This window comes from Streptomyces antnestii, from assembly GCF_004005495.1.
Taxonomy (GTDB): Bacteria; Actinomycetota; Actinomycetes; order Streptomycetales; family Streptomycetaceae; genus Streptomyces; species Streptomyces antnestii.
On the sequence record NZ_RZYA01000001.1, the window covers coordinates 976,514 to 1,083,542 of the forward strand.

The window sequence follows — 107,029 nt, forward strand, 5'->3', positions numbered from 1 at the left end:
GAATCATGAGACCCGGATCACAGCGGATCATGATCCGATTCATACCGAAGGCCCTGGCCTGGAGCACGCCAGCGGTCCACGCAATGGCGACGACAAGTACGCAGCGGAATGAGGTAAGCAAATGAGCGAGACCCTCAGGAAGATCCCGGCGAAGGCGCCGATCGCAGACATCATGGCGATCTATCGGGAGGACGGCGGGGTCATCCTCCAGGGTGTGCTGAGCCCGGAAGAGGTCGCCACCTTCAATGCCGAGCTCGACCCCGTCGTGGGTGACTGGAAGCCGTGCGGCGAGACCACCGAGGACCCCTACATGCTGGCCTTCCTCGGCTCCAACACCAAGCGTCTCGACGCCGTTGTCTACAGCGACATCTTCGTCAAGGAGATCCTCAACAAGGAGATCATCAACGACCTCAGCTTTGCGGTGTTCAACGAGGAGTCCGGAGACTACTGGGTCTGCTCCTCGCAGGTCATCGAGATCGGTCCGAACAGCACCGCGCAGCCGTTGCACCGCGACCTCGAGGTCTGGCCGTCGCTATTCCTGCCTCTGGGCCCGGCCGGCCCAGAAGCCTGTATCAACTTCATCATCGCGCTGACCGAGTTCACCGAGGAAAACGGTGCCACTCGCGCGATCCCGGGCAGTCACCGCTGGCGGGACTACGAGGACCGCGGAACGCCCGAGGCGACCATCCCTGTGCTGCTGGAACCCGGCGACGCACTCTTCATGAGCGGCAAGGTCGCCCACGGCGGTGGCGCGAACGTCAGCTCCGACCAGTACCGCCGCGGCGTCAGCTTCGGCATCTGCCCGAGCATGCTCGTCGGCGAGGAGGCCTACCCGCTCATCGTCGGCACCGAGCGGGCCAAGACCCTGCCCAAGCGGGTGCAGAAGATCCTCGGCTTCACATCGCAGTACCCGAAGAACTCGCCCGGCATCTGGCAGGGCAACTACGGCGAGCTGTCGGAATTCCTCGGCGTGTGAATTCGCTGCCAAGCGGCCAGGGCGGCTGCCGTCCGAATAAACGCGTCGGCCCAGCCCGGCTATTTCGCCCCTGCGTCTGCTAGCGCCTGCTCGCCGCCCGTATAAATTGCGGGCGGCGATCTGCGTTTTATTCGCAGCGTATGAGTGGGCGATGCAGTCTGCACCGTCGTGGGGTCGATTGTGAGACTTTTTGTTGTGGTCGGCGACGGGCTGACTGAGGACAGTTTCGTGAGGAGCGTCACAAGAAAGCTTCCAGCGTAAACCGACCACACGAGCGCTGCTGTATCGGCAGCCCGTTACTGAGAGACCGAGGACATGAGTGCATTCGATCAAACGGTGACACCCGCGGCGGACACCAGCTCAGAACGGGACCACGTGCTTCGTGGCAACCTGAACACCTTCAAGCTTCTGTTCGCGGTCCTGGCCTTCAACGGCCCGATCGCGGGCGTCATCTCGTTCCTTCCGCTCGTCATCGCGTACGGCAACGGCGTCGGCGCCCCAGCCGTGTTCGTCGCGGCGGGCATCCTGGTGGCGTTGTTCTCGGTGGGCTTCCTCAAGATGTCGCGACACATCGACAACCCGGGCGGCTTCTACTCGTACGTGACCAAGGGACTCGGCCGTGAGGTCGGCCTCGGCTCTGCCTTTCTCGCGATCGTCACCTATGGGCTGATCTTCATCGCGATCTTCCCGCTGGAGGGCATCTATCTGCAGAAGCTGGTCCATGACACCTTCAACGGGCCGGACGTCTCGTGGAAGTGGTACGCGCTGTTGACGGTCGTGGTCGTCGCCGTCTTCGGATACTTCAATGTGGAGTTCTCGGCCCGCGCGCTCACCATCGCCATGGCCCTCGAGGGAGCGATGATCATCGTCTACGACGTGTCCGTGCTCCTGCGTGGCGGAGCGCACGGCCTGTCGATGCATTCCTTCACGCCCCACAACATGTTCTCCGGCAATGTCGGCATCGGCCTGCTGTTCGCGATGCTCTGCTTCTCCGGCTTCGAGGTCACGGCCATCTTCCGCGACGAGGTCAAGAACCCGAACAAGACCATCCCCAGAGCCGCGTACCTGTTCATCGCCATCATCGGTATCGGCTATGCCGTCTCGGTGTGGGTGCTGATACAGGCCGTCGGTGAGAAGAGCGTCATCGCCCAGACCCAGGCAGACCCGACCGGCACCGCGCTGGCCTCGGTGCGGACGTTCTCGGGAACCCTCGCGGTCGACCTCGTCACCGTCCTGATCTGTACCGGCGCCTTCGCCTCGGTACTCGCCGGCCACAACGTGCTCGCTCGCTACATCTTCAACCTCGGTGTCGACGGGATCTTCCCGAAGGCGCTGGGCAAGGTGCACCCCAGGCATGGCTCGCCGAGCCTGGGCTCGGTCGTCATGACCACGGTCGCGCTGGCCTCGGTGCTGATCATGATCGCCATGAATGCGAACCCGCTCACCGTCTACGCACCCCTGACGGGCGGTAACGGCTACGGCCTGATCCTCGTGCTGTTCGTGACGACGATCGCGATCCTGGCGTTCATGTTCCGCACGAAGCCCGAAGACACCAACGCGTGGCACCGCCTCGTCGCGCCAAGCCTGGCGCTGGTCGGCCTCGGTGTCGGCCTGTGGCTGGCCAGCAAGAACATCGAAGTCCTCGTTCCCAACGGCGGAGGCGCGGTGGCCGCGATGCTCACCCTCGTCTACGGCGTCTTCGTGGCCGGAATCGTCTGGGCCCTGGTGCTCAAGAAGATCCGGCCCGCGTCGTACGCCAAGATCGGCCGCCAGTAGCCCTGTTGCCGCCTGTTCGTCGCCGGGGATGCGGTGTCGGCCCGGTCGAGTTCTACGAGGGTCGGCCTCAGCCGGCCTTCGTGGAACGCGGACCGTCCTTCGTCAGTTCGACAAACAGCAGCGCGATGTCGACTTCGCTGGCGTTCTCGGTCAGCGGCCTCGGCAGGAGGGCAGCGGCGCGGGCAAGCCGGCGGTCGATCGTGTTGCGATGGGCGAACAGCAGCTCGGCGGTACGCGAGGCGTTGAACTGCTCGCGGATGAAGGTGCGCACGACGACCCGCAGATCCTGGGAAGCGTGCGCCAGGTCACCCAGGGTGTCCTCGACGAATCGCCGGGTCTCCTCCTCCTCCGACAGCATGGTGAGCAGCCGGACGTCCTGGAAGCGGACGATGTCGGCGGATGACCCCAGTCGAAGGAGCAGGCGCTTCACAGCCATCGCATCCATGTGGCTGCGGCGGAACCCGAGGAGGTCCTTGGCCGGGTTGCCCAGGGCGAGGTGCGTACCCGGTGCCGGCGACACCGCCTCGCGCAACGACTCGACGGTGGGCAGGTGGCTGGTCGGGAGCCAGATCCACGCCGTGGTCAGTCCGGCCAGGAGGGTCAGCCTGTGATGTGCGCCTACGACCCGCATCAGCTGCTCCCCGACAAGCTCGAAACTCGGGGCGGATTCGACGGATTCGGCCCAGACGACACCGGCGATGTGGTCCCCGGTCAGCGCATAGGACAGCTCGGCTTCGGCCCGCTTCCGCTCCAGCGGAGCGCCGTCGAGGAGCAGTTGAACGGTTGCCTGACGCTGCAGAGGGGTCCGCGCGGCGAGATCGGACTGGGATGCCTGGACCGAGGCGCTCAAGGCCGCCATCGCGTCGTCGGTGAACGTCGTGATCGAGGCCGCCGACACCTCGATGACCTCCTGGAGCACGTCCTGGTGGGTGGCGCGTTTCAAGCAGGCCCTGAGCCACCACGACCACACGACGCTCTGGGCCGAACGCCAGGGGCCGATGTCGTCCGCGGTGAAGCCGCGGAGCACGAGGTCGCTGGCGTACTTGGAGAGCGCCTCGGTCCGGGGAGGGGTGATGCGGCGTCCCGGGGTCTCGATGTTGCCCGTGAGCCACCGCTCGATGTTGGTACGTGTGATCTCGAGATCGAGGTCCGCGAGGGCTGTGCCCTCGGCCCAGGCGGGATCCTGCGTGGTCTGCCGGCCCGACGTGACGACTTCCTCGATCAGCTTGTCCGCCTGAGGACGGAGCTCGATCGCGACTTGCCGGACGATCTCGAGCGCTTCCGCCGAGGGAATGGGCCACAACTCGTTCATAGAAAACCAACCAATTCCTTCTACTGATCTGTTTGGCGACCTGACATCCCATTGCTGTAGCCGAGCGTACCGCCCGGGCTGTCCGGAAACGCGCCTAAGTGAATTCCGCGAGTGCCGACTCTTGACGGTTTCCGAGTGTGGAATCTATCGTCGCACCCATTCGTGCTTAATGTCATTAAGGAGGGAGCAAAAATGCGTGTCTCAGTAGTTGGTGGAGCCGGTGGCATCGGCCGCGCGGCGGTGCACGCCGTGGCAGGATTCGACGAAGTCGCCGAGGTGGTCGTCCTCGATCGCGACGCCGAGCGCGGTGACCGACTCGTCGCCCGCATCGGAGCCAAGGGGACGTTCCAGGCGTACGACGCCGACAACGACGATCTGGCGGCGATGCTCCGCGGCAGTGACGTCGTGATCAGCACTCTCGGCCCGTACACGCGATTCGGTCGCCGGACGATCGAGGCCGCCATCGAGGCCGGTGTGGACTATGTCGACGTCAACGACGACTGGGCGCCGACTCTCGAGGCGCTCACCTTGGGGGACCGGGCGAAGCAGGCCGACGTCACGGCCGTCGTGGGCATGGGGGCGAGCCCAGGCGTCGTCAGCGTCCTCGCGATGCGCGCGGTGCGCGAGCTCGACACCGTCGACGAGCTCGTCACCGGGTGGGCGCTCGCGGGCGTCGGTCCGGAGGAAGGCAACGCCAAGCCGAGCGCGGCCTTGATCCACACCGTCGAGGAGACGACCGGCCTGATCAAGGTCACCGAGGACGGCGTCGAGCGAATGGTTCCGCCGCTGCAGACCTTCGACCTGGACTACCCGGGGATCGGCAAGCTCGACATCCGGACCATCGGCCACCCTGAGCCGGTGACGCTTCCCCGAGTGGTGAAGGGCCTCCGCCGAAGCGTCAACGTGATGTCCGGGCCGAACTGGTGGTTCGAGCACCTGGAGTCGGTGGCCAAGCGGGTCGACGCCGGCGAGCTCACCGTTCGGGACGCCGCGCTGATCCTCGAAGAGCCGGTCGAGCGGCCGGCCGACGCACCGCCGACCCTTCGTACGCCCACGCTGTGGGCCTGGGCGAAGGGCCGGAAGGACGGCTGCGACGCCCGCGTCGGCGTCGGGCTCGTCAAGTGGCCCGTAGGCAGGATGGCACCGGCGACGGCCATCCCGGCCGCCGTCGTCGCCCAGATGCTGCTGCGCAAGGAGATCAAGGCGCCCGGCGTGGTGACGCCCGAGGAGGTCGTCCCGTTCGAGCTGCTCATGGAGCGCCTGGATCCGTTCTACGTGCTGCCGCAGAGCGTGCCTGACCTCTACACCGTCGCCGTCGAGTTCGACTGACAGCGCGGCTCGTTGAGACGGAGGCAAGAAGATGAGCGACTTCACTCCCACCTGGGAGCACACGCTCGTGCTCCGGGAGCGCGACTTCGACGGGCTCGGCCACCTCACGGCGGCGGCTTACCTCGAGGTTCTTGAGGAGGCCCGCACGGTGTGGCTGCGCTCGACGGTGGTCGACGGTCCGCCGATGTATGTGGTGGCCGAGCAGAACATCCGGTACCGCAGGGAGATCCGCCAGGGGGACTCACCGCTGCGGATCCTGATCGCGCCCAGTCTCGACTCGCCGCAGCGGTACACGGTGAACGAGACCATCGTCAGCAGCGCGGGCAACGTCCACGCCGTTTCCCGAGCGGTGCTCGTCGCCTGGGATCCGGTGCACCGACGACCCCGTGATCTCAATGAGCTCGAGCTTGCGCTCGTCGCGCCGCCCTTGTAGGCGGCAGGCCGCGGCACGGATCCGGCGGCGTCGTGCTGTTCCGCACGGCGATCGGCGCGGTGGGGATCCTCCCGATCGCGCTACGGCACGGACTGGTGCGGCAACTACGAGAGTGCCGAGGTGCACTCTGCACAGGAAATGCAGCGGAATTGCCAAGAACCGTTGCAGCCGAGATCACGCGCCACATGACAGGGTCGTGGAAATCGATGTTCCGTCTACGACTTCCTTCCCAAGTCCCACTGCGAGCGCATTTTCCTCGTGGGCGGTTGCGCCGCAACGACGGCGAGTAGCGAGGCATCGGCTCGATATTCGGTTACTTCGCGGAAAACAGGTGCTCTGGTGCGCGAAGGCTCGGACTTGGAAGGACTTGTACCCATGGGTGAACCGCCGGCGACCGCCGAGATCCACGCGGGACTGCTGATCGGAGGCGAATGGGTCTCGGAGGGCCGCGACCGCCGCGACTCGGTGAGTCCCGTGACGGGCGAGGTCATCGGGTCATTCGTGCTGGGGACCGCTGAGGACGTGGACCGTGCGATCTCGGCCGCGCGTGCCGCGGCACCGGCCTGGGCGACGAAGACCGTCTACGAGCGCATCGAGCTCCTCGAGGCCGTCGTCCGCGTCCTGGAGGCGCGCCGGAAGGACCTCGCGACGCTGATGACGCTCGAGCAGGGCAAGCCCTATGCGGCCGAGGCCTGGTTCGAGGTCGACGAGGCGATAGGGCACTTCAACGAGGCAGCCTTGGGCGCGCGAACGCTCCTCGAGGGCCGCGTCGTGCCGTCGGCTGTCGCCTCCTGCCGCAACTACGTCTATCGAGTGCCCCTTGGCGTGGTCGGTGCCATACAGCCGTGGAACTTCCCGCTGGGCATGGCGGCCCAGCACGTCGCGCCGGCGATTGCGGCAGGCAACACGGTCGTCTCCATCCCCGCCCCCACCACGAGCCTCGTCGCGCACCTGTTCATGCAGTGCCTGGTCGAGGCCGGTCTGCCGGCCGGTGTCGTCAACTTCGTCACCGGCGAAGGCGCCGTGGTCGGCGATGCCCTCACCGCCGACGAGCGGGTGAACGCGGTGATCTTCACCGGATCGACCGCGACCGGGAAGCTTGTCGCCGCCAACGCAAAGGAGCGCGCCCGGCTGCTGGAGCTGGGCGGCAACGGCCCGATGGTCGTCCTCGAGGACGCGGACCTCGACCGCGCCGTCGCCGGCGTCATGGAGGGAGCCCTCCTCAACGCCGGTCAGGCATGCTCCGCCGCGGAGCTCATCCTGGTCCACGACGACGTCTACGACGAGTTCGCCGAGAGGCTCGCTGAGGCCGTGCGGTCGTCGGTCGTCCTGGGCAACCCGTTCGAGGAGACGACGACCATGGGTCCGCTCCAGAACGAGCCGACCGCGGCCAAGGTGGACAGCCACGTCGCCGACGCTGTGGCCAAGGGAGCCACGATCCTGACCGGCGGTGCCCGAGCGGAGCGCTTCCCGACCGAGCTCTACTGGCCCGCGACGGTGTTGGCCGGTGTGACCGGAGAGATGGCGATCAGTCAGGCCGAGACCTTCGGCCCGGTGATGCCGCTCCAGCGGATCTCCTCGGAGGAGGAGGCTCTGCGGCTGATCGACGAGTCCAGCTACGGACTGTCCGCGGCCGTCTTCACCGAGAACGTCGGTCGTGGCCTGAAGTTCGCCGAGCGGGCCTCGGCAGGTTCGGTCAATGTCAACACCTCCAGCGTCTGGACCGAGCTTGCCCTGCCCTTCGGCGGCCGCTCCGGCAAGGGCAGCGGAGTGGGTCGAGTACAGGGCCACTATGCGCTTGAGGCCTTCATCGAGTACAAGACGATCATTGTCGACCTCGGGGGTGCCCAGTGAGCAGGAACGGGGCCGCCCACTACACCGACGCCGACCGCGACGTCCTGATCATCGGCGCCGGTCCGTCCGGCGTCACCTCGGCCCGCGTGCTGGCCGAGAGCGGGTTCAAGGTGACCGTCCTGGAGCAGGGTGACTGGACGAACCTCGCCGACTACCCGAGCACCCGGCCGGACCGTGAGCTGCTGGTGGCCGGCCCGTGGAACCCGAACCCCAACATCCGGCGTGCGCCCAGCGATTACCCGGTCAACGACGACGAGTCCGACGTCCACACCTTCATGTACAACGGCGTGGGCGGCAGCAGCATCCTGTTCGCCGCCGAGTGGCCGCGGATGATCCCATCCGACTTCCGGGTCAAGACGCTCGACGGGATCGCCGACGACTGGCCGCTGACCTATGAAGACCTGCAGCCGTACTACGAGATGATCGACGAGATGATCGGTGTCTCGGGGCGCGGTGGCAACACGGCCTACCCGCCGGGTGAGGCGCCACCGCAGCCCCCGCTGCCGATCGGCAGGATCGGCGAGGTCGCCGCGCGTGGGATGAACCGGCTCGGCTACCAGTGGTGGCCCGGAACGCACGCCATCCTGTCGCGAGCCATGGGCAATCGTGGCGGATGCGCGCGCTGGGCAACCTGCAGCAGTGGTTGCCCCGAGGGCGCCAAGGCGTCCTTCGACGTGGCGATGTGGCCGGCCGCGATCGCCGCGGGTGTCGAGCTGATCACCGGCGCGCGCGCCCGCCAGGTGACTGTCTCCGACAAGGGCCTTGCCACCGGCGCGACCTGGATCGACCGCAAGGGCGTCGAGCGCCACTCTGCAGCTCCCATAGTGATCGTGTGCGCCAACGGCATCGGCACGCCGCGCCTGCTCCAATTGTCCTCCTCGTCGCGGTTCCCGGACGGCCTCGGCAACTCCTCCGGTTACGTCGGGCGCAACCTGATGATGCACCCGGTGGCCACGGTCTTCGGCGCGTACGAGGACGAACTCGAGAGCTGGCTGGGACCGTTCGGCCAGCCGATCTGGTCGATGCAGTTCGCCGAGACCAACATCGACCGCGGTTTCCGCCGCGGCGCGAAGTGGACCATCGCGCCGGTCCCGGGACCGGTCGAGATCCTGCAGCGCCTGGCTTCGCTGCCGCTGGCCGAGCGCAGCGGCGCTGCGGGCCACCGGCTCGTCGAGCGCTTCCAGGGCAAGTGCTTCGAGTGGTCGGCCTCGGTCGAGGACCTGCCGGTCTTCGACAACACCGTCACACTCGACCCCGAGCGCACGGACAGCGACGGGATCCCGATCCCGAAACTGCGCTACACGATGTCCGAGGAGAGCAGACGTGCCCTCGACTGGAACATCGACCGGCTCGTCGAGGTCCACGAGGCATCGGGCGCCACCTTCACCCACCGGGTCGACTACATGCCGGAGATGGGCTGGCACCTGCTGGGCACGGCCCGTTGTGGAGACGACCCCGAGACGTCGGTGGTGGACGGCTACGGCCGGTCGCACGACGTACCCAACCTGTACGTCTTCGACGGGAGCGTGTTCGTCACCTCCTCGTCCGTCAATCCGACCTCTACCATCACCGCCTTCGCGCTGCGGGCTGCCGAGCACCTCGCCGAGAATGCCGCCAACCAAAGGACTCCGCTGTGACTGTGACCGTGAACGTGTCGCTGACAGGCCGGGCCCGCCTTGGGGCGATCAGGCTTGCCGACCTGTGGTTCCCCGGCAGCGCGGTCTCGCCTGCGATGACCGCCCTGCCGGAGTACGCCGCGCTGCTCGACGTCGCGTTGGCGGCGAACGCCGAGTTGACTGCTGCCTTCCTGGAGATCGCCGAGCGCGCCGCCGACGTGGCCGAGCTGACAGCGCAGACGCTCGAGAACTGGCCCGCTGACGTTGTCGAGGGTGCGTACACCGTCGCGATGTGCGCCTACTACATGTCGAAGGCAGTGCGCACCGCCATCGGCTACCCCGGCCAGCAGCGTGTGCCCGCCGCCCGCGACATCGGAAACCCAGCGCTCATCGAGGAGTTGCTCGCTCCGGTCCTGGCCCGTGGGGCGCTTTATGTCGCCACGCCTGCCCTGCAGTAGCCGGATCCACAGGGCCCGGACCGGTGGGCATGCCGGTCGCCGGCGAACGGTGTTTCTGCAGGAAATTCCCGGACGCCGGTACGCAGCACATTGCACCAGCGCGGACGAAAAATGCCACGCTCCTGCACCAGTATTCACATCGTCATTTCGCTAGCCTCGACGAAGTCAGGCAAAGGAATTTGACCGATTCTCAGACATGACTTCCAGTAGAAGGGTTCGGGAAATGATCCGTGTTGATGCGGTCGTGATTGGCGCCGGATTCGCCGGTGTCTATGCAGTCCACAAGCTCCGGGACGAAGTCGGGCTGCAGGTGCGGGGCATCGAGGCGGCGGAGACCGTCGGCGGTGTCTGGCACTGGAACCGCTACCCCGGGGCTCGGTGCGACGTTCACTCGACGTCCTACTCCTACAGCTTCTCCGACGAGTTGACGCAGAGCTGGGAATGGACCGAGGCATACGCGCCCCAGCCGGAGATCAAGGCATACCTGAACCACGCCGCGGACTGCCTCGACGTCCGCAAGGAGTTCGCCTTCAATACGCGGGTCACCTCGGTGGTCTGGGAGGACGACGAGCAGCGCTGGACCGTCAGCACCGACCGAGGTGATACCTACAGCGCTCAGTTCGTGGTCGGCGCCCAGGGCAACCTCTCCGTGGCGAAAGACCCAACCGAATTCGTCGGGCTCGACAACTTCCAGGGCGAGAAGTACTTCACGAGCAGCTGGCCAGCCGAGGAGGTCGACTTCTCGGGCAAGCGGGTCTGTCTCGTCGGCACCGGTTCCACCGGAACGCAGATCGCCGAGGTCATCGCGAAGACCGCGGGTCATCTGACGATCATGCAGCGGACAGCCAACTTCGCCGTGCCGGGTCTGAACCACACCGTGGAACCTGAGCAGCGGACCTGGAACGCCCAGAACGCGGCGGCGCTCCGGGCCCGGGACCGGCTGAACTTCTACGGAGTCACCATCGGCGAAGACCTTGCCCCGCTGCCGTCGGCCGCCGGCATGCCCGACGACGAACGGCAGGCGCTGTTCGACACGAACTGGCCGGCCGGCGGTGACGCGTTCCTGCAGATCATCGCGGACCTGGTGGTCAACGAGGAGTCCAACAAGCACGTTTCTGACTATGTCCGTGACCGCATCAGGGACCGGGTGAACGACCCGGAGGTGGCAGAACTTCTGTGCCCCACCGACCATCCGATCCTGTCCAAGCGGATTGTGCTCGAGAACGGGTACTACGACATCTTCAACCAGGACAACGTCAGCCTGGTCAGCGTCAAGAACAACCCGATCGAGCGGTACACCGAGCGTGGCCTGCGGCTCGCCGATGGTACTGCGCACGAGTTCGACATGATCGTCATGGCGACCGGATTCGACTCGATCACCGGACCGGTCAAGGCGCTGGGGCTGCGAGGTCGCAACGGAGTGGCCCTGGACGACGTGTGGGCGGACGGTCCGGTCACCTATGTGGGATCGGCGATCCCCGGCTTCCCGAACTTCTTCCTCATCGTCGGACCGACCGGACCAGCGGCGTTCTACAACAACCCGGTGTCGATCGAAGACTTCGTCGACCACACGGCCTCGGCCATCAAGTCGACGCTCGATTCCGGTTGCGGCGTCATCGAGGCCACCGAGGACGCGGCCCGGCGTTGGTACGCGATCGCGAGCGGACTCTTCGACAACTCGCTGCTCCCGTACGCCAACTCCTGGTACCGCGGCGTGAACGTGCCAGGGAAGAAGCCCGCGACCTACATCCTGCTCGCCTCCGGGGTGCTGTGGCGGGCATACGCCGCGGCGATCAAAGCGAGCGGCATGGGCGGCTTCGCACTCGACGGCGTCGAGCGCTCTGTGCCGCCGGTCCTGAAGCTCGGCTGGGCGGCCACCCGTCTGTTCGACGAGATGCTCCTCCAGCTGGCCGGCGAGACGCCGCCGCCGCTCAGGGAGCTGGACATCGCGACGTACCGCGAGATGGCCGACGGGTTCACGGCGGCCGGCGGTATCGCGCCGCGCGACCTCGCGGTCGCCGACACCACGTACAGCGGTCCAGGGGGCGACCTGCCCATGCGGGTGTTCACGCCCCGTGGCGAAGCCCCGAAGCCGGTAGTGATGTACCTCTTCGGCGGAGGCTTCGTAAGCGGCAGTGTGGAGGCCCACGACAACCTGCTGCGCCTGATGGCGGACGAGCTCGACGTCGTCGTCGCCGCTCCGCAGTACCGGCTGGCTCCAGAGAACCCGTTCCCGGCCGCGCCGGACGACGCGTACGCCGCGTTGCAGTGGGTGGCCGCGAACATAGACTCCTACGGCGGCGACCCCGAACGGATCGTGATCGCAGGGGAGAGCTCTGGGGGCAACCTGGCTGCCGTGACGGCGCTGCGGGCCCGCGACGAGCACGGTCCGGCCCTGATCGGCCAGGCACTGTTCGAGCCGGCCATCGACGCCGAGGCGGACACCGCGTCCCGCCGTGAGTACGCCGAGGACTGGCTCATGTCCGCAGCGGACGCCGCCACGTGCTGGAGCTACTACCTCGGTGAGGACCTGAAGCACGCAGCGTCGCCGCTGGCCTCCCCTCTGCGTGCGAGCAGCCTCGTCGGCCTCCCGCCGGCAGCGGTTGTCACCGCCGAATGCGACATCCTGCGCGACGAGGGCGAGCAGTACGCAGCGGCCCTGCAACAGGCGGGCGTTCCGACCACACTGGTTCGGATGCCTGGCACCGTGCACGGAGGCCTGCCGTTCATCGAGTGGCTTCCGGAGTACCGGGCCGCGTTCACGGCCATCAGCGATCTCGTGGCCCGGACCGGCGCGCCGGCGACCGAGGTCCTGACCGAGGCCTGATGAGGCTCTCTCGTATGTGGGCTGATGCGACGTCCCGCCCGTCCGCGGCAGCGCTGCCGCGGACGGGCGGGGTTCCCATACCTGCAGGGGGGACGGAACAACTCGGGGATGAGCATGGGCCCGAGCGGGTCGATCTCTTCGACCGCCGCTTCGTTGCCGACCCGTTTCCCACGCTGATGGCGCTGCGTGGGGCTGCCCCGGTGTATCGCGATCCCGGGACCGGTCTGTGGCTCGTCAGCAGGTATGCAGATGTGCGGGAGATTCTCCTGGATCCCTCGACCTACCGGCCGGACAATGCCCAGAACGTTGTCGCCCGGCTCTCGGTGCCGGCCCTTCGTGTCCTTGCCGCAGCTGGCTTCACGCTCCCACCTGCTCTCGCCAACAACGGCGGACCCAGCCACTTTCCGATTCGTCGACTGGTCTCCCGCTTCTTCAACTCGGATCAGGTCAGCGCCGCAGCTCCGCTGATAGAGAAGACAGCGGAAGAACTGCTGACCGCTGTTCGGCACGTGCTTGAGCGCGGCGAGGTATGCGATCTGGTCACCGCATTCGCGCGGCCGCTGCCGTGCCATGTGATGATGCGCATGCTCGGAATCGAGAACATGCCGGCTACGACATTGCAGGGATGGAGCGATGCGGCCCTGGAGCTGTTCTACGGTCGCCCGTCAGCCGATCGGCAGCTGGAACTGGCCACACAGGTAGCCGACTTCTATCGATGGTTGTCAGGGCTCGTCGCTGATGCCCCGGAAGGCGGCCTGATGGGGGCGTTGCGCAGGCACCGGCTGCCGGATGCTGAAAAGCTCGGTGATTCGACGGTCGTGGCGGTGTGTTTCTTCGTCTTCGTCGCGGGCCACTCCACCACCGCACTGCTGATCTCCACCTTGTTGCACCGGGCGCTGACCGAGCCTGGCCTGTGGTCACGCGTGTCGGACGAGGCGGACGTGGCTGAAGGATGGGTAGAGGAGGTTCTACGGCGTGAGCCACCGGTAACGAGTTGGCGGCGGGTCACGACGGGACCGGTAACCCTGAGCGGGGTCGATGTACCGCCGGACGCGCCATTGCTGTTGATGCTCATGGGCAGTGGATCGGATCCGGAGGTCTTCGCCGATCCGGAGCGGATGTGCCCAGGCAGGGCGAATGTCCGCCATCACCTGGCCTTCGGCGTAGGCCGCCACCGCTGCCCGGGCGCTTCCTTGGCACGAACGGAGGCGGCTTTGGCGCTGCGGGCTGCGGCTCGACGCCTGCCGCAAGCGCGTCTCGCGATGGCTGACGCAGAACCACCGATGCTCGGCCTGCTGTCCTTTAGGGGGCCTTTGCAGGTCGTGGTGGCCCCGCACTAAGGCAATACATCTACGTCTCTAGTTGCCTGAAACGCTGGGGGTCAAGGGGTCGCAGGTTCAAATCCTGTCGTCCCGACAGTTCGAACGTATCGAACGTCGCAGGTGAAGGGCCGTTTTCAAAACGGCCCTTTTTCTGTTCCCGGGCCCGCTCCCTGGGAGCGCCGGGAGGGAGCGCGCTCCCTCCCAGTCCCCTTAACTGATTGCTCCCACTCGGGCCGCTGTCCACATATTCGATTTCTTGCTCGCGCGTTCACATTCTTGTCCGTTTTGTGGCCGCAGGCTCCCCGTCGTTCGGGGTGTCTTATAGGTATGGGACTTCCGCTCTTCGCGCAGGTCACACTCGCTCCCAGTGGGAGCGGGGCTGGGAGCAGCGTCCCCATATCAGGATCCGAGGGTATGGGGTCATGCGAAATTTTGGCCCCATGTCCGATTTCGGGGACCCCATATGTCGGATTCTTGTCCGGGCCTGCGCGGCATCGAGACGTTGAACGCGGTTGCGGGATGCTGCATAGCTGGGCAGGGGGCTCGCGGCAGTGATAAGCCGGTTCTCGTCGGCCATCGGGGGGCGGTTCTCCAGCGGGAGGCTTCACGGCCAGCTCTCGCGGACGGCGGCCGCACCCTCGCGCCGCAGCACGGTCACCTGCTTCCCGAAGGCACGCGGGCTCAGCTGGTGAATGGGTCTATCCGGGAGAGCTCCGACGCTGTGATCACACCAGCCACCGCTGGATCATCGCAGCTGCAGATGTCGCTGGTTCCGACTGAAGCTTTGCGTATTCGACGACCAAGAGGGAGAGCGACGTGGGGCTGACGCTGTTCCCGGGAGACGGAGACACCAGCAGTCCCGATGTCGCCTGGTCCTACAGCGACTTCGCTGCTTTCCGGCGTCAGCTGGCGCAGGCTGAGGGGTTCGCTCTCTCCGAGATGCGGGGCTTCGGTGGCGAGCGACCCTGGAGTGATGTCTCCACCTCGCTCAAGTCACTCCTCGATCGCCCCGACGACGGCGGAGGCGAGCTCTCGCCCATCGAGTGCGCCGCACTCCTGCCCCGCTTGGAGGTGATCGTCGACCAGTGGCGGAACGAGGTTGACGTTCCTCAGACGCACATCGATGCGGCCCAACAACTGACGGTCGTTCTGCGGCTCTGCGTCGCGATGAACGTCGAACTCCTTTTCCTCTGATGTCCACGAAGCCGGGGCCGTTCCTCACGCTCCCGCAGATACGGGACAGCCCTTGAAGCGTGTTGCAGAACGCTGCGTTCGGGCAGGTCAGTGCCGGGTATCGGCTGCTCTGCTCATGGGCGCCGCACGCGCGGGGGTGAGCTACTTCCACGGCTGCTACTCGGTCGGCGACGACACTGCGGCGGGCAACCTCCAAAGGTTACCGACCATGTGTTCGAATAGTGGTTTGCTGAGAGCTAACGAGCTGGCACGTACTGTGGTCAACCCATAGATGTCGTGAGCGTTGCCCCGTTACAGTGCCCGGGTGATCAGAGAGCAGTGGAGTGGGGGCGAATGGGAGGCGTACTGTCGGCGCCTTCTGTCGATGCGCTACGAGGAGAACATCCAGTTCATCCCTGCTCGCGACCGCGGGGACGGCGGCTTGGAGGCTTTCCGTTTCGATGGGGTCGGCTACCAGTGTTATGCACCGGAAGACGCCTACACCATGGAATCGCAGACAACTTCACAGAAGCGCAAGATCACGAAAGATCTGAAGCGCCTCTGTGACGACGTCGAAGGTACCTGTCGCCTTCTGGGTGATGTGCGCTTGCATACCTGGATTTTGATGACACCTGAGTTTGACAGTCGTTCTTTGATCGAGCATGCGCAGAAAAAGAAGAAGGACGTCTCATGCATCTTGCCGCGACCAAAGTGGCTGGCTGACGAGTTCAAGGTGTTGGTAATCTCCGACGAGGAATTTACCCCTGAGCGAACCCGACTACTCGGCCAAGTTGAGACTGAACTCCACCTTGATGTTCCAGATCCGGATGAATCGCTGTGGAGTTCCGACCACGGTACTGAGATAGCTGACCGCGTTACCACTAAGCTCTCAGTGGTGCCTTCACTCGCGTCTGATCCAGAGTGGCTTGCCGATTACCGCGACGGAATGCTGAAAATGTATTTTCGCGGTCAAGCCCAGATGGAACGCCTCAAGGTGGAGTACCCGCCTCTCCATGCAGCGGTGGAGCGCAGGCTCAAGTCCGTTCTCAACACCTTGACGATGACTGTTTCTGGGATGGAAAAGCCCGGCACCGAAGTGGTCGAGACTTTGGTGCGTAGACTGGCAGACGGACTCAAGAATGACGCGCCAGGCCTTTCACGCGTGCTGTGCGAGGAGATCGCTTGGCATGCGGTCTCCAGTTGGCTAATCCGTTGTCCGCTGCGTTTCAGGAGGGCCGCCTAATGTGGTCGACTCTTCCCGACAGCATTCCACTTGAGTCGATTAATAGAGAAGCTCAGCCGGCGGACTTAGTGGCACTAAAAGAGTTTCCTCATCGAAATCCACTCGCGCCCGTCGAGTTGCATCGTGTCCCCATCCCTGTTCCCACGACAAGCAGAGCAGGGTGGCGAGTAACCGCTCTGGTACTGATTCTGGGGAGCTGTAGGGGAAGTTCAGCAACCGTTGAACAGTTGAACTGCCTTCTGTGGGCCATAAGCGATCGAGCAAGCTCTGAACTTTTCCTGTCTACCTGGCAAAGCGGCGATCCGCACAAGGCTCCGCTGAGAAAATTCTTTCCGCCACTCGACGATGCCCTCAAGATTGCCCACGCAGAAGGGGTGGTCGAGCAGAAGAGCAAGGTGCGACACGGTCTCACGCCACTCGGGAAGAGGTACCTGAGCCTGCTCAACTCGGACATCGAACTCCTGGAAGAGGAGAAGCGCTTCCTGGCTTCCGTTAGGCCGATCTCTACCTCGCGAATGTGGGAGAGGCTAGGAGTTGTGAAAGTAACTGGACGAGCGGGCACGGGGGCCTGAATATGCGTATCCAACTCGTAGCCGCGGAGATTTCATCTAGGACAGACAGAGGCCTACTCCGGTATGAGGCGGAATTTTCGTCCGGCCTGAACGTGATTGCTGCTCCAAACAGTTTCGGCAAGTCGACTCTGCTACAGGGAGTCATTTACGCTCTTGGGCTAGAAGGAATGTTTTCCTCGAGCAGGAAACCTCCATTCGGCCCCGCCCTGCTGACCGTCGCCGATTTCCCGGACGGGAACCGCTCTCCTGTCCGTGAATCCTGGGTCTCACTGATCATCGCTAACGAGCAAGGCGCTTATATGAGGTGTAAGCGCTTCGTGCGGGGTGACGGCATTGATACAGCGCTAATCATGACGTGGAAAGCGGGTAGTCGCGCCGAGCTCGAGCAAGTAAGCCGAGTTGATATGTTCGTTCGGCAGCCTGGAGCCGCCTTCCGTGAGCTCGGTTTCCATAGAGAGCTCGCCGAGTTTTTGGGGTGGGATCTTCCCCAGGTTCCGGGCTTCAATACAGCTGAGGTCTCACTTTATCTAGAAGCACTCTTTCCGCTCTTTTATGTTGAGCAGAAGTCCGGGTGGTCGGGAGTTGCTCCTCGAATGCCAACATATCTGGGAATTCGTGATGTGCTGAAGCGCTCTGTTGAGTATGTCCTCGGACTGTCGGCCTTGGAGCGCCTCACTGCTCTGGCTGCCGTAAAAGGCGAAGAGGATGACGTCAAGAAGCGATGGCAATCTGCTAGCGATCGCCTCGGCGAGGCAGCAAAGAGTTTGAACTGTCGCGTCTTTCTCCATCAGGAAACGCCAGTCACTCCTGCTCGGCGGCAGCATTGTGTGATCGAGGTGATGGAGGAAGATTCGTGGGTTCCACTGGAGCAGCAGATTGGCGTTTGGCGTCAGCAGCTCGGCGAGTTGGAGCAGAACGGCGTCGAGCCAGCAGGTGAACATACCCAGCAGGCCCGCGCAGAGCTGTCAACAGCAGAGACAGCCGTGCGTGAAGCGGGGGCACGCATTCGACTCATAGATGAACAGCTGAATCTGTCACGCACAGATTCCGATGCACTGGCCTCCCGGTCTGCCAGCCTCGATGCGGAGAGAAATCGCCTCGCTGACCTCCGTAAACTCCGGAGCCTTGGTAGCACCCTGGGAATTGGCTCGGTATCGAGGGATATCTGTCCCACCTGCGGACAATCTCTTGACGGCCGAGAGACGGCAACAGGAATTGCCGCCGATCTTGATCAGACCATTGCGGAAATCGAGGCGGAGAGGGATACGGTCCGGGCGGCTACTCAGAGTTCTGAGCAACGCCGGACCACCCTAGAAAGAAATCGCAGCTCTCTTCAGGCAGCTCTACATGGGGCCATGCGGCAGGCTAGGGCGCTTCGGGACGAGCTAGCCGGTCCTTCTGCGGTTCCGAGTCGCGCCCAGGTACAGCAACAAATTCTTCTTGCTTCCTCCGTTGAAAGAGCCCAACGCTTGCTCGACTTGGCTGAAGAGGCCGATGAGTACTTCGACGAACTGTCGATTCGTTGGCAAGAAGTGCGTGACAGATTGGCTGATCTGCGCGATGGAACGCTGAGCCAGGGAGACCAGCAAATCATTTCCCGAATGCAGTCAAGTTTTCAAGCGCAGGTCAGAGACTATGGTTTGCGCAGCGTGCCGCCGTCCGACCTGTCGATTGACGAATCTGCTCTCATTCCAGTGAATGATGGGGTGGAACTCACCTTCGATCTGACAATGGGAATCAGCGCCTCGGATATGATCCGAACAAAGTGGGCATATTATCTCTCCCTTTACGAGGCGGCGATCGCTTCTCCTCGTAATCAGCACGCCAGGCTACTGATGCTCGATGAGCCTCGCCAGCAGGAGACCGACCGTGGCAGCCTTGCCGCTTTCGTTAGGCGGTTGGAAAGAGCAGCGGCCAGCGGGTGTCAGATCATCTACGCTACGAGCGAGGATCGTCGAGATTTGGAAGAAGTTCTCCGCGATGTGCAGGTTGCGATGCTGCCGGCTGCTGGTCCTCATCTGCTGGCCCCGGCGGTGGGCTAAGGCATTTTCCTCTCAGCTCACTCGTATCCTTAAACTGTGCACTGTGGGCGCTTAAGGATAGACTCAACAGGTCCGGCCGGATGGGGAATTAGGGGGGGCGCATCCTGGACCGTGGCGTCAGGATCCGACCGTGCCCGAGTTTCCTCCAGCGGACTTGCTGGGGACTTTGCGTGGCCGCCAGATCCTCAGTCTTGTGCCGTTGACTCAGAGGAACAGTCGAGGGGGCGTGGTCGGGGTTGGCTGGGCAGCGAGCGTACCTTGGGATCCGGAGCGGCGAGTCGCTGACGCAGTTGCCGGTTCTCTATTTGTGCCTGGTGCAGGGCGCCCTGAAGGGTGTCAAAATCGCCGCACGTGCTGTGAGCTGGGTTTTCCCTCCTGTGGAGTGATGGTTCATCAGGAGGCTCGGTGGTACTCGTTGACGAGTCCGCCGAGGATCTTTCGGCGTCGGACGCGCCCTGCGGGGAAGGGGATTACGGTGGGGTCGTCGCCGGGAGCGCGAAGGTACAGGCTTCGGTGGGCCCTTGCGGTGTTGTAGTGCGTCGCGTATTGGTCCAACACGGTGCGCAGGTGGCGTTCACCGAAGATCAGCATCCGGTCGGTGCACTCGGCTCGGGCGGTGCGTATCCAGCGTTCCGCGAAGGCGTTCATCTTCGGCGCTTGTGGGGCGGACTTGAGGACCTGGATGCCGTTGCCGGCGAACACCGCGTCGAAGGCCTGGGTGAACTTGGCGTCGCGGTCCCTGATCAGGAAGCGGAACGGGTGGGCGCGGTCCCCGAGTTGGAGGAGAAGATTGCGGGCCTGCTGGGTGACCCAGTCACCGGTGGGATGCGCGGTAACGCCGAGGACGTGGACTGTTCTGGTGCCGACCTCCATCACGAAGAAGACGTACAGGCGCTTCAGGGTGATCGCGCAGTCAACGTGGAAGAAGTCAGTCGCCAGCAGGGTGTCGGCCTGCGTGTGCAGGAACGCACGCCAGGTGTGCTCGGTCGCGCGGGTCGGCGCGGGTGGGATCTTGTTGCGGCGTAGCACTCGGCGGACGGTCGCGGCGGCGACGCGGTGGCCCAGGCGGCGCAGTTCTCCCTGTACCCGGACGTATCCCCAGGTCGGGTTGTCGCGGGCCAGACGGAGAATGAGTGCGGTGAGTTCCTCGGCCAGCGGCGGTCGGCCTGACTTGGCCGGTTGCTGTCGCCACTTGCGGCGTACCAGACGGCAGTGCCAGGCCAGGATCGTGCCTGTGGGGCTCAAATATAGGATCAGGCCGCTGATCCGCGGGTTCATCGTGGTGTCAACTGGCGATCCGGTACTCGTTGATGAGTCCGCCGAGGACCGCTACGCGGTGGACGCGGTGCTCGGCGAGATCGATGGCGTGCGGCGGTCCGGCTTCATCTTGTGATGGACAGAGTTGGCTCAGGGCGCGGTGGGGCCGGTGTCCGTTGTAGTGCTCCAGATACCTGGAGAGGATTCGGTGCAGGTGGCGTTCGTTGAGGATGAGCGTCCGGTCGAGGAGCTCGCGGTGCAGGGTGCCGATGAACCTTTCGCAGTGTGCGTTCGCTTTCGGGGCCTGGGGCGGGCTTTTGAGGACGCGCAGGCCGGCGTCGGTGAAGACGGCGTCGAAGGCGTCGGTGTACTGGCCGCCGCGGTCACGGATCAGGAACTTGATGCCTGCGATGTTCGTGCCGGTGTCCATGAGGAAGTTGCGGGCGGCCTGGGTGGTCCATGGGCCGGTGGGGTTGGCGGTGACGCCGAGTAGGTGCGCACGGCGGCTGCCGTGTTCGAGCATGACCAGGGCGTAGATGCGTTTGAGGTTGATGGTGTCGACGTGCAGAAAGTCGACGGCGATAATGTGCTCGGCCTGGGCAGCGAGGAACTGCCTCCAGGTCGGTCCGGTACGACGTGGGGCGGGGTCGATGCCGGCCTGGTTGAGGATGTTCCACACGGTGGAGGCGGCCATCTTGTGGCCGAGGCGGGTGAGTTCGCCATGGATGCGCCGGTGGCCCCATCCCGGGTTCTCGGCTGCCACGCGCAGGACCAGGGCTTTGACGGCGGCGGCCGTTGGCGGGCGTCCGGATCGGCGCCGCTGGCTGTAGTCCCACTTCTTCGCGACCAGTTTGCGGTGCCAAACCAGCAGCGTGGATGGGGTCATCGGGAAGACCTGGGGCCAGCGGCGGCGCGGTATGAGGTGCGAGAGCGCAGCGAACCACAAGCGGTCGGCTGGTTCGTAGCGTACGCGCGGGACCTGACGGCGCAGGACCGCGTTCTCGTGGCGCAGCACCAGCAACTCCGCGTCCCTGGTGACGTCACGCCGCAGCAACACCGCGGGCAGCGACAGCAGGCGACGGGTGACGGCGTACACCGTGGACAGGATCACGAAGCATGATCGCAGACGCGGCAGGGCCGCTGCGAGGGGACCGGGGCTCCCGTTCCTCAGGGTGACGGGCTTCAAAGCCGTACGAAATTCGTGTTTTTGAGCCCAACAAGGCCAGGCGTAGGAACACGATCGAACATCATGCCGGAGCTGAGCTGGCGGGTGCGGTCGTGTGCCGCTCGAAAATACGATTCGGTGCTGTCAGCTGCGGCGATGCCTTTCGGTCAGGCAGCATGGCGGTACTCGTTGATCAGGCCAGCGAGGATGGGCCGTCGTTGGATTCGGTGGGCCTGGAGGTCGGTGATGGTGGCCGGGGCGGGCGGTTCGGTGCTGTCCGGGGGTAGTTGCTGCCGGGATTGGTGGGGGCGGTGCTGGTTGTAGTGCTGGATGTACTCGGTCAGCACTTTTACAGCGTGGGCCTCGTTGTAGATGAGTGTCCGGTCGAGGACTTCGCGGCGTAGGGTGCCCACGGCTCGCTCGCAGATTGCGTTCGTCTTCGGTGCCCGAGGCGGGCTGAGCAGGATCTCCGCGTCGTCGGCCTGGAAGACGGCGTCGAAGGCGCGGGTGTACTTGCTGTCCCGGTCGCGGATGAGGAAGCGCAGGGAGTCCATCCGGCGCCCCAGCGTCATGGTGAGATTCCTGGCTCGTTGCGTTGTCCACTGGGCGGTGGGGTGGGCGGTGACGCCGGCGAGGTGGATTCGTCTCGTGTCGTGATCGATGAAGACCAGGGCGTACAGGCGCTTGAGCGCAATGGTGTCGAGGTGGAGGAAGTCGTGGGCCTGGGCGGTGAGGAATTCACGCCAGGTCGGGCCGGAGCGCTGCGGGGAGGGGTCAACTCCCGCGGCGTGCAGGATCTGCCAGACCGTGGATGGGGCGATCGGGTAGCCCAGGCGTGCGAGTTCGCCCTGAATGCGACGGTGGCCCCACGTGCTGTTCTCCTTGGCCAGGCGCAGGATGAGCTGCTTGACGGTGGCTGCGGTGGGCGGCCTGCCGGGGCGGCGGTGCTGGGGGAACGTCCACTTCCGCGCTATGAGTTGCCGGTGCCAGGCCAGCAGCGTGGTAGGGGTGACTGCGAAGACTTGGCGCCAGCGTTCCCGCGGGATCAGCCGGGAAAGGACGGCGAGCCAGGTCCGGTCGGCGGGCTCGTAGCGGACCCGGGCGATTTGACGGCGCAGCACCGCGTTTTCGTGCCGTAACGCCAAGACTTCCGCATCCTTGGCCACGCGGCTTCGTAGCACGGCGGCGGGCACTGTGATCAGGTTCCGGACCAGCGCGGTGACGATCGACAGTGGCATCGACAGATCATCCCAGGCGCCGTGCAGGCTGCCGCCCTGCGCGGAGGAGCTGCAGGCCAGACCCAGAATCGTACTTCCGAGCGGGACAGGGCGGGTTGGTGGTGCAGGGCAAGGATCTCCACGTCCTTAGCGCGCTCGCTCATCGGTAGCAGTCGCCGTGCGGCGAACATGCTGGTGACGGTCAGGTAGGCGAGACGAAGTAACACGAGTGTTCATCCTGCCGCACCGCCGAACGAGGTCCTGATCTGCAGGGACGACATTTTCGGCAGGCGCACCGCCCCACCCGAAACCCAATCCTGCACGCACTCCACATCATGGTCCGAGACCCCGCGGCGCTCCGGAGCGGTGAGCGGCGCGAAACGCGAGGGACGAGCTGCCCTCGCCGCAGGTTCGAATCCTGGGCAGGAGTCGTAAAACATGGGTAGCGGGATCAGCCCCGGCCCGGGACGGGGTGCTGATGCTCACGGCGGCTGTGTCGTTTCTGAACCCGGCGGACGGGCTGATCTGGGGTTTCCCCAGAGGTGTTGAGTGTGCGTTGGCGGGGCGGGTGGCCGTGGCCGGGCGGGGCCTGAATCCTTCGGGGGCCGGGGAGGGTACCGCAGGTTCGAGTCCTCGACGGCGCGTGATGCGGACAGGAACAGGTGTGACCTGGGGCTTTCCTCAAAAAACACAGACGCTCACCCCCAATGTTCCTCCTGGTAGCGCAGGAGGTCGTCGCCGTGGAGTTGCTTGGTGGCGTTGCCGACCCGGACCCAGAAGTCGGTTGCGTCGTTGCCGCCCTTCGTGGGCTTGGCGAACACCGGCCGACCCGCCGCGGCAACACTGATCTGACAGACGACCTGGCCGGACACTTCGGGGAAGCGGACGCGGACGGTGCTTGCTGTCGGGGCGGACAGGCCACTGTCGAGGAGTTGGCGCACGAAGAGCTCGTACCCGTCGACGCTGGCCTGCGACTCCAGGGTGGTGAGATCGTTCTCAATGCCGAGGACAGTCGAGTCGTCGGCCACACCGATGAACAGATTGCCGCCTTCGCCATTCAGGAAACCGCATACGGCCTTGACGATGTTGTGCCGTAGGGATTTGTCGGCTTGCTGGGTGTACACGTTCCAGCGGGCGCTGACCTTGAACTCGGTGCTTTGGGACTCGCCTGCGGCGATGATGTCGGTCGGGGCGGTTGGGACATACGCAGGCCTCTTCTCGGTAAGGCTCTCGAATGCTTCCTGCACCACCCGGGCGATCAGTTGGCGCCGTCGTTCCAGGAAGGTCGGGTAGTCCAGCTGTTCCCAGCCGACCGGGAGCGCGTGCCACCGTACCTGCCGCTCGAGTACCGCCGGGTCCATCGTGTCGGTGATCCTCGGCCAGTAGTTGTGTGGTGCGTCGGTGTTGGTCATCTCGCTTGCCGGCCACGTCACATAGGCCATGTTGGCGATGGCGTGGACTTGGCGCCGGTCGGTGATGCCCAGCCCGGCGAGCGTCTTGCGGTGGAACAGGTTGTCCCGATCGACGCCCTTGGCGGGTTTGACTGAGGGGTCCAGAAGCTCACGGATTCGTTGGTCGCTGCAGAGCATTTCGGCGTCGAGGATGTTCAGCGCTGCCTGGTAGGCAAACAGCACCGGTGAACGCGACGAGGAGGTGTCCAGCCGGTTCGGCAGCGAAATGTCCCAGTAGTCGCCAGTGAAGTTCGCTGCGATGATGCGGTCGAGTTCCGCGGCGAAGGCTCGGCCGTCGGCGTGCGGCAGACTGCCGATCCGCCCCAGATCGAACTCCATTTGTGACTCAGGAGAGTTGGAGTACCGGCCGGTGGTGTGCGCCATGAAGAACCACCGTGCGATCACCGGACGGAGTTCGTCGGCCGTCAAGCCGAAGTCGTGGCGCCCGATCAGCCAGATCGTATAGCTGTACAGCAAGGCATTGTCGGAGGTGATCATCTTTCGGCTTCGGAAGCCGGCCGCTGTGACGCACTGGAAGAACTCGTGCCAGCTGGTCAGGTCCAGGACCTTCGTGTGCGCTTGGGCCAGCCGGTCGAACTGCTCCTGTCGCCGAGCGACGGTGACCTTGCCGGTTTCGAGGTCCTTGCCCCGCAGAACGCTGTAGACGTGCTGCAGTCGGGCACGCCTGAAGGCGACAGCGACCGCGACGCGCAGGAGTTGGTCTGGCCGGGGATCCAGAAAGGCGTTGCGAGGGCTTGGGCCGGGGCGTCCCGCGATCACTGCGGCCCGGCTGAAGTCTTCGAGCTGGCGCCGACCCTTCTCCCAGTGCACCGACATCAGGGTGAGAATGAAGTCGGACTGGTTGAGCTTCACGCCTTCGGAGTTGATTCGAACGAAGATGTCGGCCACCTGCTCTTCGTCGGCCGAAGCGCCCAGCTCCACCACCTGAAAGCGGAACTCGTGCAGGTCCCGGACTCGGTCTATTCGTTCTTCGAGTTCATCCTTCGCGGCGTCCGACAGGGGCTGCCCGATCGCCTGTTCGAGGCGTTGGAAGAACTTCCGGACGGTGGGCTTGTAGCCGCCCTGGGACCAGAGTGCGGTGATATCCGGAATGAAGTGGGCGTCACGCTCGATCGCCGCGTCCGTGACCTCGAACGACTGGTCCTCCGGATGAAATGCGATGCGCACGTTGATCTCTTCAAAGGACTTGGTGACGATCTTGCGCCCGGTCAGGACGGCGAAGAGGGCAGTGAGCCGCTGCTGCCCATCGACGACCAACAGCTGAGGTGCCCGATCGCCGGCTTCCGTCCCGATCTGCCGCGTCCCCACCTCGGCTCCGGTCTCCCAGAACATCAGGGTGCCGATCGGGTAGCCGCGATACATCGAGTCGAAGAGATCTCGGGTCTTCGCCGCGGACCATACGAACGGCCGCTGAATATCGGGGAGCCCGATCCGTAGGCCTTCGATGTTCTCGATCAGGTGCCGGAGCGTGTAACCCGTGTCGCGGTACAAAGTGGGTGGCACAGCCGAGAGTTCCTAACGTCCGAGGGCGGCTGGTCGGCGGAAGCAGGCAGAGTCTGGAGGCAGCATCAGACTTCTACCACGCGAACTCGCCCCGCCGCAGCGCCAATGGCGCGTGTCACAAGGGGTTTGTGGGCCTGTCCCGCTCGGAAATGCGATTCGATGCCGTGAGCTGTGGTGATGTCGTTTGGTCAGGCGGCCCGCTGGTACTCCTTGATCAATCCTCCGAGGGTGGATCGTCGTCGGATCCGGTGGGCCTGGAGGTCGGCGACGGCGGCCGAGGCAGGCGATTCGGTGCTGTCCGGGGGCAGTTGCTGCCGGGATTGATGGGGTCGGTTTGTGTTGTAGTGCTGGATGTACTCGGTCAGCATCTTCACAGCATGGGCCTCGTTGTAGATCAGGGTCCGATCGAGGAGCTCCGGCGCAGGGTGCCCACGGCTCTCTCGCAGATCGCGTTCGCCTTGGGTGCCCGGGGTGGGCTGCGCAGGATCTTTACGTCGTCGGCCTCGAAGACGGCGTCGAAGGAGGCGGTGTACTTACTCTCCTGGTCCCGTAGGAGGAAACGCAGCGATTCCATGCGGCGGTCCAGTGTCATGGCGAGGTTCCTGGCCCGCTGAACGGTCCATTGACCGGTGGGATGGGTGATGACGCAGGCGAGGTGGACGCGGCGGGTGCCATGTTCGATGAAGATCAGGGCGTGCAGGCGCTTGAGGGTGAAGGCGCCGTCCAGGTGCAGGAAGTCGGCGGCGAGGATGCCGTGGGCCTGGGCGGTGAGGAACTGGCGCCAGGTCTGGCCGGAGCCTTGCGGTGCGGGGTCGATGCCGGCGGCGTGCAGGATCTCCCAGACCGTGGATGGCGCGATCGGGTAGCCGAGGCGGGCGAGTTCGCCCTGGATCCGGCGGTGGCCCCAGGTGCTGTTGTCCCGGGCCAGGCGCAGGATGAGCTGCTTGATGGTGTGTGCGGTGGACGGCCTGCCGGGGCGATGGTGCGGAGGGAACGTCCACTTCCGCGCAATGAGTTGGCGGTGCTAGGCCAGCAGCGTGGTCGGCGTGACTGCGAATACTTGGTGCCAGCGTTCCCGTGGGACCAGTCGGGAAAGGACGGAGAGCCAGATCCGATCGGCAGGCATGTAGCGGACTCGGGCGATCTGGCGGCGCAGCACCGCGTTCTCGTGCCGTAACGCCAAGACTTCTGCGTCCTTGGCCACGCGGCTGCGCAGTACGGCAGTGGGCACCTTGATCAGGTTTCGGGTCAACGCGGTGACGATCGACAGTGGCATCGTCAGATCGTCCCAGGCGCTGTGCAGGTCGGCGCCCTGCGCGGAGAAGCTGCAGACCAGAACCAGAATCGTATTTCCGAGCGGGACACCCGTTGGCGGTCTCCGGATACAGCGAGAGAAGGCGCCGTTCTGAGACCGCGTTTGAGATCTGCCGTAGAGCCGACCGAGGCCGAAGGGTCGGCAGGACGATCCCGTCTTGGTGATCGGTACGATCGCCAGGTGGGAGGGGATGTGATGTTGAAGGTTCTGTACAGCGGGGAAACCAGAGAGCTCGAGCTCTCTGGGACGCGTCAAGGGCTGCTGGCGTTCGGGCAGCTGCTGCGGGGGAAGGCCGGAAGCTGTGATCTCTCGGAGGACCGGCGCTCCTTTCCCTACGAGAGGTCGCTGTCCGAGATCGCGTTCCAGGAGGATCCGGAGCGGGCCACCGTTTCGATTGTCACGGAAGCCCAGATCCTGAGGATCCAGGGAGCGCGGAAAGCTCTCGACCTCCTCGCCGACAATATCGAGGGCTTCGCCTCCGAGGCGGATGCAAGCGATCATTGCCACGTCGACTCCCCGACATACGACTACATCGCGCCAGAGTCGGACCCGCTGGTGATTGCGTTCGTGAAGTGAGCGGAGAGCCTTCGGCCGCACCGCGGTTGAGCGCGTAGGCCTCAGTGCGAGAGCGATCGTGGGCCTGGTCGGGTTCGGCGTCGATCAGATCCTGATCTTCAAAGCTCACCATGCCGAGCATTGTGTACCGGCGGGCCGACACCAGGCGGGCGTCCAGCAGGAGATGGGCCATGCACGGGGCGTCCGAAACATCGTTCGAGGCCAGAGGTTAAGGAACAAGCTCAGAAGCTGTGTCGATACGCACATGACAAGACCGCTCGGCATCTAGTAGGACTCCGTTAAGTTGCTGTGGTTCTTGGGTTCTGGCTGGTGGTGGATGTTCTGGGCAGGGGGCGGTGGCAGGTGGTGCAGGTGCCGGTCCAGCAGTTCAGCAGGTCTTGGATGGTGTCGAGGATCTGGTAGAGGGTGAGTCCGCTGTATCGGCTTTTGGGGCCAGTCGCTGTTCGGTGAGGAACGCGTGGGCGGCGGTGACCAGGGTGACGTGGTGATGCCACCCGGTCCAGGAACGTCCCTCGAAGTGGTCCAGGCCGAGGCCGTGTTTGAGTTCTCGGTAGTCGTGCTCGATGCGCCAGCGAATCTTGGCCAGGCGGACCAGTTCGGCGATCGGGGTGTTGGCGGGCAGGTTGGACAGCCAGTAGTCGGTGGGTGCTTCGGCGCCTTCGGGCCACTCGGCCAGCAGCGTCACTTCGGGCAGGACGCCGGCCCAGTGGCCGTGTTCGGCGGTGGCGGCTGCCTGGGCCAGACGGCGTGCCTTGACCCCGGCCGGCCGCACCCGCAGTGCCAGAAAGCGCGAGCGCATCGGCCCGCGGGAGCCTTCACGCCAGGTCACCTCGGTGAACTCCTGCCGGCCATGGCCAGCGGTCAAAGCGGCCACGGAGGACGGTTTATCGCGGTAGCGGGACTGCGGCTTGCGGCCGTTTCCGGACCACGCTGGGGCGGTGGGCTGCGCGTCGTGCGGGTGGACAGTCACGTCCGAACGGACCGCCACGACATATGTGATGCCCCGCTTGCTCAGGCCGTCGCGGAAGTCGGCGTTCTGCCCGTATCCGGCGTCGGCCACCACCACCGGCGGCACCAGACCCCACCCGGCCAGCTCATCAAGGGTGTCCAGGGCCAGGCGCCACTTCTCCTGGTGCCCGACCTCTGGCGGTATCCCGGTCTTCTGCCGCCGTCCGGCGTCGTGCGCCCACTCCTGGGGCACGAATAATCGCCACTGCAGCGGACAGGACGCGGTGTCGGAGACCGCGTGCACGCTCACCGCGACCTGGCAGTTGGCCTGCTTGCCCAAAGCCCCGCAGTACTGAGGGGCGACCGCCACCGACATCTTCCCGTCCTTGGGGAACGACACATCATCGACCGCCCAGGCATCCGGGCCGATCTGCGGCACCATCCGCTCCGCGATCCGCCGCCGCACCGGCACCGGATCCCAGGTCGACTGGTTCACGAACTGCTGCAGGTTCTGCTCGTTGCCGTCCGGCAGCCGCTCCGCCATCGGCTGGATCGACTTACGCCGCCCGTCCAGCATCAGCCCTCGCAGATAACAGTCGCTCTTGGCCCGCTGATCCTTGCGCGGCACGGAGGCGAACACATCAGCCACAAACAACGCTAACTTCGCCCGAGCACGGTTCACTTCATGCGTGTCCATACCCTCCAACATGCCCCCGAATAGGACGGCGAGACAGACCTAACGGAGCCCTACTAGTGCTGTGACCGGGAAGGTTCACCGGGTTGTTGGGCGTTAGCGCGTGTACTGGAGGAAGGCGATGAGAGCGGCTGTGAGCTCGGCGGGCGCGTCTTCTTGGACGAGGTGGCCCGCACCGGCGATTGGTTCAAGTCGCGCGCCCGGGATGCGGGCGGCCAGCTCCCGTCCTTTCGCCATGGGAATCCAGGTGTCGTCCTGACCCCAGCACACCAGCGTTGGGATGCCGATCTCGCCGTACTGGTCCTGCACCTCGTCGGTGTAGAGCTGGTCGGCCTGGGCGATCTGCCGATAGAAGGCCGCCTGGCCGGGGTCGCCGAGCCAGGGCCGGACGAGCCGGTCGAGGACTGCCGGGTGCAGGCCGGGACTGCTGGCCGAAGTTACGTACTCACGCACCAGGGCGTGGTGCAGCGCGGGCGGCAGTTGCTCGAAGACCTCGGAGTGCTCACCGACAAGCCGGAAGAACGGCGACCCCCACGGCGCCAGCGCGACAGGGTCGACCAGAGCGAGCGCGCGATAGCGGGCGCCGTGCAGCAGATGCGCCCGCAAGGAGACGGCACCGCCGAAATCGTGGGCGACCACCAGGGGTTCCTCCAGGCCCCAGTGCGCCAGAAGCTCGGTGAAGACCCTGCCCTGGGCAGCCAGGGAGACATCCTGACCGACGGACATCTCCGATGCCCCGTAACCGGGCATGGTCCCACACGAACACCTGGTGACGGCGGGCGAGTGAGCGGGCGACAGCGCGCCAGACATACGAGGAGAAGGGTGTGCCGTGCAGGAGCACGACCGGATCCTGGCCGGGTTGTCCGAGGCTGCCCCAGCGGACACCCCCCGACGTGCTGCGGAATGTCTCGGCCAGCTGCCATTCACTCACGGGTGCTGTTCCTCTCGGCTGTGTCCGTCCGTCGGCCCGGCCTTTTCGGCCGGCACGTGCGGGCATGGCGCCGCTTGATCAGGTCACGGTGTCAGCGCAGGACGGTGTCTGGCCGGACCAGTAACCGGAGCCGGCGCAGGACCTGACGGGGGTAGGGGTACCAGTAGAGCGGCAAGGAATGCCCGGTCTTCCGCAGTGAACTTCACCCGGTCCGCGCCGAGCTGCCGCTCCAAGTCGGCGAGTTGGTGGCGCAAGGCGAGGATCTCCGCGTCCTTGTCGCGGTCGCTCATCGGCAGTAGCCGCAGTGCGGCTACCAGGTTGGTGACGGTCAGGTAGGCGAGGCGCAGCGGCACGAGTGCTTATCCTGCCGCACTGCCGAAGACGCTCCTGAGCTGTATGGATGACATTTCGGCAGGCGCAGGGCTGCCATTCCAGCGACATCAGCTTCCCGGCGGCCTGCTCGGGGACGAATGCCATCAGTTGCAGGGCGGCTGGTCCTTGAGCAAGCTGGCTTCTTCGGATACAGGGCGAACTCGCCAGCCACAGCTACCCGATCGCCCCCTCCACGGTCTGGGAGATCCTGCAGGCCGCCGGCATCGCCCCCGCCCCGCAGCGCTCAGGGCCGACCTGGCGCCAGTTCCTCACCGCTCAGGCCCATGGCATCATCGCCGCCGACTTCCTCCACATCGATACCATCTCGCTCAAGCGCCTGTACGCCCTGGTCTTCATCGAGCACGGCACCCGGCGCCTCCACCTCGCCGGCGTCACCGCCCACCCCGCGTCCCAATGGACCGTTCGGCAAGCCAGGAACCTTGCCATGACCCTGGGGTGCCGGATGGACTCGCTGCGCTTCTTCATCCGGGACCGGGACGGCCAGTACACCCGCTCCTTCGACGCCGTCTTCGAGGCCGATGATGTGGAGATCCTGCTCAGCCCGTCTCGGGCACCGCGAGCGAACGCGATCTGCGAGAGAGTCGTGGGCACCCTGCGCCGCGAACTCCTCGACGGGATCCTGGTCTGCAACGAGGCTCACGCGGATGCAGCGCTCACCGAGTACATCCGCCACTACAACGGGCACCGGCCCCACCAATCCCGGCAGCAGCTAGCCCCGGACAGCGACCAAGCGCCCACCCTGGCCACCGTCACCGACCTCCACACTCACAGGATTTGACGACAACCCGTCCTCGGAGGCGTGATCAACGAGTACCAGCGCGCCGCCTGACCCAACGACATCAGCACAGGTCTCAGCACGAATCGTCTTTTCGAGCGGCACAGGCTGGCTGAGGTACGCAACGCGGGCCTGGCCGTGTTCGAGCGGCTGCGACCCGCGCCGTGGGCTCCGTCGCGGTACCGATCCGCGGCCGCGGAGAGCAGGTCGTCGCCGCGGTGACGGTGGCTGGGGCCGCGCGGCCCCAGCCCATTCAGGGGGCTTATGGATCTGGTCAAGCTGGGACAGCTGGTCGCGACCCGGGGAAGGTGCCGTCTCTGACCATAGTGAAGAGGACGCCGACGCGTCGCCTCGGGGCGGGCGGCGGCCCGGCTTCTTGTCCGATGCAACGGAGGCCGGACGAACGGGCCTTGACCCTTGAGCCTGGGCACAACAGATCCTAGTAGCTGTCGTCGACCGCGCGTCAGCCGCTGTCGCCGACCGCCGTGTCCGCGATGTGGTGTCCGGCCGCCGCCAGGCCCTCCGAGACCGCCTCCGCGAACGCGGCGATCGCCTCGTTGTGCCGGCTCGGCACCCACACCACCGACGTCAGCCACGCCAGCGGCGCGTCCTGCAGCGGCCGCCACGCCAGGCCGTCGGCCAGGGGCGTCGTGGGGGCCGCGTTGAGGTGGATGCCGCGGCCCGCGAGGACGAGGCCGTGGACGAAGTTCGGATTACGCGCGTGCCTGATGGAGCCCGGCAGGAACCCCTCGTCGCGGCAGATCGTCAGCATGTGGTCGTACAGACGAGGCGCCATCGCACGCGGGAAGATCACCAGCGGCGCTCCGTCGAGGTGACGCAGCCGGACCGGGCCGCCGAGAGCTGCCGCGGCGTGGTCCGACCGGAGGATCACGCCTAGTTCGCGCCGCGCCACGGGCCCCGACTCAAGACCCACCGTGTCCGACGGGTGGCGCACCACGCCCGCGTCCAGCTCACCCTCCCGTAGCCGGGTCAACTGCTCGTCCGTGGTGAGTTCGTGGAGGTCGATCAGCACGTCAGGCACGCGGGCGGTGAAACCCGCGGTCAGGTTCGCGAGTACCTGAGGGCTGGTGTCCGGCGGTACGCCGACGCGTAGCATGCCCGCCTCGCCCGGCCGGATCCTACGCATCGCCTCGCGCGCAGTGTCCAGCGCGGCCAGCACGGGCCGCACATGCTCCAGGAGCAGGGCACCGCCTTCGGTGAGTTGGACCTGATGACGACTGCGGTCGAAGAGCCGGACACCGAGCTCGCGCTCCAGGTCGCGGATGCGCTGGGACAGCGGCGGCTGGGCCATGTGCAGCCGTGTCGCCGCCCTGCCGAAGTGCAGTTCCTCGGCGAGGACGGCGAAATAGCGCAGGTGACGGAGCTCCATGGGGCGGACCCTATCCCTGCTTCGTGCGGCGGCCTATATCACTTCGATATCACCGCCAGTCCCGATTGGTGTTGGCCGGATCACATTCCCGGCTGTTTGCATGACTGCTGACGGGAAGCCACGCTCGCGGACATCCACCCGTCACCCCCATCTCCCGCACGGCGCCATCGCCGCCGACTTCGCCTGCCCGTTCGCAGAGAGGCATGCCGTCATGACCGAGAACACCACCGTCGTCGTCACCTGCCACCCGGTGACCGACTCGACCACCCGCGCCTACGTCGCCGAGGTCGCTCTCAACCGGCCCGACAAGCTCAACGCGTGGACCGGCGCCATGCGCGGCCGCCTTGTCGAGGCGCTCGATGAGCTGGGCGAGGACGTGAGCTGCCGCGCGGTCGTCCTCACCGGCACCGGCCGCGCCTTCTGCGCGGGCCAGGACCTCGCCGAGACCGCCGCCATCGACCCGGACGACCACGCGGCCGCCGAGGAGTGGATCGACGACTTCGGCCGGCTGTTCCGCACCGTGCGCGGACTCGACAAGCCGGTCATCGCAGCTGTCAACGGTGTTGCCGCGGGCTCGGGCTTCCAGTTCGCGCTCCTCGCGGACCTGCGCATCGGACACGCCGCCGTCCGGATGGGGCAGCCCGAAGTCCTGTCCGGCATCCCCAGCATCACCGGCATCTGGGCCATGAGCGGCATTCTCGGCCGGGCCAAGACCGCCGAGTTCGCGCTCACCGGCCGCCTCGTCGACGGCACCGAAGCCCTGCGCCTCGGCCTGCTCTCCCGTCTGGTCGCCGAGGACGAGGTCAAGGTCGCCGCCCTGGCCGAGGCCGTCCGCCTCGCCGAACTCCCGCCCGGCGCCGTGGCCCTCACGAAGGGCCGGCTCCGCGAGCTCGACGACGCAGGCCTTGACGACGCCATCGAAGCGGCCAAGAAGGTGCACGTCGCCGCCTACGCCACCGGGGAGCCGCAGCGCGAGATGGCCAAGTTCCTCGCCGGCCGCCGCGGCTGACACCGCCGCTCACCGGCTTCGTACGAGAGGACCCCCATGACCACCAGTGTCACGCCGGACACCCGCACGGCCGACGACGGCGAGCGCGCCTACCGCCGCCTTGTCGAGGAACACCGATGGACCGTGCCCGCGCGCTACAACATGGCGGCGGACGTCGCCGACCGGCACCCCGGCGACCGGCTCGCGCTCGTTTTCGAGGACCACACCGGTCACCGGGAGCAGGTCGTCTGGCAACAGATCCAGGACCGCTCTCGCCAGGTCGCCGCCCACCTCCACGAACTCGGCGTGCGCAAGGGCGACCGGGTGGCGGTGCTGCTGCCTCAGCGCCCCGACACCCCGGCCACCTATCTTGGCGTCCTGCGCACCGGCGCCGTCCTGGTGACCATGTCCCTGCTGTGGGCCGACGAGCCCATCCGCTACCGGCTCGCCGACTCGGGCACGACCGTCCTGGTCACCGAGACCTCGGCCCTGGAGCGCGCCGCGGGATTCGGCGGCACGGTGGTGAACGTCGACGACCCGGCCATCGGCGACCTGGCGCCCGTGTACGACACCGCGGACACCGCCGCCGACGACCCTGCCCTCATCTTCTACACCTCCGGCACCACCGGCGCCGCCAAGGGCATCGTGCATGCCCACCGGACCCTGCTCGGGCACAACGAGTTCCGCCACTGCCACGACCTGCGGCCCGGCGACGTGTTCTACGGAGCGGGGGACTGGGCCTGGTCGATGGCCAAGCTCATGGGCCCCCTGCGCGCCGGTGCCGTCCACTACGTGTACCGGCCGGCAGGCGGTTTCGACCCCGCCGGACTGCTGGCCGGCATGTCCCGTAACAAGGTCACAACGGCCCTGGTCAACCCGACCTTCATCCGTAAGCTGATGCAGGACGTCCCGGATGCGGGCAGCCGTCATCCGCAGTCGCTGCGGGTGGTGTGCTGTTCGAACGAGCCGCTCACCGCCGATCTCATCGAGTGGTTCTCCGCCCAGTTCGGCGTCACCCCGCTCGACTACTACGGATCCACCGAGTCGTACCCCCTGCTCGGCAACTTCCCCGGTGTGCCGGTCAAGCCCGGTTCCATGGGACGGCCGCTGCCCGGCTGGGAGGTGGCCCTGTTGGACGCCGACGGTCGTGAGGCGGCCGTCGGACAGCCGGGCGAGATCTGTCTGCGGGCCGGGTCCAACCCTCAGTTCCCCCTGGGCTATTGGAACCGACCGGAGGCATCGGCCGAGTCCTTCGGCGGCGCCTGGTACCGCACCAAGGACCAGGCGGTCATGGACCAGGACGGCTACTTCTGGTTCCTCGGCCGCACCGACGACGTCATCAAGACGTCCGGCTACCGAGTCGGACCGTACGAAGTGGAGGCCGTCCTGCGCGGTCACCCCGCCGTCGCCGAAGCCGGAGTCGTCGGCGTCCCCGACCCGGTCCGCGGCCAGGCCGTCAAGGCCTGGATCGAGCTCAACCCCGGCTACGAACCGGGGGAGGACCTGGCACGGGACATCTCGCGCTTCGCCCGCGCCGCGCACTCCCGGTTCGCCTATCCCCGCCTGATCGAGTTCGTCGGCGAACTGCCCCGCTCGGCCACCGGAAAGATCCAGCGTGCGGCCCTGCGGGCCCGTGACGCGGGATCCACCACCCCCGACGGCGCGACACCACCCCGGAAGGACGGACGGACATGACGACGGACAGACCCACCTCACTGCCCACGCCCACCGCCGAGAAGATCACCGGACCGAACGGTCCCGACGCCCCGGGAGTGCGCCGCAAGGTCGCCGCCGCCACGGCCGTCGGCAACTTCGTGGAGTGGTTCGACTCCGGCGCCTACGCCATCATGTCGGCCACCATCGCCGGACTGTTCTTCCCGCAATACGACAAGACGGCGGCACTCCTCGCCACGTGGGGGATCTTCGCCGGCGGATTCATCGCACGTCCACTGGGAGCTGCGTTCTTCGGCCGCTACGGCGACCGCATCGGCCGCAACCGCATGCTCGCGCTGAGCGTGCTGTGCATGAGCGGCTCGACGTTGCTCATCGGACTGCTGCCCACCTACGCCGCGCTCGGCATCCTCGCACCGGTGCTGCTGTTCCTGCTGAGGGCGCTCCAGGGGTTCTCCACCGGCGGCGAGTACACCGGGGCCTCGGCGTTCATCATGGAGTACGCGCCCGAGGGCCGCCGTGCGCGCTACGCGAGCGTCGTGCCGATCACGGTCGGCCTCGCCTCCGTCGCCGGAGCCGCGACGGGCCTGCTGATCACCTCCACGCTGAACGAGGGCGCCCTGAACAGCTGGGGCTGGCGCATACCGTTCCTGCTGGCCGGGCCGCTCGGACTCATCGGCCTCTACCTGCGCAGCCGCATCCAGGACACCCCGGTCTTCCGCGCGATGGAGAAGCGCGAGGCGGTTCAGGAAGCGCCGCTGCGCGCGGCGTGGCGTACGTGCCGCCGACAGGTTCTGACACTGTTCGGCTACAGCATCACCAACGCCGTCGGGTACTACCTGATGAGCAGTTACATGATCGCCTACATGTCCGAGGAGGTCGGGTACACCAAGTCGGAAGCCATGCTCACCAGCGTCGTGGCGATGCTCGCGTACAGCGCGGCTTGTCCGCTGATGGCCGCAGCCAGCGACCGGTTCGGCCGCAAACCGATGCTGCTCGTGGCGTGCGGAGGCTTCGCGGTGGCCACACTGCCTGCCTTCTGGCTGATCGGTACCGGTCTCGCGGGTGCGATCGCCGGCACGGTGGTCCTCGCCGTACTGGTCTCGGTGATCGGCACGTCCAACGTGCCGGCGATGGTCGAGATGTTCCCCGGCCAGCTGCGGGCGAGCGGCTCCGCCATCGGCTACACCGCCGCGTACGTGCTGTTCGGAGGCACGGCACCGTTCGCCGCGACCGGCCTCGTGTCCCTCGCCGGCACCCCGCTCGCGCCGGGCTTCTACCTGATGGGCCTGGCGGTCGTGTCCGGGCTCGTGGTGTGGTCATCCTTCCGGGAGACCCTGCGCCTGCCCCTGACACGCACGACGGTGCTCGGCGAGTAGAGCCGCCGCGCACGAAGGCCGGCCCCGGGCGTCCCGGGGCCGGCCGCGTCGTGTCCGTCGGCGACGACGAGTTGGAGCCGTCAGCGGGCCAGAACCTTCTCGTCGACGAGTTCCAGACGGGGTGTGCCACACAATGCCATTGCCGTCGCGAGTTCGTCGCGGAGCAGGTCGACGACGGCGCGTACTCCGTCGGCGCCGTCCGTGGCGAGCCCCCACACGTACGGCCGCCCGATGAGGACCGCGGCGGCGCCGAGGGCGATGGCTTTCAGGACGTCGGTGCCGCGTCGGATGCCGCCGTCCACCAGGACGGGGATCCGGCCGGCGAGCGCCTCGGCCACCGCCGGCAGTTGGTCGACTGTGGCCGCGGCGGTGTCCAGGTTGCGTCCGCCGTGGTTGGACACCACCACTGCGGCAAGGCCCGCCGCGCAGGCACGCAGCGCGTCGTCCGGGTGCAGGACGCCTTTGCCCACGACGGGAAGCCGGGTGGCCGACGCCAGTTGCTCGATGTCCGTCCAGGTCACCGACGGGTCGAGACAGCCTCCGGCCAGGCGGGGGTCGGCGTCGTCGGGCAGATTCGCCCGCCGGACGCCGTCCGGTAGCTGTGTCATGGCTGCCTGTTGCCGGTAGCGGTGGCCGGCCACCGGGGTGTCCAGGGTGGTGACCAGCGCTTCGGCACCGGCGTCCTCGGCCCGGGCGACGAGCTCACGGGTCAGGCCACGGTCGCGCTGGACGTAGAGATGGAACCAGAACGGCGGCGAGCCGGCCCCGGAGAGGTCGCGCAGGGACACGCTCGACTCCATGCTGATCACCGGCAGGGTTCCCGCCGCCGCGGCGCCGGCCAGGGTGGCGTGCTCGCCGTCGGGGTGGAACAGCCGCTGAAGCGCGACCGGGGCGAGCAGGATCGGATGGTCGAGCCGGGTGCCGAGCAGGGTGCACGAGGTGTCGACATCGGACACGTCGACGCAGACCCTGGGCAGCAGCGGCAGTTCGGCGTACCGGGCGGTGTTCCACCGTGCTGTGTGTTCGTCGACGGCGGCTCCCATCAGGTAGACCCAGGCCGAGGGCGGCATCCGGTGGTGTGCGGCGTCGTGCCTCCGGTCCAGCGGGTGAGTGGGGTCAGGCATCGGTCAGTCCACGACCGGCAGGCCGAACTGGGTGAGTGCGCGAGCGATTTCCTGGAGCGCGTCCGGATCGGAGATGGGCAGTTTGGGGCGGCGCGGGTAACCGCCGGGCTGGCCCTGGAGGTTCATGACTGCTTTGAGGGAGGCCTGCATACCGCCGTAGCGCCAGTTGTACCCGTCGTGGTCCTGCCCCTTGAGCCGGTCCATGAACGCGGCGAAGTCGTCGGCGATCCGCCCGGCCTCCTCGAGGTCGCCCTTCCACGCGAGGTCGAAGAAGCGCGGCATGCGGCTGCCGAGGGGCATGCCGGAGCCGAAGTGACCGTCCCCGCCGTGACCGCCGGCGATCGCGGCGAGACCGTGCCGGGAGAGCATGTTGCCGAAGACGAGGGTGGTGTCGCCGACCGCTTCGATCGTCGCCTGCAGCTCGCTGTCGTCCGCGACGCTCTGCTTGATGGCCACCACGTTGGGGAGCTGGACCAGCTCGCTGATCTGGGCGACGGTGAGGCGAGTGCCGTTCTCCTGCGGGAAGTTGTACAGCCAACAGGGCAGGCCGGTACTGGCCGCGACCTCGGTGATGTAGGCGTGCAGCTCGGTGGGGGTGGGTCGCACCGCCGGCGGTGGCGGCACCATGATCGCGTCGGCGCCCGACGCCTCCGCGTGCCGTGCGAGCTCCACGGCGTCGGCCGGTTGCGCGTGGGTGACCGCGATGATCACGGGGACCTGCCCGGCCGCGGCGGAGACCGCGGTCTCGGCGAGCCGCTTGCGTTCCTCGGTGGACTGCGCGGCCCATTCTCCGGTGCTGCCGTTGACGAGCAGCCCGTGTGCCCCCTGCGTGACGAAGAGCCGCACGGTCGCGCTGAACGCGTCCAGGTCGAGGTCGCCCTGCGCGGTGAACGGGGTGGGCAGTGCGGCGAAGTAGCCTCGCCAGTCAATATCATGACGGTTCATCAGCAGTCCTCCGGCAGACACGGTGTGCAACGGAGGTTTCACGCTAATCGAGCGTCGATGCCTGCTCGATGCCGTTGATCTGCCGATCATTGCCCTGATGGGTATCGTCGGTCCGGGGTACAGTGCGCACCAGGTGCTGCAGGTCGTCGCGGGTCCGGCTGATCTCGCCGCGCCGCCAGCCGAGCAGCACGTCCGACCGGGCTGGCCGACCGCGCAGCTGGAGGAAGCCGACGCCGGGACGGGGCACCCTGGCGATCTCGCCAGACACCAGCGCCACGCCCTCTCCCGCGGCGACCAGGGTCAGCAACATCGGTGTGCTCTGCGCCTGGTGGGCGACCATCGGCGTGAATCCGGCCGCCGCGCAGCCGCTCAGCGTCGCGTTGATGAGTCCCTGGCCGAGCGCCCGCTCGTAGAGTACGAACGGCTCCTCGGACAGCTCGATGAGGTCGATCTCCGCCCGCCCCGCGCGGACCAGCCGGTGGTTCGCGGGCAGCGCGGCCATGAGCACGTCGGTCCACACCTGCTCGAAGGACAGGGCGGGGTCGGCGTTCGCCGGGGCCCGCAGCAGGCCGCAGTCGATGGTGCCGGCGTGCAGTGCGTCGATCTGCTCCTGCGTGTGCAACTCGTGCAGCCGCAGGTCGATGTCCGCGTGCAACTGGCGGAACGCGCGCAGCACTCGGGGCAGCAGGTCGATGGCCAAGGGCTCGACGTAGCCGAGTACGAGACGGCCGACCTGTCCGGTCGCGCGCTGCCGGGCCAGCTCGACCGCCCGGTCCAGGCGGGCAAGCACCACCACGATCTCCGCGTACAGCGCGGCGCCCGCCGGGGTCAGGTCGACCCGACGGGAGCTGCGTTCGAGGAGGGTGACCCCGATCGCGCGCTCCAGCGCCTGCACGTGCCGGGTCAACGGCGGCTGAGTGGTGTGGAGTCGGCGGGCCGCGCGCCCGAAGTGCAGTTCCTCGGCGACCGCTTGAAAGACTCGGAGCTGCTGAACGGTCGGATCATTGCTCATGAGGGCATCAATCGGCTGGTGATCGGCAATGCTGGACTATCGGTTCTGGGCCCGACGTGTCGCTAGCGTACGGCTCCCGACGTCCGGAGAGGACCGTTCCCCATGACCGCACCCACAGCCCCCGCCGGCAGACCCTTGCGTCGTGCCGTCCTCGCGACGGCCATCGGCAACTTCGTCGAATGGTTCGACTTCTCGATCTACGGCTTTCTCGCGCCAGTCATCGCGACCCGGTTCTTCCCACACGAGGACGGCACCGCCGCGCTGCTGTCCACGTTCGCCGTCTTCGGCCTCGCGTTCTTCGCGCGGCCAGTGGGCGCCGTGGTGTTCGGCCGGATGGGCGACCGCCTGGGCCGCAAGCGCACCCTCGCACTGATCGTGCTGCTGATGTCCGGCTCGACCGCCCTGATCGGCGTACTTCCCACCTACGACAGCGTGGGCCTGCTCGCGCCCCTCCTGCTCCTCGCACTGCGCCTCCTCCAGGGATTCTCCGCGGGCGGCGAGTTTGCCGGCGCGTCCATCATGATCGTGGAGAGCGCGCCACAGGCACGGCGCGGGCTCTACACCAGCGCCCTGTCCACGGCGACGTTCCTCGCGTCGGCCACCGGTGTGGCGCTCACCGCGCTGCTCACCCAGGGCATCGGTGTCGACGCGATGCAGGCGTGGGGCTGGCGCGTGGTGTTCCTGATCGCTCTGCCCGCCGGACTGGTCGGCCTCTACTTGCGATTCAGGGTGGAGGAGACACCCGACTTCAAGCGTCTCGAACAGCGGGCCGAAGTGCGCCAGGCACCCATCCGTGAGGCGCTGGACACCCAGCGCAGGCCGATCACCACCCTGTTCCTCCTCATCATGATCAACGCGGTGGCCTTCTACGTCCTCGGCACCTACTGGCCGACATTCCTGACCACCCACGCGGGGGTCGACCGCGTGACCGCGCTGTGGTCGTCCGCTGCGGCCTACGGCGTCCTCATCGCCTGCGCGCCCCTGCACGGCCACCTCGCCGACCGGTTCGGACGCAAACCGATGCTGGTGTACGCGACGGTCGGCTTCGGCGTGCTCGCGATACCCGCGTTCCTGATCTCCGCCCAGGGCGGCTTCTGGTTCGCCTTCCTCGGCCAGTCGCTGTTCGCACTCATGGCCGGCGCCTTCAGCCCGGCCTCCAGCCTCATCGTCTCCGAGCTGTTCCCCCCACACGTGCGCTACAGCGCATCGGCCATCGGCTACAACCTGTCGTACCTGCTCTTCGGCGGCACCGCGCCGTACATGTCGGAGTTCCTCATCAGCAGCACGCACTCCACCTACGCACCGGCCATCTACATCACGGCGATCGCCGTCGTGTCCGCTCTGGCGGCGGTGTTCCTGCTGCCGGAGACCTCGCCCCTGAAACGGCGTCGCGAGCCGTCCACCGAGCCGGCGACGGTGCTGCCCACAACCGCCCGCTGACCACATGGAGGCCCTCGTGCCCACTGCGGCACTGGAAGAACTCGGCGAATTGGTCGGCCCGGCCGGTCTGCTCACCACCGCGTCGGATCTCGCCCGGTACGAACACGCGCCCAACCGGCTGTCCGGCCGGGCCGCATTCGTGGTGCGGCCCGCCGACACGGCCGAGGTCGCGGCCGTACTGGACTGGGCCCACCGTCACCGCATCCGGCTGGTGCCGCAGGGGGCCAACTCCGGACTCGTCGCCGCCGCACTGCCGGACGGCACGGGCGTCCTGTCCACCGAACGCCTGCGTGGCCGGTTCGACGTCGACGTCACCGGCCGCACCCTGGTCGTCAGCGCAGGCTGGAATCTGGACGAGATCAACGAACGGCTCGCCGCCGACGGCCTGCACCTGCCGGTCGAGGTCGGATCCAGCCCCTCGGCCGGCGGCATGGTCAGCACCAACACCGCCGGCTCGCATCTGATCAAATACGGCGACGTACGAAGCCGGGTGCTCGGCCTGCGCGCAGCCGTCCCGGACAGCGCCGGAACCGTACTGGACCTGCTGCGCCCCCTGCGTAAACGCAACGAAGGACTCGACCTCAAGCAGGTCTTCATCGGCACCGCCGGGGCGTACGGCGTGGTCACCGAGGCCGCGTTCGAACTGGCGCCGCTGCCCGCATCCCGGGCCGCGGCCTGGCTCGCGGTGCCCGAACAGCACCTGCTGGATGTGTTGACCGATCTCGAAAGCCGCTGCGGGCCCGCACTGTCAGCCTACGAGGTCGTGTCTCCCACTGCCGTCAGGTTGCTCGCGGACCACTTCCCGCAGCTGACGCACCGGGTGCCCGACAGTGGCGGATTCCTGGTCCTGGTGGAGGTCGCGGCCGCCGACGACCAAGCCGACGACCTGCTCACCTCCGGCCTGGAGGCAGCCACCGACCGGGGCCTGCTCACCGACGCACGCGTCGGCCCGGCACACCACATGTGGGAAGTCCGGCACGCCATCCCGGAGATCACCGAACGGATGGACCCGGTGCTCAGTCTCGACCTGGCCGTGCCCCGCTCCTGCATCGCCGCCTGCCGCGCCGACGTCGTCGCCCAACTCGCCCTGGCCTACCCGCACATCGAACCCATCGAACTGGGCCACTACGGCGACGGCGGCATCCACCTGATCCTGCCGCTGCCCGAGGACATCGCAGCGGATCGCGACGCAGTGAACGCGCTGCGGATGTTCGTCTACGACATCGTGGTCCATCGACACGGCGGCACATTCAGCGCCGAACACGGCATCGGCCCGAAGAACTACGACGCCTATCTCCGCTACGTGCCGGAGCAGGTGCGCATGGTCGCCGGGGCGCTCAAGAGCCACTTCGACCCACGCGACGTACTCGGAAGCGTTTCCCTTCGCTGAGGTGAGGTGTGTCAGGTCTGACGGCCGGCGAATGTGTCGGCACCAGGTAGGGCTACCGCCCAGGCGGCGCCACCGTGCTCCGCCCTTCCACGAGTCGTGTGGGGACGAGCGTCGTGCCGCGTTCGGTCTCGCTCTGGCGTACATGCCGCAGCACTGCGAGTGGCGATACATCATCCGTGCAGGCCACTGGGCTGATCAATGATCACTCGCGCCACCCTGCGGCTCGCAGGTGCGATGGTTGCCCGGGCATGATGAGCTGTTGTGCTGCTGCGCTTGGCCTACCTCGCCATGACGAACACGTTCTCGCTCGTACACCTGCTGCCGATGAGCGACCGCGGCAAGGGGATCGAGATCCTGATGCTCAGACACCCGCTTGTGGTTCTACAACGCCAAGTCGACAAGCCTGCGTTCACACCGAGCGACCGGTTACTGCTGCCGGACTCCTGATGCGAACTCGCGCAGCGCGTGGAGCACTCTCCATGATGGAGTTCATCCGCGGCATCCGGATCCCGCTGGTGACGACCTTCAGCCCGGCGTCGGCCAGCACCACCCCGTCGAAGGCCTGTGTGAACTTCGACCTGGATGCGGCGGGTGGAGTGCTCGATCACTGCAAGGAGGCGCCGGCCTTGATATCCAGCGCGGCGAGTTCACCATGGATCCGGCGGTACCCCCCTTGCGGTGCCACCGCAAAAATTTCTCCGGGCGCACCAGCAGCCCCTTCACCTGGGCGGATGATGTGTCGGCACCCCCAGACCAGGGCCACGATCTGCGTGGATGAGTCTTCGGCAGGGGCACTGTTTGCGGGGCGGGCGCCGGGTGGTTTTCAGGGTGAAGCGGGTGGTGGTGCGACCGATGAGCGCACGATGAGGCGTGCCCGGAGCGTGTGTCTCTCGTGGCGCGGAACGGCTCCTTCGAGGATGTCGAGGAGTACTTCGGCCGTTTTGGAGCCCAGTTGGTGCACCGGCTGTTCGATCATCGTCAGGGGTGGGTCCATGACTGCGGCCCAGGCGCTGTCGTCGAAGCCGATGAGGGATACGTCGCGCGGATAGGACAACTTCCGTGCCTTTACCGCGCGCAGGGCACCTGTCACGGCGTCGTTCTCGGTGCAGAACAGGGCGGTGGCGCGTTGGGGGAGGGCGAGCATCCGGGCGACTTCCTGTGTCGCGCGTTCCTCTACCTTCGGCCCGACCATCACCAGTTCCGGGTCGAAGGGGATGCCCGCGTCGTCGAGTGCGTCGAGGTATCCGCGTAGTCGTTCCCCGTCGGTCCACAGGTTCCGGGAGGCGGCGGCGATCAGTTCCCGTCGTGTCGCAGGTGCTTTCTCCACCGGCGGTCCCCAGATGAATCCGATGCGCCGATGCCCGGCCGTGATGAGCGTCTCGACGGCCTCACGGGCCGCCTCCCGGTTGTCGATGACTACGGCGTCAAGTTCCAGTGAGGACACGGCGCGGTCGACGAGGACGACAGGGATGCCCCGGTCCAGCGCTGTGCGGATGTGGCTGACTGTGCTGCGGTCGACCGCGGCTGACGCGATGATCATGCCGTCGACGCGTTTGTCGATGAGGACGTTGGTGGCCGCGATCTCCTCATCGAGTTTCTCGTAGGTGCTCAGGACGAGGGTGTCGAAGCTCCGGGCGCGCGAGGTGTCGCAGATTCCGCGTACGACGCCGGCGAAGAAAGGGTTGCCGATGTCCGCGACGATCACCCCGAGGGTGTGGCTCACGCCCGTCGACATGCTGCGGGCGAGCGCGTTCGCGCGGTAGCCGAGCTTTTCGGCCGCGGCGAGCACCCGCTCTTTCAACTCGGGGCTGACGTGCCCGTACCCACCGAGCGTGCGGGCCGCGGTCGCCCGGCCGACGCCGGCCTCGGCGGCCACCTCGGAGATCGTCGGTGGCCCCGACGGGCGGGGCCGCTCTCCTGACATTGCTCGGTACCTCACTTCTTTTCGTCGACGGCTGTCCACATGCTAGACAGGGTCGGTTGCCCGGTGGGGCCGGCCATGGCCGAATGCGGCCTCGGTGAAGCACTGGTCATGGGCGGTGTCGGCCCCGTCGTACAGTGCGCGTTCCAGCGTCCGGCGGTCGGGTCGGGCTGACTTCGACCAGCCGGCGTGTAGCAGGGAGACGACGAAACCGGTGAGGAAGGCGTCGCCGCAGCCCATCGTGTCGACGAGGGGCTTCTCGCCGTCGAGGCGCGCGGGCGCCGCGACGGTGACGCGACCGTCGTGGGCGATGGCTCCCTCGGCGCCGCGGGTGGCGAGCGCGAGTCCGGCTCCCCGCCGTACGGCCTCGGCCAGGAGTTCCCGGGTGGCGGTCTCGTCCAGGTGGGAGCAGGACAGCAGGACCAGGTCGGTGTGCGGGCAGACGCGGTCCAGGTAGGCGGGCGTACGGAACTCCTCCTCGCTGGAGAGGTCGAAGGTCACGAGCGTGTAGAGCCCCGCGAGCTTGGGCAGTTCGCTTTCGCTGCGGGAGTACACGCTGGAGTGCACGACGTCGAAGGAGGACACATAGCCGAGCAGTGCGCTGTCGAGCACAAGGGGGTCCTGCACTGTGACTCCGCCTCCGTTCCAGCCGAGGAAGATCCGGTCGCCGGTATCGACCCGCAGGGTGGACAAGCCGCTCTCGCCGTCACGCACGACGCAGTGGTCGACGGCGACACCCGTGTCGGCGATGGCATCACGCAGGAAGCGGCCGAGGGCGTCGCTGCCGAACACCCCGAGATACGCCGCCTCGAGACCGAGGCGCTTCGCGTACACGGCCACGTTCACGCTGTTGCCGCCCGGATAGTCGATGCCGCGGTCGACGAACCGGTCGACGATGTTGTCACCGAAGCCGAGGACACTCAAGGGGGTTCTCCTGTGCGCTGGCCCGGCACACCACGAGGCGGGACACGGGTGGGTGTCCTGCGCCGGACGCTGCACCGGGCATGAGGGGGCGGGGGACCGACGGGGTGGCCGCACGCCGTGGCCCCACGCAGTAGGAGGGCGCAGAGCCGCAGCGCGCCTGCTCCTGCCGCCGGCGGTTCCGGGGGCGGCAGCGGCAGGCTCGGCCGTTCAGTAGTCCATGACCCGGTAGTAGCGGCGCAGGTCCAGCGAGTGTCCGCGTACGCGCTCGAGGTGCTTGCTGACACGACCCATCACGGTGTCGAGAACAATCGGGGAGAGCAGACCGCGGAACTCCGGGCTGATGCCTTCCAACGCGTGCTCGCGGGTGTCGAAGACGGTGACGTCGCGGGAGATGCGCTTGGCGAAGGCCTCGGCGCGGTCGGTGAGGGGGCGGGTCTCGTCCTCGCCCTGGAAGATGATCACGCTGGTGTCCTGCTCGAGCAGTTCGAGCGAGCCGTGGAAGAACTCGGCGCTGTGCACACGGGTGGTGCGCAGCCACTGCATCTCCTCGAGGATGCACATGGAGTAGAGGTAGGTGAACCCCCACAGGTTTCCGCCGCCGACGAGGAAGTGGTATTCGGTGTCCTTGTGGGCCTCGGCGAACGCGGCGGCTGCCGGCTCCGCGTGCCGCGCCACCTCCAGGAGGGCACCGGGAAGGCCGGCGAGTTCGCCGGCGAACCTGTCGTACCCCTCGAACTCGCCCCGCCGCGCCAGCAGTCGGCCCATGAACAGCAGCATCTGGGGATCGAACGGCCAGGCCTTCGGCTCCGACACGAGCGCCACGTCGACGCTCTGCGCGACGGGGGAGTCGGGGTATCCCGTGAAGCCGATGGTGAGTACGCCCTTGGATCGGCAGTACTCGATGGCCCGCAGGCTGTCCTCCGTGGTGCCCGACACCGAGGTGAAGACGGCCGCCGAGCGTTCGCCGAGCGCCGCGTCGCCGGTGGTGACCAGCTCCGCTGCGATCACGGCGCGTACCGGCAGTGTCGAGGTGCGGCGGGCGAACTGCTCGTAGGGCCACATCTGGGCGTAGGTGCCACCGGCGCCGACGAGGAAGAGGCTGTCGAAGCCGTCGTCCACGAGTCGGTCGGCGACCTCTTCGATCCGGGGGCGCAATGCCACCGTGCTCGCCAGCTGGGAGAGGAATTCCGGCTCGTCGAATCCGAGCATCTTCGCGTCCTTTCGGGAACGGGTGCGGCCGGCGGCGCTGAGCGACCTGATACCGGTATCACGCGGGCCACACGCTGACACAAGGGATGGGTAGCGTCAACAGAGCGTCCGTATCGGCGGGTCGGTGATCGACTGCAAAACCTTATATGACCTGCCAGTTAATGAAATCTGAGTGCCTCGGCCCGTCGGTGGCGTGTTAGCCCTCGCCGTTCCGCAGAGAAGATCTTCGTCTTGGCCCTGGTACCGGTATCAGAATCTCTGTACAGTCGCCGCACGCCGCAGGACGTGTCACGGACACCCGCAGCGGTTCCGACGCGCCCGCCCCTCCCGCGGGCCCGCCCACTCGACGAAAGGAAGCCCATGCGCGCTCGTGCACTGACGCGGTCCGCGGCACTCCTCGGGGCCTCGGTACTCGTCCTCACCGGCTGCCTGGCCGGACCGGCGAAGGGTCCCGCGGCCGACGTGACCGCGAAACCGGAGTACTCCGGCACCTTGAGCATCCTCACCAAGTTCGCAGGCGACCCCCTCGAGCGTTACTTCGAGGACCTCGCCACCGCGTACGAGCGCAAGCATCCGAAAGTGCATGTCGAGCTCATTCAGGAGACCGACCAGAGCATCAAGGACAAGACGAAGACGCTCACCGCCTCCGACGCACTCCCTGACATCTACTTCACCTGGGCGGGCAACTGGGCCGACAACTTCGTCCGCGGCGGCCGCGCGGCGGACCTCACCAAGGTGATCGGCCCCGGCACCCGGTGGGGACGGACATTCAGCAAGCCGTCCCTGTCCGCCTTCGCCCACGACGATCACTACTACGGGATACCGCTCTACAACAACGGCAAGTTCATGGGCTACAACAAGTCCGCCTTCGACAAGGCGGGCGTGGAGGTGCCGAAGACTTTCGACGATCTCGTCGCCGCCTGTCCCGCACTGCGCAAGGCCGGCTACGAACCCATCGCCTTCGGAAACAAGGACGGCTGGCCCGCGCTGCACTACCTGCAGCAGCTCTTCGCCCACAACGTCCCGAGCGCCGTCCGCGAGGCCGACTACCGGGCGAAGACAGCCAAGTGGGACGACCCCGGCTACCTCGCCGCGCTCAGGCAGTTCAAGACCATCGTTTCCACCTGCACCGACACCGGCCGCGGAACGAACGGTGTCCTCTATACCTCCGCACAGGAAGCCTTTGCCCGCGGCAAGGCCGCCATGTACTACCAGGAGGTCCTCGAGTTCGACAGCACCACATCCGGCGGGATCCTCAAGCCCAAAGACCTGGGCATCTTTCCCCTGCCCGCCGCAGCCGGCGCGAAGGGTGACCCGAAGGTCGTCGAAGGAGCACCCGAGGGGTACTTCGTCAACGCCCGGTCACCGCGCGCCGCACTCGCCGTCGACTTCATGAAGTTCGTGACGAAGCAGAGCAACGCGAAAACCCTGTCCGCACCGCCCTACGGACAGCCGAGCACAGTGGTCGGAGCGGTGACACCCCAAACCTCCAGCAAGGCCGTCCACGAAGGCATCACCATGGTCAACAAGGCTCCCCGACTGGCGGGTTGGCTCGACATGGTGACCGAACCCAAGGTCTCCGACGCATGGCTGGCCGGCGGCGAAGCGCTCATCAGCGGAAGCAAGACGCCCGAACAGGTCCTGGACAGCGTGCGCCAGGCGTCGAAATCCGCCAAGTAGTCCGCGAGGCCGAAGGGAAACAAACAGGTGCACACCCTGTACCGAAGAGCAGCCGGACTCGCGTGGATACTGCCCGCCCTCGTGCTGCTCGGCGTCTTCGTCTACCTGCCGCTCGTCCAGAACTTCGGGTACTCCACGCTGTCGTGGGACATCTACAGCGGCAGCCAGCACTTCGTAGGCCTGGACAACTACCGTCACCTGTTCGACGACCCGGTCTTCTGGACCTCGTTCACCAACAATCTTTCCTACGCGCTCCTGTCGGTCATCTTCCAGGTCTTCGGCGCCCTGCTTCTCGCCGCGCTCGTCGAGAGCATCCGCAGCACGCGATGGCAGCGCGCGCTCCGGACGGTCTACTTCATACCCTCCGCTATCTCCCTGACCGTCGCGGGACTGCTCTTCTACTTCATCTACGAGCCCAACCTGGGGCTGCTCAACCATGCGCTCGACGCGGCCGGGCTTGGCAGGTTCGAGCACTCGTGGCTGGGTGAGGAGAACACCGCGATGACCGCGGTCATCGCGATGAGCCAATGGCAGGGCTTCGGATACTCCACCCTCCTGTTCGCCGTCGCGATCCAGCGCATCCCCTCGGAGCTCTACGAAGCGGCAGCCATCGACGGTGTCGGCCCCGTCCGCCGCTTCTTCCGGATGACGCTCCCGCTGGTGCGGGAGATGACCGCCCTGATGACGATGGTGACCGTCTCGGGTGCCTTCCAGGTGTTCAACGAGGTCATGGTGATGACCAGCGGCGGCCCCGACAACTCCACCCAGGTCCTCGGAACCTGGCTGTACCGCAACGGCTTTGTACGCAACGACTTCGGCTACGCCGCGGCGATCGGCACCGTGATCTTCGTGATCACCCTCGCGATCGCGATGGCGCAGCTGTGGATCACCCGTAGACGAAGGGTGGAATGGTGACCCGCCTCGGCTTCCTCGGCGTGATCGCGCGCCTGTTCATGTGGGCCTTCCTTCTGGGCCTTGCGGTGGTGGTGCTCTATCCGCTGCTGTGGATGGTGCTGAACGGGTTCAAGACCAATGCCGAACTCTTCGGCAACCCCTTCGCCCTCCCCACCCACCTGAGCTTCGACAACTACCGCGACGCGTGGAACCGCGGCGTGAGCAACTACCTCGTCACCAGCGTCCTGGTCACGGTGACCTCCACCATCGCGACCGTGTTCATCAGCGCCTGGGCGGCATACGGACTCACCCGGGTGAACATCCCCCTGAACAAGGTGCTCACCGCCGTCATCCTCGGTGGCCTCATGCTCACCCCGACCGTGGCACTCGTACCGCTGGTGCGCATGTTCCAGGCGATGGGCCTCTACAACAGCTTCTGGGCGCTGCTCATCCTGTACACAGCCTTCCGCGTCCCGTTCACCACCTTCCTGATCCGCGCCTACATGATCGACCTGCCGCGCGAGGTGGACGAGGCGGCCCAGATCGACGGGGCCGGCCGCTGGTCCGCGTTCTGGCGGATCATCCTGCCGATGTGCAAGCCGATCATCACCTCGACGGTCCTCCTGCATGTTCTCTTCGCCTGGAACGAGTACCTCTTCGCCATGGTGTTCACCAACGGCAGCGATATACAGACCCTGCCGGTCGGGCTGACGAGCCTGATGAGCAAGCACGGCACCGATTTCCCCGTGGTGTTCGCCGGCATGGCGATCGCAGCCGTACCGGTCGTACTGCTCTTCCTGTTCGGGCAGCGCTACATCGTCAAGGGCCTCGCCGACGGAATCGGCAAGTGAACGACCCCCTGCGACAGGAGAGTTCATGGCCACACACCTGCGGAAGTTGACCGGATCCAACTTCGCTTACCAGTAGCAGCCGTTCGAGACCTTCCTGGACGGCGCGGCAGCCCTCGGTTGCGAGAGGCTCGAACTGTGCGGTGTCGCACCTCACTTGCACATTCCGCAACTGAGTGATGGCCACGCGCGCGGCATCCGCCGCCGTATCGAATCGCGCGGCCTCGCGGCATACTGCCTGACACCCGAGCAGGTGATGTACCCGGTCAACGTCGCCTCGCCGGTCGACTGGCTGCGCACGCAGAGCATCGCCATGTTCCGCCGGGCGGCCGAACTGTGCGCCGAACTCGGAGTGGAGCTGCTGCTCCTGACTCAGGGCCGGGGCCTGGAGAACGAGCCGGTGGAGGCCGCCTGGCGCCGGTCCGTCGATGCGATCGGCGACATCGCCACCTACGCGGACACGCTGGGAGTGACGTGCGTGCTCGATCCGCTCCAGCGTGGAGTCGAACCTGGTCAACGACTCGCGGACGCTGGCGGCGATGCTCGACGAGATCGGCTCCACCCGTATCGGAGCAGTGCTCGACACGGTGGCGATGGCCGTGGCCGGAGAGGGCATCGACAACGCCTTCGACGCGCTCGGCGACCGCATCCGCCATGTGCATCTGATCGACGGCCGACCGAGGACGTCTCCGTGCCGGAACGCACCTTTTGAACTGCCGAGTTGGTGCCGCGCCGGCCATGCGTTGGAATACGGCTCACAGCGCGCACGGCGAGACCGTGTGCACTCGGCCGCCTCGCGCGGTAAGGCGGCACGCACCGCCGATGACCCGCAATTCCAGCGCTGGACGGTAGCGCTTACTCGCGGAAGCAGAGCTGCGAGCACCATGTGGTCTCTGCGGGCGATGGGGGTGGGGCTGTGCCATGAAGGACGGCCGGCTTGGTGCCGGAGTTCACGTCTTGTCGACATCGGTGGCTGCGGAAGCCGAGCCGGCAGGCGAAGCCGACCGAGGAGCAGGCAGCCGAATGCGCCGACCAGACGGGACGTCGTCACGGGACGCAAGCGTGCGCCGACAGCTCACGACACCTTCGAAGTCCGCGGGGTGCACCGGGTGCAGCCGTCCGTATCGATGCGAGCGCGCCCAACGCGCAGGACCCGGCGCAAGGGCCATCGCGACGAAAGACGGCCGTTGCAAGGTGATCCCGTGGGCCGCCCGGCAGCGAGCCTGACGGCCTGCCTAGGTGCCCGGGATCGGTGGGCCGGGTCTGCATTTCTCGTCGTGTGCACGCGAGAGTCTTGACGGTGTGGAGTCGCGGTGAGAACGTTCTCTCACTTGCTTTGAGAGAACGTTCTCTCGAAGTGGTGAAGGGGGCGCGACCCCGCCGCCTCCGCTCTTGGCCCTGCTTCGGGAACCACCCGGGCGGCTGCCGTCATCGAATGCCGACCGCTGCGGTTCGGCCTCGTCGAGCAGGTCAACCTCGTCTGCCCATCGTCCGAGCCCAGCGAACGCGGATTCGGACTCAGCCCACGCACGACGTCCCAGCACGTATGGAGGAGCAATGGGGAAGTTTCGTTCGGCACAGGGGGTGGTCGTCGCGGTCGCCCTGTCGATGTTCGCCGCGACCGGCTGCAGTTCCGGCTCGACGGCCGGTCATGACGGGGCGACGGATAAGTCGACCGGAGTGGCCGAGGCGGGCACGCTGAAGATCGGCACGTCGAACAACATGAAGCCGTACGCGTACGAGGAGAACGGCAAGCTGACGGGGTTCGAGATCGATCTGATCTCGGCCGCCGCGCACAAACTCAAGCTCAAGCCGCAGATCGTGGCCCTGGAGTTCTCCGGACTCCTGCCCGCGGTCAACAACCGACAGTTCGATGTGGCCGCCGCCGCGATCGGCATCACCACGCCGCGCGAGAAAATGGTCGAATTCTCCGACGGCTACCTCGCCGGATACTTCGGGGTGCTCACCGCCCCGCGCAGCGGCATCACCTCCGACGTCGCCACCGTGAAGGGCAAGCGGATCGCGGTCCTGCAGGGCTCCATCTCGGACACCAACTCCGGGAAGTTCCTCCCGGGTGCGAACATCGTCCGGTTCCCCGACGCCAACTCCGCCGACCTGGCGCTGAAGAACAACCGCGTCGCCGGCTTCTTCAGCGACTTCGAACCTAACCTGGCCATCGCCAAGAAATACCCGGCCCTGCACCTGAAGCAGCCGATCACCGTCCCGGCCACGGACTTCCCCGCCGGATGGGCGGCGCGCAAGGGCAACACGGCGCTGGTGCAGAAGCTCAATGGCGCCCTGAAGCAGCTGGTCAGAGACGGCACGTGGCTGAAGCTGTACAAGAAGTACTTCCCGAAGGCGCCGGTGCCCACCCGGAGCGAGCTGCCGCCGTACACCGCCAAGGGGCAGCCGTGAACGACCTCTTGAACAACTTCTTCGACTGGCAGCTGATCCGCCAGGTCCTGCCGGACCTGCTGACCTACGGACTGCGCAACACCCTGGTCCTCGCAGTGTCGTCCGCGCTGCTCGGAAGTGTCATCGGCATGATGCTGGCGATCATGGGCCTGTCGCATCGCCGCTGGCTGCGCCTGCCGGCCCGCGTCTACACGGACGTCTTCCGCGGTCTGCCCGCGGCGCTGACCATCCTGATCGTGGGCGAGGGCGTGTTCTCCGCGCAGATCAGCTGGCTCGCCTCGCCGTACCCGGTGGCGGTGCTGGCCATGAGCCTGATGGCCGGTGCGTACATCGGCGAGATCTTCCGGTCGGGCATCCAGAGCGTCGAAAAGGGGCAGGGCGAGGCGTGTCGCGCGCTGGGACTCACCCATGGACAGGCCCTGCGCCTGGTCGTCGTCCCCCAGGGGGTGCGCCGGGTCCTGCCAGCGATGGTCAACCAGTTCATCGGCATCATCAAGGACTCGAGCCTGGTGTACTTCCTGGGTCTGGTCACCACGCAGCGTGAGCTGTTCCGCATCGGCCAGGACGACGCGGTGACCGCCGGCAATCTGTCGCCGCTGCTGGCCACCGGCCTGTGCTATCTGCTGCTGACCGTCCCGCTGACCCACCTCGTGAATTACATCGACCGGCGCCTGCGGGAGGGCTCCCGTCCCGTCGTGACGGCCGAGGAGCCGTCGCCCGTCGAGCCGAAGGAGGCGCTGGCATGACGACACCTGACCTGGCGGTCCCCCCGGGCTCGCAGCAATACGAGGGGGCGTCGTTGGAAGCCCGCGACATACGGATGAGGTTCGGACCGGTCGAGGTGCTGCGCGGGGCCGACCTGGCCGCACAGGCCGGCGAGGTCGTGTGCATCGTCGGCCCGTCCGGCTCGGGGAAGTCGACGCTGTTGCGCTGCCTGAACGGCCTCGAGACCCGCACGTCGGGCGATGTCCTCCTCGGCGGCGAGGACACCTCGGCGATGGACATCAACCTGCTGCGGCAACGGATCGGGATGGTGTTCCAGCACTTCAACCTCTTCCCGCACAAGACCGCGTTGCAGAACATCACCCTCGCGCTGTGCAACGTGAAGAAGATCCCGAAGGACCGGGCCGCCGGGATTGCGCTGCAGCGGCTGCGGGACGTGGGCCTGGCCGACCGTGCGGGGCACCGGCCCACCCAGCTGTCCGGCGGTCAGCAGCAACGGGTCGCCATCGCACGGGCGTTGGCCATGGAGCCTCAGGTGATGCTTTTCGACGAGGTCACCAGCGCGCTGGACCCCGAACTGGTCAAGGGCGTGCTGCGGCTGATGGCCGACCTCGCACGCGGAGGCATGACGATGATCGTTGTGACACACGAAATGGGCTTCGCCCGGCAGGTCGCCGATAGGGTGGTGTTCATGGACGCCGGAGTCGTGGTGGAGTCGGGACCGCCCGAGCAGATCTTCGATGCGCCGCGGTCCCCGCGGCTCAAGAAGTTCCTCTCACAGGTCCTGTGATGGCGACCGGCACAGGCACGGGCGGGGGGCGCCGACGCCCGACGGTGGCCGACGTGGCGCGTGAGGCCGGAGTGTCCGTGGCCACGGCCGGCAGGGCGCTGGGTGACTACGGCCGGGTCGGCGACGACCTGCGCGACCGGGTGAAGGCAGCGGCGGACCGGCTGGGATACTCGCCCAACGTCGTCGCGCGCAGCATGCGATCCGGCGGCACACACAGCATTGGTTTCGTCGGTGCCGACATCTCCAACCCCTTCTTCGCCACCGCGCTGCGCGGCGTGTGCGACGTGGCCCGCGAGCACGGCTACGAGGCGATTCTCACCAACAGCGACGACCGGCTCGACGTCGAACGCGCCGCGGTCCAGGTGCTGTTGGACAAACAGGTCGAGGGCATCGTCGTCGCCCCGACCTCGGTCACCGACGTGGACCACCTGAAGCGGGCTCAGGAAGTCGGAGTGCCGATCGTCCTGCTCGACCGGTCGAGCAGCGCGCTCGACGCCGACAGCGTCGTGATCGACAACGAGATGGCCGCCCACGACGCGGTCACCTACCTGTTGAACCTGGGCCACCGCCGGATCGGCATGCTGGCTTGCGTGGACGTCGAGGAGAGCCCGGAGGTCGTGGCGCGCGCCGGCACGGGCCGACTCCAGGCACGTGGCGCCGCGAGGCCCTCGATCGACCGTATTCGCGGCTATCTCGCCGCGATGGACGACTACCTGGCGCCCTCCTCAGCCGACCTGGTCCGCTGCACGGGGCTCGGCAGCCCGGCCCAGGCCGAGCGGGAGGCCGACGCCCTGCTCGCACTCGCGCAGCCACCCACCGCGGTCTTCGCCGCCGACAACGTCGCCACTCAGGGCGTGTTCAGAGCGGCCCGCCGACGAGGCCTGGCCATCCCCGGCGACCTCTCGATGGTCGGTTTCGACGACCTGGACTGGACCACACTGGTCGACCCGCCGCTGACCGTCGTGGCCCAGCCGCCTCTGGACATGGGCCGTACCGCCGCGGAGCAGCTCTTCGCGCGTATCAAGGGCGAGGACCGGCCGGGCGAGCGGATCGTTCTGCCGACCGAGCTGATCGTCCGCTCCAGCGCCGCCGGACACGGCGCGCAGAAGCGCTCCGCCTGATCCACCCCAAATCCCTGGCCGGTACGCCTTGGCGTCCGGCACCCAACCCCACGGTGGTCGTGCACCCCAAGTGGGGGCAACGGTCATGCCTTCATCGGCACATCGAAAGGTTTTCCATGCGTACATCCATTTCGCGTCCCCGCGTCGCAGTCCTGGGCGGTGGCGTCATCGGGGTGTCCACCGCGTCGCAGCTCGCCCGCCGAGGGGCGGAGGTGGTCCTCGTCACCGAGGGCGAACTGGCCGACGGTGCCTCGGGCCGCTCGCTGTCCTGGCTCAACTCCTTCGGTGGCATGCGCTCCGAGGCGTATCACCAGCTGCGGCTCCTCGGCATCGACCGGTACCGCACGTTCGCCACCCGCGTCCCCTCGTCCGACTACCTTCGGTTCGACGGCGGGCTGACCTGGGCGGCGGCGGGCGAGTCCGCGTCGCACCGCGCGGCGTTCGAGCACATGCGGCGCAACGGGTACGACGCCGAGTGGCTGACCCGCGACGAGGTGGCCAAGCGGACGCCCGGCGTGGACCCGGCCGCGATCCCCGACGACGGTGCGATCTTCAACCCGGGTGAGGGCTGGGTGGACCTGGTCCCGCTCGTCCGGCAACTGGCCGGCGAGATCGCCGTCGCTGGTGGCCGGATCGTCACCGGCGGGGGCGCCGCCTCCGTCGTCGTCGAGGGGAACCGCGCGGTCGCCGTGCGGACGGGCTCGGGCGAGATGATCGACGTCGACGCGGTCCTGCTGGCGACGGGCGCCGACGTCCCGGGCATGGTGCGCCAGTACGGGGTGGAGATCCCGGATGCGACGCCGCAGGCGCTGCTCGTGCGCACGAAGCGCGTCGATACGTCCCTGCGTGCCACGCTGAACACTCCGCGCGTGGCCCTGCGGCCCACGCCGGACGGGTCACTGGTGATGGACTCCGATGCCTCGGCGGCCGAGGTGATCGCCCACACGGACGGCAGCTACGAGGTCAAGTACTCCACGGTCGAGCAGCTGTTGCGCGAGGCGTCGGCCGTGCTGGCCGGCAACCCGCACCTGGAGCTGGACTCCTACGGTGTGGGCCGCAAGCCGATCCCGGGAGACGGCGAGCCGGTGTTCGGCGAACTCGACGAGGTGGCAGGCCTGTTCGTGGCGTTCACACACAGCGGCGCGACGCTCGCCCTGATCGTCGGCGAGGTGCTGGCCGACGAGATCACCACGAGGGAGCGCAGCCCCCTGATCGAGGCATTCCGGCCCGGCCGTTTCCGCTGACCACCGGGAAATCACAAGAAGGAGCGATGCATGACGACGCCCGTACGTATCGGTCTGATCGGCTACGGCTTCGGTGGCCGGTACTTCCACGCCCCGCTGCTCGCCTCCGCCGATGACTGCGAGTTCCTGGGGGTGGTCACCACCTCGCCTGAGCGCCGCGAGCAGGTGGCCCGCGACCTGGGTCGGCCGACGCACGGCTCGCTCGAGGCCTTGGCCAGGGCAGGAGCCGAGGCGGTCGCGATCTCCACACCCGCGGCCACACATGTCCCGTTGGTGCAGGAGGCGCTGAAGCTGGGCCTGGCGGTGGTCTGTGACAAGCCGTTCGCGCTCGACGCGGATGCGGCGCGGGAGACCGTGGAGCTGGCCGAGCGCCTTGAGGTTGCACTGACTGTTTATCAGAACCGTCGCTGGGACTCCGACTTCCTGACGCTGAGGAGCCTTGTGGACCAAGGAACGCTCGGCACGCTGACGCGATTCGAGTCCCGGTTCGAGCGGTTCCAGCCCGAACCCGGGCCGCCGGCAGCAGGTGGTGGCACGCTGCTTGACTTTGGCAGCCACCTCGTCGACCAAGCACTCGTCCTGTCAGGACCGGTCGAGCGGGTGTATGCAGAGATGCACCACCGCTACGGCGCGGACGGGCTCGACGACGACGTCTTCGTCGCGCTGACCCATCGCAACGGCGTGCAGTCGCACCTGTGGGGCAGCTGGCGGCAGGGCGCTCCGGGCCCGCGCTTCCGTGCGACCGGTACCGAAGGCACCTATGTCGTCGACGGCATGGACGGACAGGAGGACCTGCTGGTGGCCGGCGCCTCCCCGGCGTCGGTGGGCGACCGCTGGGGCATCGAGCCCGGCGAACGGTGGGGACAGGTGCGGCGAGCAGAGCACTGCGAGCCCGCGGCCTCCGCCCGCGGCGCATGGGACCGGTTCTATCCGGCCTTCGCCGCCGCCGTCCGCGGCAGCGGAACCGTACCCGTCGACCCGTGGGACGCCGTGGCCACCGCGTCCGTCCTGGACGCCGCACGCAGCAGTGCCGACAGCGGCCAGGTCGTGCGGTTGCACTGACCCCCTCGTCATCCCGATCCGCCGAAGGAGACCCGCCCCGTGAGCCCGAACGACCCGGTCCTGAAGCCGTTGCGGCTGAATAACCTGGTACTGAAGAACCGTATCTACAGCACCGGGCACGCTCCGTCCGGCTACCTCGACGGCGGTGCGCCGAGCCTGCGCTACGAGCTCTACCACGAAGAGAAGGCCAAGGGCGGCATCGCGCTGACGATCATCGGCGGGTCGAGCAACGTCGCAGCCGACTCCGCCAACGTCTTCGACCAGATCGACGCCGGCGACGACGCGATCCTGCCGTTCTACCGCTCGATATCCCACCGGATGCACCGGCACGGCGCAGCAGTGATGATCCAACTGACACACTTGGGGCGCCGCTCGAAGTGGGACATCGGCCGGTGGCTGCCGGCAGTTGCCCCCTCCGCGGTGCGCGAACGCGCACACCGCAGCTTCCCCAAGGTAATCGATCGGTTCGACATCGATCGAATCGTCACGGCATACGGCGCCGCCGCTCGCCGGGCCCGGGAGGGCGGCCTGGACGGCATAGAGATCGCCGCCATGGCCGGTCACCTGATCGACCAGTTCTGGTCGCCGCGCACCAATCAGCGCACCGACGAGTTCGGCGGCAGTCTGGAGAACAGGCTGCGCTTCGGGCAGATGGTCCTGCAGGAGATCCGCGACCAGGTCGGCAGCGACTTCGTCGTCGGTATGCGCATACCCGGGGACGAAGGGGTACGAGACGGGCTCGGGGCATCTGACTGCGTCGGCATCGCCACCGCTGTGGCACGCACCGGCATGGTCGATTTCCTGTCCGTGGTCTACGGCTCGGGCCACACCGACCGTGAACTGTCGGAAATGATCCCGGTCTTCGGCCGACCACTCGGCGCCCACGTGTCGGTCGCGGGGGCGATCCGCGAACAGGTCGGCATTCCGATCTTCCACGCCGGCCGGATCGCCGACCTGTCCACCGCGCGGCACGCGATCGAGGGCGGCCATGCCGACATGGTGGGCATGACCCGGGCACACATCGCCGACCCGCACATCGTCGCCAAGTTGATGGCAGGGGAGGAGGACCGTATCCGCCCCTGCGTCGGCGCTACCTACTGCGCATCCCGGGTCGAGACCTTCTGTCTACACAATCCGGCGACAGGACGGGAAGCGGTCATTCCGCAAGTGGTGACCTCCAGCGAGAAGACAAGGCGGGTGGTCGTCGTCGGCGGCGGGCCGGGCGGCCTCGAGGCGTCTCGTGTCCTGGCCGAACGTGGGCACCACGTGACGCTGCTGGAAGCAGCGAGCCAGCTTGGCGGACAGGTACTGCTCGCATCAAGGACCCCGCGCCACGCGGAGAAGGCCGGGATCATCTACTGGCTGGTCCAGGAGGTCCGGCGTCGTGGAGTGGCAGTCCGCCTTGGCTGCCTCGCCGAGCCCGCCGATGTCCTGGCCCTGAGACCCGACGTCGTCGTGGTGGCGACCGGCGGCCTCCCGAACACCGCAGTCTTGGAGTCCGGCGAGGATCTGGTCGTCCCGACCTGGGACGTGCTGGGCCAAGCGCCCCGGCCCGGCCGCCGGGTCCTGATCTTCGACGACCACGGCGGGGAGCAGGCGCTGACCGCCGCCGAACGGCTGGCGTGTGCCGGTGTGCAGGTAGAGGTCGTCACACCCGACCGGATGGTGGGCGCGGACGTCACCGGGACGCTGTACCCGGACTACCTACGGGCTCTGTACTCGAGCGGCGCGGTCCTGACCCCCGACCATGTGCTGCGGTCGGTCCGCAGGGAAGACGGTCAACTCGTCGCCACGCTCGCCAACGCGTATTCCGACGCGGTCGTCGAGAGAGCAGTCGACCAGGTCGTGGTCGAACACGGAACCCTGCCCGTCGATGGCCTCTACGACGCGCTGCGGGCGGGTTCGCGGAACGGAGGCGACACCGATCTCGCGGCGCTCGTCGAGGGCCGCACGCAGGATCGGGTGACCCATGAGTACGGCGCCTACCACCTGTTCAGGATCGGCGATGCCGTCAGCCACCGGAACCTGCATGCCGCGATTCTCGACGCACGGCGGCTTTGCATGTCGCTGTGATGGCACGCCCGACTGCCTGGCCCTCCGCCCACCACTGGGCGAGTATGAGGTGTCGGTGTCTGCGGCTGCGAGGCCATGGGCCAGTGCTGCCAGCGGGGGGCGATCTTCAGCTGGTATCGGGAGTATGGATAGTGGCCGCTCACCGAGTGCAGGGGTGATGCGACGGGCTTCGCCGATCGCCTGCATGAAGGCAAGTGTGGGGCCGACCATTTCGGTGGCCCGCCCCATGGCGCAGGCGGGGCCAGTCGTGGTCTTCGAGAGGGCCTGTGATGGTCATGGGCACCCCCCCCGCCGGACCACGGACCGCGACGCCGCCTCTGAGATGCTCCTTCGGCCAGCACGGCGTCGAACGCATCAGTGAACTTGGAGTCCCGGTCTCGTATGAGGAACCTGGCCTTGTTGCCCACGTCCTCCAAGTCCATGACGAGTTGCGCGCGAGCTGCACCGCCCAGTCCGCGGTGGGGTGTGCGGTGGCGCCGAGGATCCGGATGCGCCGGGTGGAGCGCTCGATGACGGCGACTACGTACAGGCGCGCCGCGGTCAGGGTGCGGGTCTCGAAGAGATCGCAGGCGAGCAGCGCTTGGGCCTGGCTGCGCAGGAAGTCGGCCCAGGTTGTGCTCTGCCGTTCGGGCGCGGGTGGGATGCCGTGCTCGCGGAGGATCTCCCAAACGGTGGAGGCGGCGACCTTGATGCCGAGGGCTTCGAGATCGCCGTGGATCCGGCGATACCCCCACGAGCTGTTCTCGCGGGACAGGCGCAGCACCAGCTTCAGGACCTCGGCTACCGTGGCAGCTGCCAGACGATCAGCGACTACCTGCGACCGAGGCGCCGCCGTCGCATCCGAGTCGTCGCCCCTGCACCTCCGGGCGTCCGACAGGTCACTGGGTGGATGATGCGACAGCCTGAGCACTTGGGCGACGAAGAAAGCCAGCACTTCACCGCAGTCCTCGCCCAGTGCCCGGAACTGACCGCCCTCCATGGATACATCCGCGCCTTCGCCGAGATCCTCACCACCCGCTCCGGCCAGCACCTCAAAGACTGGATCACTGCCACATGCGCCGACGATCTGCCAGGACTCCACACGTTCGCCGCCGGTCTGGAAAAGGACTGGGACGCGGTCGTCCAGGGCCTGACCACCTGCTGGAACTCCGGTCCGGTGGAAGGCCGGGTCAACCACATCAAGATGATCAAGCGCCAGATGTTCGGCCGAGCCACACTCCCACTCCTCCGCAAGCGCGTCCTCCTCACCGCCTCCCGCCCGCCGGCACAGCCAGTAACCGCTGGACAAGCTTGAGAGGCACATAGAGTGAGTCCCTCGACGACTCGACGGGGGTACGCCATGGAGATCACCGTCCAGTGGATACGGACGTCCTGGACAAAGGAATCCCGGGGAGGAGAGGCTGCCTCGCGCAGGAACGCGGCCCCGGTCGGCTTCGCTCTCCCGCATGATGCGGTTTCCTTCGCGCATGTCATTCGCATGCATGAGCGTGACGGCTTCGAGCCCTACGACAGCTTGGAGGACCTGAGCAAGGTCGATGTCCAGCTCCGTGAGGCAGATGGTCGGCTGCACGTGCTTCCCCGAGTGCAGCCCTTGTTTGCCCTGCCGCCTCGGCAGCGGCGGCCCCCCCGGTGTCCGGCTCATTCCTGGCCAGTGGGTGCGCTGGCAGCTCAATTACCGCTTCAGCAGTGCACTGGGGATCCGGGGCTGGTCGTACTGGCTGGACACGTTCAACATCGCCTACGGCCCCGTGAACGCCGATGTGTTCCTGTCCACGCCCACTGTGTTCATCGACGAACAAGGACCCCTCCGATAATCCCTTCCTGAACGTCGGCCACGGTCCCAGATGACGTTGGGGTCTGCCGCACGATCGGGTGATCTTGACCTGCCACATGTCCTGGGTTCCAGCTCTGGTGACTAACTGACAGCCCTTCAGGAAAGGCTGGCAGTCATGCCTCGTCCCTATCCGCCGGAGTTCCGGGTGCGTGCCGTCGCGCTGGTCCGCGCCGGCAAGCAGGCCAAGCAGACCGCGGTCGAGCTCGGCATCCATCCCGTCACGTTGTCGAAGTGGTTGCGGCAAGACGACATAGACAACGGGCGGCGGCCGGGAACGCCGTCGAGCGAGTCTGCTGAGCTGCGGGCTGCTCGTCGGCGGATCCGTGAGCTTGAAACCGAGCTGGGGATCGTCCGGCAGGCGGCGAAGTTCCTCGGCGAGGACAAGCCCCGCCCAAAAGGCTCTACCCGGTGATCGACCGACTCGTCGATGCCGGGGCTCCGGTCGACAGGTGCTGCCGGATCCTCGGAATCGCGCGGCAGTCCTACTACAAGCACAAGCGCACCCCCAGCACGCCCATGCAGCTGCGCCGCGAGTGGCTGACGGGCCTCATCCGCGAGGTCCACGTTGCCTCCCGAGGTACCTACGGCTACCGCAGGATCCATGCCGAGCTCACCATGGCCATGGGCATCCGGGTTTGCGAGCGGACCGTCTCGGTCCTGATGACGCAAGCCGGGATCTACGGGCTACCCGGGCCCACCCGGGTCAGGCGTCTGCGTGGCGTCGCCACAGCCGACGACCTGGTCAATCGCAAGTTCCACCGGATCCGGCCCAACGAACTGTGGGTCACCGATATCACCCAGCATCGGACACGGGAAGGGTGGCTCTACTGCGCCGCGGTACTCGACGCCTACAGCCGCAGGATCGTCGGTTGGTCCATCGACTCCCGTCAGGACTCAACGCTCGTCGTCAATGCCCTCGACATGGCCATCCGCAACCGTCGGCCCGAACCCGGTGGCATTGTCCACGCCGACCACGGCACTCAATTCACCTCCTGGGTCTTCGGTGACAAGATCCGTTCCGCCGGTCTACTGCCCTCCTTCGGCACGGTCGGCGACGGACTGGACAACGCGATGATGGAGAGCTTCTGGTCCTCGATGCAGATCGAGCTACTCAACCGCAAGCGATGGAAGACCAGAGTCGAACTGGCCAACGCGATCTTCGAGTACATCGAGATCTTCCACAATCGTCAGAGGCGACACTCAGCACTGGGCTACCGCACCCCCATCGAGTACGAACTACTCTCCGAGAACGACACCATCCCGGCGGTCAGTTAGTCATCGAGACTGGAGCCCCAATGGTGGGGCAGGTCAACCTGTCACCCAACGCTGCAGCAGACCCGTCCTGTGTGCCACGGCGCGTCGACCTGGGCACGCCACGTGTGTCTATACGCACTTGTTTGGACACCACGATTCCAAGTTCTCTTGGCCCCACTGACTGGCCGTAGGGGGCGTGCGTGGCGTCTCGTGCGCCCCCTTGTTCCAGGACAGGAGGCTCAGTGCTTACTCGAGTTCACTCATCGAGTGCAGGTCCGCGAACTCATCAGCGAGAATGCCCAGCACCACGAGATCGTGGTGTCGGCCGGCGAAGAACACGTGATCGCGCAGGCGCCCCTCCTCGGCGAAGCCGAGCCGGTGATGCAGTGCCAGCGATGCCTCATTGTGCGCGAAGATCCGCGCTTCGCACTTGTGGTAGCGCCGCTCGGCGAACATGAAGCGCAGCAGCATCCCCACGGCCTCAGCCGCGTAGCCCTTGCGCCGGTGCCCAGCCGCCATCGTGATGCCGTACTCGAACCGCCCCGCATGTGGATCTGCGTGGCGCGTGCTGACTGCCCCGACGGTCAGCCCCGTGTCCACGGCTTCGATGGCAAGCCCGAAGCAGTCGCCGTCGGACTTCGCGACGGCCTGATCCTTCGCCCAGGCGCGGAACTCCTCGGCAGACCGGGGCGGGTTCAGCAGGTCTCCCAGCCGTTCCTCGTCGACGGCGAAGCCCATGAACGCTGTCCAGTCGTCGGGCTCGATACCGCGCAGACGTATCCGCTTGCCAGTCCAGAACGAAGTCATCCCCTATTCGATCACGCCGCATCACGCGATGGACAGGCCCTCCGGACCCCTGCCAGAACTGCCTTGTCATACCGGTGGAGCCAGATCAACTAATGGTGGAGTCGGGCATTGGAACTGCGCGAATGCCTCAGCCGGTGCGGACCCAGGTCGTGAAGTCGTCTGCGAGTCCGGGCGGGTTGGCGGCCTCAGTCCGGCGAGCGATCCCGTCGTAGTACTCCAGCTCGTGGAGGACCACGGGCACTGGCTTGCCGATGGCGCTCTTGATGACGCCATCGTTGTGGAGGTCGCGAGCGAGCTGGACGCATGCCTGGTTGAAGTTGGCCTCGATCAGCGCGGCGGTCAGAAGGCATAGTTCCAGCGGGCTTCCGCCTCGTCGGAGGCGTCCGCGATGCTGCGTCGGAACTGAACTGCGGTGTTGTATCCGATGGTCAAGGTGGGCTGTTGAGGGTCGTCCCTCTCATTGTCGATGAAGAACGAGATGACGTAGATGTCCTCTGCCTCGGCCGCTGAGATCGAGCTGATTGCTCGCTCGGCAAGGGTTCGGAGGTGGTCCTGGAAGGTCACGGGGCCGGAGCCTTTCGAATTCGGTTGCTGACGTCGGCGGCGTAAGCGGCCCAGTCACCGGCGGCGGCTCGCTGCCACTTGACGGCGACGGTGATGTCGATGCCGAGAGTGCGGGCAAGGACTGCGGCAGGCAGATCCGTGGCGAGCTGGAACAGAGCGGTTGAGCGGGTCTCGGCGAGCCGGATGCCGAGCTTGCGGAGACGTTCGCCCCTGGCCCAGACACTGATCGGGCGGCCGGGCCGCCTCGGACACTGACCGCCCTTGCCCGCCCCAGGCTGTAACGGTCGAGGGCGGGCCCAGCCTGGAACCTACTCTGATGCCCATCACCCACGACGACGGCGCCGCCACCTGGAAGATCGGCGAGCCCTACGACACCTATCGCGCCAGCCGCCATGGAAACACGGTCATTCGTCCGGCGGTTCACCATGACGGCACGCATCCCTGCGTCATCACCAGCGCACCGTGCCGCCCCGGAACCCGTCGCATCCCGATCGCCCACCTGACCCGCACCGGCCCCTGGCCGAACACCGATGACGACAACACCTGGCCCGAGACCTGCACCCACTGCGGCTGGCACTACCGCCTCGCCCCCGTGTACCTGGGCAGCGACAAATGCGTCGGCCTGTACGGGATCGCCTGGACCAGCAGGGGATTCTGGCCGTGACGACCGCGACGATGCCGTTCGACCTCAACCCGCCCCGCCTGCCCGTTGGTTGGCGGCACCACTGGCGTAACGTCCCCACGTACGACTACATCAGGGCCAACGGCTGCACACCGCCGACCTGGACCCGCGACCAGGTCGAGCAGTGGGAGGACCGGTGCACGGACTACCTGATCTTGGTCCGCCGCACCTGGGACCTGCACACGTACGAGAAGGCCACCCGCTGGCTGCTGCGCCACAGGCTGGACCACGCCGGGCGCTGGCGGCCGGGCCTGGCCCAGTAGTCAGTCGCATGCCTACACGACCCACCACGGGGGCCGTGCACCGCAACGCCGCGCGCGGCCCCCACCCACCACACGCGAGGATGGAGCCATGAACTACCACCTTGCACACCCCCTCAGTCGGAGGGCAGGCGAACCGATACCGCCCGAGCTTCGGGACGCCCTGATCGAGGAGACTGAAAGGGGGCGCCCTATATCCCTCGGTTATGGTCTCCTCTACTGCGGAGACCACACCCCCGGGGCAGAACACCCTTGCCTCCTCCCGATCGACCGCAAGCGCGGCTGCCCGCTCCACGGACCCCCGGACTCCTCGCCGCTGTTCGGGTCCCCCAAGTCCACTCCAAATCCCCCATGGCGGGAACTGGTCACTGCCACGGCCAACACGTTCGAGCTGGCAGCGCTTCCGTTCCGGCAGGTTGAGCTGGAGCGTCGCTGGCACGAGTGGCTGGAGGACTGGCAGCGACTGGAGTTGCTGACCAGCCGCTGGCTCCAGCAAGACCACTGCACCAATATTCAGGGGCAGGGGAAGCCCGGCGACGGTGGCGTTGACGTGGTGGCCCAGACTCCCAGCGGAAGGATCGTCGCGGTGCAGTGCAAGCGGTACGAAGACGTGGTCCCTGCCTCCGAGTTGAAGGTGTTCCACTACGACACCACGCTCGGATGGGAACACACCTCCGCCTGGCACAGCCACCACCCGCCCCGCCCGGAACACCGCATCTTCCTCACCACCAACTGGTTCACCGACCCTGCGCGCCGCGTGGCGCAGCAGGCTGGCATCCACCTGGTGGACGGCCCGGCGCTCGCTGTGTGGTGCGGCTTCGGCTTCCCCCTGCGAAACCTCCTCAAGATCGACCACTGGTAGGCGACGGCTGACCTGCGATGGCTGAGGGGAGAATCGCCCCGATCCCCGCCCAGCGGCTGCCGTCGTCCTGCTGCGTCACGTCCACGTGAAAGAAGTCGACGGCGAGCATGTCGAGGCCTGGGTGCGCAGGAACTGCCGCCACGTCGTATGGGTCTGCCGTTCCGGTGCCGGGAGTATCTTCCGGGACTTGAGGATCCTGCGGATCGTCGAAGTACCCTCGCGGTGGCCGAGTTTGAGCAGCTCACCCCGGATGCGCTGGTATCCCCATGAGGCGTTCTCCAGAGCGAGTTGTTCGACGAGCGCGGCGATCGCCTGGTCGATCGGCGGGCGGCCTGTCCGGTTCGGGTAAGTCCACTTCTTCGTCACCAGCCGGCGGTGCCACCGCAGAACCGTGCCGGGCGTGATCAGACGGTGCCGTCGCAGTTGCCGTGGTAGCTGTCGGATCAGGGCAGCGAGGTAGGCCCGATCGGCCCAGGTAAAGCGTGGCCTGGGGTTCGTGCGGCGCAGCTCCGCGACCTCGTGCCGCAGCACCAGCAGCTCGATGTCCTTGGACAGTGAGGAGCGGCAGAGGAGCGCCAACCAGCCGAGGAGCCGAGTGAAGACCAGGTAGTGCAAAGTAGCGACACAGTTCGAGATCCTTCCCGTCGCGTGTTGCTCTGCCCATCGCTGCCGTTCACCGGGCCAGGCCGGGTTCTGGGACCTCACAGGGGCCTGGACGGCGCCGAAGCCGTCCTCAAACTCAGCGCGGTGAAGGACAATCAAGACCTCGACGCCTACTTCGACTTCCACCTCGTCCGCGAACACCAATGGCTCTGTCTCACCCCTGACCAGTACGACTACGACCTCATGGCGTGATCAGGAACTCGCCTGAAAACGAATCGCACCCATCCGGGACCGGACCTCACGGAGGCTTTGATGCCGATTGCTTCGTTGCCGTACATCGATGAGCACACAACGGTCATTGCGGCGGGGGTTGACGACGTCTGGCGCAGTCTGGGCGAGACACTGGACCGGTCCTTCTCGGGTCCGGGTATGGCCGGCTACGCGAGACTGGTGGGATCCGCCGACTGCACAGCCTCTGGGCCACGGCCCCTGGCCGAAGGCTCGACGTTGCCCGGTTTTCGGGTGGTTGCCGCGGTCCCGGGACGGGAGCTGGTCCTCGAGGGGCGCCATCGTTTCTCGTCCTATGCCCTGATCTTTAGCATCGAAGATGTCAGTCCGGGTCGATCACGGCTGCGCGCCGAAAGTCGAGCCGTCTTTCCGGGCCTTGCCGGCGGCATCTACCGACGGCTGGTCATCGGGACGGGCGGGCACGTGGTTGGCATGCGGCGCCTCCTCTCGGCGATCCGCCGCCGATCCGAGTAGCGGATACACGATCACGGTCCAGTCCCTATAGACGAGCTACACCTGAATGAGATCGGCCAGGCTGTCTGAAAGGCTCTGCCATACCAGCCGACGCTGGGTGCCGTCCTTCAGGTGGGAGGCGGCAGCTTGTAGGCATGGGTGGAGAGTTGTCGCTGGATCCTTCTTCTCCAGGCCCAGCGTGGCCAAAGCGTCGTGCAGAAACACTGTCTGCAATCCGAGCGCACGCTGGGTGACTCGACGCCAGTCCGCAACCCGGGAGCCGCCACAGTTTCCTCCGCATCTGTGAAGCCCATCCAGCTCTCCCTGCCCCTCCCGCACGACACCCCAGCGGCAGTCATCGTAGGGAAGTAGGGAACGCCAGCCATGCCAGGCAGTCAAACGGGCTACCAGGTCTGTCAGTTGGGGAGTCATGGCGCCCTCAGGAATCAGCTGGCGCCTTTGATCTGGGCAGTGGCCTCTGCCAGCCACAACAGTGATCGATGACAAAACAATTACGGCAGACCTTGCTCCGACTGCGTTGTACTCGATGCCACGTCTTCCATGACGAGATCAGGGAGGATGGACAGCGCAAGACCTCGAGGCTCGACGTATGGGTTGGCGGCCTTCTCCGCGGTGCGAGGCAGCCAGGAGCCCAGCCGGTCCAGAGATGACTTCAGATGCTCTCGCTCCCCACTGAGGAGAGCGGATATGGGAGCCATGACATCGGCACGGCCGGTCCCCGCCGGGGCCGGCAGTTCGGCCAGCCCCGAAGGTAGGTGCTGGTCACGCCTCTCCCGCTCGCAAGCGGGGAGTTCCTCCATCTCGCGACCCTGGCGGATAGCTGAAGCCTGTGGAGGCAGGCCTTCCTCCGGTAGCGCTGTCTCTACCGGAAACCGCATTCGCCCAGGTAGCAGTGGGTCGTACAGCCTGAGCCTTGAGGCTCAGCCCGATGACCCCCAGTTGCGCCGAGGTTTGGAACGCCGTAGAGGCTGGTTGGGGTCAGTGAAGACTGGTCCAGCTGGGGTCTCACGCCCTATCCATGCCTTGCTGGCGATGTCAGCTTGCGAGTAGCCGATTGTTGGGTCCAGGTGCAGAACTGTCGCACCGCGCGTTGGCTCATCCGCGTCGCGGACTTGGCGCCGGCTCCAGCGCACCTGTTCTTGAGGCTCGCAGTCAGGCGTGAACACGTAGGCGACGTGATCGAAAAGGAGGAGCCCGTCGACGACTGGCTCACCCTCCTTCGAGGGGTGTATGACGCACGCGAAGGCGACGGTCTGCTCTGCCCACCAGAACCGGTGGGGTTTCGATGGCTGCCACTCGGACTCGAAGCGCTCGTTGAACGCCGTGGCGAGACCCCAGGCTCTTACGAGGCTGCCTCGCACTCCGTAATACTCGGCGAACTGGTCGAGCCCGATCCGGAGACCGGCCTGGACCTCAGGGCTCATGATGTCGACCCCGCGAACGTCCCGGGCTGCATGCTTCACCGTGACGTCGTGGAGTTGGGCCAGCGTGCGCACGCCGTCCCATGCTCCTCCCTGGACCAACGACCCGGCAGACGAGTACTGCTTCATCACCCCCAGATACCTCCGGATCAACGCTTGATAGAACATCCTCGATGCCCGGCTTGCATCCGGCAGGTCTGTGATCCAGTCAGGACCGTCGTGTTTGCGGCGTCTGAAGAGAGCCACATCGCCTCCCGTGCTGAAGTACCCCACCCCATGAGGAAACTGCCTGATTATGGCAGGCCAGGAGTCAGGCTGACACCTCGAGGCAGGGCATTCAGCGGGTTACCCTCAGTCCGAGTTCAGCGGCGGATTCGTGCTCCGGAAAGGGGCGATGGTCGTTGCTCGGTCATCCTTGGCACCTTCGGCCGCACCAGGGTGACCGGCCGTCGCCGGCCGGTCTTGCGGGTCTGCCCGGGCGACACGGACTGTTCCAACAGCGTGAGGACGTCCGGCTGCTGCAACCGCGCCCCCAGGACCTGTTTCCGCGACTGGTGGATCTGGGTGAGCAGGTCGTGCAGCCTGTTTGCGGCCCGGGTGGCCTCGCCGGTCAGATCGTCGTCGAAGCCGACGATCACCTACAGAGCGGCGATCGTCTCGTCCTCGCCGTCGATGGCCCGTAGCGTGTGGGGCATTGCCCAGGCGGTGCCGGCTTCGGAGGTCCCGTTGCGGAGCCACCCGAATGGAAACGCGGGCGACGCCGAGGAGATCAGGGGCGGAGTGATTCGCGGGTGAAGGTGCTGACGGTCGTTTCGAAGGGATCATTGCCCTTGCACTTGTCGATTGTCCAAAAGAGGGATCTCGGAGTGACTTGCAACCGCGTATTTACGTAAGGTAGTTGTGCGATCTGACGAAGCGTCGTGTGTGAGTAATGGGGGAGACGTTGTGCTTGCCGAATACCTCATCCACGCTGGTCAGGCGGCATGTGGTACTCGGGGAGGGTGCCGCCAAGCCGCACTCGCCGTCGTATGTTCAGATGGGCGATCCGGTCCGGGTCCTCGATAGGGGCGGGCAGCGAGTGGTGGGGGCGGGCATTCGCAAGGCCCGGGTGTGGTCTGTGCTCGTTGTAGAACGTCTCGAACTCGCCCAGAGCGTCGAGGAGATGGCGCTGGTTCCAGATCAACGTTCGGTCCAGCATCTCTCGCCTGCAGGTTTGCACCCACCGCTCCGTGATCGAGTTCATGCGCGGCATCCGGATGCCGCTGAGCACAACTTCGATCCCCGCATCCGTCAGGACGGCGTCGAACAGGGCGGGGAACTTGCCGTCGCGGTCACGGATCAGGAAACCGGGCCCGGCAGCCCACATCCTCAAAGTCCAAGACGAGGTTCTTCGCGGCTTGCACCACCCAGGAGGCGGTTGGATGCGCGGTCGCGCCCATGACCCGGCTACGGCGACTGCCGTGCTCGATCGCCGCGAACACGTAGATCCGCGCCCCGGACAAGGTGACCGTCTCCAGGAAGTCGCACGCCAGCAAGGCGTCGGCCTGGGCGCGCAAGAAATCGGCCCTGTCGGGTTGCAGAACTCGGCCTGGCCCGGTGACCAGCAGCGATGGATGGAGCACCTCGCTCCGGGAAGGATCTAGGATTGTGTCGCTACGTCTGCTCTACCTGGTCTTCGCCCGGCTGCTCGGCTGGCTGGCGCTTCTCTGCCGTTCCTCGGCGTCCAAGAACATCGAACTACTGGTCCTGCGGCACGAGGTCGCGGTCCTGCGCCGCACGAACCCCAACGCTTCGACTGGGCCGACCGTGCCTACCTCGCCGCGCTGCTCCGACACCTGCCCGGGGCGCTGCGACAACACCGTCTGGTAACACCCGACACGATTCTGCGGTGGCACCGCCGGCTGGTGACGAAAAAGTGGACGTACCCGAACCGGACGGGCCGCCCGCCGATCGACCAGGCGATCGCCGCGCTCATCGAACAACTCGCCCTGGAAAACGCCTCCTGGGGATACCAGCGCATTCAGGGTGAACTTCTCAAGCTCGGCTACCGCGTGGGCGCTTCGACGATCCGCAGGATCCTCAAACGCCGGAAGATACCCCCGGCACCCGAGCGACGCACCGACACGACATGGCGGCAGTTCCTCCGTACTCAGGCCTCGACGATGCTCGCCGTCGACTTCTTTCACGTCGACTGCGCGGTCACCCTGCGGCGGCTGTACGTCTTCTTCGCGATGGAAGTCGGCACCCCGTATGTGCACGTCCTCGGCGTGACCAGCCATCCGGACGGGCAGTGGACCACGCAGCAGGCCCGCAGTCTCCTGATGAACCTCGGCCACCGGGCATCCGAGTTCGCCTTCCTCATACGCGACCGGGCCGGCCAGTTCAGTAGATCGTTCGACATGGTCCTCGCCAGCGAGGACATCAAAGTCGTAAAGATCCCTCCGCAGTGCCCTCAAGCGAACGGGTACGCGGAAAGGTTCGTGCGCACCGTCCGCTCGGAGGTCACCGACCGGATGCTCATCTTCAGCCAGCGTCACCTGCAGACCGTGCTGGACGAATACACCGACCACTACAACGGACGAAGACCCCATCGCGGGTGCCAACTCCGACCACCCCGACCCGACCATCCCACTGCCGACCTCTCCGACGAGAGGATCAAGCGCCGATCATTTCTCGGAGGGCTCATCAACGAGTACGAAAGGTCAGCGTAGACCCGCACGTCAGCGCCGCTGGCCTGTTGTGGAACCCCACACGGTCAGCTCCTCCCTGCGGGGACGGGGGTGGCGGCGTCGATCTCGGCCACGGCCCGCAGGGCACGGTCGCGTTCGGGAACGAGCCGCTGCTTCTCGCCCTTGGCGATGCGGGGGCTGGTGATGAAGACGTCGATGGTCTGGGCTTGCCGTCCCAGACCGGACGGTGACAGGGGTGGTGGGTGGCCTGCGGGCAGCGGGCCGAGTCGCACATCCCCACCAGCGGTCTCTTCGCGTCAAGGCTTCCGGCCAGCCGCAGGCGCAGGGCCTTGGACCGACATGATCGACGCCATCCGGGCGGCCAAGGAAGCCCTCGCCGGCGAGCACTTGATCCAGCCCCGCCTCCGTGGCGAACACGAGGCCCTCCGTGTCCTGCTCGCCACCCGCCACGGCGCGGTCCTGGCCTCGACCGCTGCGATCAACCAGCTCAAGGCGCTGATCGTGTCCGCACCCGACGACCTCCGCAGCGAGCTGCGCAAACTCAAGCGGCCAGCGCAGATCACACGTTGTGCCCAACTACGGGACCGACCCGCTCACGGCGTCGAGCACCGAATGACCGCGCGGGCCCCTACGGTCGACGGCCCAGCGCATCCAGGCCTTGCAGGCCGAGCCCAAGGAACTGGAGAACGAGATCTGCAGCCTGGTCCGCCAGTTGGCACCTGAGCTCCTCGGTCTCCTTGGTGTCGGCCCGATCACCGCAGCCCAGGTGCTGGTCAGCTGGTCGCACCCGAGCCGGTTCCGGTCCGAGGCGGCGTTCGCATCGTTCGCCGGTGTCTCGCCGATCCCGGCCTCCTCGGGGCTGACCAACCGGCACCGGATCAACCGCAGTGGCGACCGGCAGCTCAACCGGGCCTTACACACGACTACGCTAATCCGGATACGGCTCGACGCGGCCGCGAAGACGTACGCCGCCCGCAGAGTCACCGAGGGCAAGACCTCTCGGGACGCCCAGCGGTGCCTCAAGCGCGCAATCTGCCGACAGCTCTTCAAGATCCTCGAACACCCCAGTCGCGGCATCGGAGCGAATCCTGACGATCTTCCTCAAGCAGCTTGACGCGATATAGCAGCCCTCGGGGGTTCGCCAACGCTGCCGGGTTCGGCAAGGCCTTCCGCAACTCCTTCGGGCTGTCGCCGACGGACTGGCTGGACCATGTGCGGGCGGGCGAGGTGGCATGCTGACCGGCCACGCCCCACAGGCGTCCGCCGCCACCCGGGAGCCGGCACTCGGCGACCGGCTCGCCGCCTGGCAGCGCGCCTTCTCGCAGACCTTGGTGGACGTCGAGGTCATCATGGAGCACGACCACCTGTGGACCGGCGAACTGACCGCCGAACGGCTCGGCGCCCTCCAGATCGCCACCGAGGAGTTCGGCCCCGGAACGATTCTGCGCGGCGCCCGATTGGTGGCGGCCGCCGCGCACCCACATCCTGGTCCGCCGGCAGACGGAGGGCACTGCCCTGCTTCTCCAGGACGGCCGCACTGCCGAACTCCACCCCGGCGACCTGGCCTTCCACGACGCCCGGGTTCCGGATCGTGCTCCCCGCGCGGCACCGGGCGCGGATCCTCATGCTGCCCAGCGCCCTGCTGCGCCTGGAGAAACGGCAACTGCACGCTCTCACAGCCACCGTGGTCGACGACGCCGACGGGGGAGCGGCGGTCCTGCTGCTGCCCGTGCTCGACGGACTCGTCGACGAGGTCTCCCGGCCCGGCCTGAACCGGCGCGAACAACTCGCCCGTACCGTCGCGGACATCCTCGCCACTGTCGCCCTCGAACGCATCGGCGGACAGCCCGAGTCGGCCCTGTGGGAGCGGATCACCGCGTCTGTCCGGACCCGGCTCGGCGAACCCGGACTCGCCCCGCAGGACATCGCTGATCGGCACGCCATCTCGCTGCGTTATCTGCACCGGCTCTTCCAGCGCCAGGGCACCACAGTGGGCGCCTGGGTGCGCGCCCGCCGGCTGGAGGCGGCCCGTGAGGAACTTTTCCCGGCCCGGCGCCGCCCACCGGTCGATCGCCGTGGTGGTCGCCCGCTGGGGCTTCATCAGTCCCTCCCACTTCAGCCGGGCCTTCCGGGAGGCGTATGGGATGTCGCCGACGCAGTGGCGCCGGGCGGTCGGCACGGTCCAGGCGGACTGACACCGCCGGTTGTTCCCTGTCGGACCGCACCCCGGGCGCTCTCGGAACGGTCACCCCCGCCCTTGCCGCCTACTGTCCGGATCACCGGGTTACGGCAGAAAGGGATGTGCATGAAGCGCAAGGCGATGGCACGGACGCTTCCCGCGGTGCTGGTGATGCTGAGCGTGGTGGGCTCCGGTGCACCTTCCTCGGCCCAGAGCAGCACCCCGTGAGTCTCGAGCACGGCGGTCGGCCCCCAGTACGACACCACTATCTGACGCCGGACTCGGCGATCGCCTTCCTCCGCTCCTACCTGCGGTTCACCGGCGGCCGGATCGTCTCCGACGACCGTACGGCAGACGGCGGCGACCTCGGTCTGCCCGGGCAGACCTATTGCCGTATCGCCCTCAGCTCCCGATCGGCAACATGGTCGTCAGCGTGACCGACGGCTGCCTGCCCTACCCGCTCGGGCGGGAGACCACCGGCTACGCGGTCAAGGACCTCACCGCGACCCTGCGCAAGGCCGAGGCAGCGCGCGCACAGGTGCTGTGGGCCCCGTACGACGGCAAGGGCGGTAGCAACGCGATGGTGCAGTTCCCCGGCGGTTACGTGGCCGAACTGCACCAGGGCATAGACATCTGATCAACTCCCTGGAGCCTCACCATGGCCTCGTCCTCCGTCGTGGAGCTGTCGCGCTGGCAGTTCGCGATCACGGCGATCTTCCACATGACCTTCCCGGCGCTCACCGTCGGTCTGTCCCTGCTGCTCGCGGTCGCCTACACCGTGTACGTCCGCACCGGCAACCCGCTCTACCTGCAGATCTTCCGCTTCTGGAAGAAGATCTTCGCCGTCGGCTTCGGCCTCGGCGTGGTCGCCGGCACCGTGATGACCTTCGAGTTCGGCCTCAACTGGGGCATCTACGCGCATGCCGTCGGCCCGGTCATCGGCGTCACCATCGGCATGGAGGTGATCACCGCCTTCTTCTTGGAGGCCGGTTTCATCGGGATCATGCTGTACGGCGACGGCCGGGTGAAGCCCCGCACCATGGCCCTGGCCTCCTGGATGGTGGCCGCGGGCACCCTGCTCTCCACCACCTGGATCCTCTCCGCCAACAGCTGGATGCAGGACCCCGCCGGATACACGGAGGTCGGCGGACAGTTCCACGTCACCGACTGGTGGCAGGTGCTCCTCAACCCGGCGTTCAGCTACCGCTTCCCGCACATGCTGCTCGCCGTACTGATATCCGCGTCCTGGTTCGTCGCCGGCATCAGCGCCTGGTACCTGGTCAAACGCCGTGCGTCCGCCCTGCCGTTCGCCCGGCGCACCCTGTCCGTGGCCCTGGGCGTGCTCGCGATCCTGATGCCCGTCCAGTTGTACGCCGGTGATGCCACCGCCGTCTTCATGGGCGGGCACCAGCCCGCCAAGCTCCAGGCTTTCGAGGGCAACTGGAAGACCGACAACAACGGCTACAACCTCGTCGTCATCCCGGACACGGACAAGGGGAAGAACGACTTCCGTGTCGAGATACCCCACCTCGGCGCCGTCATCGGCCACGACCTGACCGGCGAGGCCAAGGTCCCGGGCCTGCTGCAGACCCCGGCGGACGAACGCCCCAATATGTGGAGTGCCTTCTACGGCTTCCGGGCCATGTACGTCACCGCCCTCGCCATGTTCGCCACCGCCTTCGCCGGGCTCGTCCTGCGCCTGCGTGGCCGCCTGTTCACCTCCCCGCGGTTCCTGCGCTGGCTGGTGTGGATGACCCCCGCCGGCGTCATCGCCATCACCGGCGGCTGGATCACCGCTGAGACCGGCCGCCAGCCCTGGGTGGTCTACGGCAAGCTGCGCACCGCCGACGCCGTCTCCCACCTCAGCCTCACCGAGGCGGCCCTCAGCCTGACCGGGTTCGTGCTGCTGTACGCGACCCTGCTCACCATCTGGATCCGCTACATCGTCCGTACCGTCAAGGCCGGCCCGGAACCGGTCACGGACCTTCGAACCGCCCAGCCGGAGGCCTCCGTTGTCTGAGTACCTGACCTACGCGCTGGTCCTGCTCTCGCTCGGGGCCTATGTCGTCTTGGACGGCTACGACCTCGGCGTCGGCATGCTGAGCCTCTTCGACCGCAGTGAGCGGCGGCGCCGCGAGTACAACGAGCTCATCGCCACCGCCTGGGACGCCAACGAGAGCTGGATCATCCTGGCCGGCGTGGCCCTGTGGGCCGGACTCCCCGGGGCGTACGCGACCGTCCTGCCCGGGGTGTACCCACCGCTGATCGCCATGCTCTTCGCAGTCATCCTGCGCGGCTTGGGCCTGGAGTTCCAGAGTGCGTCCGGTAGTTACCGGCGCGGCTGGGGACTTCTCTTCGGCGGGGCCTCCCTCGCCGTGACCCTCTGCCAGGGCCTGGTGATCGGCGCGGTCCTGTCCGGGCTCCCACAACAGGGCGGCCACTTCACGGGCGACGCCCTTGCCTGGCTCACCCCCTACAGCGTGCTGTGCGCGCTCGGCCTGGTGTGCGTGTATCTGCTGGCGGGTGCCGCCTGGCTCCAGGACAAGACGGAGGGCACGGCCCATGAGTGGGCGGGCCGGCTCGGCCGTCCGCTGCTCGGCGCGACCGTCGTGGCCGCGCTGGTCCTCGGTTTCGGCCTGGAGGTCGCCGACCCGCAGCACTTCCACTTCGAACAGCCCCTGCGCGCCGCGCTCTTCGGCCTCGCCGTGGCTGCCGCCGTGGTCTGCGGCGCGGTGGCCTGGTACGGCTTCGGGCGGCGGCCGGACTGGCGGCCGTTCGCGGCGGTGCTGGGCGCGGAGGCCGCGGGGCTGCTGGCGCTGGTGGCGGCGACGGCACCGGTCGTCGTACCGCCGTCCCTGACCCTTCACGAGGCGTCCAGCCCGCAGAGTTCGCAGGTGTTCCTCGTGGTCGGGGTCGGGCTGTGCATGCCGTTCGTGCTGGCCTACAACATCTATGCCTGGTGGGTCTTCCGGGGGAAGTTCCGCGAGGCCGAGCGGCAGGCGCCGCCCACGACGGCACCGGACGACGGATCGGCCGTCCCGTTCGCGCCCTGGCCGGAGTCCCGGGTCGCCGTCCTCGTCCGCCGGACTCTGCTGACCCTGCTCGGCATCCTGCTGGCGGCCGTCTCCCAGGACGTCTTCGGCGGCGAGTCGACGTGGGTCGACCCCCTCGGCATCGCCCTGCTGTCCGGCACCGCGCTCGTCGCCTGGATCCTCGGGGACCGCCGGGCCCAGCGGCTCGGGGAGTACGACCTGCCCGGAGGCGAGCGCCCGTGACCGACACCGCGGCCCTGGTGGCGGAGCTCGCCGACGGCGACGGCGCGGACGAGCGGGCCTCGATGCGCCGGCTGCGGGCCTGGGCGCGGATCGGTGAACCGCAGCTGCGCCAGGCAGGCACCCTGCGCGGCCTCGCCCAGCTCGGCACCATCGTCTGGGCGGCCGGCCTCGGCTGGGCCGCCCAACGAGGGCTCGCCGCCCAGCAGGTGCGCACCGCGGCGGCGGCCGTCGCACCGGCCGCCGCGGTCGTGGCCGGTGGCCTGGCGCTGCGCGCCGTGCTGCTGGCGGCGGCCGACCGGGCGGCTGCGACGGGCGCCGCCCGGGTACGGTCCGCGCTGCGCGCCCGCGTCCTGCGCGCGGCACTGCCGGGGCGGGCACCGCGCCGGGGACTCGCGGACGTCGCCTACGCCGAGGCCCTGGACGCCGAGGTCGCCCGCCTCGACGACTGGCTCACCGACTACGTCCCGGCCCGCCGCGCCATGCTGCTCGGCAGCGGTGTCGTCCTCGCCGCCATTGCCCTGCGCAGCTGGTTCGTGGCCCTCCTGCTGGTACTGGCCACCCCGCTGCTGCCGGCCAACCTCAAGGTCATCGGGATGGGCACGAAGGCGGCCGTACAGGCCCAGCTCGGTGCCGTCCGCACCCTGCACGGCCGGCTCCTGGACCAGCTGCGCGGACTGCCGACCCTGGTCGGACTCGGTGCGCAGGAGGAGGCGGCACGGGCCCTGCGCCGCGACGACGAGGAACTCGCCCGCCGCACCACCCTCGTCCTGCGGGTGGCCTTCCTGTCCACCGCCTGGGTGGAACTACTCATCACGGGCACCCTCGCCGTCGTCGCCACCTACTGCGGCCTGGTGCTCCTGGACTATCTGCGCCTGCCCGGCGTACCGGACCACATGAGCCTGGCCACGGCCCTGTTCGTCCTCACCCTCACACCCGCCTACTTCGCCCCGGCCCGCGAACTGGCCCGCGGTTACCACGCCCGCGCCCAGGCCGCGGCCGCGGCCGACCTGATCGCCGGGGCGATGCGGGGTGCGGCTCCCGAGCGTGGTTCCCGACCGGCCGCCCGCGATGCCGTGCCGCTGTCCGTCCGTCTGCGTGAGGTGTCCGTCGTCCATCCCGGGCGGGAGAGGCCCGCTCTGGACCGGGTCGAACTGGATATCAGGGCCGGGGAGTTCGTCGTGGTGACCGGCCCCAGCGGCGCCGGCAAGTCCACGCTGCTGTCCGTGGCGGCGGGCCTGCTGGTGCCCGACCGGGGCAGTGCCCGGCACGGGCACGAGCGGGCAACTCCCGCGCACGTGGCCTGGGTCGGCCAGCCGGGCTTCCTGCTCCCCGGGAGTGTGCGCGAGAACCTCCGGCTCGCCCGGCCGGAAGCAGATGATCCCGAACTTCTCGCCGCCTTCGAGGAGTTGGGCTTCGGCGACCTCCCGGCCGTGCTGCCCGACGGCTTCGACACACCCGTCGGCGAACGCGGCTTCGGCCTCTCCTCTGGCCAGTCTCAGCAACTGGTTTTCGTACGCGCCCTGTTGCGGGACGCGCCGCTGCTCTGCCTGGACGAGCCGACGGCTCATCTCGACCCCGATGCCGAGTCGGCCGTGGCGCACGCGCTGCGCCACCTGGCCCGGCAACGGACCGTCCTGCTGGCCACCCACAGCCCGGCCCTCCTTCCCCTCGCCGACCGGGTGATCACCCTGGAGCAGGGGAGGCTCGTATGACCCTGCGGTTGCTGAGCGCAGCGATACGACGGCGTGATCTGCTGTACGGCTTGCTCCTGGCCGGCGCGGCCGAACTGTCCGCCGCGACCCTGCTCGGGGTGTCCGGCTGGTTCCTCACGGCGTGCGCCCTGGTCACGGTACGAGCTGACACCACGTGGTCGTGGATGTACCCGTCCGGCGCCGTCCGCGTCCTCGCCCTGTCCCGCACCGGACTGCGCTACGCGGAGCGCCTGGTCAGCCACCGTGTCCTGCTCAACGCCACGGTGGCGCTCCGGGCCCGGCTGGTGCGCGGCGCCGCGGCCCTGCCTGCGCAGCGGTTGCGCGCCCTGCGGGACGGGGACCTGCTGAGCCGGCTCACGGACGACGTCACGACCGTCGGCGCGTTGCCTGCCGACGTCCTGGCCCCCCTGGCGAGTACGGGGGTGACGGCGGCGGTCGTGACCGGGCTGCTGTGGCACGCCGACGCCTGGCTGGGCGCGGCGGAGCTGCTGGTGTTCCTGCTCGCCGCCGCGACCGCCGTGGCGACGCACCGGCGCGCGGAGGACGCGGTCCGGCGGTCGGCGCGCGAACAGGCCCTCGTGCGGACCGAACTCCTCGGCGCACGGGACGCGTTGCCCGAACTGATCTGCCTGGATGCGGTGACGCCGGCCCGGGCCCGGATCGCGGCGGCGATGGAGCGCGCCCATCGCGCCGATGAGGACACCCGACGGGCCCTGCGGGCCGGGCAGTTGGCGCTCCGGCTGCTGGGCGCGCTGGGCCAGTGTCTCGTCCTGGCCCTCGCCCTGGACCTCGCGGCGACGGCGCAGTCCGTGTCCGCCGCGATCGGTGAGGTCCTGCTGATCGCCGCCGGTTACGAACTGGTCGAGCAACTGCCGAGGATTCTTCCGGCGTACGGCCGGGCGCGTGCCGCGGCGCAGCGGCTGGCCCCGCTGAACGCCGTTCCCGATCTGCCGGCGGGGGAGACGCCGGTGACCCTCGATGCCGAGCCCGGCACAACCACCCTGGTGACCGGCCCCAACGGCAGCGGAAAGAGCACGCTGTTGGGTCGGCTGGCGGGCCGCGCGACCCCGCGGGACGTGACCCTGGTCGAGGCCGAGGACTGGCTCGCCGACGCGACCGTCGCCGAGAACCTGCGGCTGGCCGCCCCGGACGCGGACCCGGAACGGCTCACCGAGGTGCTGGGCCTGGTCGCCCTGGACGACATACCGCCGGACTTCGCGGTGGGCCCGAACGGCGGCAGGCTCTCCCAGGGCCAGCGCCGCCGACTCGCCCTCGCGCGGGCCGTGCTGCGCGACCCGCCGGTCCTGCTGCTGGACGAGCCGACCGCCGGACTCGACCGGGCCACCGCCCGCCGCGTTCTGGGCGCCGTCCGCTCCGCTCTTCCCGGCACCGCTTTCGTGATCGCACTGCCCGACCGCGACCACGACCTCCTACCCTTTCCGGTTGACGGCCGGATCGAACTGACGGCCCGAGTGACGATGGAGCGCGTATGACCGACGAGGCGATGGGTGACGAGGTCTACCAGCCGGACGGTTCGGAGGTGCAGGACGACGCGGGCCTTCTGGACGCCTCGGACACGCTGGACTACCGGGCCGGCGAGGAGGCCCTGGACGAGGGCTACTCACCGCCGGAGCGGCCCTGGGCCGTGGAGCACACGGGAGTGACGGCGGCCGAGGGACTGCGCGGGGAGACTCTGGACGAGCGTCTCGCCGAGGAGGTGCCGGATGTCGGCGTCCCGGAGGGCGACGACCTCGGCGACGTTTGGGACACCGACGGCGAACTCCTCGACGACGAGGTCGGCGACGGCCGCGCCGGACGGCTGCTCGCACCGGACGAGGGCGCGCACGAGGTCAGCGAGTCCGACCTGTTCGCCTCCGACCGGGGCCTGGACGGTGCCGGGGCGTCGGCGGAGGAGGCCGCGATGCATGTGATCCCCGAGTCCGGGAATTTCTGAGGCGACATGTACGTGGGCGCGGGGACGGTTTTTTCCCCCGCGCCCACGCGCTTTCCCGGAGCGCCTAGCGGCGCAGCAGGTACTTGTGCTGCCCGAACAGGACGAGTTCGCCCCGCTGGTTGTGCACGGTGGCGGCCGTGGTGACGATTCCGGTGGCGCCGCCGTCCTCGGCGGGTTCGAGGGCGGTGATGGTCAGCGCGGGATACAGGGTGTCTCCCGAGTGCACCTCGCCGGAGAAGGTGCAGGACAGCTCATGAACCTGACGAAGACCTCACCGATGACATGCGGGAACAGGGTTGCGCCGGGTGCGGTGAAAGCGAGGACCTGGAGACCGTGCACCACGGGGGCGCTGTGGCCGTGCCGACGGGCCCACTCGGCGTCGTAGTGGACCGGGTGGTTGTCGGCCGACACGGTCTGGAACGCCGCAGCGTGGGCGTCGGTCAGGGTCCGGCTGGGAGCGCGGAACACCTCGCCGACCTCCAGCTCGTCGAAGGTCCGGGCGGGGACGACGAGGAACTGATCGGGACCGAACGCGGCCTCGCCGGAAGCGGGTTGGGGGGGAGCTCATGGGACGTCCTCTGTCGGGTCGTGTCGGATCGGATCAGGTCGGGTTGGATCGGGTCAGCGGGACGACGGGCAGTGGAGGCGGGTGGTGAGGAGGTTGGGGTCCTGCTGCGTGACATAGGCGGCGTCGGCCACGTACACCGTGTCTCCCCGAACGGCGATGGAAGTGGGGTTCTGCAGGCCGTCGGTGTGGTTGAGGACGACGGTGTGGCCGCCGTTCCCGGACACCAGGGCCACCTCGCTGTCGGCGTTCAGCGCCGCGAGGAGCTGGTCGCCGCGGCCCGTGGACGCGAAGTCGTCGACGCCGGTCAGGCCCGTTGCGGCGGTGCGGGCCGCGCCCGGGGTGCCGTCGCGCAGGACCGGGATGCGCATCAGGGTGCCGTGGTCGAGGTTGCTCACCCACACGGCTCCGTCGTGCACCTTCACGCCGTTGACTCCCAGGAAGCCGGCCGGGGCGAGGGCGGAGACAGTCGCCCACACCTCGGGGGTGCCGCCGGTCGCGGGTATCCGCCAGATCCGGCCGAGCACCGAGTCGGCGGCGTACAGCTGCCCGGTCGACCCGTCGAGGGCCAGGCCGTTGGGCAGGGTGTCGGCGGGCAGCGCCGCGATGTGCTCCGGGCTGCCGCCGAGACGCAGCCGCCAGACGTCGGTGAGGTCGTCGGTGCCGGTGCCGGTGGCGTAGAGGAAGTAGAGCGTGTGGTCGTGGCCCTGGACGATGCCGCCGAGGAAGGGCGACCCGAGCACAGGCGTCCGGGCGTCCGAGGACGGCGCGGGCAGCATCGCGAGGACGCGGACCGTGCCGGTCCGCTCGATCACCGCGACCTGACGGGGAAAGGCGAAGGTGACCGCGGCGGCACCGCCCGGAAGCAGGGTGAGGTTCTCGGGCTGCTGTCCCTTGGCGAGGTCGAAGTGGGCGGCGAAGGACGTCGACGTCAGCGGTGGCTGGGCCGCGAGGGCCGTGTCCGCGCTCGTGATCGTGGTGGCGAGTGCCGTGGTACCACCACGGCGGCGGCAAGAACTCTGCGAAGCTGCATGGCCCGACCGTGGGCTCGCACGGCCCGGCGACATGTCCCGTGGCGCACGGCGCCCTGCCGCTGAGCGCCAGGGCCCGGCGGCAGGGCACTGGAGGGTTCGTTGCGGTGCGCGCACGGTCATGGCGGCCGGGCGGGCGACGGCTAGCGTTCGGCGCATCCCAGTCATGCGCAACGCAACTCGCCGGAAGAAGAGAAACCCATGCAATTCGGCATCTTCACGGTCGGTGATGTGACGACCGACCCGACCACGGGACATACTCCCTCGGAACGCGAACGCATCAAGGCGATGGTCGCCATCGCGCTCAAGGCGGAGGAGGTCGGCCTCGACGTCTTCGCGACCGGTGAGCACCACAACCCGCCGTTCGTGCCCTCCTCCCCGACCACGATGCTCGGCCACATCGCCGCCCGCACCGAGAAGCTGATCCTCTCCACCGCCACGACGCTGATCACCACCAACGACCCGGTGAAGATCGCCGAGGACTACGCGATGCTCCAGCACCTGGCCGACGGCCGGGTCGACCTGATGCTGGGCCGCGGCAACACCGGCCCCGTCTACCCGTGGTTCGGGCAGGACATCCGCCGGGGTCTCGACCTGGCCAAGGAGAACTACGCGCTGCTGCGCCGCCTGTGGCGCGAGGACGTAGTCGACTGGGAGGGGAAGCTCCGCAGCCCGCTCCAGGGGTTCACCGCCACCCCGCGGCCGCTGGACGGGGTCCCGCCGTTCGTCTGGCACGGCTCCATCCGGTCTCCGGAGATAGCGGAGCAGGCGGCCTTCTACGGTGACGGCTTCTTCCACAACAACATCTTCTGGCCGGCCGACCACACCCGGCGCATGGTCCAGCTGTACCGGCGGCGGTACGCCTTCCACGGTCACGGCCGGCCAGAGGAGGCGATCGTGGGTCTCGGCGGCCAGGTGTTCATGCGGAAGAACTCCCAGGACGCCGTACGGGAGTTCCGGCCCTACTTCGACAACGCGCCCGTCTACGGGCACGGGCCGTCCCTGGAGGAATTCACCGAGCAGACCCCGCTGACCGTGGGCTCCCCCCAGCAGGTCATCGAACGTACGCTGACCTTCCGCGAGTCGGTCGGCGACTACCAGCGGCAGCTGTTCCTGATGGACCACGCCGGGCTGCCGCTGAAGACCGTGCTGGAGCAGCTCGACATCCTGGGCAACGAGGTCGTACCCGTCCTGCGCAAGGAGTTCGCAGCCGAGCGGCCGGCGAACGTGCCCGCGGCCCCGACCCACACCTCCCTGGTCGCCGCCGCACGACAGGAGGCCGCCGCGTGAGCTCCACCGCCCCGACCGGAGGCCGCCCGGTGCGGCTCGTCGCTGTGTCAGCGGGACTGAGCACCCCGTCCGGCACCCGTCTGCTCGCGGACCGGCTCGCCGAGGCGGTCCACGGCGAACTCGAACCGCAGGGCTACGAGGTGGAGAGCCGCGTCGTCGAGCTGCGCGAACTGGCTGTCGCCATCGCCAACCACCTCGTCACCGGATTCCCGCCGCCCCCGCTCGCCGCCGCCATCGACGCTGTGACGGGCGCCGACGGCCTGATCGCCGTGACCCCCGTGTTCAGCGCCTCCTACAGCGGGCTGTTCAAGTCGTTCTTCGACCTGATCGACCCCGGCGCCCTCACCGGCAGGCCGGTCCTGGTCGCCGCGACGGGCGGGACGGCCCGGCACTCCCTGGTCCTGGAGCACGCGCTGCGTCCGCTCTTCGCCTACCTGCGCGCCGTCGTCGTACCGACCGGCGTGTACGCGGCGTCCGAGGACTGGGGGACCGGCGGCGACGCGTATGCCGAGGGGCTGCCCGCGCGCATCCGCCGGGCGGGCAGCGAACTGGGCGCCCTGATGGCCGCCCGGTCCGCGGATCCGGAGCCCGGGGACGAGATCAGCGCCCTCGAACGGCAGCTGTCCGACCTGCGGTTCGACTGAGACACGTTCGTTTCAGGTGATGTGGCGCAGCAGTGCCGCGACGGCCGCCGGGGGCTCGCCCGGCGGCCGTACCACTATCACCTGCCAGCTCGGCGCGTGCCGGGCGAACCGGTAGGTCGCCAGGTCCGGGAAGCGGTGGGAGCCGGTCGGCGGCATGATGCAGACGCCGAGGCCGGCCCGGACCAGTTCGGACGCGGCCACGATGTCGTTGACCTCGAAGGTCGTGGCGCGTTCGACGCCGGCCGCCCGGAACGCGCGGTCGGCCGCGTCGCGGATCGCCCAGCCGGGGGTGAACTCCACCTGTGGCAGCTCGGCGATGTCGGCGAGGTCGACCGTGTCCTCGGCACCGTTCGTGGTGAGGCTCCGGCGGGGCGAGGCCACCAGCACCATCTCCTCGCGGGCCCGCAGCCTGGTCACCAGACCGCGCTGCTGCTGGCGGTCCAGGGCCACCACCGCCAGGTCCACCGTGCCCTCGCGCAGCGCCTGCCGGATGTCGAAGACGGCCGCCTGCCGCAACTGGACCACCACCCGCGGATGTTTCGCCCGCAGCGCGGTCAGCGCGTGATGCAGGTTCGCCAGACCCCTGCATGGTGCCGACCGTCACCCGCCCGCGCAGCTCGCCCTTCGCCGCGTCGACCGCCTCGCGGGGCGGCTCGGCGGCGCGCAGGGCCTGCCGGGCCGCCGGGACGAACGCCTCACCGGCCGGGGTGAGCCTGACCCGGTGCGTGGTCCGGTTGAACAGCGGGGTGCCCAGCTCGCGTTCCAGGGCGCGGACCGTGCCGGAGACGGCGGACTGGACCACGTGCAGCCGCCGCGCGGCCGCCGGGAACCCGCCCGCATCCGCCACCGCGACGACGACTTCCATCTGCCGTAGGTCCATCATCCGCTCCCGCCGGCGCAGCGCCCGCCTCGGCAAGTCGGCGATCCTCGCCGCATCCTAGGCGGGCTGGCCGCGGACGTCGGCGCGGACCAGGGGAGTGTCGACCAGGTGCTCCGCCAGGAACCAGGCCTGCAGCTCCCCGCTGCGGATCACCTGCGAGACCAGCAGGTCGTTGGTGCCATCGTCGCCCATTTCGCCGGCCCGGCCGGCCGCGTCATGGGCATCGATCAGGATCGTCTCGCGGGCCTCCAGGAGTCGCGAGAGCATCGCCGGGGCCTCCTCGACGCCGTCCGGCGGACGCGGGATCGAGGTGATCTCTGCGACATGCCGCGGGTCGCCCACCGCGACTCCGCCCAGGGTCTGGACCCGCTCGGCGATCGTGTCGACGAGGGCCAGCTGGTCGTCGGCGTGCTTGTCCAGCAGCAGGTGCAGCTGGTAGAAGGTCGCGCCGCGCAGTAGCCAGTGGTGCTTCTTGTTGAGGCCGTACAGGATCTGCGTGTCCGCCAGGACCCGGTTCAGACGCTGGCAGGAGAACATGCGCGCCTCGTACGAGAGGCCGAGGGGGAACTGCTTGACGGTCCCGAACTCCTGGATGACCTCGCCCTTCTGGTGCAGCCACGGCTGACTGTGCTGCAAGGCTTTCCCAGGCTCGGAGCTGGTGGTCATGGTGCGCCTCCTGGCGGATGTCCGATGCGGCTGTTTACGCGAGTGACGCTAGGCGCGACGGTGGGGGAGGCGTTGCCCAGAAGCGCCCGAGCCGGCACCCCCGAGCGCACCCGGTTCGCTCTGGGACCGACCGCCGTGCACGCACGGACACGGGCCGTCCGCCGTACCGCTCTACCGTCGGTGGCCGGTAGCCGTACGGAGTGAGGCAGACATGAACGAGCAGGTGGACGTGGTCGTCGTCGGCCTGGGGCCGGGTGGGGAGTACCTGGCGGGCACCCTCGCCGAGGCGGGGCTCGACGTGGTCGGCGTCGAGGCGGAGCTGGTCGGGGGCGAGTGCCCGTACTGGGGGTGTGTGCCCAGCAAGATGATGATCCGGGCCGGGAATGCCCTCGCCGAGGCCCGGCGCGTACCCGCCCTGGCCGGGCAGGCGGAGGTGGCCCCGGACTGGGGTCGGGTCGCCGGGCGTATCCGGGACGAGGCCACCGACGACTGGAACGACACGGCCGCGGCCGACCGGCTGGCCGCCAAGGGCGGCCGCCTGGTCCGCGGCCGGGGCCGTCTCACCGGCCCGCGCCAGGTGACGGTCGACGGACGGGGGTTGGAGGCTCGCCGGGGTGTCGTCCTGGCCACCGGCAGCCGCCCCCGCATACCCCCGGTGCCCGGCCTCGCAGCCACACCCTACTGGACCAACCGCGACGCCATGTCCGCCAAGGAGCTCCCGGCGTCGATGCTGGTGCTCGGCGGCGGTGCCATCGGCGCCGAAGTCGCCCAGGTCTTCGCCCGGTTCACCTGCCGGGTCACCGTGGTCGAAGGGCAGGCGCGACTGCTGGCCCAGGAGGAACCGGAGGCGGGCCAACTCGCCACCGAGGCCCTGCGCGCCGACGGAGTGACCGTCCTGACCGGGGCGCGGGTCAGCCAAGTCGCCCATGACGGTGCCGAGTTCACCGTGTGGCTCGAAGGCGAGGCCGAGCCCCGCCATGCCGAGCGGCTGCTCGTGGCCACCGGACGGTACAGCGAACTCGCCGAGCTGGGCGTCGAGGCGGCCGGGCTCGACCCGACCGCGCGGGCCGTCCCCACCGACGGACAGATGCGGGCGGCGGACGGTCTGTGGGCGGTCGGCGACATCACCGGCCGGGGCGCCTTCACGCATGTGTCCATGTATCAGGCGCAGATCGCCGTCCGTGACATCCTCGGCAGGCCCGGCCCCGACGCCGACTACCGGGCGCTGCCCCGGGTCACCTTCACAGACCCCGAGATCGCGGCCGTGGGGCTGACTGAGCGGCAGGCCCGCGACCGGGGGCTGCGGGTGCGGACCGCCGTACTGCCGAACGCGTCCTCGACCCGTGGCTGGATCCACGGGCCGGGAGGCGAGGGTTTCCTCAAGCTGGTCGAGGATGCCGACCGAGGTGTCCTGGTCGGGGCGACCTCGGCGGGACCGGCGGGTGGCGAGCTGCTCTCTGGGCTGAACGTCGCCGTCCACGCCGAGGTCCCGGTCGAGCGGCTGCGGCACATGATCTACACGTACCCGACCTTCCACCGCGCGATGGAGGCGGCCCTGGCGGCCCTACGCTGAGCGCTCTGCGCTGTTCCGGCGCTCGGTGAGCCAGTACAGCAGCGCCAGCACCGGCAGGGCGGCCCGGAAGAGGCTGACCGCGTTCCATGATCCGACCCAGCGCTCGGCGATCGCATTCATCTGGGGCGCGCTTGGCAGGATCGGCACCACGCGGGCGCCGGCGGCGGTGAAGACCGCGTCGAAGGCCTGATTGAAGTAGCCGGCGTTGTCGTGGATCAGGTACCGGATGCCGGCGATGCGGGTGTTGTCGGCGTACTCGAGAATGTGCCCAGTCACGTACGGACAAACGTGCCCAGCGAGATGACAGGATGTTCGCTCGGCGCGGGCGGAGTCGTGCCACGATGTCTTTGTGGAAAGTCCTGGTCTCTCAGCGCGTCGTCGCATGCTGATCGAGGCGGTCGTCGTGGTCGCGGCGCCTGCTTCGGATCAGGTGGCTTGGCTGGACGAATACGACGTGCCGCCGGACGTCCCTGACCAGAAGGCCAAGTTGCCGGCGCCGTAGCAGCGCACACAGCACGGCCGATCATCATGCCGCCACCACCGCCTCTGCGCGAGAGCGCCGACGCGGGTGACCACGCCTGGCACCGAACCCCGCTCCCACCTGCATGGATGAGGTTATCGGCAAGGGCAGGGCCTGCGGGAGATGATCCGCCGCGGACAGCCCATCACCTTCCGCGGCCTCGCCCAGACCGCAGACGTCTCACTCGACTTTCTCTACCAGTGCATCGAGCTCCGCCGACGCGTCGAACAGCTCCGGGACCAGCCGCGAAGCCAGCCGCCACAGCCTGCAGAACAACCGCCCGACGACTCGCCAGCAGCGTGGTCCGCACCTTCAGCGCCCAGCTCGCCGAACTCAAGCAACGGCACCGCGACGAAGTCCAAGCCCTGCGGCAGGCCATCGAAGCGGCCGAGAGCGAGAGCCTCGAACTTCGGCGCCGCCTCGGCTTCGGCACAGTGCCCGCCCCGAGACCTCCTGTCATCGCTCTAGTGCGGAGGCACGGCCTCAGTGGGGCGCCGTGACCGCAGCGCCTCGGATCCGCTCGATCTCAGCGGCCGGGAATGGTGTTCGTTTACTCTCGGTGAGTAGGCGGCGGAGGAACTCGCCCATGACGACGGCGGTCCGGCCATGCCTGTCGATGATCGCCGCGATCTCAGGCCGGACCCCCTCGGGCTGTTGGCCAGTTACCCACTCGCGCAGAAACTCCTCGTGTTCCGTGCCGCCGCGCATGCGCTCGGGCAAGTGGTGGCGGAGGAGATGCCTCGCGGTGTGGCAGTGGTCGTAGGCGAGATGGTTTGAGAGGAACTCGGCCTCGACCACTGACAGTTCGAAGCTGGAGCTCAGGGCGAGTCCGAAGTCCGCGAAGTAGAGCAGTTGGCCGTCGGTCAGGACATTGGCGAAGTGAGTGTCGAAGTGGACCAGCCCGTGCGAGCTCATGAAGGCGGTCCCCCTCGCCAGAGCCTCCTCCACCCACGGATAAGGCGAGCCCTCTTCGCTCTCCAGCACACCTTCCTGGCGGTCGTCCAGCCACGCGGCGAGCGTCTGCGGCACGTGTTCCAGGAAGAGCACCAGGCTGGACGAAGACCGGCCGATGGCCTCCAGCCGCTCGCGCACCGCTGATGAGCCCTCCCAGTGCGCGACCGCCCCCTCGATGCCCCCCAACTCGTCGGCGAACCCCTCGGGAGGGGAGTCGGGCAGGATGCGCCAGTGGTACATCAGCGGAAAGCCCTCGTACTCATTCCCAAGGACCCAGTGAGTCGTCATCGTGTGCACGGCCAGCTCCCGCCAGGCCCCGAACCCCGACGACCCCACCCCGTACTGGTAGAACATCGGCAGCCCGAAGAGATTCGCCGTCGACCGCACGTTCTCCGGTCGCAACTCCAGCTCCGTCAAGGGGACCCGCTTGACGAACACCCGCGCCCCGTCAATGTCCAGCTCCGCCGACCGGCCCCCGATGCCCGACCTGAGTGGGCTGGCGGCAGCCACGACCTCGCCAAGCCGACGGTCGCTCAGCAGGGACAGGCGCGTGGCCACGGTCCCATAAGTCGCGAGCCGCCCGGCATACCGCGGGTCTGGGTGCTGCATTGTGGACTCCTCGATGCCCCGAACCGAGGCGTCGGTGATCTCACGAACGTGATCGACCCTATCCGCCGGGGCCTGTGCGTGCGGATAATCTTGTCACCCTATGCGACCTGGGCGTATTCGTGGATGAGGCCGCCGAGGCGGTCGGGCCGGATGACATGCGATGGGCCATCGACTACGGGTGGTTCGGGCGCACCGGCATTGTCAGGGGAGCGTTGTCCGAGTGATCGGTGAGGTCGGTGCGCGTTGTGGTGGTCGGCGTACTCGTCGACCACGAGGCGCAGGTGCCGCTCTCTGGTGATCAGGATCCGCTTGGTGGCCTCGCGGCGGCATGATCCGACCCAGCGCTCGGCGATCGCATTCATCCGGGGCGGGTCCGGCAGGATCGGCACCACGCGGGCGCCGACGGCGGTGAAGACCGCCGTGCCGGCCAACGCAATGGTGGATGCCGAAGCCGACGTGCCCGGCCGCGCAGGTCATCACCGTCACCGGCTTCGTCGCCCTGGCCGACCATGACGGGATACCTCTCCTGCCTGCGACCGCGGTCTCCTCGCCCATCGCCAAGCTGTCGCACGGTACGGCCGCACCACCCTGTGGGGTTCCATAACTCAGCCAGCGGCGATGACCTGCATCTCTACGCCGTTCCCTCGTACTCGTTGATAAGGCCTTTGAGGATCGGTCGGCGTTTGATCCGCTCGTGGGTGAGGTCGGTGATGGCGGGAAGTCTGTTGGGCGACCGAAGGGGAGTAGCGCGAGGAGGAGCACTACACCGGGAGCTGGGGCGCGAGGCCGCTGACGCGCGGTGCTGGTCGCGGCGGGGGCAGGCCCTGGGCCGGATGTCGGGCCCGCCGGGCGGCCTATAGTCGGTCTCATGAGTCGTTGGCAGGAACTGACCGGTGGCACATCCGGAGACGAGTACGCCGCGCGCTTCGCCGCGCTGGCCCGCAGCGGCAAGGATGTGCATGGTGAGGCGCGTTTCTGTGCGGCTCTGGTGCCCGCGGGTGCGCGGGTGCTTGACGCCGGATGCGGTACCGGACGGGTCGCGATCCGGCTGGCGGAGCTGGGGTATGACTGCGTCGGGGTTGACCTCGACGACTCGATGCTGGACGTGGCGCGGGCTCACGCGCCGGAGCTGCCGTGGTTCCGGGCCGATCTCGCCCAGTTCGATCCGGCCCTGCTCGGCATCGCGGCGGACTTTGACCTCGTCGTCGCTGCCGGCAACGTCTTCCCGCTGCTGGCTGCCGGGACCGAGGCCGCGGTGGTCAAGCGCCTGGCCGGGGCTTTGCGTCCGGGCGGGCTGCTGGTCGCGGGCTTCGGCCTGGACGCCGCCCACTTGCCCGTGCCGCCCGGCATCAGGCTGCCGGAGTACGACGCGAGTTGCGCTGCGGCGGGCCTCGCCCTCGTCGACCGCTTCGCCACCTGGGACGCCGAGGCCTACGACGGCGGTGGCTACGCCGTCAGTGTCCATCGCGCCAGCCCCTGACCCGGCTGCCCAGCTGCATAACCGCCGGGGTGAGCGCCAGGCCCGCTGCGTCGGAGTCCTGAGAGCCGAGAAGAAGCCAGCGCCCGCTGCGAGAACGTGATTGCCACGAGCGACACGTAAGGGTAAGGGTGGCTGAGGACTTGCAGTGGACGTGAGTGTGCGCCGGGGGGCTGGCTGGTGTTGGCAACAGTGTTGCTGGGCAGGGGAATTGAACCTCGGCGTGCGCGTACGGTCGGGAGCGACAGCGGGATTCTGTCAGTAGCCTCGAACTGCACGCCTGGGGGTCAAGGGGTCGCAGGTTCAAATCCTGTCGTCCCGACTTGTGTTGTCGCAGGTCGGAGGCCGTTCTCTCGTGATCGAGAGGGCGGCCTTTCGTGTTTCCGGGGGTGTGGTGGTCGCGGTGTGGTCGCACGTCTCGGGTGCGGCTGGTTCGCGGAGGTGCTGAAGGCGGGCGGGGCGGGGGTGCGTAGCCGGTGGAGGGTTTCGCGGAGGCTGTGGTTGTGGTCGCGGGGTGGTCGCAGCCACGTCGGTCGGTTTGTTGAGAGACCGGTGGTCGTGGCTTGGGTGAGGGTGTGGTCGATGGTGTCGACGGTTTCGCGTGCGGCCTGTTGGGTGAGGTGGCTGTAGAGGTTCGCGGTGGTCTTGGTTCCAGATCAAGGTGCGGTCGAGGAGCTCATGTCTGCAGGTCTGCACCCAACGTTCCATGATTGAGTTCATCCGGGGAACGCGGATGCCGGTGGTGACGATCTCGATGCCCTCGGCGGCGAAGACGGCGTCGAACGCGTGGGTGTACTTGCTGTCGCGGTCCCTGATCAGGTACGCGATCGTGGCACCAGCGTCCTGAAGGTCCATCACCAGGTTCCTGGCGGCCTTGGTGACCCGAGCTGCGGTGGGGTGGCTGGTCACGCCGAGGACGCGGACGCGGCGGTTGGCATGTTCGATGACGGCGAAGACGTACAGGGTCGCCCCACTGAGCGTGGTGGCGGTGAAGAAGTCGCAGGCCAGGATGCCGTGGGCTTGGCTACGCAGGAAGGCGGCCCAGCTCTGGCGGTCGCGTTCGGGCGCGGGCTCGATCCCGTGTGCTCGGAGGATCTCCCACAGGGTGGAGGGTGGGACCTTGATGCCGAGGGCGGCGAGTTCGCCGTGAATGCGCCGGTAGCCCCAGCCTGGATTCTCGTGCGCCAGGCACGGGACGAGAGCCTGGATGGCGCGGCGGGTCGGCGGTCTGCCGGCCCGCCTGCGGCGGGAGGCATCGGCGTGGCGGCGGCGCATGAGGTCGCGGTGCCACCGCAGGATTGTGTCCGGTGAGACGATCAGGCGCAGCTGCCGCAGCTTGGGCCTGGGCATCCGGTGGAGGAGCGCAGCGAGGAAGGCTCGGTCGGCCGCGGTGATACGCGGCCTGTCGATCTGGCGCTGCAGGACGGCCACTTGGTGGCGCAGCGTCAATATCTCGATCTCCTTGTCGACCTCGCTCATAGGAAGCAGCCGCATGAAGGCGAACACGCTCGACACGGCGAGGTAGGTCAGTCGCAGCAGCACGATCCAGCAGCCTGACACGCCTATCCGGCAACGTCGGCCACTCACAAGAACACGCAGGTCACGGACTATGGACGGAGTATTCGGCACCCGCACGGTCGCGCGCCGCCCTGGGGCCGCTTGCCACCAGCGAGCATCCCGAACTCCTACTACCCGGCCAGCCCGCCAGCCGCCCACGCAGCCCCGAGGCGCTGTCGGGACAACTCTTGAAGCACGGCCTGCCCACCATCGCCGCCGCAACACGGCCCTGTTCGGCATGGCCGGGGAACTCCCGCCGATCATCATCAGTGACCTCTTCGGCGTCCACAGAAACACCGCGAACCAGTGGGCGGCGCTCGCCCAGGACAGCTGGGCCGGCTACCTCGCGGCCCTGAACAGCGAAGCTGCTGGCAGGCACGAGTAACGAAGCCGATCTCGGAACTGCCCAGCGCCCTGGGCGCCCCCTCCCGAAGCTGCACGGAGATCGAGAGGGCGGCGCGACCAAGTTCATGAGCATCGGAGATCAGGCTGGCGGCGTGTCCTCGTGAAGGCGTGGGAACAGCGGCTGTGCTGCGGGCAGAAGCCTCTCGACCGTTGTCAGCTGTCCGGTGATCCGCGTGGCGGCATCTGGGATGAACGGGCGTAGTTCGTCGGCCAGCACGCGGCACGCTGTGACCAGCGTGCCGAGGACGGTGTCGAGTTGCTTCGGTGCTTCACCGTTGCCTCTGCGCTCTTCCCGAGCCAGCTCCCAAGGCCGGGTCGCGTCAATACATCGATTGGCCTCCTCCAAGATTTCCCAGACAGCGTGGATGGCACGGCGGAAGTCGAAGTCGGCCAGGGCGGCATCGACGAGGCCAGGCGCCTTCCGGCAAACGTCCACCAGCGCCAGCTCCCCGGGATTTACCGGCGCAGAGGCGGGGACAATCCCGCCGCGAAAGCGGTGAACCATGGTCACGATGCGGTGGACGAGGTTGCCCAGCCCTCCCGCGAAATCCGCATCCGCGCGCGTGGTCAGCCGGTCGGGCGTGAAGTCCGCATCCCCGACCCGGGGCACATCGCGCAGGAGCCACCAGCGCAACGCATCGGTGCCATATGTTGCGGCCAGCGCAGCCGGGTCGACGGTGGTTCCGGCGGACTTGCTGATCTTGCGGCCGTCGACGGTGAGGTAGTCGTGGACCAGGATATCGGTGGGCAGCGGGAGCCCGGCAGACAACAGCATGGCCGGCCAGTACACGGCGTGGAAGCGCACCACTCCCTTGCCGACCAGGTGGACGCGGCGCTCGCTGGTTTCCCACCACTGGTTGTAGGTGCTGTCATCGGTGCCGTAACCGAGGCTGGTGACGTAGTTACCGAGGGCGTCCCACCACACATAGACGACCTGACTCGGGTCGTCCGGCACGGGAATGCCCCAGCCGCGGGCGCGGCTGTGGGAGCGGGAGACGGAGAAGTCGTGCAGGCCACGTTCGATCAGGGCGAGGACCTCGTTGCGGCGGGCTGCGGGCTCGATGCGCAGGTCGCCGCTCGAGATCAGTTGATGCAGGCGGTCGGCGTAGCGGGAAAGCCGGAAGAACCAGTTCTCTTCCGCGACGAGCTGCGGTTCGGTGCCATGCTCGCCGCACCGTCCTTCGACCAGTTCGTCGGGGGTGTAGAACTGCTCGCAGCCGACGCAGTAAAGGCCTTCGTACTCTTTGCGATAGAGGTCGCCGGACGCTGCGCACTGGCGCCACAGTCGTTCGACTCCGACGCGGTGACGTGGGTCGCTGCTGGTGCGGATGAAGTCGTCGAATGAGAGTGCCAGTGGGCCACGCAGGGCGGCGAACGCGTCGGCGTTGCGGTCGACGAACGACTGCACGTCGATGCCGGCCGTTTCGGCGGCCAGGACGTTCTTCAGAGAGTTGTCGTCGGTTCCGCTGAGCAGCCGGACCTGTTCGCCCCGTTGGCGGTGGTGACGGGCCAATGTGTCAGCTTGGACGAGTTCCAGGGCGAAGCCCAGGTGCGGGCGGGCGTTGACGTAGGGAATGGTCGTGGTGATGTAGCGGCGTCGTGCGGTCATCGGTCCTCCTACCGGGTAGCGAGGCCTGGTCGCACAACAATCGAGGCCCCGTCCCGGGGCCTCGGATTCGGTACGCGTCCGTTCTCAGCAGCCCCGTCGGCGGGGCATCATCCAGTGCTGAGGCGAAAGCGTGATCATGGATGCGAGGGTAGCAACAGAGCGACGTCGCAGCACGCTATTTCCACCCCATCGTGGCAGCCGCACGCACCGGGGCATCCGGGGCAGCGCTGGGCGAGGCAGGCATTACCCGGTCCCCACGCACGCCGAATTGCGCACGGTTAGAACACCGCCTCTTCACCAGTAGGACCTGACAGCACCGCGAAAGCAACGGCACACGGTCAAGCGTATCTACGAGCGGTTGCTAGACGAGCACAGCGCGGTACCCGACCAATGCAGGGGCATGGGCAGCCGCCTCCCTGCGAGTGGCCGAGATGCCCGGCACTCCGGCCTGCGTCAGCGGAGAGGTGTCGCCTAGGGCCTGTCTTCAAATTCCCGTCTGCCCGGCGAGTCCGGCCGGAGCTCCGGCGCCCCGCAGCAATGTGTCCACGACGCGGGTGGCGAGCGAATCCGTGTCGCCACCTCCCGCCCCCTCCTTGGCTGCCTCGTGGATGAGGGCGTAGTAGACGCGCCGGGTCCAGTCGAGGTCGATGTCGGGGCGGAGCACGCCCGCCTCCTGGGATCGGCTGAAGAGCCGGATGCAGGTGGCCCGGACCTCGGCGTGGATGCGGGCCGCCTCGGGGTGGGCGTCGTCGGCCGTGCGGTTCATGGCGAACGACCAGTCGGTCTTCACGCGGAGGACGTTGGCCGTGACCTGGTAGAGGGCGACGAGCGGCGGGGCGGCGTCCGGGCGGGCGCTGTCGACGGCGTCCGCGAACTGGCGGGCGGCCCAGCCGGTGAGCTCGTCCAGGAGCGCCTCACGGGTGGCGAATCGGCGGTGGACCGTGGTCCGGGCGACGCCGGCGGCCTGGGCGAGCTGCCCCATGGTCGCCGCCGGGTCGGCGGCCAGGACGCGCTCGGCCGCTTCCAGAATCGTTTGCACGGTCCGCTCGGTGTCGGCCCGAAGGGGTCGTTTTGCCTGCTGTTCCATCTGTTGCTTGTGCGCCGTCACACCGACACGCTACATCCGCACTCCCTCAGAACTCATACTTGCATCACGTGTGTTGCATGTCTTAGGTTCATGGCGTCGGAGAGGTAGCAACTCCGGGCCCCGTTCGCGGGGAGAGGCGACATCAAGGAGCAGTGAGTGATGCAGCACAGGAAGCTGGGCCGCACCGGCATATCGGTCAGCAAGTTCGCGCTGGGCACCCTGCGCCTGGGCGAGTGGGGGAACGCAGATCACGACGACGCGGCCCGGCTGATCCACACGGCCCTGGACGCCGGGATCAATCTCATCGACACCGCCGACCAGTACTCGGGCGGCGAAGCCGAACAGATCGTGGGCAAGGCCATCCGTGACCGCCGCGACGAAGTCGTACTCGCGACGAAGGGACACTTCCCGGTCCGCTTCAAGGACGAGAACCCCAACCGGCAGGGAAACTCCCGCCGTTGGCTCACCAAGGCCGTCGACGACAGCCTGCGCCGCCTGGACACCGACCGCATCGACCTCTACCAGGTACACCGCCCGGACCCGAGCACGGATATCGACGAGACACTCTCGGTCCTGTCCGACCTGGTGCGCGCAGGCAAGATCATGGCCATCGGGACCTCGGACTTCCCCGCCGAACAACTCGTCGAGGCCCAGTGGACCGCCGACCGCCGGAGCCACATCCCCTTCCGCACCGAGCAGCCCCCGTACTCCGTCTTCGTGCGCGGCATCGAGGCGGATGTTCTGCCCACCGCGCAGAAGTACGGACTCGGCGTGCTGACCTGGAGTCCACTCAACAGCGGCTGGCTGACCGGGCAGTTCCGCCGCGGCAAGCCGATCGAGATGAACCACTTCCGGCAGGCGGTCGCCCACAAGTTCAACCTCGACCTGCCGGGCAATCAGCGCAAACTCGACGCCGTCGAGCGCCTGTCGGCCCTGGCGGACGAGGCGGGTATCTCCCTGACGCACCTGGCGCTCGCCTTCGCGTCGACCCATCCGGGCATCACCTCGGTGATCCTCGGCGCCCGCACGGTCGAGCAGCTCACCGACCAGCTCGCCGCCGCCGAGATCCGCCTCGACGACGAGATCCTCGACCGCATCGACGAGTTCGTCGCCCCCGGTGTCACGCTCAACCCCACGGACATCGACTACAGGCGGCCGGCCCTGACCGATGCCGAGCAGCGCCGCAGGCCCGCCCACCACCGCTGACGGCGGTCCGCCTGCGACGAGATCCTGCGGCGCACACCGGATCAGGCTACGACCCTTAAAGTGATCTTGAATGTTGGATCACGGCCGGGTGATACGTCGTGATACGTCGCCGTGAACTGTCTGATGAGGAGTGGAAGTTCGTCCGTCCACTGCTGCCTGAGTCCTTGCGGGGGCGGAAGCGGTTGGACGACCGGACCGTGTTCAACGGGATCGTGTGGAAGTTCCGGGCGGGCACGGCCTGGCGGGATGTGCCCGAGCGGTATGGCCCATGGGCCACGCTGCACACACGGTTTCGCCGGTGGGCTCTGGACGGCACCTTCGAGCGGATGCTCGAGGCCGCCCAGGCCCGGGCGGATGCGGCTGGGGAGGTCGACTGGCTGGTGTCGGTCGACTCCACCGTCGTGCGGGCCCATCAGCATTCCGCCGGAGCCCGAAATGGGGGGTCCGCAGCCCCGGCCTCGGACGTTCCCGGGGCGGCCTGACCAGCAAGATCCATCTGGCCTGCGCGCCTTTGGCCGCGACGCCGGCCCCACCGTCAACAACAACTGCATCCGCAACGGCCCGACCACCCCATCGCCAGTCCTTCCCACGAACGGATCAAGCGCCGACAACGCCTCGGCGGTCTCATCAATGAGTGGTGTGCATCGTGAAGTTGCTGGTCACGGGTCTGGTGTGCGCAGGATTCTGGATGCTCGTGCTGGGTGGGGCCGGATGACTTTGGTGAAGATCGTCGGTCAGCGGACGACTTTGCGGTTCGTCAGGACGAGCAGGGTCCTGACCAGGGCAGTCGCCCACTTCGGGTCGGTGCGTACCTTGCCGAGCACGCGCCAGTTCTTGAGGTGGGCGATTGGTCTGGTGCCGGGTGCTTAACGCACCGAGCTGTGGCATGGAGTAGCCGGACGGGCCGACCCGCCCCGATCAGCATCACCAGGTGTCCACGCCGACGGAAATGCGGGCGGCCCGCACGTCCCCCAGGTAGCCGCGGGGCCACGAGGTCTGGTGTGCAGCGGGCAGCGGGTCCCTGATGGCGCTGGAGGCCGACGATGTGCCGGACGACCACCTTCGCTTCGGCCAGGCCGCGGACCTGCCCTTGCGCGTCAGTCAGCAGGTCGGCGTCTGGAGCAGATGCACGTCCTCGTGCCCGGCACTGCAATCAGCGCCGGGCGTCAAGAAGGCCGGTACGCCTATCGCGTGGCGAGTTCGCGTACCGTCTCCATGTCGCTGAACGGCAGCAGTTCCTCGTTGACGATCTGGTAGGGCTCGCTGCCTTTGCCCGCGATCAGGATGACGTCGCCGCGCCCTGCGGCGGACAGGGCGAAGGAGATGGCGCGGCGGCGGTCTGCGAACCGCTCGAAAGTGGTGCCGCTCGCGAGCAGGCCCGGGACGATCTGATCCATGATCGCCCGGGGGTCTTCGTTCCGGGGATTGTCCGAAGTGAGAACGCACAGATCGGAGTAGGTGCCGGCGATCTCCCCCATCCGGGCGCGCTTGGTGACGTCCCGGTCCCCGCCGCAGCCGAAGACCGTGACGACCCGGCCGGAGGCGAAGCCGCGGATGGTGGTCAGCACCTTCTCCAGTGAGTCCGGGGAGTGCGCATAGTCCACGATGACGGACGTGCCGTCCGGGGTCTCGTAGCGTTCGAACCTTCCCGGGATCGGGGGCAACTGCTCGAGTGCGGCGACCAGTCCGGCCAGATTGTGCCCGATGAGGTGGCAGGCTGCGACAGTGGCCAGTGCGTTGGAGACGGAGAACCGTCCAGGCACGGGGATCGCCGCCGGATACTTGTGGCCGGCGTGGTGCAGGGTGAAGCGGGTGCCGACGGCGTCCATGGTGAGGTCGGTCGCCCGGTAGTCCGCCTCCGCGTCGATGCCGTACGTGACGGCAGCGCCGGGCATCATCGCCCCGATGCCGGCTCCGACCGGGTCGTCTGCGTTGACCACCGCACGCCGGCACAGCCCCTGGAACAGACGCAGTTTGGCGTCCCGGTAGTTGTCCATGGTGCCGTGGTCGTCCAGGTGATCCTGCGTCAGGTTGGTGAACACCCCTACGTCGATGAACGAGTGGTCGAGGCGATGTGTCAACAGGCCCATCGATGTGGCTTCGAGCGCCACGGTGCCGACACCGCGGTCGCGCATGCACCCGAGCAGATACTGGAAGTCCGGCGCCTCCGGTGTGGTCAGTACCGACCTCGGCATCGGGATCAGTTCGTCGCCGATCCGGCTGCCGCCCGTCCCGATGACCCCCACCCTGGCGTGCTCGGCGATCCTCAGCACCGACTCCACCATGGAGGAAACCGACGTCTTCCCGTTGGTGCCGGTGACGGCCACCATCTTCATCTGCCGGCCTGGCTCCCCGTGGTAGCGGGAGGCGACGACCGCGGCCGCCTTGCGCGTGTCCGCGACGGCTACGACGCATACACCAGCTGCCGACGCCCAGGTCGCGACCGGAAGTTGCGCCGTCGCGGAGTCGATGAGTATCGCCACCGCGCCGCGTGCGAGAGCCGGTCCGACGGACTCGGGGCCGCCCTCGCGATGACCGGGTACCGCGATGAACAGGGATCCCGGAGCGGCGCGGTGGGCGTCGAAGCAGGTGCCTCCGGTGATCCTCGTCTCCGGATCGCCCTCGATGACTTCATGATCGTGCCCGGCGAGCAGCTCGCTCAACTTCACAAGGGTCCTCTCGGAGATGCACCGGCTGCCGGTCGTCCGGCGGTCGACGCGCAGGCGGCACCAGGGCACCAAAGGGTGGCAAAGAACGACGAAGCAGGAAATTTTGGCGAGGACCGTCGCCGTGCGGTTACAAGGTGGGGAGGGGCGGCCGCGCAGAAAATGGTCCACCTGCAGGGGCGGAATGATCTGGGAAATGCCGAGAATTGCGCGGAATCGCTAGCCGTGGCCGTGCAACGCGCGACAGTGGATCGCCGGCGGGTTCGCCGGGTCGACGGCCGTCGCGCACGCGGCGGACGGGCACAGGGCATGAGCGGTCTGGAGCAGGCACTCCCTCACTGTGCATGTGCGACCCATGTGTGGAGTGTACGTCCAGCCGCGGGGGCGATCGCCCACCGCTCGTTCGCGCATCTGCGTTACTGCTGCCGCGCTGTCTACGGCACCCGCGCCGCGAGGAACGCCGTGCGGTGGCGCAGCCGGAAGCCCAGCGACTCGTACAGCCCGGATGGCGTTGGTGTTGTGCGCGGAGGTGTGCAGGAAGGGCCTCTCGTCGCGGGCACGGACGCCGGGGGCCACCGCCAGGACCAGGCGGGCGGCCAGGCCCTGCCCGCAGAAGGCCCGGTCGATGCAGACCGCGCTGATCTCCGTGGCTGGAGTGGATCACGGCTCGCCTCAGTGAACTGGACGCGCTCGCCGAGGAACTGGCCAAGCAGCTGCAGGAGGTGCGGGCCGAGCAGGAACGGGCCGCGGCGGAGGCCGTCGCCCCGGCTCCCGCCCGGGTGACGGGGCGGGCGGTGCTGTTGGTCCCGCACCGCAGCGAGACTCCCGACGAGGCCGCCCTGCCCGGCGACGACCGCAAGATCCTGGCGATCGTCCGGGCTGCCGATGGCCCGGTGCAGGCCAAGGATGTCGGCGAGGAGCTGGGCCTGGAGGTGACGGCGCGCGGCAAACTGGAACCGCTGCGCGAAGCTGACCAAACTCGCCGACCGTGGCCGGCTGCGCAAGCGGCCAGACGGGCGGTTCACCGCACGCCCGTAGCCACACGAGACGGGTGCGATCGCTGGCATCGTGCTCGCGGTGTTGCGCTGTGACCGGCGGCCGGGCGACCTGGCCGGCGGCAACGGAATACACCGCACCACCGTGGGACGGTGGGTCAGGGAAGTCGTGGGCCTGCTGGCCGCCCGCGCCCCACGCCTGGACCGGGCCCTGAAAAAGATCGCCCGGCAGGGCGGGGTGGCGGGGTGGTGCTGCTGGACGGCACGCTGATCCGCACCCGACGCCGCACCGGCACGGAGAACCGGAAGAACTACTCCGGCAGCACAAATGCCATGGCCTGCTCGTGATCGCGGTCACCGACGAGCGGGGCCGCCTGCTGTGGGTCTCGGCGGCCCGCCCCGGGCGGACCTCGGAGATCACCGCCTGCCGTCACGACAAGCTCACGCAGAAGTTGCGGGCGGCCGGACTCGGCGCGATCGCCGACCTGGGGTTCGTCGGGCTCGACGACAGTGATCCCGACGCCGACCCAGCGGTGATCACCGGCTACAAGGCCCGTAGTGCTTCAAAATGCCTTCATCCGGCGTGACCTGGGGGTTTGTTGAGCGGTCAGTCTGCTCGGCGGTACTCGTTGATCAGGCCAGCGACTGCTTGTCGGCGTGCGAGCCGGGCCGGCGGCAGGGGGATGACGTTAGGGTCGTCGTATGGCGCGAGCTGGTTGCGGCCTTGGTGGGGCCGATGGCTGTTGAAGTGACGGGCGTAGTCGTGGAGGATCTTCTCGGCGTGTCCGCGGTCGAAGATCAGCAGGCGGTCGGTGCACTCCTCGCGTACGGAGCGTATGAACCGCTCCGCGTGGGGGTTGCAGTTGGGGCTGCGCGGAGGGATCTTGGCCACGGTGATGCCCTCGCCGCCGAGGACGGCGTCGAAGGCGTCAGTGAATTTCGCGTCCCGGTCCCGGATCAGGTGGCTGAAGTCGGCCGCGCGCTCGCCGAGTTGCCACAGCAGTTGGCGGGCTTGCTGGGTGGCCCAGGCGGCGGTGGGGTGGGGAGTAACGCCGAGGATGTGGATGGTGCGGGTGCGGACTTCCATGACGAACAGGGCGTAGAGCCGCTGCAGTGTGATCGTGTCGAGATGAAAGAAGTCTGTGGCGAGCAGACCACTGGCCTGGGCTTTGAGGAATACGCTCCACTCGCGGCGCGCTGTGTGTCGGCGCGGCATGGGGCCGAGGCCGCCGGCGGCGCGCAGGACCCGACGGACCGTTGCCGCGCTGATTTTGTGGCCGAGTCGGCGGAGTTCGCCGTGTACGCGGCGGGCGCCCCACCTCGGGTTTTCGGTACCGAGCCGGATGATCAGGTCGCGGAGCTCGCCGGATATGGGTGGGCGACCCGGAGGAAGCGGCTGGGTCCACTTCTTCTTGATTAGGTGTTGGTGCCAGGCGATCAGGGTGCGTGGGGAGACTATTCGGTGGCGTCGCAGCCCGCGGGGAAGTAGCTGGGCGAGCGCGGCGATGAGCGCCCGGTCCGGCCAGGAGGGCCTCGGAGCGGAGACCTGTCGGCGCAGCAGCGCGACCTCGTGTCGCAGGACGAGGATCTCGGCGTTCTTGGCCGCGGTGGATCGACACAGCAGAGCGAGCCATGCGAAGGCCCGCGTGGCGAGCAAGTAGATCATCCGTACGAGCACAATGACAGATCATGTCCGACCACAGACAACGCCCAGGTCAGCAGCGGTGAATCAGTTTTGAAGCGCTACGGGACATGGCCGAGGGCCTCGCGCCGGATGCTGCCGATCACCCGCCCGCCGCCATTCATCCGAGGGGCCCGTGGCGCGCTCAGAAGGATCTCCATCTCCTCGGCCTCGAAGACGGCGTCGAAGGACTGCCCATACTTGCCGTCGCGGTCACCCAGCAGGAAGCGCAGGAACTCCTTGCGTGTGCCCAGTTCGGTGGCAAGGTTCCGGGCCTGCTGCACCGGCCGGTGCCCGCATCCATCTTTCCTGGCGTACCGCGGATGAACGCGATCGCAGAGCGTTGGGTGGGAACATGCCGACGCGAGGCCACCGACCGCATCCTGATCACGAGCGAACGACATCTACGCCTCGTCGTCGACGAGTACGCCCACCACTACAACGATCACCGCCCCCACCGATCACTCGGACAGCGATCTCCAGACGGTCTCCACGCGCCCCCACGACCCGCCGAAGACGAGCAGACCCGCATCATCCGGCACGACCGGCTCGGAGGGCTGATCCATGAATACACGCAGGCCGCGTATCGGGTGACACGGGTTGTCGGCACTCACACGGTCAGCAAGGTACAGAAATGGTCAGCGGCTGACCCTGAGGAGGGGCGGCGTGACGCCGGTCCCGTCGGGGTTGACGAGGAGCCAGTCGCCGTCGCGGCCGGGCACAAGTTGGGCGGTCTCGGCGACGTCGTCGGTGCCCTCGCGGATCAGCGGACCCTCGACGAGGTGTCCGGTGCGCGGGTCGAGGGAGCCGATCCGCCCGCCCGCGAGGACAGCGAGCCGGTTCCCGAGCAGCCGGGTGAGGGCCGTGACCGGCCCGCCCGCCGCGGCGTGCCACAGTCGCCGTCCGCTGCCGAGCCCGTAGCCGGACACGGCGCCGGGGACGGCCTCGCCCGGCTTCGTCACCGCGGTCACCAGAACGTCTCCGACGACCACGGCGCGGAGCGCGGGCCGGGCGTCGAAGCCCTGTCCGGTGTCCACGGTCATGCGCAGGTCTTCCTCGCGCCCCGAGACCTTCACCGACCCGCGCAGGCGGTCCTGGTCGCCGAAGGCGAGCACAGCGTCGGTCCCGCGGTCGTCTTTCTCCTTGAGCCAGAGCGCGAACGGCCGGGCCGAGAGCACCATGACCGTCTCCCAGCGGCTCTCCGCCGGCAGCCCGGTACGGCGTACGTGCGTGCCGGTCGCGGTGTCGAGCGAGACCAGTTCCAGCGAGCGGAACGCGGAGTCGCTCATGCACTGGACGACCACTCGGGTACGGCCCGCCGCGGCCGAGGCGACGACCGGCGAGCAGCCCTCGTCGAGGTCCAGTTTCCAGCGCGGGACGCCTGCGCGCAGGGAGAAGCCCCGTACAGCGGTAGCCTCCAGGGCGACGGCGACGCCGCTGTCGGCGGCCACTCGACCGTCGGTGGGCAGCCCGAACTCGGCGCTGCCCTTGATTTTCCGCTCCCATAGTTTGCGGCCGCTCGTGGTGTCCACGCCCCACACTGTGTCGCACGGTTCATCCTCGCGGCCGAAGGCGATGACACCGATGCCGTCGACCACGGAGTCGCTCATGGCGCACGCCGATCCGCGTACGGGCGCGCCAAGGCTCCAGTGCTCATGCCCGTCGGCGAGGTCGTAGCTGGTCAGACCGTCGGTGCGGGCGCGGACGACGGCGCTGTCCAGGGCCCAGTTGCCCACGCCCTTGACGGTGCCTGGCCGGTCGACCGGCGCGACCCAGGCCCGGTCGAGGACAGGGCCTCGCATCCACGCGTACGCCTGCCATCCCGGCCAGAGGGCGAGGACCATGCCCATGCCGACGAGCACGGCGGGCAGGGCCTTTCCGGGCCGGACCCTGGTCAGTGCGGCGACCCGCCAGTTGACCAGGGCCGTACCCGCGAAGGTGCACAGGAACGCCAGCAGGATGGTGGGGGTGGTGCCGTCGGGGCAGGGGCTGAAACGGCCGCCGCACGCGTTGCCCGGTATCGAGGTCCAGCCGAACCAGTGGAAGGCCACCGCGAGTCCGGCGACCAGCCCGGCCGCCACGACGAGCAACGCCTTCCCCCACACAGCTCCCCAAGTTCTGCGCGCAGGTCTGCCGTCCTCCACCACGTCGCCCCCAAGCGTCAACTGCCTTAGCTCTCCCCAGAGATGCGGCGGTTGATCCTACCTCCCTGAACGGTGGAGCGGCCCGAGGTGAGGGACAGCGGGGCGCCCGGGCCGCCCCAGGGGCAGGACTCGGCATCCACCAGTGCCATGAGTCGGTCGACGGGCTCCCGAAGTCGTCGATAAGCGACTCCCGTTCTCGGGTTCTGGCTCAGCTGGTGTGGTGTGGCCATGGCCGGGTCAGTGCGGGTCCCTGAGTTGGAACAGCGGGTCCTCGGTGTCACTTGTCTCATTGAACCGTTCCGACTTTCGCTGGCGAGGACCAGGTCGAATGACCTGCTGAACTGGCCGGCCCGGTCGCGTATGAGGAAGGCGAACTCGGATGCTCGGTGGCCGAGGTTTATCAGGAGACTGCGGGCCTGGTGTGTGGTCCACGGCCCGTCCGGATGGGAGGTCACACCGAGGATGTGCACGTAGCGGGCTGCCGCCACGTCGTATCGGTCTGCCGTTCCGATGTTGGGGGTGTGAGTGCCGGAAACGCTGTCACCTTATGCGACCTGCGTGTATTCGTTGATGAGGCCGCCGAGGCGGTCGCGCCGGATGACACGAGATTGGTCATCGGCGGCGAGTGGTTCGGGCGTGTCCATACCGTCGGGGCTTCGTTGGCCGAGTGATCGGTGCGGCCGGTGTTTGTTGTGGTGGTCGGCGTACTGGTCGATGACGAGGCGCAGGTGGCGCTCTCCGGTGATGAGGATGCGGTCCGTGGCCTCGCGGCGGCAGGATCCGACCCATCGCTCGGCGATCGCGTTCATGCGGGGCGCACCGGGCAGGATGGGCACCACGCGGGCGCCGGCTGCGGTGAACACCGCGTCGAAGGCTTCGGTGAAGTAGCCGGCGTTATCGCGGATCAGGTACCTGATGCCGGCGGTGCGTACGTCGTCCAGGCTCATCAGGACGTTGCGGGCCTGCTGGGTTACCCACTCGGCGGTGACGTGCCGAGTGATGCCGGCGATGTGTACCCGCCGGGTGTCGTGTTCGATGAAGAACAGGACGTACAGCCGCCTGAGGAGCACGGTGTCGACGTGGAGGACGTCGACGGCGAGGATCCCTTGGGACTGGGCCTTGAGGAACCGGGACCAGGAACGGTCGGCACGCTGGGGCGCCGGGTCGACCTGGGCCTTCTTCAAGATCTCCCAGATGGTGGAGGCGGCGACCTTCCAGCCCATGGTGCGCAGTTCGCCGTGGATCCTGCGATACCCCCAGGTGTCGTTCTCGCGGGCCAGTCGCAACACCAGAGCGCGCAGGGCTTCGGGCTTGGCCGGGCGGCCAGGACGGCGGGGCGGGTAGGTCCACTTCCGTGCGATCAGTCTCGCGTGCCAGCGCAGCACGGTACGCGGAGTGACCAGCAACTTCACTGCTGAACGGTGACGCTTGCTCAGGAGCCGGAACAGAGCGGCGATCACAGCGCGGTCTGCGCGGGCGAGCACGGGCTTGGGACTGCTGCGCTGCAGGACGGCTAGAGATCTTTAAGGGTGTGGGTTACGTGGGGACGTGACGGCTGTCGTGGTTCGCGCTATGCCGAAGGGATGAGGTATCCCGATGGCGGAGGGCTGGCGGCTGAGGAGCGGGTTCGGCGTGAGCGGGTCCGGTTGGCGGCTGCTGACCTGATCGAGGCGGGGGCCAGTGACCGGGAGGTGGCCCGGCGGTTCCGGGTGACCCGGATGTCGGCGAACCGCTGGCGGCGGGCGTTGGCTGCGGGCGGGCGTCAGGCACTGGTCTCCAAGGGAGCCAGCGGTGCCCGCTCCAAGCTCGATGCGAGTCAACTGCGCGTGCTGGAGGAAGTGTTGGATGCCGGCCCGGCCGCTGCGGGCTGGAGCGATCAGTGCTGGACCCTGGCGAGGATTGCCGAGGTCATGCACCGCCGGTTCAGGGTGGAGTACACCCTGGCGGGGCTGGATCTGCTGCTGCACCGCATCGGCTGGAGCGTGCAGGTCCCCTCCCGCAAGGCCACCGAGCGCGACGAGGAGAAGGTCGCCGCCTGGAAGGACGAGCAGTGGCCCGTCATAAAAAGACGGCGGCGGACCTGGGCGCCTGGCTCTGCTTCCAGGACGAAGCAGGCCAGGGGCTGAGGCCGCCCAAAGGCCGCACCTGGGGACGACGAGGCCACACACCCGTCGTGCGCGTCACCGCCGCGGGCACCAAACGCGTCTCCATGGCGGCACTGATCTGCACCAAGTCCGGCCACCGGCCCCGGATGATCTATCGCATCCATCTCGACCGCGGCCCCGCCAAGGGCCGGCGCAAGGGCTTCACCGAGACCGACTACGCACGCCTGCTGGATGCCGCACACCAGCAGCTCGGCGGCCCGATCGTCCTGGTCTGGGACAATTTGAACACACACGTCAGCCGCAGCATGCGGAAGCTGATCGACGCCCGATTATGGCTGACCGTCTACCAACTACCGGCTTACGCACCCGAGTTCAACCCGGTCGAAGGCGTGTGGTCGCACCTGAAACGGTCGCTGGCCAACCTCACCAAACACAGCCTCGACCAGCTCACTGCGCTGGTGAAGACCCGGCTCAAACGGATGCAGTACCGGCCCGGCCTCATCGACGGCCACATCGCCAAGACCGGCCTCGACTTCCAACCGCCGTAGCCTCAGCCGTTGAAGGTCTCTAGAGCGAGTCCGGAACCTCGAACGTGCTTGGGGGCAGCTCTTCGCTCACCAGTCACCGACCCACGACTCGTCCTGCAACTTTCGCGACTCCAAGAACTGGTCGGTCAGACGCTCGCCGAGCCATGCCTCCAGCCACTGAGGGAAGGTCAGGTCCAGCTTGTGCCGATCGCCTTGATCCCAGAGCCACATCTGCCCCTCGGGGTGGCGGAAGTCCAACAGCATCCCCGACATCTCATGTTCGAAACAGAAGGACAACACCCCGGCGGGTGTGGGTGGTGGGTCCGTTGGGGCCAATTCGTAAGTGAGGAATTCGACATAGCCGACGAGCATGGCCCCTGACTCGGGCCCGTCGAGCAATGGGTAGAAGCCTCTGAACGGGCCGATACCTCGGGTCTGATGCAGGGTTGGGTGACAGGTTGGGTCACGCGGCCTGGAGGGCCGGTGTGGTCATGACGGTCTCGAATTCGATGGGGGTCAGTCGGCCGAGGGATGCCTGTCTGCGGCGTCGGTGGTAG

95 protein-coding genes and 12 pseudogenes are annotated in these 107,029 nt (G+C 67.7%); 61 read left to right on the plus strand and 46 right to left on the minus strand.

Translation table 11 applies throughout. From position 1 onward, the window contains the following. Positions 1-121: 121 nt before the first annotated feature. Together EOT10_RS04100 and EOT10_RS04105 are read left to right on the plus strand one after the other, a co-directional pair. On the plus strand, positions 122-976 hold the full coding sequence (locus EOT10_RS04100) for a phytanoyl-CoA dioxygenase family protein (protein ID WP_127826612.1): 855 nt from the start codon (positions 122-124) through the stop codon (positions 974-976). Positions 977-1,291: 315 nt separating this feature from the next. Beyond that, on the plus strand, positions 1,292-2,752 hold the full coding sequence (locus tag EOT10_RS04105; RefSeq protein ID WP_127826613.1) for an APC family permease: 1,461 nt from the start codon (positions 1,292-1,294) through the stop codon (positions 2,750-2,752). Between the two features lie 67 nt (positions 2,753-2,819). On the opposite strand, the gene EOT10_RS04110 is transcribed toward EOT10_RS04105, so the two are convergent. After that, complete coding sequence (locus EOT10_RS04110) at positions 2,820-4,064, minus strand: PucR family transcriptional regulator (RefSeq protein WP_127826614.1); 1,245 nt, start codon at positions 4,062-4,064, stop codon at positions 2,820-2,822. Positions 4,065-4,256: 192 nt separating this feature from the next. Between EOT10_RS04110 and EOT10_RS04115 the strand changes: the two genes are divergently transcribed. From EOT10_RS04115 to EOT10_RS04145, 7 genes are all read left to right on the plus strand, one after another. Next, positions 4,257-5,393, plus strand: a complete 1,137-nt coding sequence (locus EOT10_RS04115; protein WP_127826615.1) for a saccharopine dehydrogenase family protein — start codon at positions 4,257-4,259, stop codon at positions 5,391-5,393. A 31-nt stretch (positions 5,394-5,424) separates the two neighbouring features. Next, entirely contained in the window at positions 5,425-5,826 is a 402-nt protein-coding gene (locus EOT10_RS04120) for an acyl-CoA thioesterase (protein WP_127826616.1), read from the plus strand. A gap of 375 nt (positions 5,827-6,201) precedes the next feature. After that, positions 6,202-7,680: an aldehyde dehydrogenase family protein gene (locus EOT10_RS04125; RefSeq protein WP_127826617.1), complete on the plus strand. Its 1,479-nt coding sequence runs from the start codon at positions 6,202-6,204 to the stop codon at positions 7,678-7,680. Continuing rightward, on the plus strand, positions 7,677-9,317 hold the full coding sequence (locus EOT10_RS04130) for a GMC family oxidoreductase (protein ID WP_127826618.1): 1,641 nt from the start codon (positions 7,677-7,679) through the stop codon (positions 9,315-9,317). Before EOT10_RS04125 ends, EOT10_RS04130 begins: the two co-directional genes overlap by 4 nt. After that, the gene (locus EOT10_RS04135; protein ID WP_127826619.1) at positions 9,314-9,754 is read left to right on the plus strand and encodes a hypothetical protein; all 441 of its coding nucleotides are present in this window, start codon (positions 9,314-9,316) and stop codon (positions 9,752-9,754) included. The genes EOT10_RS04130 and EOT10_RS04135 overlap by 4 nt, the downstream gene beginning before the upstream one ends. 223 nt (positions 9,755-9,977) lie before the next feature. After that, positions 9,978-12,581, plus strand: coding sequence for a flavin-containing monooxygenase (locus tag EOT10_RS04140; RefSeq protein ID WP_189491092.1), 2,604 nt, complete (start codon positions 9,978-9,980; stop codon positions 12,579-12,581). Positions 12,582-12,595: 14 nt separating this feature from the next. Further along, the gene (locus EOT10_RS04145; RefSeq protein WP_127826621.1) at positions 12,596-13,921 is read left to right on the plus strand and encodes a cytochrome P450; all 1,326 of its coding nucleotides are present in this window, start codon (positions 12,596-12,598) and stop codon (positions 13,919-13,921) included. A 589-nt stretch (positions 13,922-14,510) separates the two neighbouring features. Here EOT10_RS04145 and EOT10_RS04150 read toward each other — a convergent pair. Then, positions 14,511-14,641: pseudogene (locus EOT10_RS04150) on the minus strand (IS5/IS1182 family transposase); the annotation flags it as partial. A gap of 78 nt (positions 14,642-14,719) precedes the next feature. Here EOT10_RS04150 and EOT10_RS04155 point away from each other — a divergent pair. The 3 genes from EOT10_RS04155 (at position 14,720) to EOT10_RS04165 (ending at position 18,933) form a co-directional block, all read left to right on the plus strand. Continuing rightward, the gene (locus tag EOT10_RS04155) at positions 14,720-15,097 is read left to right on the plus strand and encodes a hypothetical protein (RefSeq protein ID WP_127826622.1); all 378 of its coding nucleotides are present in this window, start codon (positions 14,720-14,722) and stop codon (positions 15,095-15,097) included. Between the two features lie 304 nt (positions 15,098-15,401). Beyond that, on the plus strand, positions 15,402-16,319 hold the full coding sequence (locus EOT10_RS04160; protein WP_127826623.1) for a hypothetical protein: 918 nt from the start codon (positions 15,402-15,404) through the stop codon (positions 16,317-16,319). A 739-nt stretch (positions 16,320-17,058) separates the two neighbouring features. Then, the gene (locus EOT10_RS04165) at positions 17,059-18,933 is read left to right on the plus strand and encodes a hypothetical protein (protein ID WP_127826624.1); all 1,875 of its coding nucleotides are present in this window, start codon (positions 17,059-17,061) and stop codon (positions 18,931-18,933) included. A gap of 393 nt (positions 18,934-19,326) precedes the next feature. On the opposite strand, the gene EOT10_RS04170 is transcribed toward EOT10_RS04165, so the two are convergent. From EOT10_RS04170 to EOT10_RS43055, 5 genes and pseudogenes are all read right to left on the minus strand, one after another. Further along, on the minus strand, positions 19,327-20,178 hold the full coding sequence (locus tag EOT10_RS04170; protein WP_223280745.1) for an integrase core domain-containing protein: 852 nt from the start codon (positions 20,176-20,178) through the stop codon (positions 19,327-19,329). 40 nt (positions 20,179-20,218) lie between these two features. Beyond that, positions 20,219-21,301, minus strand: coding sequence for an integrase core domain-containing protein (locus EOT10_RS04175; RefSeq protein WP_127826625.1), 1,083 nt, complete (start codon positions 21,299-21,301; stop codon positions 20,219-20,221). Between the two features lie 221 nt (positions 21,302-21,522). Further along, on the minus strand, positions 21,523-22,593 hold the full coding sequence (locus EOT10_RS04180) for an integrase core domain-containing protein (protein WP_127826626.1): 1,071 nt from the start codon (positions 22,591-22,593) through the stop codon (positions 21,523-21,525). A gap of 677 nt (positions 22,594-23,270) precedes the next feature. After that, on the minus strand, positions 23,271-25,547 hold the full coding sequence (locus EOT10_RS04190) for a GmrSD restriction endonuclease domain-containing protein (RefSeq protein ID WP_127826627.1): 2,277 nt from the start codon (positions 25,545-25,547) through the stop codon (positions 23,271-23,273). A gap of 188 nt (positions 25,548-25,735) precedes the next feature. Further along, positions 25,736-26,823: pseudogene (locus EOT10_RS43055) on the minus strand (integrase core domain-containing protein). Between the two features lie 219 nt (positions 26,824-27,042). Here EOT10_RS43055 and EOT10_RS41095 point away from each other — a divergent pair. Beyond that, positions 27,043-27,438 (plus strand): Imm32 family immunity protein, encoded by a 396-nt coding sequence (locus EOT10_RS41095; RefSeq protein WP_189491095.1) that lies wholly within the window; start codon positions 27,043-27,045, stop codon positions 27,436-27,438. Positions 27,439-27,805: 367 nt separating this feature from the next. Here EOT10_RS41095 and EOT10_RS04205 read toward each other — a convergent pair whose 3' ends face one another. From EOT10_RS04205 to EOT10_RS42835, 4 genes and pseudogenes are all read right to left on the minus strand, one after another. Continuing rightward, positions 27,806-29,083: an IS701 family transposase gene (locus EOT10_RS04205; RefSeq protein WP_127826628.1), complete on the minus strand. Its 1,278-nt coding sequence runs from the start codon at positions 29,081-29,083 to the stop codon at positions 27,806-27,808. Between the two features lie 93 nt (positions 29,084-29,176). Continuing rightward, positions 29,177-30,011, minus strand: a pseudogene (locus EOT10_RS04210) (alpha/beta fold hydrolase). Between the two features lie 83 nt (positions 30,012-30,094). After that, positions 30,095-30,364 carry a hypothetical protein gene (locus tag EOT10_RS04215; RefSeq protein ID WP_223280746.1) on the minus strand — a complete coding sequence of 90 codons (270 nt, stop codon included), beginning with the start codon at positions 30,362-30,364 and terminating at the stop codon, positions 30,095-30,097. Between the two features lie 263 nt (positions 30,365-30,627). Then, positions 30,628-30,813 (minus strand): hypothetical protein, encoded by a 186-nt coding sequence (locus EOT10_RS42835; RefSeq protein ID WP_317617331.1) that lies wholly within the window; start codon positions 30,811-30,813, stop codon positions 30,628-30,630. A 15-nt stretch (positions 30,814-30,828) separates the two neighbouring features. Here EOT10_RS42835 and EOT10_RS42840 point away from each other — a divergent pair, with 15 nt between their 5' ends. Beyond that, the gene (locus EOT10_RS42840; protein ID WP_317617332.1) at positions 30,829-31,182 is read left to right on the plus strand and encodes an integrase core domain-containing protein; all 354 of its coding nucleotides are present in this window, start codon (positions 30,829-30,831) and stop codon (positions 31,180-31,182) included. Between the two features lie 460 nt (positions 31,183-31,642). On the opposite strand, the gene EOT10_RS04225 is transcribed toward EOT10_RS42840, so the two are convergent. Beyond that, positions 31,643-32,569: a LysR family transcriptional regulator gene (locus EOT10_RS04225; protein WP_127826630.1), complete on the minus strand. Its 927-nt coding sequence runs from the start codon at positions 32,567-32,569 to the stop codon at positions 31,643-31,645. 211 nt (positions 32,570-32,780) lie between these two features. Here EOT10_RS04225 and EOT10_RS04230 point away from each other — a divergent pair, with 211 nt between their 5' ends. The 3 genes from EOT10_RS04230 to EOT10_RS04240 are packed head-to-tail and all read left to right on the plus strand — an operon-like array spanning position 32,781 to position 36,607. Further along, complete coding sequence (locus EOT10_RS04230) at positions 32,781-33,578, plus strand: enoyl-CoA hydratase/isomerase family protein (RefSeq protein WP_127826631.1); 798 nt, start codon at positions 32,781-32,783, stop codon at positions 33,576-33,578. Positions 33,579-33,614: 36 nt separating this feature from the next. Further along, on the plus strand, positions 33,615-35,252 hold the full coding sequence (locus EOT10_RS04235; protein WP_127826632.1) for an acetate--CoA ligase: 1,638 nt from the start codon (positions 33,615-33,617) through the stop codon (positions 35,250-35,252). Continuing rightward, on the plus strand, positions 35,249-36,607 hold the full coding sequence (locus EOT10_RS04240; RefSeq protein ID WP_127826633.1) for an MFS transporter: 1,359 nt from the start codon (positions 35,249-35,251) through the stop codon (positions 36,605-36,607). Before EOT10_RS04235 ends, EOT10_RS04240 begins: the two co-directional genes overlap by 4 nt. An 80-nt stretch (positions 36,608-36,687) precedes the next feature. On the opposite strand, the gene EOT10_RS04245 is transcribed toward EOT10_RS04240, so the two are convergent. Genes EOT10_RS04245 through EOT10_RS04255 form a run of 3 tightly spaced genes read right to left on the minus strand, consistent with a single transcriptional unit; the run spans position 36,688 to position 39,688 of the window. After that, positions 36,688-37,731, minus strand: a complete 1,044-nt coding sequence (locus EOT10_RS04245; protein ID WP_127826634.1) for an alpha-hydroxy acid oxidase — start codon at positions 37,729-37,731, stop codon at positions 36,688-36,690. Positions 37,732-37,734: 3 nt separating this feature from the next. Next, positions 37,735-38,676 (minus strand): dihydrodipicolinate synthase family protein, encoded by a 942-nt coding sequence (locus tag EOT10_RS04250; RefSeq protein WP_189491100.1) that lies wholly within the window; start codon positions 38,674-38,676, stop codon positions 37,735-37,737. Positions 38,677-38,719: 43 nt separating this feature from the next. Then, complete coding sequence (locus tag EOT10_RS04255; RefSeq protein ID WP_127826636.1) at positions 38,720-39,688, minus strand: LysR family transcriptional regulator; 969 nt, start codon at positions 39,686-39,688, stop codon at positions 38,720-38,722. A gap of 102 nt (positions 39,689-39,790) precedes the next feature. On the opposite strand from EOT10_RS04255, the gene EOT10_RS04260 reads away from it, so the two are divergent. Together EOT10_RS04260 and EOT10_RS04265 are read left to right on the plus strand one after the other, a co-directional pair. Next, complete coding sequence (locus EOT10_RS04260) at positions 39,791-41,128, plus strand: MFS transporter (RefSeq protein ID WP_127826637.1); 1,338 nt, start codon at positions 39,791-39,793, stop codon at positions 41,126-41,128. A gap of 16 nt (positions 41,129-41,144) precedes the next feature. Next, a complete protein-coding gene (locus EOT10_RS04265; protein WP_189491103.1) occupies positions 41,145-42,518 on the plus strand; it encodes an FAD-binding oxidoreductase in 1,374 nt (457 codons plus the stop codon). A 52-nt stretch (positions 42,519-42,570) separates the two neighbouring features. Here EOT10_RS04265 and EOT10_RS41670 read toward each other — a convergent pair. After that, positions 42,571-42,675: pseudogene (locus EOT10_RS41670) on the minus strand (LacI family transcriptional regulator); the annotation flags it as partial. 104 nt (positions 42,676-42,779) lie between these two features. On the opposite strand from EOT10_RS41670, the gene EOT10_RS04275 reads away from it, so the two are divergent. Beyond that, entirely contained in the window at positions 42,780-42,965 is a 186-nt protein-coding gene (locus EOT10_RS04275) for a hypothetical protein (protein ID WP_189491106.1), read from the plus strand. A 376-nt stretch (positions 42,966-43,341) separates the two neighbouring features. Here EOT10_RS04275 and EOT10_RS04285 read toward each other — a convergent pair whose 3' ends face one another. The 3 genes from EOT10_RS04285 to EOT10_RS04295 form a co-directional block, all read right to left on the minus strand. Beyond that, positions 43,342-44,442, minus strand: a complete 1,101-nt coding sequence (locus EOT10_RS04285) for a LacI family DNA-binding transcriptional regulator (protein WP_127826639.1) — start codon at positions 44,440-44,442, stop codon at positions 43,342-43,344. A gap of 42 nt (positions 44,443-44,484) precedes the next feature. Next, positions 44,485-45,363, minus strand: a complete 879-nt coding sequence (locus EOT10_RS04290) for a PfkB family carbohydrate kinase (RefSeq protein ID WP_127826640.1) — start codon at positions 45,361-45,363, stop codon at positions 44,485-44,487. Positions 45,364-45,570: 207 nt separating this feature from the next. Beyond that, complete coding sequence (locus EOT10_RS04295) at positions 45,571-46,572, minus strand: SIS domain-containing protein (RefSeq protein WP_127826641.1); 1,002 nt, start codon at positions 46,570-46,572, stop codon at positions 45,571-45,573. Positions 46,573-46,932: 360 nt separating this feature from the next. On the opposite strand from EOT10_RS04295, the gene EOT10_RS04300 reads away from it, so the two are divergent. The 11 genes from EOT10_RS04300 (at position 46,933) to EOT10_RS04350 (ending at position 59,422) form a co-directional block, all read left to right on the plus strand. After that, positions 46,933-48,252: an ABC transporter substrate-binding protein gene (locus tag EOT10_RS04300; RefSeq protein ID WP_127826642.1), complete on the plus strand. Its 1,320-nt coding sequence runs from the start codon at positions 46,933-46,935 to the stop codon at positions 48,250-48,252. 27 nt (positions 48,253-48,279) lie between these two features. After that, positions 48,280-49,167, plus strand: a complete 888-nt coding sequence (locus EOT10_RS04305; RefSeq protein ID WP_127826643.1) for a carbohydrate ABC transporter permease — start codon at positions 48,280-48,282, stop codon at positions 49,165-49,167. Beyond that, on the plus strand, positions 49,161-49,997 hold the full coding sequence (locus EOT10_RS04310; RefSeq protein ID WP_127826644.1) for a carbohydrate ABC transporter permease: 837 nt from the start codon (positions 49,161-49,163) through the stop codon (positions 49,995-49,997). Before EOT10_RS04305 ends, EOT10_RS04310 begins: the two co-directional genes overlap by 7 nt. 94 nt (positions 49,998-50,091) lie before the next feature. Then, complete coding sequence (locus EOT10_RS04315) at positions 50,092-50,706, plus strand: TIM barrel protein (protein WP_127826645.1); 615 nt, start codon at positions 50,092-50,094, stop codon at positions 50,704-50,706. An 845-nt stretch (positions 50,707-51,551) separates the two neighbouring features. Then, positions 51,552-52,409: an ABC transporter substrate-binding protein gene (locus EOT10_RS04320; RefSeq protein WP_223280747.1), complete on the plus strand. Its 858-nt coding sequence runs from the start codon at positions 51,552-51,554 to the stop codon at positions 52,407-52,409. Continuing rightward, positions 52,406-53,155 (plus strand): amino acid ABC transporter permease, encoded by a 750-nt coding sequence (locus EOT10_RS04325; protein ID WP_127826646.1) that lies wholly within the window; start codon positions 52,406-52,408, stop codon positions 53,153-53,155. The genes EOT10_RS04320 and EOT10_RS04325 overlap by 4 nt, the downstream gene beginning before the upstream one ends. Continuing rightward, a complete protein-coding gene (locus tag EOT10_RS04330) occupies positions 53,152-53,922 on the plus strand; it encodes an amino acid ABC transporter ATP-binding protein (RefSeq protein WP_127826647.1) in 771 nt (256 codons plus the stop codon). Before EOT10_RS04325 ends, EOT10_RS04330 begins: the two co-directional genes overlap by 4 nt. Next, positions 53,922-55,043 carry a LacI family DNA-binding transcriptional regulator gene (locus tag EOT10_RS04335; RefSeq protein ID WP_223280748.1) on the plus strand — a complete coding sequence of 374 codons (1,122 nt, stop codon included), beginning with the start codon at positions 53,922-53,924 and terminating at the stop codon, positions 55,041-55,043. Before EOT10_RS04330 ends, EOT10_RS04335 begins: the two co-directional genes overlap by 1 nt. A gap of 116 nt (positions 55,044-55,159) precedes the next feature. Continuing rightward, on the plus strand, positions 55,160-56,287 hold the full coding sequence (locus EOT10_RS04340) for an NAD(P)/FAD-dependent oxidoreductase (protein WP_127826648.1): 1,128 nt from the start codon (positions 55,160-55,162) through the stop codon (positions 56,285-56,287). Positions 56,288-56,317: 30 nt separating this feature from the next. Next, positions 56,318-57,349, plus strand: coding sequence for a Gfo/Idh/MocA family protein (locus tag EOT10_RS04345; protein WP_127826649.1), 1,032 nt, complete (start codon positions 56,318-56,320; stop codon positions 57,347-57,349). A gap of 39 nt (positions 57,350-57,388) precedes the next feature. Next, the gene (locus EOT10_RS04350) at positions 57,389-59,422 is read left to right on the plus strand and encodes an oxidoreductase (protein ID WP_127826650.1); all 2,034 of its coding nucleotides are present in this window, start codon (positions 57,389-57,391) and stop codon (positions 59,420-59,422) included. Positions 59,423-59,751: 329 nt separating this feature from the next. Here EOT10_RS04350 and EOT10_RS41680 read toward each other — a convergent pair. Then, positions 59,752-60,188 (minus strand): annotated as a pseudogene (locus EOT10_RS41680) (integrase); the annotation flags it as partial. On the opposite strand from EOT10_RS41680, the gene EOT10_RS41100 reads away from it, so the two are divergent. From EOT10_RS41100 to EOT10_RS04375, 3 genes and pseudogenes are all read left to right on the plus strand, one after another. Then, positions 60,135-60,716 (plus strand): transposase, encoded by a 582-nt coding sequence (locus EOT10_RS41100; RefSeq protein ID WP_223280790.1) that lies wholly within the window; start codon positions 60,135-60,137, stop codon positions 60,714-60,716. The pseudogene EOT10_RS41680 and the gene EOT10_RS41100 sit on opposite strands and share 54 nt — an antisense overlap. 45 nt (positions 60,717-60,761) lie before the next feature. Further along, a pseudogene (locus EOT10_RS41685) lies at positions 60,762-61,236 on the plus strand (hypothetical protein). A 135-nt stretch (positions 61,237-61,371) separates the two neighbouring features. Continuing rightward, positions 61,372-62,531: pseudogene (locus EOT10_RS04375) on the plus strand (IS3 family transposase). 225 nt (positions 62,532-62,756) lie between these two features. Here EOT10_RS04375 and EOT10_RS04380 read toward each other — a convergent pair. Both EOT10_RS04380 and EOT10_RS04390 read right to left on the minus strand, forming a co-directional pair. After that, positions 62,757-63,317: a GNAT family N-acetyltransferase gene (locus EOT10_RS04380; protein ID WP_127826653.1), complete on the minus strand. Its 561-nt coding sequence runs from the start codon at positions 63,315-63,317 to the stop codon at positions 62,757-62,759. Between the two features lie 339 nt (positions 63,318-63,656). Then, complete coding sequence (locus tag EOT10_RS04390) at positions 63,657-63,881, minus strand: hypothetical protein (RefSeq protein WP_127826654.1); 225 nt, start codon at positions 63,879-63,881, stop codon at positions 63,657-63,659. Between the two features lie 316 nt (positions 63,882-64,197). Between EOT10_RS04390 and EOT10_RS04400 the strand changes: the two genes are divergently transcribed. From EOT10_RS04400 to EOT10_RS04410, 3 genes are all read left to right on the plus strand, one after another. Then, positions 64,198-64,545 carry a hypothetical protein gene (locus EOT10_RS04400; RefSeq protein ID WP_127826655.1) on the plus strand — a complete coding sequence of 116 codons (348 nt, stop codon included), beginning with the start codon at positions 64,198-64,200 and terminating at the stop codon, positions 64,543-64,545. Then, a complete protein-coding gene (locus EOT10_RS04405; protein ID WP_127826656.1) occupies positions 64,542-64,826 on the plus strand; it encodes a hypothetical protein in 285 nt (94 codons plus the stop codon). The genes EOT10_RS04400 and EOT10_RS04405 overlap by 4 nt, the downstream gene beginning before the upstream one ends. Positions 64,827-64,914: 88 nt before the next feature. Next, the gene (locus EOT10_RS04410) at positions 64,915-65,685 is read left to right on the plus strand and encodes a restriction endonuclease (protein ID WP_127826657.1); all 771 of its coding nucleotides are present in this window, start codon (positions 64,915-64,917) and stop codon (positions 65,683-65,685) included. Positions 65,686-65,760: 75 nt separating this feature from the next. On the opposite strand, the gene EOT10_RS04415 is transcribed toward EOT10_RS04410, so the two are convergent. Continuing rightward, a complete protein-coding gene (locus tag EOT10_RS04415; protein ID WP_223280749.1) occupies positions 65,761-66,300 on the minus strand; it encodes a helix-turn-helix domain-containing protein in 540 nt (179 codons plus the stop codon). 300 nt (positions 66,301-66,600) lie between these two features. On the opposite strand from EOT10_RS04415, the gene EOT10_RS04420 reads away from it, so the two are divergent. Then, positions 66,601-67,050: a hypothetical protein gene (locus EOT10_RS04420; RefSeq protein WP_127826658.1), complete on the plus strand. Its 450-nt coding sequence runs from the start codon at positions 66,601-66,603 to the stop codon at positions 67,048-67,050. A 920-nt stretch (positions 67,051-67,970) separates the two neighbouring features. Here the strand turns inward: EOT10_RS04420 and EOT10_RS04430 are convergent. The 4 genes and pseudogenes from EOT10_RS04430 to EOT10_RS41690 form a co-directional block, all read right to left on the minus strand. Further along, entirely contained in the window at positions 67,971-68,744 is a 774-nt protein-coding gene (locus EOT10_RS04430) for a hypothetical protein (protein WP_127826659.1), read from the minus strand. Between the two features lie 128 nt (positions 68,745-68,872). Next, positions 68,873-69,184, minus strand: a pseudogene (locus EOT10_RS04435) (IS110 family transposase); the annotation flags it as partial. Positions 69,185-69,432: 248 nt separating this feature from the next. Beyond that, positions 69,433-69,837, minus strand: coding sequence for an integrase core domain-containing protein (locus EOT10_RS04440; protein ID WP_223280750.1), 405 nt, complete (start codon positions 69,835-69,837; stop codon positions 69,433-69,435). Further along, positions 69,803-70,027 (minus strand): hypothetical protein, encoded by a 225-nt coding sequence (locus EOT10_RS41690; protein ID WP_223280751.1) that lies wholly within the window; start codon positions 70,025-70,027, stop codon positions 69,803-69,805. The genes EOT10_RS04440 and EOT10_RS41690 overlap by 35 nt, the downstream gene beginning before the upstream one ends. 91 nt (positions 70,028-70,118) lie before the next feature. Here EOT10_RS41690 and EOT10_RS41695 point away from each other — a divergent pair, with 91 nt between their 5' ends. Continuing rightward, positions 70,119-70,340: a hypothetical protein gene (locus EOT10_RS41695; RefSeq protein WP_223280752.1), complete on the plus strand. Its 222-nt coding sequence runs from the start codon at positions 70,119-70,121 to the stop codon at positions 70,338-70,340. 35 nt (positions 70,341-70,375) lie between these two features. Then, complete coding sequence (locus EOT10_RS04445) at positions 70,376-71,182, plus strand: integrase core domain-containing protein (protein WP_223280753.1); 807 nt, start codon at positions 70,376-70,378, stop codon at positions 71,180-71,182. A 44-nt stretch (positions 71,183-71,226) separates the two neighbouring features. On the opposite strand, the gene EOT10_RS41105 is transcribed toward EOT10_RS04445, so the two are convergent. Next, positions 71,227-71,433 carry a hypothetical protein gene (locus EOT10_RS41105; protein ID WP_189491174.1) on the minus strand — a complete coding sequence of 69 codons (207 nt, stop codon included), beginning with the start codon at positions 71,431-71,433 and terminating at the stop codon, positions 71,227-71,229. Between the two features lie 386 nt (positions 71,434-71,819). Here EOT10_RS41105 and EOT10_RS41700 point away from each other — a divergent pair, with 386 nt between their 5' ends. The 9 genes from EOT10_RS41700 (at position 71,820) to EOT10_RS04485 (ending at position 80,281) form a co-directional block, all read left to right on the plus strand. Then, positions 71,820-72,275 (plus strand): transposase, encoded by a 456-nt coding sequence (locus EOT10_RS41700; protein WP_223280754.1) that lies wholly within the window; start codon positions 71,820-71,822, stop codon positions 72,273-72,275. A gap of 510 nt (positions 72,276-72,785) precedes the next feature. Further along, positions 72,786-73,568 (plus strand): helix-turn-helix transcriptional regulator, encoded by a 783-nt coding sequence (locus EOT10_RS42550; protein WP_262985390.1) that lies wholly within the window; start codon positions 72,786-72,788, stop codon positions 73,566-73,568. Next, entirely contained in the window at positions 73,565-73,777 is a 213-nt protein-coding gene (locus EOT10_RS41705) for a hypothetical protein (protein ID WP_223280755.1), read from the plus strand. Before EOT10_RS42550 ends, EOT10_RS41705 begins: the two co-directional genes overlap by 4 nt. Next, positions 73,774-73,977 (plus strand): hypothetical protein, encoded by a 204-nt coding sequence (locus EOT10_RS41710; protein WP_223280756.1) that lies wholly within the window; start codon positions 73,774-73,776, stop codon positions 73,975-73,977. Before EOT10_RS41705 ends, EOT10_RS41710 begins: the two co-directional genes overlap by 4 nt. 21 nt (positions 73,978-73,998) lie before the next feature. Beyond that, on the plus strand, positions 73,999-75,360 hold the full coding sequence (locus EOT10_RS04465; protein WP_127826661.1) for a cytochrome ubiquinol oxidase subunit I: 1,362 nt from the start codon (positions 73,999-74,001) through the stop codon (positions 75,358-75,360). Beyond that, positions 75,353-76,615, plus strand: a complete 1,263-nt coding sequence (locus EOT10_RS04470; protein ID WP_127826662.1) for a cytochrome d ubiquinol oxidase subunit II — start codon at positions 75,353-75,355, stop codon at positions 76,613-76,615. The genes EOT10_RS04465 and EOT10_RS04470 overlap by 8 nt, the downstream gene beginning before the upstream one ends. Beyond that, the gene (locus tag EOT10_RS04475; protein WP_223280757.1) at positions 76,612-78,327 is read left to right on the plus strand and encodes an ATP-binding cassette domain-containing protein; all 1,716 of its coding nucleotides are present in this window, start codon (positions 76,612-76,614) and stop codon (positions 78,325-78,327) included. Before EOT10_RS04470 ends, EOT10_RS04475 begins: the two co-directional genes overlap by 4 nt. Continuing rightward, positions 78,324-79,820, plus strand: coding sequence for an ATP-binding cassette domain-containing protein (locus tag EOT10_RS04480; RefSeq protein ID WP_127826663.1), 1,497 nt, complete (start codon positions 78,324-78,326; stop codon positions 79,818-79,820). Before EOT10_RS04475 ends, EOT10_RS04480 begins: the two co-directional genes overlap by 4 nt. Next, positions 79,817-80,281: a DUF5709 domain-containing protein gene (locus EOT10_RS04485; protein WP_127826664.1), complete on the plus strand. Its 465-nt coding sequence runs from the start codon at positions 79,817-79,819 to the stop codon at positions 80,279-80,281. Before EOT10_RS04480 ends, EOT10_RS04485 begins: the two co-directional genes overlap by 4 nt. 64 nt (positions 80,282-80,345) lie before the next feature. Here the strand turns inward: EOT10_RS04485 and EOT10_RS41715 are convergent, their stop codons facing one another. The 3 genes from EOT10_RS41715 to EOT10_RS04495 form a co-directional block, all read right to left on the minus strand. Then, positions 80,346-80,507: a hotdog family protein gene (locus EOT10_RS41715; protein WP_262985391.1), complete on the minus strand. Its 162-nt coding sequence runs from the start codon at positions 80,505-80,507 to the stop codon at positions 80,346-80,348. Then, positions 80,474-80,749 carry a MaoC/PaaZ C-terminal domain-containing protein gene (locus tag EOT10_RS41720; protein WP_223280758.1) on the minus strand — a complete coding sequence of 92 codons (276 nt, stop codon included), beginning with the start codon at positions 80,747-80,749 and terminating at the stop codon, positions 80,474-80,476. The genes EOT10_RS41715 and EOT10_RS41720 overlap by 34 nt, the downstream gene beginning before the upstream one ends. A 153-nt stretch (positions 80,750-80,902) precedes the next feature. After that, on the minus strand, positions 80,903-81,913 hold the full coding sequence (locus tag EOT10_RS04495) for an NHL repeat-containing protein (RefSeq protein ID WP_223280759.1): 1,011 nt from the start codon (positions 81,911-81,913) through the stop codon (positions 80,903-80,905). A gap of 165 nt (positions 81,914-82,078) precedes the next feature. On the opposite strand from EOT10_RS04495, the gene EOT10_RS04500 reads away from it, so the two are divergent. After that, positions 82,079-83,167, plus strand: coding sequence for an LLM class flavin-dependent oxidoreductase (locus EOT10_RS04500; RefSeq protein WP_127826665.1), 1,089 nt, complete (start codon positions 82,079-82,081; stop codon positions 83,165-83,167). Beyond that, positions 83,164-83,811 carry an FMN reductase gene (locus EOT10_RS04505; RefSeq protein WP_223280760.1) on the plus strand — a complete coding sequence of 216 codons (648 nt, stop codon included), beginning with the start codon at positions 83,164-83,166 and terminating at the stop codon, positions 83,809-83,811. Before EOT10_RS04500 ends, EOT10_RS04505 begins: the two co-directional genes overlap by 4 nt. 12 nt (positions 83,812-83,823) lie before the next feature. Here EOT10_RS04505 and EOT10_RS41725 read toward each other — a convergent pair whose 3' ends face one another. The 3 genes and pseudogenes from EOT10_RS41725 to EOT10_RS04515 all read right to left on the minus strand — a co-directional run bounded on the left by EOT10_RS41725 (position 83,824) and on the right by EOT10_RS04515 (position 85,357). Further along, positions 83,824-84,339, minus strand: a complete 516-nt coding sequence (locus tag EOT10_RS41725) for a LysR substrate-binding domain-containing protein (RefSeq protein ID WP_262985392.1) — start codon at positions 84,337-84,339, stop codon at positions 83,824-83,826. A 226-nt stretch (positions 84,340-84,565) separates the two neighbouring features. Further along, positions 84,566-84,694 (minus strand): annotated as a pseudogene (locus EOT10_RS42555) (LysR family transcriptional regulator); the annotation flags it as partial. A 54-nt stretch (positions 84,695-84,748) separates the two neighbouring features. Next, positions 84,749-85,357, minus strand: a complete 609-nt coding sequence (locus EOT10_RS04515; RefSeq protein ID WP_127826666.1) for a Dps family protein — start codon at positions 85,355-85,357, stop codon at positions 84,749-84,751. A gap of 211 nt (positions 85,358-85,568) precedes the next feature. Here EOT10_RS04515 and EOT10_RS04520 point away from each other — a divergent pair, with 211 nt between their 5' ends. Continuing rightward, a complete protein-coding gene (locus tag EOT10_RS04520) occupies positions 85,569-86,930 on the plus strand; it encodes a dihydrolipoyl dehydrogenase family protein (RefSeq protein ID WP_127826667.1) in 1,362 nt (453 codons plus the stop codon). Here the strand turns inward: EOT10_RS04520 and EOT10_RS04525 are convergent. The 3 genes from EOT10_RS04525 to EOT10_RS04535 form a co-directional block, all read right to left on the minus strand. After that, positions 86,922-87,206 carry a hypothetical protein gene (locus EOT10_RS04525; protein WP_127826668.1) on the minus strand — a complete coding sequence of 95 codons (285 nt, stop codon included), beginning with the start codon at positions 87,204-87,206 and terminating at the stop codon, positions 86,922-86,924. The genes EOT10_RS04520 and EOT10_RS04525 overlap by 9 nt on opposite strands. A gap of 727 nt (positions 87,207-87,933) precedes the next feature. Continuing rightward, positions 87,934-89,013 carry a protein kinase family protein gene (locus EOT10_RS04530; RefSeq protein WP_127826669.1) on the minus strand — a complete coding sequence of 360 codons (1,080 nt, stop codon included), beginning with the start codon at positions 89,011-89,013 and terminating at the stop codon, positions 87,934-87,936. 98 nt (positions 89,014-89,111) lie between these two features. Continuing rightward, the gene (locus EOT10_RS04535; RefSeq protein WP_223280761.1) at positions 89,112-89,444 is read right to left on the minus strand and encodes an integrase core domain-containing protein; all 333 of its coding nucleotides are present in this window, start codon (positions 89,442-89,444) and stop codon (positions 89,112-89,114) included. 11 nt (positions 89,445-89,455) lie between these two features. Here EOT10_RS04535 and EOT10_RS41115 point away from each other — a divergent pair, with 11 nt between their 5' ends. Continuing rightward, a complete protein-coding gene (locus tag EOT10_RS41115) occupies positions 89,456-89,617 on the plus strand; it encodes a hypothetical protein (protein ID WP_189491114.1) in 162 nt (53 codons plus the stop codon). Between the two features lie 264 nt (positions 89,618-89,881). Beyond that, on the plus strand, positions 89,882-90,493 hold the full coding sequence (locus EOT10_RS04545) for a class I SAM-dependent methyltransferase (RefSeq protein WP_127826670.1): 612 nt from the start codon (positions 89,882-89,884) through the stop codon (positions 90,491-90,493). Between the two features lie 300 nt (positions 90,494-90,793). On the opposite strand, the gene EOT10_RS04550 is transcribed toward EOT10_RS04545, so the two are convergent. After that, positions 90,794-92,032, minus strand: coding sequence for an integrase (locus EOT10_RS04550; RefSeq protein WP_223280762.1), 1,239 nt, complete (start codon positions 92,030-92,032; stop codon positions 90,794-90,796). Positions 92,033-92,285: 253 nt separating this feature from the next. Here EOT10_RS04550 and EOT10_RS41120 point away from each other — a divergent pair, with 253 nt between their 5' ends. Further along, entirely contained in the window at positions 92,286-92,432 is a 147-nt protein-coding gene (locus EOT10_RS41120) for a hypothetical protein (protein ID WP_189491117.1), read from the plus strand. Between the two features lie 99 nt (positions 92,433-92,531). Here EOT10_RS41120 and metG read toward each other — a convergent pair whose 3' ends face one another. Next, the gene (gene metG / locus EOT10_RS04555) at positions 92,532-94,061 is read right to left on the minus strand and encodes a methionine--tRNA ligase (RefSeq protein ID WP_127826671.1); all 1,530 of its coding nucleotides are present in this window, start codon (positions 94,059-94,061) and stop codon (positions 92,532-92,534) included. Positions 94,062-94,545: 484 nt separating this feature from the next. Next, the gene (locus tag EOT10_RS04560; protein WP_127826773.1) at positions 94,546-95,148 is read right to left on the minus strand and encodes a TetR/AcrR family transcriptional regulator; all 603 of its coding nucleotides are present in this window, start codon (positions 95,146-95,148) and stop codon (positions 94,546-94,548) included. A gap of 159 nt (positions 95,149-95,307) precedes the next feature. Here EOT10_RS04560 and EOT10_RS04565 point away from each other — a divergent pair, with 159 nt between their 5' ends. After that, entirely contained in the window at positions 95,308-96,354 is a 1,047-nt protein-coding gene (locus EOT10_RS04565; protein WP_127826672.1) for an aldo/keto reductase, read from the plus strand. 149 nt (positions 96,355-96,503) lie between these two features. After that, positions 96,504-96,877: pseudogene (locus EOT10_RS04570) on the plus strand (IS5 family transposase); the annotation flags it as partial. Between the two features lie 661 nt (positions 96,878-97,538). Here EOT10_RS04570 and EOT10_RS04575 read toward each other — a convergent pair. Both EOT10_RS04575 and EOT10_RS04580 read right to left on the minus strand, forming a co-directional pair. Further along, the gene (locus tag EOT10_RS04575) at positions 97,539-99,023 is read right to left on the minus strand and encodes a UDP-N-acetylmuramoyl-L-alanyl-D-glutamate--2,6-diaminopimelate ligase (RefSeq protein WP_127826774.1); all 1,485 of its coding nucleotides are present in this window, start codon (positions 99,021-99,023) and stop codon (positions 97,539-97,541) included. A gap of 431 nt (positions 99,024-99,454) precedes the next feature. Beyond that, a pseudogene (locus tag EOT10_RS04580) lies at positions 99,455-99,668 on the minus strand (GNAT family N-acetyltransferase); the annotation flags it as partial. Positions 99,669-99,742: 74 nt separating this feature from the next. Here EOT10_RS04580 and EOT10_RS04585 point away from each other — a divergent pair. After that, complete coding sequence (locus tag EOT10_RS04585; RefSeq protein ID WP_223280763.1) at positions 99,743-100,111, plus strand: hypothetical protein; 369 nt, start codon at positions 99,743-99,745, stop codon at positions 100,109-100,111. Between the two features lie 248 nt (positions 100,112-100,359). Beyond that, on the plus strand, positions 100,360-100,602 hold the full coding sequence (locus EOT10_RS41735) for a transposase family protein (RefSeq protein ID WP_262985393.1): 243 nt from the start codon (positions 100,360-100,362) through the stop codon (positions 100,600-100,602). Positions 100,603-100,622: 20 nt separating this feature from the next. Here EOT10_RS41735 and EOT10_RS04595 read toward each other — a convergent pair whose 3' ends face one another. After that, positions 100,623-101,681 (minus strand): integrase core domain-containing protein, encoded by a 1,059-nt coding sequence (locus EOT10_RS04595; protein ID WP_189491120.1) that lies wholly within the window; start codon positions 101,679-101,681, stop codon positions 100,623-100,625. Between the two features lie 338 nt (positions 101,682-102,019). Here EOT10_RS04595 and EOT10_RS41740 point away from each other — a divergent pair. Continuing rightward, positions 102,020-102,118 (plus strand): annotated as a pseudogene (locus EOT10_RS41740) (integrase core domain-containing protein); the annotation flags it as partial. Positions 102,119-102,334: 216 nt separating this feature from the next. On the opposite strand, the gene EOT10_RS04610 reads toward EOT10_RS41740, so the two are convergent. Both EOT10_RS04610 and EOT10_RS04620 read right to left on the minus strand, forming a co-directional pair. Continuing rightward, positions 102,335-103,777 carry an outer membrane protein assembly factor BamB family protein gene (locus EOT10_RS04610; RefSeq protein ID WP_223280764.1) on the minus strand — a complete coding sequence of 481 codons (1,443 nt, stop codon included), beginning with the start codon at positions 103,775-103,777 and terminating at the stop codon, positions 102,335-102,337. Between the two features lie 608 nt (positions 103,778-104,385). Next, complete coding sequence (locus EOT10_RS04620) at positions 104,386-105,252, minus strand: integrase core domain-containing protein (RefSeq protein WP_223280765.1); 867 nt, start codon at positions 105,250-105,252, stop codon at positions 104,386-104,388. 171 nt (positions 105,253-105,423) lie between these two features. Here EOT10_RS04620 and EOT10_RS43060 point away from each other — a divergent pair. Beyond that, positions 105,424-106,493, plus strand: a protein-coding gene (locus tag EOT10_RS43060) for an IS630 family transposase (protein WP_431313253.1) whose coding sequence is annotated in 2 segments (ribosomal slippage) — positions 105,424-105,901 and positions 105,901-106,493 — 1,071 coding nt in all. Because the reading frame shifts where the segments join, the coding sequence is not laid out codon by codon here. Positions 106,494-106,559: 66 nt separating this feature from the next. Here the strand turns inward: EOT10_RS43060 and EOT10_RS04635 are convergent. Beyond that, positions 106,560-106,844 (minus strand): hypothetical protein, encoded by a 285-nt coding sequence (locus tag EOT10_RS04635; RefSeq protein ID WP_127826677.1) that lies wholly within the window; start codon positions 106,842-106,844, stop codon positions 106,560-106,562. Between the last annotated feature and the right edge of the window lie 185 nt (positions 106,845-107,029).

What these genes read in the sequence shown, in the direction of transcription:
- EOT10_RS04230 (WP_127826631.1), top strand. Translation starts at nt 32,781, where the DNA reads ATGACCGAGAACACCACCGTCGTCGTCACCTGCCACCCGGTGACCGAC.
- EOT10_RS04235 (WP_127826632.1), top strand. Translation starts at nt 33,615, where the DNA reads ATGACCACCAGTGTCACGCCGGACACCCGCACGGCCGACGACGGCGAG.
- EOT10_RS04530 (WP_127826669.1), bottom strand. Translation starts at nt 89,013, where the DNA reads ATGCAGCACCCAGACCCGCGGTATGCCGGGCGGCTCGCGACTTATGGG.
- EOT10_RS04145 (WP_127826621.1), top strand. Translation starts at nt 12,596, where the DNA reads ATGTGGGCTGATGCGACGTCCCGCCCGTCCGCGGCAGCGCTGCCGCGG.
- EOT10_RS04180 (WP_127826626.1), bottom strand. Translation starts at nt 22,593, where the DNA reads ATGCCACTGTCGATCGTCACCGCGCTGGTCCGGAACCTGATCACAGTG.
- EOT10_RS04515 (WP_127826666.1), bottom strand. Translation starts at nt 85,357, where the DNA reads ATGACCACCAGCTCCGAGCCTGGGAAAGCCTTGCAGCACAGTCAGCCG.
- EOT10_RS04495 (WP_223280759.1), bottom strand. Translation starts at nt 81,913, where the DNA reads ATGTCGCCGGGCCGTGCGAGCCCACGGTCGGGCCATGCAGCTTCGCAG.
- EOT10_RS04635 (WP_127826677.1), bottom strand. Translation starts at nt 106,844, where the DNA reads ATGCTCGTCGGCTATGTCGAATTCCTCACTTACGAATTGGCCCCAACG.
- EOT10_RS42550 (WP_262985390.1), top strand. Translation starts at nt 72,786, where the DNA reads ATGCTGCCCAGCGCCCTGCTGCGCCTGGAGAAACGGCAACTGCACGCT.
- EOT10_RS04520 (WP_127826667.1), top strand. Translation starts at nt 85,569, where the DNA reads ATGAACGAGCAGGTGGACGTGGTCGTCGTCGGCCTGGGGCCGGGTGGG.
- EOT10_RS04320 (WP_223280747.1), top strand. Translation starts at nt 51,552, where the DNA reads ATGGGGAAGTTTCGTTCGGCACAGGGGGTGGTCGTCGCGGTCGCCCTG.
- EOT10_RS04245 (WP_127826634.1), bottom strand. Translation starts at nt 37,731, where the DNA reads ATGCCTGACCCCACTCACCCGCTGGACCGGAGGCACGACGCCGCACAC.
- EOT10_RS04105 (WP_127826613.1), top strand. Translation starts at nt 1,292, where the DNA reads ATGAGTGCATTCGATCAAACGGTGACACCCGCGGCGGACACCAGCTCA.
- EOT10_RS04420 (WP_127826658.1), top strand. Translation starts at nt 66,601, where the DNA reads ATGCCGATTGCTTCGTTGCCGTACATCGATGAGCACACAACGGTCATT.
- EOT10_RS41115 (WP_189491114.1), top strand. Translation starts at nt 89,456, where the DNA reads ATGCCGAAGCCGACGTGCCCGGCCGCGCAGGTCATCACCGTCACCGGC.
- EOT10_RS04205 (WP_127826628.1), bottom strand. Translation starts at nt 29,083, where the DNA reads ATGGACACGCATGAAGTGAACCGTGCTCGGGCGAAGTTAGCGTTGTTT.
- EOT10_RS04340 (WP_127826648.1), top strand. Translation starts at nt 55,160, where the DNA reads ATGCGTACATCCATTTCGCGTCCCCGCGTCGCAGTCCTGGGCGGTGGC.
- EOT10_RS04560 (WP_127826773.1), bottom strand. Translation starts at nt 95,148, where the DNA reads ATGGAACAGCAGGCAAAACGACCCCTTCGGGCCGACACCGAGCGGACC.
- EOT10_RS04140 (WP_189491092.1), top strand. Translation starts at nt 9,978, where the DNA reads ATGATCCGTGTTGATGCGGTCGTGATTGGCGCCGGATTCGCCGGTGTC.
- EOT10_RS04545 (WP_127826670.1), top strand. Translation starts at nt 89,882, where the DNA reads ATGAGTCGTTGGCAGGAACTGACCGGTGGCACATCCGGAGACGAGTAC.
- EOT10_RS04440 (WP_223280750.1), bottom strand. Translation starts at nt 69,837, where the DNA reads ATGTGGGCTGCCGGGCCCGGTTTCCTGATCCGTGACCGCGACGGCAAG.
- EOT10_RS04485 (WP_127826664.1), top strand. Translation starts at nt 79,817, where the DNA reads ATGACCGACGAGGCGATGGGTGACGAGGTCTACCAGCCGGACGGTTCG.
- EOT10_RS04295 (WP_127826641.1), bottom strand. Translation starts at nt 46,572, where the DNA reads ATGCTCGGATTCGACGAGCCGGAATTCCTCTCCCAGCTGGCGAGCACG.
- EOT10_RS04465 (WP_127826661.1), top strand. Translation starts at nt 73,999, where the DNA reads ATGGCCTCGTCCTCCGTCGTGGAGCTGTCGCGCTGGCAGTTCGCGATC.
- EOT10_RS04165 (WP_127826624.1), top strand. Translation starts at nt 17,059, where the DNA reads ATGTTTTCCTCGAGCAGGAAACCTCCATTCGGCCCCGCCCTGCTGACC.
- EOT10_RS04335 (WP_223280748.1), top strand. Translation starts at nt 53,922, where the DNA reads ATGGCGACCGGCACAGGCACGGGCGGGGGGCGCCGACGCCCGACGGTG.
- EOT10_RS04100 (WP_127826612.1), top strand. Translation starts at nt 122, where the DNA reads ATGAGCGAGACCCTCAGGAAGATCCCGGCGAAGGCGCCGATCGCAGAC.
- EOT10_RS04345 (WP_127826649.1), top strand. Translation starts at nt 56,318, where the DNA reads ATGACGACGCCCGTACGTATCGGTCTGATCGGCTACGGCTTCGGTGGC.
- EOT10_RS04595 (WP_189491120.1), bottom strand. Translation starts at nt 101,681, where the DNA reads ATGATCTACTTGCTCGCCACGCGGGCCTTCGCATGGCTCGCTCTGCTG.
- EOT10_RS04120 (WP_127826616.1), top strand. Translation starts at nt 5,425, where the DNA reads ATGAGCGACTTCACTCCCACCTGGGAGCACACGCTCGTGCTCCGGGAG.
- EOT10_RS04285 (WP_127826639.1), bottom strand. Translation starts at nt 44,442, where the DNA reads ATGTCAGGAGAGCGGCCCCGCCCGTCGGGGCCACCGACGATCTCCGAG.
- EOT10_RS42840 (WP_317617332.1), top strand. Translation starts at nt 30,829, where the DNA reads ATGACCCTGGGGTGCCGGATGGACTCGCTGCGCTTCTTCATCCGGGAC.
- EOT10_RS04480 (WP_127826663.1), top strand. Translation starts at nt 78,324, where the DNA reads ATGACCCTGCGGTTGCTGAGCGCAGCGATACGACGGCGTGATCTGCTG.
- EOT10_RS04115 (WP_127826615.1), top strand. Translation starts at nt 4,257, where the DNA reads ATGCGTGTCTCAGTAGTTGGTGGAGCCGGTGGCATCGGCCGCGCGGCG.
- EOT10_RS04260 (WP_127826637.1), top strand. Translation starts at nt 39,791, where the DNA reads ATGACCGCACCCACAGCCCCCGCCGGCAGACCCTTGCGTCGTGCCGTC.
- EOT10_RS04300 (WP_127826642.1), top strand. Translation starts at nt 46,933, where the DNA reads ATGCGCGCTCGTGCACTGACGCGGTCCGCGGCACTCCTCGGGGCCTCG.
- EOT10_RS04400 (WP_127826655.1), top strand. Translation starts at nt 64,198, where the DNA reads ATGCCCATCACCCACGACGACGGCGCCGCCACCTGGAAGATCGGCGAG.
- EOT10_RS04380 (WP_127826653.1), bottom strand. Translation starts at nt 63,317, where the DNA reads ATGACTTCGTTCTGGACTGGCAAGCGGATACGTCTGCGCGGTATCGAG.
- EOT10_RS04410 (WP_127826657.1), top strand. Translation starts at nt 64,915, where the DNA reads ATGAACTACCACCTTGCACACCCCCTCAGTCGGAGGGCAGGCGAACCG.
- EOT10_RS04110 (WP_127826614.1), bottom strand. Translation starts at nt 4,064, where the DNA reads ATGAACGAGTTGTGGCCCATTCCCTCGGCGGAAGCGCTCGAGATCGTC.
- EOT10_RS04565 (WP_127826672.1), top strand. Translation starts at nt 95,308, where the DNA reads ATGCAGCACAGGAAGCTGGGCCGCACCGGCATATCGGTCAGCAAGTTC.
- EOT10_RS04330 (WP_127826647.1), top strand. Translation starts at nt 53,152, where the DNA reads ATGACGACACCTGACCTGGCGGTCCCCCCGGGCTCGCAGCAATACGAG.
- EOT10_RS04500 (WP_127826665.1), top strand. Translation starts at nt 82,079, where the DNA reads ATGCAATTCGGCATCTTCACGGTCGGTGATGTGACGACCGACCCGACC.
- EOT10_RS04125 (WP_127826617.1), top strand. Translation starts at nt 6,202, where the DNA reads ATGGGTGAACCGCCGGCGACCGCCGAGATCCACGCGGGACTGCTGATC.
- EOT10_RS04250 (WP_189491100.1), bottom strand. Translation starts at nt 38,676, where the DNA reads ATGAACCGTCATGATATTGACTGGCGAGGCTACTTCGCCGCACTGCCC.
- EOT10_RS04225 (WP_127826630.1), bottom strand. Translation starts at nt 32,569, where the DNA reads ATGGAGCTCCGTCACCTGCGCTATTTCGCCGTCCTCGCCGAGGAACTG.
- EOT10_RS04255 (WP_127826636.1), bottom strand. Translation starts at nt 39,688, where the DNA reads ATGAGCAATGATCCGACCGTTCAGCAGCTCCGAGTCTTTCAAGCGGTC.
- EOT10_RS04240 (WP_127826633.1), top strand. Translation starts at nt 35,249, where the DNA reads ATGACGACGGACAGACCCACCTCACTGCCCACGCCCACCGCCGAGAAG.
- EOT10_RS04310 (WP_127826644.1), top strand. Translation starts at nt 49,161, where the DNA reads ATGGTGACCCGCCTCGGCTTCCTCGGCGTGATCGCGCGCCTGTTCATG.
- metG (WP_127826671.1), bottom strand. Translation starts at nt 94,061, where the DNA reads ATGACCGCACGACGCCGCTACATCACCACGACCATTCCCTACGTCAAC.
- EOT10_RS41120 (WP_189491117.1), top strand. Translation starts at nt 92,286, where the DNA reads ATGGCCGGGGAACTCCCGCCGATCATCATCAGTGACCTCTTCGGCGTC.